The following is a 94,924-nucleotide window of genomic DNA, read 5'->3' on the forward strand; positions in this document are numbered from 1 at the left end:
CGGGCACGACCATCATCACCTTCCTGATGGTCTTCCTGATCCAGAACACTCAGAACCGCGACGGCGCGGCGATCCAGGCCAAGCTCGACGAACTGATCCGGGTCGGCAAGGGCCACAACCACTTCATCGGCATCGAACATCTGACCGAATCCGAAGTGGAGGAAATCCGCGCCAAATGCGAGCGTGCGGCAAAGCGGCATGACGAACAGATCGCCGACATGACGGCGAAGAAGGTTGTGGCGAGGAAGCGCGGGTCGAAAAAGCAAGCGGCTTGAAGATCAGCCTTTCATGAAGGTCGCGAAACTGTCCTTGTGGTCCGGGTGCCAGCGCGACAGGGCTGGGCGGTTCTCGATGATATCGCCGATCGCCCAGGCCATGCGCTTTTCATCCAGCGGGCGGGCCGCCTCATTGTCCGGGCACAGGATGTAGAAATCGCCTCTGGTCAGGGATTCCAGCATGAAATCCACAACCTGTTCGCCGGTCCAGGCGGCGGCCGGTTTTTCCGTCGCGCCCTCGGTCAGGCCGGTAAAGGTGAAGCCGGGGATCAGAAGATGGGCAGCGACATGGGCGCCGGGTTCGTTGCGCAACGCATGCGACAGGCCCTCGGTGAAGGTTTTCACCCCAGCCTTGGAGACATTGTAGGCAAGATTGCCGGGCGGCGTGGTGATGCCTTGCTTGGAGCCGGTGTTGACGATCAGACCCGGGCTGGCCGAGGCCAGCATACGCGGCGCGAAGGCCTCGACGCCATGCATGACGCCCCAGAAATTGATGTCCAGCAGCCGTTTCCAGGCATCGCCGTTTTCCCATGGCTTTCCGGGATTGTCGCCGATACCGGCATTGTTCATCAGCAGCGACACGCCGCCGAAGGCGCCGAACGCCCTTTCGGCGAGGCGGTGTACCTCATCTGCCTTCGAAACGTCGGCGGCGACGGCAAGCACGGCATCGTCGCCGGCAATCGCAGAAACGGCGCGCGAGGCGTCGTCCAGCCGCGCGCCGCCAATATCGGCCAGCACGATCTTCATGCCCATCAGTGCAAGCCGCTTGGCGGCCGCCAGACCGATGCCGCTGGCGGCGCCGGTGATAACGGCGGCATTGCCTGGGGCAAGCGCGGGCAGGGCGGTCTGGATCTCGGCGTCGGTGATCATGGGCGATGGGTTCCTTGTTCGATGGCGCCGAACTTAGCGCCGGAACCGGCCGGCGCAAGCCTCTGCCCGCCTTGTCGGGTTGACCAGTTCGGTCGAGGCTGCGCATGTTGCCCTTTGCCTCCGCAAAAGAGATTTTGCCCTGGGGACAAAACAAACTTCAGCCTCGGGGACAAACGGAGATTTCCTGATTGACGGACTGGGTTGCAATCCTGAAAGAACAGACCGCCATTGGCGACCAGATGGGCCGCGAGGTGCCGCAGATGCTGGCCAACCCCGACATCAGCGAAACGCAGGTGAAGACGCTCTTTTCCGCCCTGGAGAAACAAGCCGAGTTCGTCGAGAAGCTGCGTATGGCGCTGGAAAAGTTCGGCCATGATTTCTCGATCATCAAGGCCGCGGAACGGCTGGAGGAGCGCTATGCCGACCTTGCCGCATCGGTGGCGGAAAAACTGAAAGCGATGCGCCGTCGGTGAATGCCTCGACCCTGCCTTTGCCCATGGATTCACCTTTGTCCGCGGTGAATTGTCGAAAGACAGTAAACGTCAGCGGTGTTGAAGAGCCAATAAGCGGCAACCGGGAAATTCCTCAACCATGTCCAAGAAAAATCCGGCATCAGTCCCGCTGGCCAGGACGGTTACGGCCGCTCACCTGTTGACTTTTCTTGGCTTGGCCGCTCCTCTTGCAGGGCAGTCTTGGCCGAAGCAGATGAACGGCCGGGATTCGAATGGAGGGGACTGATGAGATTTCGTTTTCTGCTTGTGTTCGCAACCATAATGGCCGCGGTCTTCGGGACATCCGCCGCAGCCTTCGCTTACAGCGCCCACACCACGACCAATCTCAATGTCCGTAGCGGGCCGGGAGTGGGATATGCCAGGGTCGGAACGCTGCCCGGCGGCTTCAGGGTCAATGTCACCGGCTGCCAGCCGGGCTGGTGCAGAATCCATGGCGGCGGCGTGAGCGGCTGGGCCAGCTCCGGTTATCTCGAACGCTCCCAAATCGTTCGCCCTCCAATCATCATCGTGCGTCCGCCGCATCGGCCGCCACACTGGCACAAGCCGCACCGTCCTCCGCACCATCGGCCGCACAGGCCACGTCCCGGCAAGTGCAAGATCGCGCCCGGCTTCTCCTGCAAATAGGTTCATTTGCGCCGGGTCTGGCGTGACGGGCAGGGCGGCAATCAATTGCGGCCCTGCCGCCATGTCCATGGCCTGACGGGTACTTCAGCCGTTCGGTGTTTCAGGCGAAAGATGCGCGCGTCCGCGCGGCACGCCAAGACCGGTGTCCGGCGGCTCGCCGGCCGCCGGCCTGTTCTCGATCATGTGCGTGGTGCGCCAGCGGCCGAAACGGTAGTAGGCCGCCGCCAGTACAAGCGAGCTGATCGAGCCGGCCGGGAAACTCCACCACAGCGCTTCCTCGCCGATCACGCCACGCATGAAATAGGCGAAGCCGGTGCGCACGACCAGCACCGAGATCACCAGGATGATCAGCGGCGGCATCACGGCACCCGTGGCTCGTACGGTGGCAAACAGCACGATGGTTATGCCGAACAGGATGAACGACCACGAGGCGACATTGTTGATGTGGACGGCGATGTCGATCGCCGCGCTGTCGCTGCTCAGGAACAGGCTCAGCACCGAACGGTCGAAAACCGACAGCACGGCAACCAGCGCGCCGGTCAGGACCAGGTTGAAGCCGACGCCGGAGGCGGCGATGCGGCCGATCCGGTCCCAGCGCCCGGCGCCGACATTCTGCGCCGCCATCGAGGACACCGCGGCGCCGATGGCGAGCGCTGGCATCTGGATGTAGGTCCACAGCTGGGCGGCGATGCCATAGGCGGCGGCGACCTGTGAGCCGTAGGAATTGACGATACCCATCACCGTCAATGCCGCCGCCGAAATGACGATCATCTGCAGACCCATCGGCACGCCCTTGAAGACGACGATGCGCAGCAAGGCGGGATCGGGCCGCAGCAGGGCGAGGTTGGCGCCGGCCAGCCGCAGCGGATGCTTGCGCACATAGAGCACGATCAGGATGGCGATCACGCTTACGGTCTGGCCGATCAGCGTGGACGTGGCGGAGCCCGCAATGCCGAGTTCGGGAAACGGTCCGATGCCGGCGATGAGCAATGGGTTGAGCACGATGTCGAGGACGACGGCCAGCGCCATGAAGAAGAAGGGGGTGCGTGAATCGCCGGCACCGCGCAGCACGGTCATGACGAAGGACAGAAGGTTCATCATCGGCACGGCGACGAAGATGATCCGCAGATAGGACCGCGCCAGCGGCAAGGCGTCAGCCGGTGTGCCGAGCGTGTTGAGAATGGCGTCGACCCAGATCCAGCCGCAGACCGCGAAGATAACCGAGACGAGGAAGAAGAACGTCGCGCTGGTGCCGACGATGCGGCGCGCCTCGGGCAGGTCGCGGGCACCGACCGACTGGGCCACCAGGATGGTGGCCGCCATGCCGATGCCGAACACGGTGCCGAGGATCAGGAACAGGACGAGGTTGGCATTGGAGGTGGCGGTCAGCGCCGATTCGCCGAGGAAACGGCCGACCCAGACGGCGTTGATCGAACCGTTGAGCGACTGCAGCACGTTGGAGCCGAGCACCGGCAGGGCGAACAGCAGAAGCGTGCGCGGGATCGGGCCGCTGGTCAGGTCGCCGGTGCGCCGGCGCGGGGGATTTTTTTCGTCCATGGCGGGCAGCTCGGCGAAGGTTCGTTTCAAGTCGCGTGTGCGATGATTGCCGATTCAACGGGACAGGTCATGCCGTGATCTAATCATGTTCTCAAAGCTTCCGGAATGGGATATTGATCCTCGATGCGTGGGGCCGCATTCCTACAGTTCTTGGATAAGCCCGGGGGGGGTCATGTCCGATATTCCGCTATTTTTTGAGCGCATGAACAGGCGCGCGTTCCTCGGTGCATCCGCCTTGGGTGCCCTGGCTCTTTCGGCGTGCACCACAACAGACGTGGCGCCGCCGCCGCCGGTTGCAGCACCGCCGAGCGATCCGGCTTTCGGCGATGCCGCGAGCATGTATGCGGCGCGTGTCGACGAGGGCTATCAACTGCCGGCAATCCCGGTCGCCAAGGTCGATCCGAAGTTCGTGCGCCAGATCGTGGCTGACCCGACCGGAGAGAAACCCGGCACGATTGTCGTCGATACGTCTGAGCACTTCCTCTATCTGGTGCGCGACGGCGGCACAGCTATCCGCTATGGCGTCAGCCTTGGCAAAGCCGGTTTCGGATGGACCGGCAGCGCCGTTGTCCAGGCGAGGAAGAAGTGGCCGGTCTGGACGCCGCCACCGGAAATGATCCAGCGCCGGCCGGAACTGGCGAAATACAAGGACGGCATGCCGCCAGGCCCGCAGAGCCCGCTGGGCGCCCGCGCGCTGTATTTGTTCCGCGATGGCAAGGACACGATGTACCGGCTGCACGGCACGCCGGAGTGGGATTCCATCGGCAAGAACGCATCGTCGGGCTGTGTGCGCTTCATGAACCAGGACATCATCGACCTTTACAGCCGCGTCAACGGCCCCGCCCAGGTCTTCGTGCGTCCCAACCTGTCGGCTGCCGGCAAGATCATGGCCGTGTCGAGCAGAACCGCCGAGCCGATCGACGCGGGCGTGCCGAGGGACGCGGAGTTCTTGAAGTAAGCCTTCTCTGCCTGGAGCAACACCAGCAATAGTGCTTCGGGCGGACGCGCCAAGCGCGCCCGCCCGGGCAGTGGCCGTTACTTCTTGGCGAGACCCGGCAGCGTGACCTGATAGACCAGGAACATGGTGTCGACATCGGCGCCGTCTTCCGCCTTGTAGGGTGCGCCGACCTGAAAACCGTCCTGGGCGAGGAAGTCGTTGTCGTTGGCGACGAACAGGAAGTAGTCGTCGGGCAGCTTCGGATCGAGAACGCTGACCACCGACATCGCCTCCCACTTCTCCGACAGGTTGTTCTTGTCGTTCGGCGCGCCATTGTGCAGGCCGAAGCGGCCGAGTTCGCCCTTGTCGTTGATGTCGATGAACGGCGTCAGCTTGGCTGGCGTCACCGACGGGTCGAGCACGCCCTTGGGTGCCAGCGGCTTGTCGGCGGCATCGAAGGCGCCGCCGGCGATGTCGGTCGCGGCCGAGACGTCGACGACGAAGATCTGGCGCACCAGCGAGGTGTCGCCCTTCAGCCCCTGGCCGTTGCCGCTGTCGCGCGCCAGCATCAGGAAGGTCTTGTCGGAGAGCGCCACGATTTCGCTCTGCGCGGCGATCTTGGTCTTGCCCTTGGCATCCTTGAACACCGGCAGCGGCACGACATACTCATGCGCAAGCTTTAGATGAGCGGGGTCGGAGGCGTCATAGACCAGCGCGCGGGTGTTCTGGCGCGTCGCGGGCGAATCGCCGCCATCCTGGCGGGGCGCCGACTGCAGCACCGCGATCAGGAACTTGCCGTCCGGCGTCATCGCCATGCCTTCGAGGCCCTGATTGTTCTGGCGGCCGGTGTCGGGATCCTTCGGATCGGGTTCGGCAGCACCTGGGCCCGGATTGTCCGAGGCAAAGTTCGGCGCGCCGTGGCGCATCGGCACCAGCGCAGCCGGTGGCTGGGTCGCCGACAACAGATGTCCGTCGGCGGAAAACCGGTAGATGTTCGGGCCGTATTCGTCGGAGATGAACATCGAGCCGTCGGGCAGGCGCACGATGGCCTCGTTGTCGAGCGCCAGCTTGTCATTGTCGGCTTGCGGCAGGATCGGCATGTCGCCGCTCGCCGCGCGCACGCCGTTGAGCGGATCGAGGCCGGTGGCATCAGCGCCCTTGTCGTCGGTGAGAAGCATGGTGTCGGCGAGCGTTGCCTTGACGCCCGCCTGCTCCTGGCCGGCAGCGGGCACGGCATCTGGTGCTACCGGGGTAAACTCGATGCCGATCGTGTTGAGACGCGGCCGGTAGTCGGTGGTGCCGACGACATTGTAGCCGCGGTCCGGCAGCAGCCAGAGCGAACCCTTGTAGCTGGCGGCATCATGCGTCCAGCCTGCCGTATCGATCGACATGCCGGAGCCCGAGCCGAACGTCTCGCCGAACTTGTCGCGCTGAGCGGCCGGGATGCGGCCGACGCCGACCAGCCCCTTGTTGACGAGGCCGCCGACGGTCGCGGTGCTGTCGGCGAGCGCCGGCGTCAAGGCGGTGAACAAGGCCAGCGCGACGCCGAGCGACGCGGTTCGATACAGGTGTTTCATGGATAATCCTCTTTGTGACGGATGTGCCGGAGCGGCCGCGGGACGAAAAACTGAAAGAGGTGCGACATCGATGATGCCGCGCAAGCCTCCCCGAAACGCGGTCTACGGCGCGAACATGATGCTTGCGTGACAGCGCGCAGTGCATGCCGGCGGTCGACGAAAAACGATGCGCGCGCGCGGCACTAGACACTTATGTCCAGTGCATATATGCTCCAGCCTTCGGACTAACCGTGGAGGGGAAGCCTTGAAGTCGCACTACCGCGCAGTCGTCATCGGGGGTGGCGTGGTCGGGGCCTCCGTCCTTTATCATCTGACGCGATTTGGCTGGAGCGATGTGGCGCTGATCGAGCGCGCCGAACTGACGGCCGGTTCGACCTGGCACGCGGCGGCAGGCTTCCATGCGCTCAACGCCGACCCCAACGTGGCGGCGCTGCAGGACTACACCATCAATCTCTACCGCGAGATCGAGGCAGAATCCGGCTGGGATATCGGCCTGCACATGACCGGCGGCGTCAACATCGCCAGCGATCCCGCGCGCTGGGAGTGGCTGAAATCGGCCTGGGCGGTGTTCCAGTCGGTTGGCATCGAGACCGCGCGCCTTGTCACGCCCGACGAGATCAAGGCGATCTGCCCGATCGTCGACGTCACCGGCGTGCTTGGCGGCCTGCATGATTCCAACGAAGGCCATCTCGACCCGTACGGCACGACGCACGCCTATGCCGGCGCTGCAAAAAAGCGCGGCGCCGACATCATCCTGCGCAACCGGGTCGTCGAGCTGAAGGCGCGCGCCGACGGTCGCTGGGATGTCGTCACGGAGCAGGGCACCATCATCGCCGAGCATGTCGTCAATGCTGGCGGGCTGTGGGCAAAGCAGCTCGGCCGCATGGCCGGCGTCGACCTGCCGGTGACGCCGATGGAGCACCATTATTTCATCACTGAGGACATTCCCGAGATCGCGGCGCTGGACAGGGAAATCGGCATCGCCGTCGATCTCGACGGCTTTTCGTATCTCAGGCAGGAGCGCAAGGGCGTGCTGCTCGGCGTTTACGAGCAGAACCCGAAGCACTGGAACATGGATGGCGCGCCGTGGGACTACGGCATCGAGCTGATCCCGGAAGACATCGACCGCATCAGCCCCGAACTCGCCAAGGCGCATGAGCGCTTTCCTTGCCTGGCGACGGCCGGCATCCGCAAATGGATCAACGGCGCCTTCACCTTCACGCCGGACGGCAATCCGATTGTCGGGCCGGTGCGCGGGCTGAGGAACTACTGGGTTGCCTGCGGCGTCATGGCCGGTTTCAGCCAGGGCGGGGGCGTTGGCAAGTCGCTGGCCGAATGGATGATTTTCGGCGAACCGCAGGCCGACATCTTCGGCATGGACATCGCTCGCTACGGCGCCTTCGCCGCCAACCGGGAATATCTCAGGCAGACGACGCGCCAGTTCTATTCGCGCCGCTTCGTGATGACCTTTCCCAATGAACGACTGCCCGCCGGCCGGCCGCTGAAACGCCCGGGTGCCTATGACGGCATGAGCGCGGCGGGATGCGAATGGACGGCTTCCTGGGGGCTGGAAATCCCGGCCTATTTCGCGCCGATGGGATTTGCCGAGAACACGACGCTGCGGCGCTCCAACGCCTTCGACATCGTCGGCGAGGAGGCGCTGCAGGTGCGCCGTGCCGCCGGTCTCGTCGATATCTCGGCCTATTCGCGCTATGCGGTGGCGGGGCCAGGTGCGGAAGTCTGGCTCGACCGGCTGCTCGCCTGCAGGCTGCCGAAGCCGGGGCGGGCCGGCCTGGCGCCGATGCTCGGCCATGACGGACGGCTGAAGGGCGACCTCACCGTCTTCAACTGGGGCGGCGGCAGCTATTGGCTGATGGGCTCCTACTATCTCCGGGAATTCCACATGCGCTGGTTCGAGAGCCATGCGGCTGAAGGCGTCACCGTCGACGACCTCTCCGACACGATGAGCGGTTTCCTGCTGACGGGGCCGAACGCGCGCAAGATACTGGAGCGAACGACGCATCAGGATGTGTCCGGCGCAGCGCTGCCGTTCATGGCCTGCGGCACATTCGACATCGGCATGGTGCAGGCCCGTGTAGCGCGGCTGTCTATATCAGGCGAGCTCGGCTTCGAAATCAGTTGCCCCGTGACCATGCATGCCACTCTGCGCGACACGCTGCTGGCGGCGGGCGAGGATCTCGGCCTTGCCGAAATCGGCTATTACGCGCTCAACGCACTGCGGCTGGAGAAGAGCTTTGGCATCTGGTCGCGCGAATTCACGCAAGGCTACACGCCGGGCCAGACCGGTCTCGACCGCTTCATCGCTTTCGGCAAGAGCGGCTTCATCGGCCGCGAAGCAGCGTTGAAGCAGCGGGAGGCCGGCAGCGGCCAATGCCTGGTGACCCTGGAAATCGATGCGCTCGACGCCGATGCCAGCGGCTTCGAGCCTGTCTGGCATCAGGGCCGGCGCGTCGGCTTCGTCACCTCGGGCGGCTACGGTTATACGGTCGGCAAGAGCCTGGCGCTGGCGCTGGTCGACCGCGATTTCGCGGGCGAGGGCACCGCGCTCTCCGTGCATGTCGTGGGTGAGGAACGGCCGGCGCGTGTCGTCGCGGCCTCGCCTTACGATCCCGAGGGCAAGGCAATGCGGCAATGAGGAGGATTTCCGATGGTCGATGACGCGGCACGGGACGGCAGGCGCGAACGCCGGCGTGGACGCACGGGCGAGGCCGGCAGCGAAAGCAGCCGCCGTCCCAACTACCATTCGCTGAAGAACCCGTTCCTGCCGCAGCCGATCTTTTCGGACGATCAAGTGGCCGCGATTCACGACACGGCGCTGCGGGTGCTGGAAGAGCTCGGCATCAAGGTGCTGCTGCCGCAGGCGCGTGAGCACTTCGCCAGCGCCGGCGCGCTGGTCGATCCGGACACCGACATGGTGCGCATCGGCCGCGACATGGTGACGGCGGCACTCGCCTCGGCGCCGAGATCGATCCACGCTCACGCCGGTTCGCGCGCCCGCGATCTGACGCTGGAGCTCGGCTCGATGACCTTCCTCGCCGGATGCGGGGCGCCGAACGTCACCGATCTCGAGCGCGGCCGGCGGCCGGGAACACTGGCGGATTTCGAGGATCTCATGCGGCTGGTGCAGCATTTCGACGTGCTGCATATGCTGGGGCCCTGCATCGAACCGCAGGATGTCGACAACCGCTTTCGCCACTATGCCGTCAACCGCGCGCAGCTGACGCTGTCGGACAAGCTCCCGTTCGTCTTCGCGCGCGGCACCCCGCAAGTCGAGGACGGGTTCGAGATGATTCGTCTGGCGCGCGGCCTGTCGCAGGACGAGTTTCTGGCAAATGCATATTGCTACACCGTCATCAACACCAACTCGCCGCGCCAGCTCGACATCCCGATGGCGCAAGGCATCATCGATTTCGCCCGCGCGGGCCAAATCTCCGTCATCACGCCGTTCTGCCTGGCTGGCGCGATGGCGCCGATCACGGTCGCCGGCGCGCTGACGCTGCAGCATGCCGAGGCGCTCGCCGGGCTGACGCTGGCGCAGATCGTGCGGCCCGGCGCACCGGTCGTCTACGGCTCGTTCTCCTCCAATGTCGACATGAAATCCGGCGCGCCGGCCTTCGGTACGCCCGAGCACGTCAAGGCGACGCTGGGCGCCGGTCAGCTGGCGCGCTTCACCGGACTGCCGTGGCGATCGGGCGGCGGCAGTGCGGCCAACATCTCAGACGCGCAGGCCGCGCACGAGACGCAGTTCGCGCTGTGGGGCTCGGTGCTGGCCGGAGCGACGATGTGCATCCATGCCGCCGGCTGGCTGGAGGGCGGCCTCAGTGTCTCCTTCGAGAAGCTGATCACCGACATCGAGGCGCTGCAGACGGTGGCTGAACTTTGTGCCGCGACGCCCGGCGATATCGATACGATCGGCTTCGAGGCCATCGCCGAGGTGCAGCCGGGCGGCCACTTCTTCTCGGCCGGCCACACCATGGCGCGCTACCGCACCGCCTTCTACGAACCGCTGGTGGCCGACTGGTCGAATTTCGGCAACTGGACGCAAAGCGGCTCGAAGACGGCAAGCGAGCGCGCCACCGGCGTCTGGAGGCGGGTGCTTGCCGATTTCGCGCCGCCGGCAACGGCTGCCGCCACATCAGGCGTGCTGGATGAGTTTATCGCGCGGCGCACGGCAGAGGGCGGAGCGGCGCCGGTGTCTTAAGACCGGCTCTCGCTGATCGCCCTGGTTGTGGCGCGATCCGGAACCTGCAGCGCCTCCCGCGCATTCAAGGTTGCGGCCGGTGCACTGCGGCACCGGTGCTGTTTGAGGGGAGGACGACATCGGCGGCCCTGCTGCCACCATCAATCGCTGTCGCGTGCGACCAGCTCCAGCGGCCAGACCTCGCGGATGATCCGTGGACCCTCCGGGCCGGCGAAGGCGGGAAGCGACGCCAGCAGCATTTCGGCGAGTCGTTGTCCCATTGGCTCCAGCGCCGGGCGGAAGGCGGTCAACGCCGGGGAAAAATAGCGGCAGAGCGGCGTGTCGACGATGACGGTCACCGCCATGTCCTGGCCCGGCCTGATGCCCATCTCGGCCAGCGCCTTGCAGCCGCCCAGCGCCATTGCATCATTGTTGAAGATGATGGCGGTCGGTGGATCCTTGGACCGCATGACCTGGGGCGTCACCTCGTAGCCGCCGGCCTCGTTGATGAAGCCGGACGCAATCAGCTCCGGGTCGACCTCGATGCCGTGCCGCTGTAAGGCCTTGCGGTATCCGGCCAGGAAGAGGTAGCCGAAGTTGAGGTCGAGCGACGGACGGATAGCGGCGATACGGCGGTGACCGCGCGCCACAAGGCGGTCGACGGCGTCGGCGCCGGCCTTCTCGAAATCGAGGTCGAGGGAAGGATAGGACTTGGCTCCGGAGCGACTGCGGCCGAGCGTGGCGAAGGGAAAGCCGGCTTGGGTGAGATAGTCGATGCGCTCGTCCTCGCGTCGCGTCCAGGCCAGCAGCACCGCATCGGCGCGGCGCGTTTCGACGACACGGCGCAGGCGCTCCTGCTGGTAGTCGCCCGGCGCCCCCATGACCACGGTCAGGTCGAGCCCGCTTTCGGCAAGCCTGGCCTGCAGCCCGATCAGGAACGGAATGAAGAACGGCTCGCCATATTGCTGGTCGCCGGGATGCGGCTGCAGCATGAAGGCGATCGAACGGGTGGCGCCTTGCCTCAGGCTGCGGCCGGACTGGTTGGGCGAATAGTTCAGCGTCCTGGCCGCGTCGAGCACGCGCTGGCGCGTGTCGGCATTGACGTCGGCGCGGCCGTTCAGCGCCCGCGACACCGTGCCGATCGATATGTTCAAGTGACGGGCAAGGTCGTGAATGCTGGACGCCAAGAGACTGTTCTCCCCCCTTGCTTGGCTAGCACCGGTAGCCGCTCAGGCCAAGGCGGTAAGACGAATATCGCCGAGGGCCGATTGACATTCTACGCCTTCGGGTGTGTTCTCGTAAACGTTTACGGAAAAACGTTTACGGTCCTGCCGTGGATGCCGTGACGATCGGTCTGGAGGGACCGAGCGGAGGAGGAGCGCTGGATGATCGATGTCGTCCTGGTCGGCTGCGGAGCGATGAGCAAGGCCTGGCTCGATGCCATCAGGCAGATCCACGGGCTCACCCTTGTCGGCCTCGTGGATCTCGATGCCGACAGGGCACGGGCGAGGGCACGCGAATACGACCTCACCAATGCCGTCATCGGCAGCAATCTCGACGCCGTGCTCGACCAGACCAAACCGCAAGCAGTGTTCGACGTGGTGGTTCCAGCCGCCCGGCACGAAGTCGCTTTTTCCGCTTTTGCCCACAATTGCCATCTGCTGACGGAAAAGCCGCTCGCCGACAGTCCGGAAAATGCGCGCGCCATCGTCGAGGCCGCTCGCCGCGCCGGGCGCATTCACGCCGTCGTGCAGAACCGCCGCTATGTCGCCAATGTCAGGCGCATCCGCAGGTTCCTGGATTCCGGCGCCATTGGTACGCCGACCAGCATCCACGCCGACTTCTTCGTCGCGCCGCATTTCGGCGGCTTTCGCGAGGAGATGGCGCATGTGCTGTTGCTCGACATGGCGATCCACACATTCGACGCCGCCCGCTATATGGTCGCCGGCGAGCCGGCCGGCGTCTATTGCCAGGAATGGGAGCCGGCCAATTCCTGGTACCGGCAGGGATCGTCGGCCAGCGCCGTCTTCGATCTCGGCCGCGGCAAGGTCTTCACCTATGCCGGGAGCTGGTGCGCCGCCGGCTTCCGCACCAGTTGGGAAAGTACATGGCGCATCGTCGCCGAGCGCGGCAGCCTGCTCTGGGACGGCAATGACGAGCTGAGGGCAGAAGCAGTGATGCCGGGCCGCGACGGAATGTTCGACAAAACCCAGCCGATCGCGGTGCCGCCGCTCGATGCGTCCGATCGCGTCGGCGGCCATCTCGGCATTCTCCAGGATTTCGTGCACGCCATCGAGACCGGCACCGAGCCGGAAACGCGCGGCGCCGACAACATCAAGAGCCTGGCCATGGTTTTCGGCGCCATCGAAAGCGCCGAGACCGGCCGCCGCGTGACAATCGCAGAGGACACACAATGACGCCGAACCCGCTTCTCGACATCCGGATCGGCACCATGGTGCGGGCCAATCTCGACGACCCGGCGGCTTACGTCAGACAGATCCTGCCGCACGGCTTCGAGAGCATCCAGCCCTTCTTCTGGCAAACGCTTGGCGGCAAGGACCTGCCGCGGCTTGCCGGCCAGATTCGCGAGGCGATCGGCGATGCCGACGTCACCGTGTCCTCGCTCGGCGTGTTCGGCAACCCGCTGGAAGACGGCGAGGTGGATCGCGGCGTGCTCGCAGCCTGGGAAACGGTGATCGACAATGCGCATCTGTTCGGCACCTCGATGGTCAGCGGCTTCACCGGCCGCCTGCGCGGCAAGAAGCTGACCGACAGCCTGCCGCGCTTCAAGGAGGTCTGGGGGCCGCTGGCCAGACGCGCCGCCGACAAGGGGGTGCGCATCGCGTTCGAGAACTGCGCCATGGACGGCAACTGGGCCGCCGGTGACTGGAACATCGCCCACAATCCCGACGCCTGGGAGCTGATGTTCAACGAAGTGCCGGACGACAACCTCGGCCTTGAATGGGAGCCCTGCCACCAGCTCGTCTACCTGATCGATCCGATACCGCAGATCCGCAAATGGGCGCCGCGCATCTTCCATGTCCACGGCAAGGACGCGACGGTGCGCTGGGATGTCATCCGCGAGCATGGCGTGTTCGGCCGGCTGCCCTTCGTGCAGATGCGCACGCCGGGCTTCGGCGACAGCGACTGGACGCGGGTGATCAGCGAATTGCGGCTGGCCGGCTACAAGGGGGCCATCGATATCGAAGGCTGGCACGACCCGGTCTATCGCGGCGACCTTGAGATCACTGGCCAGGTGCGGGCGCTGGAATATCTCAAGCAATGCCGGGGAGGGGCCAGCTACCTGCCGAACCCGATGTGAGGATCGGCCGGCGGGAGGAGCCGGCCGGGATGTCTGCAACGCACATTGCCGAAGCGAATGTCGAACCCTCGCTTGCGAGGACAAAAAGGGAGGATAAGTGCATGAGCATGACGATGAGAAGGACAGTTCTGCGCTCGACCGTCGTGGCCGCCGCCACGATGCTTGCCGCTGCGATCTCCACCTTGCCCGCGCAGGCGCTCGACGCCAAATGGTGCAAGGACGTCCACATCCGCTTCTTCGTCGGCGGCGCCGAGGGCGACGCTTTCGGCACCATCGTCTACAATGGCGCCAAGCAGGCAGAGGCCGATCTCGGGCCGAAGGTCGACTACATCTTCTCCCAGTGGGACATCGAAAAGATGGTGCAGCAACTGCGCGAGGCCGTCGCGGTCAAGCCCAACGGCATCGCCATGATGGGCCATCCGGGCGACGCGTCGATCATGCCGCTCGCCGAACAGGCGCACAAGGACGGCATCAAGATGATGTACCAGAACGTGCCGGTGCCGAAGGTGGTGGAAGCGTTCGGCGGTGGCTATGTCGGCGCCCAGCAGGAACAGCAGGGCCGCGCGCTCGGCGCCGAGGCGTTCAAGCTCGGCAAGCTGAAGGCCGGCGACAAGGCGATCATGATCGGTCCGTTCGAAAACGAAAGCCGCGGCGCCCGCGAGCGCGGCACGGTGGCGGCGCTCAAGGAGGCCGGCGTCGAGGTCATCCAGCTGTCCTCGCCGCCGAGCGGCGAATGGGCGTCCGATCCCAATCTGGCCATTCCGGTGATCACCGCGGCGCTGCTCAACAATCCCGACGTCAAGGCGGTCGGCTATCCCGGCGGGCAGATGCTCGGCAATGTCTCGACCTATATGCAGGCGGCCGGACGCAAGGCGGGCGAGATCTTCAATTTCGGCTTCGACACCAGCCCGCAGATCGTCGAAGGCTTCAAGGGCGGCTGGGTGCAATTGACCGCCGACCAGCAGCCGTTCCTGCAGGGCTATCTGCCGATCCTCAGCCTCTGCCAGCAGGTGGTGCTGGGGCTGGCGCCGATGAATGTCGACACCGGCGCCGGCTTCGTCACGCCCGAGAATTACGAGATCGTCGCTGAGCTCGCCAAGCAGGCGCTGCGCTGACCTCCCAAGCCGCCGGCCGGGATCTCAGGCCCCGGCCGGCGGGACCGCTGGCGACGCAGCCGGCACGAGACAATCAAAGCGAGGATCCGATGGCAGAACGCCTCATCGAACTGCGCGACATCAGCAAATCCTATGGCCAGGTCTATGCACTGGGCGGGGTCAATCTCAGCGTCGACCGCGGCGAGGTCGTTGGCCTGCTCGGCGACAATGGCGCCGGCAAGTCGACGCTGATCAAGATCCTGTCCGGCGTGGTCAAGCCGACCAGCGGCGAAATCCTCGTGCGCGGCAAGCCGGTGACCGGATGGAGCGCCGCGCGTTCCCGCGAGGCCGGCATCGAGACGGTGTTCCAGGACCGGGCGCTGGCCGTGCAGCAGACCATCGTCCGCAACATCTTCATGGGCCGAGAGCTGACCGGCTTCTTGGGCTTTCTCAGGGTCAACAAGGAGATCGAGGAGGCAAGCCGGCTGATGCGCGAGATCGGCTTCACCTCGAAAGTGTTCACGCCGCAGTCGATCGTCGGCCAGCTTTCGGGCGGCGAACGCCAGGGCGTGGCGATCGCCCGCGCCATCTACAAGCAGGCCGAGCTGATCGTCCTCGACGAGCCGACGACGGCGCTGTCGCTGACCGAAACCGCCAAGGTGTTCCATTTCGTGCGCCAGGTGCGGGCGAGCGGCCGCTCGATCCTGTTCATCGGCCACAACATCCATCATGTCTTCGACATCGCCGATCGCTTCGTCGTGCTGGATCGCGGCAAGGTCGCACTGACGACCGACCGCAGCGAGGTCAAGTCGGCCGAAGATCTCATCAACTTCATGGAAGAGGTCGCGCATCCCGGCGGATTGGCCGGACTGCACGATGCCGGCGACGCGGAGCAGAGAGCACGATGAGCAAGACCATGGAGCCAGATCTGCACGAGCCGTCCGCCGGCATTGCCCGCCCCAGTGCCCAGAAAGAGTGGAAACACCCTTCCGATCACTGGATGCGCGGCTTCATCCTCGACAACCGTGCCGCGCTCGGCACGCTCGCCGTGTTCATCGTCATGATGACGGTGTTCATGATCGCCAACCCGACCGTCTTCACCACCTGGTATCTCTACCGCTCGGTGCTGACCACGCTCCCCGTTGCGCTGTTCGTGGTGGTGCCGCTGGTCTTCGTCGTCACCTGCGGTGAGATCGACCTGTCGTTTCCGGCGACGATGGGTTTTGCCTCATGGGTTTTCGCGCTGGTCGTGCAGGCCGGCTACGATCCGTTCCTCGGCATCGCCGCCGCACTCGTCACCGGCATGCTGCTCGGCTTCCTGGTCGGGTCGCTGGTGGTCTATGGCGGGCTGTCGTCGCTGATCGCCACGCTCGGCATGAATTTCCTGCTGCGCGGCCTGATCCAGATCATCAACGAAGGCAAGTCGATGGCGCTGACCAGCCTCAGCGACAGCTGGGCCTACACGATCTTCTCAAGCCAGCTCCTGGGCATTCCGGTGCAGATCTTCTGGGCCATCGGCTTCGTCGTGCTGTCGGCGATGCTCTACAACCGCCACCGCTTCGGTGCGCAGGTGAGGGTGGTCGGCGACAATCCCGACAGCGCCCAGCAGATGGGCATCGACGTCAAGCGCGTGCGGGTGAAAGTGTTCGTCTTCGTCGGCATCGGAGCGGCGCTCGCCGGCACCTTCTCGGTGATGATCAACTTCACCTGGTGGCCGACGGCCGGCGACGGCTATCTCCTCCCGGTGTTGGCCTCGGTATTCGTCGGCGGTACGCCGACCTGGGGCGGCATCGGCACCGTGGTCGGTGGAGCGATCGGCGCCGTCACCGTGTCCTTCATCCAGACCGGCGTCGTCGCGGCGGGGTTGAGCGGCTTCTACGTGCAGTTCTTCAACGGCCTGATCATCATCCTGTCGCTGCTGGGGCATAAGTGGAACCAGGCGCGGTACAGGTGAGGGCTGTTTCGTTGGCGGACCGCATGCCTTGACGATTGGCGCCGGCGCTCATCGTTTTCGTCATCGACGGGCGAAGCAAGGAGCGTAGCGACGCAGCGCAGACCCGAGGATCCATGCCGCGACTTCAACGCGTCACTACGGTGGAGAATTCTGCTCAGCTGCACTCCACGGCCAAGGTCACGGCATGGATCCTCGGGTCTCCGCGACGTCGCTTCGCTCCTGCTCCGCCCGTGGATGACGAAGGTGGGAGCTGTCCGCGGGAAAACGCCATCTTCACACCGCCGCGACAAACCCGTCCAGAACGCGTTTCTGGCCGGCCTTGTCGAAGTCGATGGTCAGCTTGTTGCCTTCGATGGCCGAGATGTTGCCGTTGCCGAATTTCTGGTGGAAGACGCGGTCGCCGACGTTGAAGGGCGATGGCTTGTCGGCGACGGATTTGGCGACCAGTTCGCCATCGATGGTGCGGCCCTTGACCGAGGTGCGGCCGGCGCCGTAGCCGCTGTCCGTCTCGCCATAGCCGATGCGCTCGACCTGGTGGCCGGAGCGCGAGCCCCAGTTGCGGTCGGTCGCCTCGGTGCGGTTGGCCTGCGCGCGCTGCCAGCCCGGCGTCGCATAGGTGTTGGAGAAGGCGCCGGATTTTTCGCTGTCGGCGCCGACAGTGTCGAAGCGCGAGGCGCCATAGGGGTTTTGCCGTCCCGCGCCCTGCCCACCGCGGCCGGAAGCAAAAGAACCGCCACCGTAGGAATTGCCATAACCGCCGTAGCTGTTGCCGCTTTCGGCGACTTCGACATGGGCTTCCGGCAGTTCGTCGAGGAAGCGCGACGGAATGGTCGACTGCCACAGGCCGTGGATGCGGCGGTTGGAGACGAACCACAGATGCAGGTTCTTCTTGGCCCGGGTCAGGCCGACATAGGCGAGGCGGCGCTCTTCCTCCAGCCCGGAGCGGCCGCCTTCATCCAGCGCGCGCTGGTGCGGGAACAGGCCTTCCTCCCAGCCGGGCAGGAAGACGGTCTCGAATTCGAGGCCCTTGGCCGAATGCAGCGTCATGATCGAGACGGCGTCGAGCCCGGCGTTCTGCTCGGCATCCATGACCAGTGCGACATGTTCGAGGAAGGAGCGCAGCGACTCATACTCCTCCATCGAGCGGATCAGTTCTTTCAGGTTCTCCAGCCGGCCGGGCGCTTCGACCGAACGATCGTTCTTCCACATGTCGGTGTAGCCGCTCTCTTCGAGAATGGTCTCGGCGAGTTCGGCGTGCGGCGTGGTTTCCAGCGCCTTCTGCCAGCGCTCGAAATTGGCCGCGACCTCGCGCAGTGCGGCGCGCGGCTTCGGCTTCAGCTCGTCGCTTTCGGCGAGCTTGGCGGCGGCCTCCAGCATCGGGATGCGCAGCGCACGCGCCGTGTCGTGGATCTGGCGGATGGTGGCTTCGCCCAGGCCGCGCTTGGGCACATTGACGATGCGCTCGAAGGCGAGGTCATCGGCCCCTTGGGCGACGACGCGGAAGAAGGCCAGTGCATCGCGGATTTCCATGCGCTCGTAGAAGCGCGGGCCGCCGATGACGCGGTAGTTGAGGCCGAGCGTGACGAAGCGATCCTCGAACTCCCGCATCTGGAAGGAGGCGCGGACCAGGATCGCCATGTCGTTGAGATTGTGCTTTTGCCGCTGGTAGGTCTCGATGGTCTCGCCGACGGCGCGGGCTTCCTCCTCGGAATCCCAGGCGGCATGGACATGCACCTTGCCGTCCTCGGGATCGTTGCGGTCGGTGAACAGCGTCTTGCCGAAGCGGCCCTCATTGTGGGCGATGAGGTGGGAGGCGGCGCCAAGGATGTGCGCGGTCGAGCGGTAGTTGCGCTCGAGCCGGATGATGGTGGCGCCGGGAAAATCCTTGTCGAAGCGCAGGATGTTGTCGATTTCGGCGCCGCGCCAGCCATAGATCGACTGATCGTCGTCGCCGACGCAGCAGATGTTTACGGTGGCGCGGGTGTCAGTCGAAGAGCGCCCGATCTCCCCCCTAGAGGGGGAGATGTCGCCGGAGGCGACAGAGGGGGGCGCTGTCCCTCCAGCCTGTCGGCGCGAGGCGCCCCCCTCTGTCCTGCCGGACATCTCCCCCTCAAGGGGGGAGATCGGCTTGCCTTGCGGCCTTTGCGCCAGGAGGCGCAGCCACATATACTGGGCGGTGTTGGTGTCCTGGTACTCGTCGACGAGGATGTATTTGAAGCGCTTGTGGTATTCCTTCAGCACATCCGGATTGGCGCGGAAAATGCGGATCGGGTGGCACAGCAGGTCGCCGAAATCGCAGGCGTTCAGCGTCTTCAGCCGCTCCTGATAGGCCTTGTAGAGTTCGCGGCCCTTGCCGTTGGCGAAGGCGCGGGCGTCGCCCTCGGCGATGTCGGCCGGGCCTTGCCCCTTGTTCTTCCAGCCGTCGATCATCTGGGCGAACTGCTTGGCCGGCCAGCGCTTGTCGTCCAGACCTTCGGCCTGGATCAGCTGCTTGATCAGCCGCACGACGTCGTCGGTGTCGAGGATGGTGAAGTCGGAGCGCAAACCGGCGAGTTCGGCATGTCTGCGAAGCAGCTTCACGCCAATCGAGTGGAAGGTGCCGAGCCATGGCATGCCCTCGACATTGCCTTCGCCGATCAGCACGCCAATGCGGATCTTCATCTCGCGCGCGGCTTTGTTGGTGAAGGTCACCGCGAGGATTTCCCAGGGCTTAGCTTTGTGGGTTGAAAGGATGTGAGCGATGCGGGTGGTCAGCACGCGGGTCTTGCCGGTGCCGGCTCCGGCCAGCACCAGAACCGGCCCTTCGGTGGTTTCCACCGCCAGCCGCTGCTCGGGGTTCAGCCCCTTGAGATAGTCGCGCGCATCGTTATGGCCGCTGCGGGCAGCCATGGCGCGCGCGGCGATGCCCGACGGGGCCGTGGGCCGCGCATTGGGTTCGTCGAAAAAGGGCATGTCTTCGGAAAAGCCGGACATTGCCCCGAATGTAGTGATTCGGTGGGGAAAGACCAGAACTGTCTACGTTTTGTTCCGCTAAAGTGCCCGATTGCTGCCCTGCGCTCTCACCGCGGTGATGTTGTCCCAATTGCGATGGACCATTACCACCTGCGCTTGAGGCCCGTGCTTGACAGGCGGGACCGTCGGGAGAAAGTTGTGCTTCGGGCAGCGACGCAATGCCGGGTTGCCATGGCCGCGCCGCGAAGCGCAACAGTCGAAGGAGTATCATCTTGGCTGTCACCATCACTTCCCTCATTCTTTTCCTCATCGGCCTGGCACTCGGCGGCGGCGGCATCCGCCTGGCGATGCTGGGCGGCAGCTGGTACTATGTCGTTGCCGGCCTTGCCTTCCTGATCGCCGCCTGGCTGCTCTACCGGCGCCGGTCCACCGCACTGTGGCTCTACGCGGTGATCGTGCTCGGCACGTTGGCCTGGGCGGTCTGGGAAACCGGCTTCGACTGGTGGGAACTCGGGCCTCGCGGCGGCATCATCGTGCTTCTCGCCTTGTGGCTGCTGACGCCGTGGGCGAGGCGGGGTCTTGTCGGCCCTGACGCACGCGCGCCGCTGATCCTTGCCGTGCTGGCATCACTGGCCGTCGCCGGTTATTCGATGACTTCGGATCCGAAGGACATTGCCGGCGAACTCGGCACCGACAAGGTGGTCGCCAACGCCAATCTCGGCAATGATGTGCCGGCCGGCGAATGGCACTATTACGGCCGCACGCAGTTCGGCCAGCGCTATTCGCCGCTCGACCAGATCACACCGGACAATGTCGCCAAGCTGCAGCCCGTCTGGACCTACCAGACCGGCGATGTGAAGGGTCCCGACGATGTCGGCGAGACCACCTACCAGGTGACGCCGCTTAAAATCGGCGACACGCTCTACATTTGCACGCCGCACAATTTCGCCATTGCCATCGATGCCGCGAGCGGCAAGGAGAAATGGCGCTTCGATCCCAAGGTCAAGCTCGACAAGGACCGCCAGCACCAGACCTGCCGCGGCGTGGCCTATTACGCCGATGCCGCCGGCGCCGCCGGGCAGCCCTGTGCGACCCGCGTCTATCTGCCGACCTCGGACGCGCGGCTGATCGCGCTCGACGCCGCCAACGGGCAGATCTGTCCGGCTTTCGCCGAGGGCGGCACGCTGAACCTTCTGACCAACATGCCCTATCCGAAGTCGGGCTATTATTACTCGACCTCGGCCCCTCTGATCTCAGGCGGCAAGATCATCGTCGGTGGCGCGGTCAACGACAATTATTCGACGCAGGAGCCGTCCGGCGTCATCCGCGCCTATGACGCTGCCACCGGCGCGCTGGTGTGGAACTGGGATTCCGGCAATCCGGACCAGACGACGCCGCTGGCGGCCGGCCAGACCTATACCGCCAACTCGCCCAACATGTGGTCGACGCCGAGCGCCGACGAGAAGCTCGGTCTGCTCTACGTGCCGCTCGGCAACCAGACGCCGGACCAGCTCGGCGCCGGGCGCAGCGCCAATGTCGAGAAGTTCTCGTCGTCGATCACCGCGCTCGACCTCAACACCGGACAGGTGCGATGGGTGCGGCAGACCGTGCACCACGATCTCTGGGACATGGACGTACCGGCGCAGCCGAGCCTGATCGACATCACCAAACCCGACGGCACGGTGGTGCCGGCGCTGGTCGGACCGACCAAGCAGGGCGATCTCTATGTGCTCGACCGCCGCAGCGGCGAGCCGGTCATTGCGGTCAACGAAGTGCCGGCGCCCGGCGGCGCGATCGAAGGCGACCACACAGCGCCGACGCAGCCGGTCTCCGATCTCACCTTCATGCCGAAGCCGCTGACCGGCGCCGACATGTGGGGCCTAACCATGTTCGACCAGTTGGCCTGCCGGATCGAATTCCAGGGCCTGCGCTATGAGGGGCGCTATACGCCGCCTTCCGTCCAGGGTTCGCTGATCTACCCCGGCAATTTCGGCACCTTCAACTGGGGTGGCGTCGCAGTCGACCCGGTCCGGCAGGTGCTGTTCGGCATGCCGACCTACCTGGCGTTCAAATCGCAGTTGATCCCGCGCGATCAGGTGCCGCCGCCGGACGAAGGGCGCGGCAGCGAGCAGGGGCTGAACCGCAACGAGGGCGCGCCCTATGCGGTGGTGATGGGGCCGTTCCTGTCGCCGCTTGGGATTCCTTGCCAGGCGCCGCCCTGGGGCTATGTCGCCGGCGCCGATCTCAGGACCGGCAAGATCGCCTACAAGCACCGCAACGGCACCGTCTACGATATGACGCCACTGCCGCTGCCACTGAAGGTCGGCGTGCCCGGCATCGGCGGGCCGATGATCACCGCCGGTGGCGTCGCCTTCCTGGGGGCCGCGGTCGACGATTATCTGCGCGCCTACGACCTGACGTCGGGCAAGCAGCTGTGGCAGGCGCGGCTGCCGGCCGGCGGGCAATCGACGCCGATGACCTATACGGTGGCCGACGGCCGCCAGTTCGTGGTCATCGTCGCCGGCGGCCACGGTTCGGTCGGCACCAAGCCTGGGGACTATGTGATGGCCTACGCGCTGCCGAAGTAGGGGCGACAGGGTAACGCGATCTTTCAGAGGTCGCGCCGCCCCTCATCTGTGCCGGTATCTTTTCCCCGGATACTGACGGGGAGAAGTGCCCGGCTGGTCGATCAGGGGCGGCAAATCTTCCGATCGACCCGTGGTCGATCAGCCAATCCCTAGATGGCCCTTCAGGCTGGGCACCGAGCCGAGCACCTTGTTGGTCAGGTCGGGGCCGGCGGCGGCTTCGGCCTGCTGGATCAGCGTCGCGCCGGCCTTCTGGATCTGCGCCATGTCGAGCCCGGATGCCTTGAGCGCGGCGATGCCGTTGATCAGCGCGCCGGCCTTCTCGCCGAGAACGCCGCCAAGCGCGCCCTGCAACGACGACAGAAAACCGCCGCCGCCGGCCGGAGCGGCGGCCATCACGTCATATTGATGGGCAAGGTCGTCGGCGCCGGGGATCTTTGCGAAGAACGCCGAGGCGCTTGTGCCTTCCGCCTCGTGTTCAAGCACCGAGAAAATGGTGCCGACGACTTTCTCCGTCGTCGCCTGGTCGAGGCCCGCCTTCTGCGAAACGGTGTTGACGATGTCCTGGACGTTCATGGCGTCACCTCAACCTTGGGTTTTCGTGTTGCGGTTCCGCTCAGTGCGGACCCTGATCAACGATCGTCGGCCTGCACTCGCAACCATCGCGCGCAGGGCCAAAGCGGCGGCCGCCGCAAGGACGAGCGCGCTGGCGAGGATCGGGGAAGGCATGGTCATGGTCATCGCTTCCTTCTGGGTCTGACGTCTAGGCACGCGGTCAAGATACCGTCGATAGCCACCTTCCCTCACTATTGTGGCAGCGCCAGCAGGATTTATCGCCAATGACCAAAAAGTGATGACATGGCCGCGCATGGCGCCGGCTTTACTTGCCCGGGCGCGGCCGGCGGCATACGCCCTGAGGCAATCGGCGGCCGCGATGAGTGCTCGACTGGATCATGCCGGCTTGGTCCCTATGTAGCTGGGAATTAAAGCCCGAAGCAGAGGATCTATCCATGACGAAACCCGACGCCAAGCCCGCCATCACCCAGGCGATGATCGACGCCTATGACGAATATACGCATCTGACGCTCGACCGCCGCCGGTTCATGGAGCAGTTGACCCGGCTTGCCGGATCGGGTGCGGCGGCGGCCGCGATCGCGCCGCTTCTGGCGGCGAATTCGGCGCAAGCGGCTGTTGTCGCCGACAACGATCCGCGGGTGAAGGGTGAGGACATCAGCTATCCCGGCGGCAGCGGCGAGATGAAGGGCTATCTGGTCAAGCCGGCGGACAAGACGGGCAAGCTCGGTACTGTCATCGTCGTGCATGAGAACAGAGGGCTCAACCCGCATATCCGCGACGTGGCGCGGCGCGTGGCGCTGGAGGGGTTCGTGGCGCTGGCGCCGGATTTCCTGTCGCCGCTCGGCGGCACGCCAACCGACGAAGACAAGGCGCGCGACATGTTCGCCAAGCTCGATCCGGCGCAGACCATCGCCGATGGTGTTGCGACCGTCGCTTTCCTCAAGAGCGACAAGGACGGCAACGGCAAGGTCGGCGCTATCGGCTTCTGCTGGGGTGGCGGCACGGTCAACATGCTGGCCGTCAACGCCCCCGATCTCAGTGCCGGCGTTGCCTATTACGGCATGCAGCCGAAGGCCGCCGATGTATCCAGGATCAAGGCGGCCTTGCTGCTGCACTATGGCGGACTGGACGAGCGCATCAATGCCGGCATCGACGCCTTCAAGAAGGAGCTGGACGCGGCGCATGTCGAATACACGGTCTATGTCTATGAAGGCGCCAACCATGCCTTCAACAACGACACCTCGGCAGCGCGCTACGACAAGAAGGCGGCCGACCTCGCCTGGGGACGCACGATCGCCTTCCTTCGGGAAGAACTGAAATGAGTTCAGCCGTCATGCCGCCGGCGCCCAGGCGGTCTCGAAGGCCGGCGACAGGGTGAAGCCGGCCGGCCGCGCCGAAACGGGGGGCGGGCGGCGCACGCCTTCCTGCAGGTACCGCAACGCCGACGTCAGCCCGTTCATCGTGTAGGGCTTGGCTATGACGCCGATCGCGCCGGCGAAATGATCGGGGATGCGCTTCGGATTGGCGGTCATGAACACCACCGTCGAACTCTTCCTTTCGCCTATGTACTTGGCCACGTCGATGCCGGATGGCCCGTCACTCAGGTGGATGTCGACGAAGGCGATGTCGGCTTCGGTCGCATCCGCCATGGCCATGGCTTCCGCCGAGGAGGTCGCCCAGCCGACGACGCTGTGGCCGGCATCCTCGACAAGGCTCTCCAGCTCCATTGCCAGCAGCGCTTCATCCTCGATGATCAGGACCTTGAGCGGCTCAATCATGACACATTCCCTTTTTCCTGGGGTTCGTTCGGGATCGAGATAACGACCTTCGTGCCGGGGCCGGTGTCGCGCCATTCAATCTCGGCACGCAACTGGCGGGCGAGCGACTTGATCAGCCGCATGCCGAACGAGGCATCGCCGTTGGCGTCGGCCATGCCGACGCCGTCGTCCGACACCTCGATATTCAAGTGGCCGTCGGGCTGGCTCATCTTGATGCCCAGGCGGCCGGCCGACATTCCGTCGGGCTTGGACTTGAAGGCATGCTTGAGAGCATTGGTGACGAGTTCGTTGACCATCAGAGCGACGGGCGTTGCCTTCTCCGCGGAAATGACGATCGGTTGCAGGTCGAGAGCCGGACTGATCTCAGCGCGCCCCGACGCCGTCAGCAGGTCCGTCACCAAATCCTTGGCGAAATCCGCCACATCGAACTTGCTGACGTCCTTCGACTGATAAAGCCGCCGATGCACGGTGCTCAGGGCTTCGATGCGCTCCAGCATGGTGGTCAACGAACGCCTGGTTGCTTCGTCCCGTGTGGTCCGCCGCTGCATAATGATCAGGGAAGAGATCATCTGCAGGTTGTTTTTCACCCGGTGGTCGACCTCGTGCAGCAAGGTGGTCTGCGCTTCGAGGGCGGCTTCCAGTTCAGCGGTGCGTTCCTTCACCGCCTTTTCGAAGCGGTCCTTGTCCGCGCTGATGCGACTCTCCGAGTGTTTGCGATCCGAGACGTCGAGCTGCGATGCGAAAAAGAACTGCAAATCGCCTTTGTCGTTCGAGACGGGGCTGATGTAGAGCGCGTTCCAGAAGGTCGAGCCGTCCTTGCGGTAGTTCAGGATATCGACGCTGACGTCGGTTTCTTCCTCGATCGCTGCGCGTATCTGTTCAACAGCGGCCTTGTCGGTCTTCGGTCCCTGCAGGAAGCGGCAGTTCTTGCCCAGAACCTCATGACGTTCATATCCGGTCAGTCGCAGGAAAGCGTCATTGGCGAAAACGACCGGGTTATCCGGTTGCCGGGGATCGGTGATGATCATCGACATGCGGGTGGCGCGAATAGCCGCCGCGAACGGATCGCCCTTGCCGTGCTCGACGTGCAGATCGTCCGTCATGTGCCATGCGTCGGCAGGCTCCCTGGTCCGTTTCCAATCCATTCTGTCACTCCAAGCCATTTTCGTGGGTGACAACGGATCAGACGCCGATTTGGTTCAATCTTGAGCCTTCTTGTCGCAGTTCGCAGAAACCGAGAACCGAGGCCTCGGGAACTAGCCGGCCGATGCAGGCTTGTGGAAGGCGACGCCGGCGACCACCAGCGCAATGCCGAGGCAATCGGTAAAATTTAAAATCTGGCGCAGCACGATCACGCCGATCAGCGTCGCGGTGACTGGCAGCAGCGACAGCATCAGCGCGAAGCTGGCGCGCGGCAGCCGCGACATGGCGAGCTGGTCGCAGATGTAAGGAATGACAGAGGAGCAGATGCCGACGCCGATGGCGGCGAACAGCAGCGGCGGCGAGAAAAAGGCCGGCAGCGCATCGGTGAAGCCGATCGGCAGCACGACCACGAAAGCGATCGCCATGGCGGCACCCAGGCCGGCGATGCCGGCGCCTGACGCGGCGACGCGGTGGCCGAGCACGATGTAACCGACAAACAGCGCGCCGTTGAGGAAGGCCCAGAACAGCCCGATGGGATCATCGGACCATCTGACGTCGATGAGCAGCAAGGTGCCGGCGACGGCGACGGCAAGGGCGGCAAGATTGCGCGGGCTCCTGAGGCCGACCGCCGCGACGCCGATGGTGCCGACGAATTCGATCGCCGCCACCAGTGAGATCGGCAGGCGGTCGAGTGCCAGGTAGAACGAACAGTTCATCACCGCCAGGCAGGCGCCGAAGGCCAGCAACAGCAGCCGCGTCGAGCGATCGGCGCGGGCGAAGCTTCGCCATGGGCGGGTCAGCGGTGCGAAGATGAGTGCTGCCGTGGCGATGCGCAGCCACGCCATGCCGAGCACGCCGACATGCGGGAAAAGCAGCACGGCGAATGCCGGCCCGAGATAGTGGAAGACCGCGCTGACGCCGAACCAGACATGCGGCGGCATTTTTTCCGTCAGCCTGCCCAGGGTGGAGTTGCCGAGGGCAGGGCTCGCCGCGAGAGCTTGCGTTTGATCATCCATTCGGATCAGTATCGCAGGCGGATATATCTGTTTATATGGATGATGAGCAGCTTTTCGGCGGTCTTTCTCCCTGAAGCAAGGAATTTTTCATGAAACGCCTTCGAACTGAAAAAGCCGATCTCGATGCCGCTGACGTGAAGATCCTGCGTCTGCTGGAAAAGGACGCGCGCACCAGCACGGCGGAACTGGCACGCTCGGTCGGCCTGTCGGCGCCGAGCGTGGCAGAGCGCATCAAGCGGCTGCAGGAAAGCGGCGTCATCGAGGCCTATTCGGTCAGGATCAACCCGGCGGCACTCGGCCTGCCGCTGTCGGCATGGCTGCGCATCCGGCCGGTGCCGGGGCGGTTGACTGTGGTGGCCGAGATCATCCGCGAACTGCCGGAGATCGTGCAATGCGACCGGGTGACCGGAGAGGATTGTTTCATCGCGCTGGCGCATGTCGGCTCGGTGGCCGAACTCGAGCGGGTGATCGACCGCATCATTCCTTATGCGATGACCAATACGGCGATCATCCAGTCGTCGCCGGTGGTGGCGCGCTCGGCCCTGTCGGCGTTGAGGCGCCAAGCTTGATCTAGGGGATTGTTCCGTTCGAAGAGCTATGCGTGGCCGCGCTTCATGCGCGCCTGCTTCAGGATGGCGCGCCAGCGGATCATGTCGAACGGGATCGGCTCGTTGTTGTTGGCGATGTGGAAGATCTCGTTGTTGACGTTCTTGAGCGAGCGCCAGAAATCGTAGTCGGTGATGCGCGGATCGGCAGCCAGCCTGTCCACCTCGACCTTGATGTCGGTTTTCATGCACTTTCCTCGAACCGGCGCCGCGCCGCCCGTGTCGCTACCTCGATGCGGATCGTTTTCGACCGACCCGCTGAGTCGCGCAACGGCTCAAATGGCTTGTTCCCGTTAAAACCTTGGTAAGGTTAACGAGGGCGCCGCGCCGCTTCAAGCACTGCTGCCGGCCGATGGGAGGGTTCTGCGATTTTAGATTGCCGGTGTGGCTTTGAAGCCGGAAACGAGAAGTATCGGCTTCGCCCTATTTGCGTTTGATGCCGATCGAGCGGCCGGCCCGTTCCGGCATCGGCAGTGCCGAATGGGCGGCGCGCATGGCTTCGACCCTGGCCAGCACATCGGCGGGGAAGGGCGCCACCTTCGGCCCGGACATGTCGACATGCAGCGACAGCGATTCGGACGTCGCGGCCAGCCAGCCGTCGACATGGCGGATTTCCTGATAGGCCCGCAGCCGCTTGTCGTCGTGGTCGATAAGCTGGAAGGAGACCGTGACCTTGTGCTCGAGATGCAGTTCCTGCACGTAGCAGACATGGACTTCGGCCGTGTAGATGGTGAGGCGGCGATCCCTGGCATAGTTCGGTCCCATGCCCATTGCCTCGAAAGCGTCGTCCGAGCAGCGGTCGAACAGCACGTTGTAATAGGCCATGTTGAGATGGCCGTTGTAATCGATCCAGTCCTTCTCGATGTCCATGGGTTTCGAGACGAAGGGAGTGGGGATGGGCATCGAAACTTCCTTGTTCTGGCGCTGGACAGAGCGTGGCGGGTAAGACTACGCATCCATAGACGCATAACAAGCGTGGACGCTGGTCCATTCGCGGAGGAATTCATGGCTCTGAGCGACCTCAACCCGGTCGAACGCAACGAGGAAGGCATCGCGGCGGTGCTCGGCATCCTCAAGCAGCAGCTCGGCGAGCGATTCCAAACCGGCCAGGCGATCCGCTCGCAGCATGCCCACACCACCACCTATATTCCGACGCAGGCGCCTGACGGCGTCGCGTTTCCGGAGACGACCGCCGAGGTGCAGGAGATCGTGCGGGCCTGCGCCGCGCACCGCGTGCCAGTGATCGCCTTCGGCGTCGGATCTTCGCTGGAGGGCCACACCAACGCGCCGGGCGGCGGCATATCCGTCGACACGTCGCGCATGAATCGTATCCTGGCGATCAATCCGCAAGATCTCGACTGCACGGTGGAACCCGGTGTCACCCGCGAGGATTTGAACCGGCACCTGCGCGACACCGGACTGTTCTTTCCGATCGACCCCGGCGCCAATGCCTCGCTGGGCGGCATGGCCGCGACGCGGGCCTCCGGCACCAACGCGGTGCGCTACGGCACGATGCGTGAGAACGTACTGTCGCTGACCGCCGTCATGGCCGACGGCGAGACGGTGACGACCGGCAAGCGGGCGAAAAAGAGCTCGGCCGGCTATGATCTGACGCGGCTGCTGGTCGGCTCGGAAGGCACGCTCGGCATCATCACCTCGCTGACTTTGAAGCTGCAAGGCATCCCGCAGGCGATCTCCGGCGGCGTCTGCCCGTTTCCGAGCGTCGAGGCCGCCTGCAACGCGGTCATCGCGACGATCCAGATGGGCATCCCGGTGGCGCGCATCGAACTGGTCAACGCGCTGCAGATGCGGGCGATGAAGAACTATTCGAAGCTCGACTATCCCGAAAGCCCGTGCCTGTTCGTCGAGTTTCACGGCAGCGATGCCGGGGTTGCCGAACAGGCCGAGACTTTTGGCATGATCGCCGAGGAGAATGGCGGCGGGCCGTTCCTGTGGACCAGCGTCGCCGAGGAGCGCACCAAACTGTGGAAGGCCAGGCATGACGCCTACTGGTCGTCGCTGACGCTGCGGCCTGGCGCCAAGGGCCTGTCGACCGATGTCTGCGTGCCGATCTCGCGCTTTGCCGAATGCGTCATGGAAACCGAAGCCGATATCGCCGAGATGGGTCTGATCGCGCCGATCGTCGGCCACGCCGGCGACGGCAATTTCCACGTGCTGGTGCTGATGGACGTCGATGACCCCAAGGAGATCGCGCTGTCGGAAAAGTTCGTCGCGCGGCTCAACATGCGGGCGATCGCCATGGATGGCACCTGCACCGGCGAGCACGGCATCGGCCAGGGCAAGATCGGCTTCCTGCGCCACGAACTCGGCCACGGCGTCGACATCATGCGCACCATCAAGCAGGCGCTCGATCCGCTCGATATCATGAACCCGGGCAAGATATTGCCCGGCGAAGGCCATTAGATGTCGACTGACGAGAGGTTGCTGCCGATCGAGGTGCCACCGTCGTCCGCTGGCGCGCCACTTCCGCACGTGTTTGCGGATGGAGGCAAGTTGCTTATTGCCTATATCGTCAACACTCCGGATCCATCATTTGATGGCACGAATCCGCGCTCGATTTCGCCTACAACGGGCAATCAGTCAGTCGCGATCCTGACAGTAGACCCATATCTAGCACTTCAATTCGGCCCACCGAATGACGAAGCCATCAGCGGGCATCGGCTATATGGACTGGGTTTACAGCCCTATTCCTCATTCGAAGTTCTCAACTCGTTGTGGACCGCTTCCCTGGAACGAGCAAATCGGGTTCATTCGTCTCACACGCCGGACCTGTTTTCAGGCTATAGGCATTTCATCCTGACGTTCCACGATTCGACGCTGGAATTCATTGCCGAGAGTTTCTCGGCCAGCCTCCATGAGGGGGCGGTTTTAACCGTGTTGATGGAGACTGCCGGACACCGGGCGCTTGTGCGCGACGTCAAACCGGTTCGTTTTCTCGATAGGCTTTGGCGACGTTGATCATTCAGGGATTTCCCGTGCCTTGATCGCACCACCATTTGGTTCGAAGCTTCGGCAGCGAGCCTGGAACGTTCAGGCGTGCCAGCGGAGGAGGAATGCCATGGCGATTTCACGCAAGGAAGCGGCACGTGCGCTGAGCGCTGACGAACAGGAATTGGTGGAGAAGTCGCACCATCCGGCGGTGCAGGAGCTTTCCGACGGCGATCTTGCCGGTCTGGTCAAGCTGTTGCGGGAGCGGCGCGACAAGGCGCAGACCCAAGCACACCGCCGCCGTCGTGAAATACGCGGCAAGGGCGCGCCGAAAGGCGCTGCACCCTCAAAGTCCGATGGCGGTTCGCAGACAAAGCTGGCGGTGCTGGCCATGGCCATGCGGCGGCTGAATGGAGAGGCCGAGCGGCGCCGGCAGCTGGCGGCCAGCGTTTCGCTGATCGAAAACGCGCGCAAGGTATTTGTCATGAAGCAAGGGGCGACGCCGGAAGGCCCTGCTTTCAATTCGCGCACCGCGCGCAAGGGGATACGGTCGGTGGCAAACCAGAGGGCGCAAGACCTCGTCCGACCGATGGAGCTTGGCCGGCAGCGCAAGGCGGCCAAAGTGGCGCAAGCAAAGCGCGACGCACGCTGAGGGTTCTGACAATCGCCGGGTGAAATCGTTGGGACGCCGGCCTGACGTGCGGTCGCAGGCGTCTTCTATGCGCCCTCAACAAGGGTTTGCAGCATGGGGCGGGTTGGCGCGAAGAACGTCGTGCCGGTGTGCGGCGTCGAGAAATCGAGCAGCCGGTCGTAAGCGCCCGGCGGCTCACCGATGTACATTCGCTGCAGCATCTTCTCGATCACCCAGAGATACCTGCTGTAGCCGATAAAATAGGTGCCGAACTCCTTTTGCCCCGGCCTGCCGAACGGCATGTTGTCGCGCAAAATGTCGTACTCGTTGCCATCGGCATCCTCGATGGTGGCCAGCGACTTGTGCGATTTGCGCGGTGCGTCGTCATCATCGATTTCGATGTTGTCGATCTTGGTGCGGCCGATGATCGCTTCCTGCTCGGGCGTCGGAATGCGCGCCCAGGCCTGGAGATCGTGCAGGTATTTCTGGACGACGACATAGCTGCCGCCGGCGAAGTCGGCGTCCTCATCACCGACGAGTGCCGAGGCCGGAAGGTCCAGCCCGGTCGGGTTGGCCGTGCCGTCGACGAAGCCGAGCAGGTCACGCGCATCGAAGTACCGAAAGCCGGAAACCTCGTCGACGACGTTCACGGCATCACCGAGATTGTCGAGCAGAATGCGCTCGAACTCGAAGCACATATCGGGCCGCTCGGAGCGGATGTGGAAGAGAAGATCGCCGGCGGTCGAAGGCGCCGAATGAACGGCACCCTTGATCGGCGCAAACGGTTTCAGTTCCAGCGGTCGCCGATCTGGGGAAAGACGATCCCAGAGATCGCGGCCGATGCCGGCAATGCACGAAAGCCGCCCGGAAAGATCGCGGAACCCGACGGTTTTGACGAGATCATCGAGGCCGCCGAGCACGGAGGCTATCTTGGCGAGCGCGGTCTGACCGCTGGCGACGGTGACGACAAGAAAGACCGCCGAAAGCGACAGCGGGGCGTCGACACTTTGCGCATCGATCGGCACGCGATCCCAGTTCTTTCCAGACATCCGAATTCTCCGCTTCGCCGGGATTTGTTTCAGATCGCCCGATATCACGCAACTGCGGATGAGACATCGCGCAACACTGGATGAATTGCCTCTTTATCGACACGCGGATGCGGGTAGAGTGCGGCAGAATTTCAATCAACCCATTCGGAGCTGATGCTCGCTCGCCTGTTCGTGATCTTCGGTGGCCTTTTTGTGCTGGTGCTGTGTGCGGCGCTGGTGGTGCCGTATTTTATCGACTGGACCGGCTACCGCGCCCAATTCGAGCGCGAGGCCAGCGCCATCCTCGGCCGCAAGGTGACCGTGCAGGGCGACGCCACGGCAAGGCTGTTGCCGTTTCCCTCGGTGACCTTCTCGAACGTCGCGGTCGCCGGCGGCCCCAATGGCCAGCCGGCCATGACCGTCGAGACGTTTTCGATGGATGCGGAACTGGCGCCCTTCCTGCGCGGCGAAGTGCTGATCTTCGACATGCGGCTGGTGCGGCCGAAAGCGACCATCGATATCGCCAATGACGGCACCGTCGACTGGGCGATGCGGCCGTCCTCTCCCTTCGACCTCAATCAGATCTCGATCGAGAAGCTGACGGTGACGGAAGGGCAGATCGAACTGCGCCATGCCGCCGGCGGGCGCAGCCACCTGTTTTCCGAGATCAATTCGACCATCTCGGCCAAGTCTCTGGCCGGGCCATGGCGCATGGACGGCACGCTGCGGCTCGACGGTCTTCGCACCACGGTCACTGCCTCCACCGGCAAGGCCGAAGGCAACGGGCAGATGCGGCTTCGGCTGAAGGCCGATCCGGACGCCTATCCGCTGGTCATCGAAACCGACGGCAATGCCGGCATCGTCAATGGCGCTGCCGCCTATTCCGGCCAGTTCAAGATCTCCGGTGCCGACAAGAACAGCGCCGAGCTGCGCGGCACCGATGGCGAGACGGTGAGGGTTTCCGCCGGCAAGCCCGATCCGGGCTTTCGGCTGAACGGCAAATTTTCGCTCGACCACCAGAAACTCGGCGTCGACGAATTCCGCTTCGAGACCGGGCCGCTCGACAACCCCTACACCGCCGACGGCAAGGCTTCTGTCGATCTCGGGCTGAAGCCGAGTTTCGCCATCGAGGCCAATGGCGCGCAGGTGCAGTTCGACGAGGCGGTGGGCGCCGAAGCCGGCGCCGGTCTGACGCTGGATCAGCGCATCGCGGCGTTTGAGCAGGCGCTGCTCGACATGCCGAGGCCGACCATTCCCGGCACTGTCGAGGTCAAGCTGCCGGCGGTGGTGGTCGGCGACACCACGGTGCGCGACGTGCATCTTTCCGCCGAGCCGGTCGATGGCGGCTGGTCGGTGAAATCGCTTGCCGCGACCTTGCCCGGCCGCACCACGTTGGAAGCCGATGGCATGCTCGTGCTCAATTTGGAGGGTCATTTCGGCTTCAACGGCTCGCTGCTGCTGGCCGTGGCGCAACCCTCCGGCTTTGCCGCCTGGCTGTCGAAGGATGTCGACGAGGCGATCCGCCGTCTCCCTGCCGCCGGCTTCAAGGCCAAGGTCGACCTCTCGCAGAAGCGCCAGGCCTTCAGCGATCTCGAATTGATCCTGGGCAAGGCGAAGTTTTCCGGCCGCATCGATTCCAGCCAGCCCGACGATGCCAAGCCCTCAGTGCTGATGCGTCTCGAAGGGGGCGACCTCGATGTCGACGGGCTGGCGGCCTTCGCCTCGATCTTCGTCAGCGACAAGGGCGCCAATCGCTTTGCCGACCGCGACCTCGATTTCCAGATCAAGGCAGGGCCGGTCAACGCTGGCGGGTTGACCGCGGATACCGTCGACACGGCGCTCAGGCTGCGCGACGGGCTGCTCGAAATCGACCGGCTGTCGGTGGGCGGGCTGGCCGGCGCCTCGATCAGCGCCACCGGCAGGATCAAGGATTTCCCGGCGAGCCCGACCGGCAAGCTCGATGCATCGGTGGTTGCCGTCGATCTGAAGCCGCTGATCGACGTCGCCGCCCGGCATTATCCCGACAGCGCCGTGCTCAAGGGACTGGCGAGCCGTGCCGCAGCCTATCCCGAGCTGTTCCAGGATGCGCGTGTCGACCTCGTGGCGAGTGCGGCCGACAATGGCGACGGCACCACGGGCCTGGCGGTGAGCGGACAAGGCAAGGCCGGCGGCTCGGCCTTTTCCGCATCGCTGTCGGGAAAGGGGGCGGTGGACAAGCTTCTCGAAGCGCCGGTGGCGCTTACCTTCAATGCCAAAAACCCTGATGCCACCACGCTGCTGGCCCTCTACGGCCTGCCGGCACTGCCGCTCGGCATGCTGGGCGAGGCAAGCACCGACATTCAGGCCAAGGGAACGCTTGGTGGCGGCCTGACGACGAATTTCAGCCTTGCCGGCAACGACTTCAAGGCGGGTTTCGAGGGGACGATCGCCGATACGCCGCAAGGCTTCGCCGCCAAGGGCAAGCTCAGCCTCGATGCCGCCGACATCGAGCCATGGCTGATGACGACAGGTATCGGCCTGCCGGGCATGGGGGCGGGCATGTCGACGTCGTTTTCGGCACAGGGCGACTATGGCAACGGCCTGCTGGTGCTGGACGAACTCAACGGCGCCATCAACGAAGCGGCGGTGTCCGGCGACGTCAATATCGATGTAAAGGAGGGGGTCGACGGCAAGGCCGGCGTGCCGCATCTGGCCGGGGCGCTGATGCTCGACGAACTCGACCTCGATCCGATGGCGGTGGCGCTGTTCGGCGATTCCGCCTTTCTTGCCGACAAGGAAGAAACCAACAAGGGTGGCGTGTGGCCGGCGACACCGTTCAGCCAGAAATCCAACCTGCCGTTCACCGCCGACCTGGACCTGACGACGGCAGCGCTCGCCGCCGGTCGGTTCGCCACCGCCTATGATGCCGCTTTCTCGCTCAAGCTCGACCAGGAAGGCATCCGCGTTTCGGATTTGAAGGCGAAATTGCTGGGCGGGGCGCTCACCGGCCTGTTCGAACTGAAGAACAATGACGGCACCGGCCTGTTCTCTGGCCAGATGAAACTGGCGGGCGCCGATCTGGCGACCGTGCTGCCGGATGCCGGCATCAGCGGCATCGGCGATTTCTCGACGGCACTGTCAAGCAGCGGCAAATCGGTCGAAGGGATGGTGGCCGCCTTGTCGGGCTCCGGCACGGCGGCGTTGAAGGGCGTGAAAGTTGCTGGTGTCAATCCAGATGCGTTCAGTGCGTTCCTCGCCAAGGCGGATGCGATCGGGCGCGACATCGACGCGGCCAAGACCGCCGGCTTTGCGCCCGACATCGCCGCTGACGGCAGCTTTGCCGCTGGCGATGCCGACATAGCCTTCACGGTTGCCGGCGGCACGCTGCGGGCGCCACCGGTCAGCCTGGAAAATCCGGCGGCGACCTTGTCCGCCGACGTCACGGCGGATCTCAACGCGGCCACGGTGTCGGCCAAGGGTGCGATCACCTATCGGCCTGGCGACGAGGCACTGGTCGGCTCCGAGCCGGTCGTGAATTTCACCGCCGAGGGGCCGTTCGGCGCGGTCAAACGAGCATTCGACAGTGAGCCGCTGGCGCAGTTCCTGACCCAGCGCGCGCTGGAGAAAGAGCAGCAGCGCGTCGAGGCGATGCAGGCCGCGTTGCTGGAAAAGCAGCGGCTTCGGCGCGAGGTGCGCTACTACGCGGCGTTGAAGACCGAACGGGATAAGGCCGCCGAGGAATTGCGCAAGCAGGAGGAAGCAGCACGGCTGAAAGCCGAGGCTGACGCCAAGGCCAAGGCCGAAGCGGATGCCCAGGCGAAAGCCGATGCCGATGCCAAGGCTCAGGCCGACGCGGAGGCGAAAGCAAAGGCGGACGCCGATGCCAAAGCCAAGGCGGACGCCGACGCCAAGGCCGCTGCCGAACAGCAAGCCGCCGACGAGGCGGCCAAGGCGCAGGTCGACAAGCAGGAGCGGCAGAAGGCGGAAGAGGCGGTGCGCATCGCGGCGCAGGAAAAGGCAAGGCTTGAGGCCGAACGCAAGGCCGCGCAGCAGCCTCCGAAGGTGGAGCGTGCGCCACTGCCGCAGGCCAATGACAATCCGCCGCCGGCCAAGCCGAAGTCCAATCCGTTCACGATCGACAATCTGCTGAAGTCGCTGCAGTAGGCTGAAGCTTTTTGGGCGATACGACTACCCTCCATCTCGATCGAGCAGACGCCGCAGCATCGGTTCGATACGCGACAGTTCGTCGAGATGCACCGCCGACAGTTCGGCCAGGCAATCGTCGGCGCGCTCGTTCAGCTGCAGCAGCACGCGGCGGTGGTCGTCCTTGTCCTGATCCCGTGTAACCAGCCCCGCCTCGCCGAGGCGGTTGACCAGTTCGACGGCGCTGTGGTGGCGGATGCGCAGGCGCTCGGCGAGGTCGCCAACCGTCACCGGGCCGCCGCCGGGGAATCCCTTGATCGCCAGCAGCGCCTGATGCTGGCGCGGGGTCAGGCCGGCGTCTTCCGCCTGGACCTGGCTGAATTCGAGGAAGCGGCGGATCAGATAGCGAAACTCCGACAGCCGCTGGTAATCGGCCTGGCTGATGGCGGGGCGTGGTTTTTGTGGCTGCGACATATCAGACATGTGTTCGTTTTCCGGCGAAAGCTCAAACGGATTTCGGGCGAAACCGACTTGAATATTTATATCGTGTTACGATACATATCCACCGACAAGCCCGGCTGGCCGCTTCGACCGTGCCGCATATCCACATTCGGCCCGCCGCCAGGAAGCAAAGCCCGCCATGAAGACCCCTCACTCGAACCCGGAGCATCTGCGTGATTTCACCACGGACGCCAGGGTGCTGCTCGTCGCGGCCATTGCCGTGGTGGTGGCGACAGCCGGACTGGTTGCCGGCATCGCGCTTTTGAAGCTGATCCGGCTGGCCACCAACATCGCCTATTTCGGCCAGTTCTCGCTTGCCGACCTGAAGCTTGAGGACACACCGCTTGGGCTTGCCGCCGTCATCGTCCCGGTGATCGGCGCGCTGATCATCGGCCTGATGGCGCGCTTCGGCAGCGAGAAGATCCGCGGCCATGGCATTCCCGAGGCCATCGAGGCGATCCTGCTCGGGCGCTCAAAACTCGACGCCAAGGTGGCGATCCTGAAGCCGCTGTCGTCGGCGATCTCGATAGGCTCCGGCGGACCGTTCGGCGCCGAAGGGCCGATCATTATGACAGGCGGTGCGATCGGCTCGCTGATCGCGCAAATGCTGCCGGTCAGCGACAACGAGCGCAAGACGCTGTTGGTGGCTGGTGCGGCAGCAGGCATGACCACCGTGTTCGGAACCCCGATCGCCGCCATCATGCTGGCCGTCGAACTGCTGCTTTTCGAATGGACCCCGCGCAGCTTCATCCCGGTGGCGGTCGCGGCTGTTATCGCCGAGGTCGAGCGCACCATGCTGCATCTGCCTGGACCGATCTTTCCGTTTCAGGGCGGCATGGAGGTGTCCTTTGCCGGCCTTGCCGGCTGGGTGGCGATCGGCGTTTGTGCAGGACTTTTGTCGGGGCTTCTGACGCAGATGGTCTATGCCTGCGAGGACGGTTTTCAGAAACTGCCGATCCACTGGATGTGGTGGCCGATGCTTGGCGGCCTGGTGGTCGGCATCGGTGGGCTGATCGAGCCGCACGCGCTCGGTGTCGGCTATGACAACATCACTGACATGCTGGACGGCCGCACCGTCGCGACCGCGGCCCTTCTGCTGCTGGTGGTCAAGGCGATCATCTGGTCGGTAGCGCTCGGCTCGGGAACGTCGGGAGGTGTGCTGGCGCCGCTGTTGATCATGGGCGGGGCCATGGGCGCTGTGCTCGCCGGCGTTCTGCCTGCCGCGGATCCGGGTTTCTGGGCGCTGCTGGCAATGGCCGCCACGATGGGCGGCACGATGCGTGCGCCGCTGACCGCCACGTTCTTCGCCGTCGAACTGACCGGCAACACACATATGCTGGTGCCGCTGATTGCTGCCTGCGCCGCGGCGCACGCCGTCACCGTGCTTCTGATGAAGCGGTCGATCCTGACCGAAAAGATCGCCAGAAGGGGACATCATCTGGTTCGCGAATACCGCGTCGACCCTTTCGCCCTGACCAGGGTGCGTGAGGTGATGACCTCAAAGGTCGAAAGCGTGCCGGCGACGATGACGCTGCATGGCGCGGCAGCCTTCCTGACAGCGCCGGAAACACGGCATCCGAGTTTCCCGGTGGTCGATGAGCACGGCCATGTGCTGGGCCTCATCGATCCGCCGGCGATATTGCGCTGGAGACGCGCCGGCACGCACCGCACCACCACGCTTGGCGAACTGCTGGCCGGCAGCAAGGTGACGCTGGCCTATCCGGACGAATATCTCGAAGGCCTCTCCGACAAGCTGCTGACGGCCAACATCTCTCATCTGCCCGTCGTCACTCGCGAAGGCTCCTTGCTGGTCGGCTATGTCGGCTGGAAGGATTTGATGCGCGTGCGGTCCAGGAAACAGGCCGAGGAGCGCGAACGTTCGACCTTGCTTGGCTTCGGCACCAGACGCAGGAAGAAGGAAGCGGCGGTCGAGGGCCTCTAGAAATCCGTTCCGCGCTTCGCCCACTCCAGGACATGGAGCCTCAACGCAGAGGACAGGTTGGTGTCGCGGGGCCTTGTCTCGTCGACTTCGGCGACAAGCGCGGCGAGCGTCAGCTTTCTGGTCGCCGCGATCGCGACGAGGTCGTCATAGAAGGGTTTTTCGAGCGAGTAGCTGGTGCGGTGGCCGCGAATGGTCACCGAACGCTTTTCGACCGGGCTCATAGGTGGTCAGGGTCGCCGGGCTTTTCACGACGATGCCCGGCAACGAATTTTTCACTCTTGTCGGCGGCGATGCGGTCGCGTTCTTTTTCGGCCTTGGAGCGGCCGTGCAGTGCCCGGTTCTGTTCGGCGGCGCGCAGCTTTTCGTCCCGCTCCTTTTGCTTGCGGGCCTGGCGGAGATTGACGATTTCGGCCACGGCGTAAGTCGCCGGCCTATTTCTTGCGGAAGGCGTCGAGCGAGACCACTTCGGCGCCCTTGGTGGCGGCGTCCGCGACCGCAGGCTTCTTCTCCGCCTCGGCGGCGGCCTTCTTCTCGGCCTTCGGCTTTTTCTCGGAGACGATGGTCAGCGGCTCCGGAGTTGGCGCAGCCGGTTCCTCGGCTGCCGCACCATCCGTCTTGACGTCGAATTCGAGCTCGAAATTGACCGAGGGATCATAGAAGCCGCGCACGGCCGAGAACGGGATTTCGAGTTTTTCCGGAACATCGGAGAAGGACAGGCCAACCTCGAAGCCGGTATCGGTCACCTTCAGGTCCCAATACTGGAACTGGATGACGATGGTCATCTGCTCGGGATAGCGCTCGCGCAGCCGCGAAGACACGCGTACGCCCGGCGCGCCGGTCAGGAAGGTGATGAAGAAGTGGTGGTTGCCGGGGAGGCCGGTGCGCGCGACCTCGGCCAGGACCTTGCGCATGACGCCGCGCAACGCCTCCTGGGCCAGAATGTCGTAGCGGATGTGGTCGTCGGCCATGTGGCGGTCGGGTTCCGTTGAATCGTCCGCATAGCTGTAATCAAGCTTGAGGGCGGCGTAAACCGCATATAGATCACCCTTGCGCGGAAGCGAAGACTATTGCCAGCGATTTGATCGCTCAGGCGCTGGTGAGCGCGCTTTGCTTTTCGGACGATGCCGCGGACCGGCGCTTGCCGAAGGCGCGTAGGAAGGTGCGCACGCCATTGGTCGCGGATTGCAGCACCTCGTCCTCGCGCGGCGAGCCGCCAAGCATGAAGGTGGTCTGCAGTTCGGCATTGACGAGGCCAAGAAACTGGCGTGCCGCCACGTCGGGATCCTCGATCGTGAGATGGCCGCCATAGGCGAGGCGGGCGAAGCGGGCGGCGATTGCCGGCCATGTCCTGCCCGGACCCTGTTCGCGCCATTCGGCAAACAGTTCGGGATAGCGCTCGCCTTCGGTCTGGATCAGCTTGCGCAGGAATTTTCCGTCGCGGTTGCAGATGCAGTTCTGGTTCAGGCGCACGGCAAAGCCGATCAGGTCGGCTTCGAGATCCCCCGGCTGGTCGGGGAAGGTGGCAATGGTGGCGAAGATGCCGGCATTGCAGCGTTCGGTGAGGTCGCGGACCACGGCGACGAACAGTTTCTCCTTGTCGCCATGATGGTTGTAGATCGTCTGGCGCGAAACGCCGGCTTCGGCCGCGATCAGATCGATGTTGGCGCCGGCGAAACCTTCGCGGCAAAACACGGTGGCGGCGGAGTCGACGATCGAGAGGCGCTTGGCCTCATGGCCGCGTGGCGGGAAAATGTCAGGAGAAACGTGCAGCTTCATAAAAAACTATATAGAGGTGATTGACGATTTAGACAAGAGTGTCTAAATTTGTGGACACAAGATAAAGAGATTTCGCGTGAGAGAGACGAATAGGATTCGCTCTTGAGGTGTCGGAATCTCACGGGATGGAACGTCCTAGGTTAGACGTCGCCTGGCGGCGGCAACCAGATTTGAAAGAAGCCTTTATCATGAGTCCCAAATTCCTCCGCATCGCGGTCGTGCTCGGCTTGTTGTCCGCCATCGGCCCGTTCGCCATCGACATGTATCTACCCGCGTTGCCGTCGATCGGCGCGGATCTGCATGCCAGCACCGCTGCCGTGCAGATGAGCCTGTTGATCTTCTTCCTGTCGATGGGTTTTGGCCAGATCGTCGTCGGGCCGATCTCCGACATGGTCGGCCGCAAGCTGCCGCTTTATGGCGGCCTTGCGCTGTTCATGGTTGGCGGCATCGGTTCGGCAATGGCGCCGACCATCGAATGGCTGATCGCTTTCCGTTTCCTGCAAGGGCTTGGCGCCAGCGCCGGCATGGCCGTTCCGCGCGCCATCGTGCGTGACCTGCACACCGGCAATGAGGCCGCCAAGCTGATGTCCTTGCTGATGCTGGTGTTCTCGGTGTCGCCTATCCTGGCGCCGCTGACCGGCAGCGTGATCATCGAGAGTTTCGGCTGGCGCGCCGTGTTCTGGACGGTGACGGGCGCGGCCGCCCTTGCCACGGTGCTGCTCGCAACCTCGCTCAAGGAGACGCGGCCGGCTGAAGAACGCGTCGGTTCCTCCTTCGGAACCGCGCTTGCCGGCTATCGCTTCCTGATGGGCGACCGCAATTTCCTTGGCCTGGTGGCGATCGCCGGCTTCGGCATTGCGAGCTTCTTCGTCTATCTGTCGAGCTCGTCCTTCATTCTGATCGACCATTACGGGCTGTCGCCTTCGGTCTACAGCGTGTTCTTCTCGATCAATGCGGTGGCTTTCATCGGCATGTCGCAGCTGACCGGGCTGCTGGCCGAGCGTTTTGGGCTGCGCCGCGTGGTGCGTGTCGCGGTGACCGGCTATGCCTCGACGATGGTGGTGCTGTTGGCGATCATGGCGACGGGCGTCGACCGGCTCGACGTGATGGCGGCCCTGCTGTTCGTCGGCTACGGCTTCCTCGGCCTGGTCATCCCGACCACCTCGGTGCTGGCCATGGAAGAGCATGGCGAGATCGCCGGCACGGCGTCGGCGCTGATGGGCACGCTGCATTTCGCCATCGGCGCACTCGCCATGGGTGTTGCCGGCGTGTTCTTCGACGGCACGCCGCTGCCGATGGTGGCCGGCATCACGCTGTGCGCGGTGATTTCGTTCACGCTGGCCAAAGTCACGCTCGGCCGCTCGCGCGAAGCTGCCGAGGCACCGGCGGAATAAGCAACCAAAACAAATGAAAAAGGCCGGGGTTCATCCCGGCTTTTTCACGCCAATCCTGTCCCGGCCAGCACGAAGCGCAGCCGCGCCTCGACGGATGCCAGCGGCAACGGAATCATCTCATAGCCCAGTTCCGTGTAGACGCCGACCAGCGCATGGTGGGTGCGCTCGGCCTCGTCGAGCGTCTGCTTGCGCTCTTCATCCTGCGCGAAGATCTCCGGCCATAGCGGGGCGACGAAGACGCGCTGATGGTAGCGGAAGCGCTCGGCAGCAGCGTTGGCGTGTTCGGGTACCGGCAGGCCGCTCAGCCTGAGATAGCCGAGCGTGTCCGGAACGCCACGATCAAAGAAAACAGGACGCCCGGTCTGTTCTTGCGCGATTTGATACGAGCGCATCTCCCATGACAGCATCAACTCGGCGAATAGCGCGCGATCGCGCCAGGGCAAAGCGGGTCCGCCTATATCGGACTGGTGGCGGATGATGCCGCGGCCGGCTTCGATCGAGGTGGCAAAGCCTGCCCGGCGCAGGGCTTCGATCAAGGTGGTCTTGCCGGAGCCGGGGCCGCCGGTCAGCACGAAGAATCGATCGGAATCGTTTTGCATGTTTTGTCCGTGGAGAGGTGGCACGCGGCAGGGCGGCTTCGCGGCCCGAGGGCGTGCGAAGTTGGCCGGCGGGAGCTGCCGTTGTGAGTAACGCATGTTAAGGAGGAGGGGAGAAGTGGAGGTTTCTGTTGCCAGGTACCTCCGAACCCCGCCTAGAAGTGCGAACCTCTAGGGCTTGATTTGAAGCTATCGCACCGCTTACGCGGCGAGACGTGCTTCCGCATAGTTGTCATTTGCAACTACAGGTTTAGCCCGATGACGGTGGTACCATGCCGGGCAAAAGTACGATCTTTACACCTTCGTCGATCCTATTTCGCCCCCAGCAAAAACCGCTCTGTCATCAGCAGCGGCTTTTGGTGGAGGCGCCGGGTACCGCCCCCGGGTCCGAACGGCTTATTTCATCGCCCATTTATCGCCATAGTCGGTCAAGCCGACAGACTGAATATAGGGGGCCATCGCAAGAAATGGAAGGCCGCAATGGCACTTTGTCCCCCTGACAAAACCGCAAGTCCAAAGGGTTGACTTGGGCGCGGTCTCAACCGAAGCTTTGCCCCGGTGAGGAGTTACCGACCTAGCGCACATGTTGCAGCAGCGCGCCACAGCCCTCATCGATCGGATCCGTGGCGCCGACGAGGGGAATTTTGATGGCCGACTATCTTGCAGACGTGAAGAAATACGATGCCTCGGCGAGTGCCGACGTGGTCGACAAAATCGTGAAGCATCTTGGCATTGCGCTCCGGAACCGCGATTCCTCGCTGGTGTCCTGCACCGATCCGAAGGAGCTAGAGCGCGTCAAGGCTGGCTGGGTTGCGAAGAAGCTCGGCATATCGGACGACAACAAGGCCGACGCTTCGATCGAGAAGGTCTGCAAGGCGATGGCCGCCGACAGTACCAAGAACCGGGTTACCTTCTACTATCTGGTTGCCAAGGACCTGGGTAAACTCGGCTCCCTCTGACGACCGCACGTCAATTTGCAGGGGCTGGCGCGGTCCATGCGTCAGCCCTGATGTTGTTGGGGACTGGCAGCCTTCGGGCAGGGCTTGCGCTGCTTTGTGGTGTTCGATTGCCTGTCCGTCAGCTATGATGGCTGGACAACCGAATCGAGCCGGAACCGATGCGCCAGTATCTCGACCTCCTGCAGCACGTGCTGGACAACGGCGCCGATCGCGGCGACCGCACCGGCACCGGAACGCGCTCCGTCTTCGGCTACCAGATGCGTTTCGACCTGGCGCGCGGCTTTCCCGTCACCACGACCAAGAAGCTGCATCTCAAGTCGATCATCCATGAGCTTTTGTGGTTCCTGGCCGGCGACACCAACGTCAAATATCTCACCGATAACGGCGTTTCGATCTGGGACGAATGGGCCGACGAGAATGGCGATCTCGGCCCGGTCTACGGCAAGCAATGGCGCTCCTGGCCGGATGGCCATGGCGGCTCGATCGACCAGATCGCGAATCTTCTCAAGGAGATACGCAAAAATCCTCAATCGCGGCGGCTGATCGTTTCGGCGTGGAATCCGGCCGAAGTGGAAGCGATGGCGCTGCCGCCCTGCCACTGCCTGTTCCAATTCTATGTTTCGGAAGGGCGGCTTTCCTGCCAACTCTACCAGCGTTCCGCCGATATCTTCCTCGGCGTGCCGTTCAACATCGCGTCCTATGCCCTGCTGACCTTGATGGTGGCGCAGGTCACCGGGCTGAAACCCGGCGATTTCGTCCACACGCTCGGTGATGCGCATCTCTACTCGAACCATTTCGAGCAAGCACGCGAACAACTGCGGCGCACGCCGAAGGTGCTGCCGACGATGTGGATCAATCCGGAGGTGAAGGATCTGTTCGCCTTCCGCTTCGAGGATTTCCGGCTGGAGAACTACGTCGCCGATGCGTCGATCAAGGCGCCGATCGCGGTCTAAGGCCGCAAATTTCAGTCGATGCCGACCATCACGTCCGAGGCCTTGACCACGGCGTAGGCCTGCTTGCCCTTTTCGAGCTTGAGATCGGCGACGGCCTCGTTGGTGATCGAGGCGGTGACGATGGCGCCGCCACCGATGTCGATCCTGACATGCGAGGTGGTGGCTCCCTTGGCGATCTCGGCGATCGTTCCCTTGAGGATATTGCGGGCGCTGATCTTCATCGGAGTTTCCTTTCCAGGGTTTCTTTGCCGGTCTCATCAGAACAATCGGTGTCGTACAGACGCTTTCATGGGGCGCCGGGCCTTCCCTTGTTATATTCATACGGATATATCGGTTAGCAGGCTTCGAGCCGGCCGGATTTCAAACCAGGGAGAGTTTTCCATGACGCGCAAAGGTTTTGGATCGAGGGCGATCGCCATTGGCGGTTTGGCTGCGGCGCTGATGGCAGTCGTGCCGGCAGCGCATGCGGAAGACAAGGTGGTGGTGTTTGCCGCGGCCAGCCTCAAGGATGCGCTCGACGCGGTGAACAAGGCCTGCCAGGCCGATGTCGGCGAAGCCGCGACCGTCTCCTATGCCGCAAGCTCGGCGCTGGCCAAGCAGATCGAGGGCGGGGCGCCTGCCGACGTCTTCATCTCGGCCGACCTCGACTGGATGAAATATCTCTCCGACAAGAAGCTGACCAAGCCGGACACCGAAGTGAAGCTGCTCGGCAATGAGATCGTGCTGGTGGCGCCGAAGGACTCGGCGGTCGAAACCAGGATCGAGAAGGGCTTCGACCTCGCCAAGCTGATCGGCGACGGCAAGCTCGCCATGGGCGATTTCAAGGCGGTGCCGGCCGGCAAATACGGCAAGGCCGCACTTGAATCGCTCGGCGTCTGGTCCTCGGTCGAGGGCAAGGTGGCGCAGGCCGAAAACGTGCGCGCGGCGCTGAAGCTGGTTTCGACGGGCGAGGCCGCCCTTGGCATTGTCTATGCCACCGACGCGCATGCCGAAAAGGGCGTCAAGGTGGTCGGCACCTTCCCGGAGGATTCGCACCCGCCGATCATCTATCCGGTTGCCCAGACCGCCGATTCGAAGGACAAGGATACGCCGGCTTTCCTGAAATGCCTGCAGTCGGCCAAGGCGGCCGCACTGTTCAAGGATCAGGGATTTACCGTACTCGCGCCGAGCAACTGAGTTCCAAGGGGCACTATGAACTGGCTGCTGGACCTCACTCCTGACGAATGGAATGCGGTCCGGCTGTCCATTAAGGTGGCGACGGTGGCGATGCTCGCCAGCCTGCCGCCTGGCATCTTGATCGCACTGCTGCTTGCCCGGGGACAATTCTGGGGCAAGACGCTGCTCAACGGGCTGGTGCATCTGCCGCTGATCCTGCCGCCCGTGGTGACCGGTTATCTGCTGCTGCTCACCTTCGGCCGGCGCGGCCCGGCCGGCGCCTTCCTGGCAGAGCATTTCGGCATTGTCTTCTCCTTCCGCTGGACAGGTGCGGCGCTGGCCTGCGGCGTCATGGGCTTTCCCCTGATGGTGCGGGCGATCCGGCTGTCGATCGAGGCGGTGGACCGCAAGATGGAAGCGGCGGCGGGAACGCTCGGCGCCAATCCGCTCTGGGTGTTCGTCACCATCACGCTGCCCCTGATCCTGCCCGGGCTGATCGCCGGCGCCATCCTGGCCTTCGCCAAGGCGATGGGCGAGTTCGGCGCCACCATCACCTTCGTCTCCAACATTCCCAATGAGACGCAGACATTGCCGTCGGCGATCTACACCTTCACGCAGGTGCCGGGTGGCGATGAAGGGGCGCTCCGCCTGACGCTGATCTCCATCGTCATCTCCATGGCAGCACTTGTGGCTTCGGAGGTGCTGGCGCGGCGTGTAGGCCGGCGACTGGACATCGAATGAGCGTTCTCGTCGACATCAGTCATCGGCTGGGTGGTTTCGCCATCGACGCCCGCTTCGAAAGCGCCGGGCGGCTGACGGCGCTGTTCGGCGCGTCTGGGTCGGGCAAGACGACACTGATCAACATGATTGCCGGGCTGATCCGGCCCGACAGGGGACGCATCGAGGTCGACGGCCGTGTGCTGGTCGATACCGGTGCCGGCATTTTCGTGCCGAAGCACAAGCGCCGCATCGGCATGGTGTTCCAGGACGCACGGCTGTTTCCGCATTTGAGCGTTGCCGGCAATCTGCGCTACGGCCGCTGGTTCACGCCGCCGGCGGAGCGCTACGCCGATATCGATGCCGTCGTCGACCTGCTCGGCATCGGGCCGCTCATGAACAGGCGGCCGGCAAAGCTCTCGGGCGGCGAGAAACAGCGCGTGGCGATCGGCCGGGCATTGCTTGCCAGCCCCAGACTGCTGCTCATGGACGAACCGCTGGCCTCGCTCGACGAAGCGCGCAAGGCCGAAATCCTGCCCTATGTCGAAAGGCTGCGCGACGAGACGAAAATCCCGATCGTCTATGTCAGTCATTCGGTCGCCGAAGTGGCGAGGCTGGCCAGCGACGTGGTGATGCTGGCACAGGGCAATGTCGTTGCCAGCGGGCCGACCGAGGCGGTGATGCAAAGGCTCGACCTGTTGCCGGCGGAGGAGCGCGGCGAGGGCGGCGCCGTGCTGGACACCAGGGTGCTGCGTCACGACGAGACTTTCGGCATGACAGTGCTCGGCTCGGCCGCGGGCGAGCTCCGGGTGCCACAGCTGGCGATGAAGGCAGGTACGCCGGTGCGCATCCGTATTCGCGCCCGCGATGTGATGATCGCCACCGAAAAGCCGACGGGTCTCAGCGCGCTCAACATCCTGCCGGGGACCATTACCGCGATGAGCCCGGGCGAAGGGCCCGCGGTCGAGGTCGGTATCGACTGCAATGGCGCAACCGTGCTTGCCCGCATCACCGAACAGTCGCGGCAGGCGCTGAAGCTTCATCTTGGCGGCAAGGTTTTCGCGGTGATCAAGACGGTGAGCTTCGATCGGGCGAACACCGGCGCCGGCCTGCCCGCCGAGGCGGATGGATAATCCCGCTATGTCTTTTTGGAATAGCGGTTTCGCCAGGGAGCTTCTAGTATGGGGTTGGGTTGTGACCGCGGAGAGCAAAGATGCCGTCGCTGAGCTTGCGGATAAATCTCGATCCCGACGGGCGCGTCGGGCCGGGCAAGATCGAACTCCTGGAACAGATCGCCGCCTTCGGCTCCATCTCGGCCGCCGCGCGCGGCATGGAGATGTCCTATAAGCACGCCTGGGACCTGGTCGAGGACATGAACCGGGTGTTCGGCAAGCCGCTGGTGGCGGCACAGACCGGCGGCCGCAAGGGCGGCGGCGCACAGTTGACGGCGGTCGGCCTGGCAGTGGTCAGCCGCTTCCGCGCCATCGAGCGCGCGGCTTCTGCCGCGGCGGCGGCGCATATGGAGGCATTGCAGGCGGAGATTGATGCTGGGTGAGGGCAGTAGGGCAGTAGGGCAGTAGGGCAGTAGGGCAGTAGGGCAGTAGGGCAGTAGGGCAGTAGGGCAGTAGGGCCTAATCCTCTGCGCTTGGCTTGCGAAGCAGGTAAGTGTCCATGATCCAGCCCTTTTTCCGGCGCGCTTCTTCACGGGTTCTCTCGATCTCGGCGCCGACATCACTGAGACGGCCAGAGATGAGAATCTCGTCTTCCGTGCCGAGATAGGCGCCCCAATGGATGACGACATCCTTGTCGGCCAGCGTGTTGAAGGCGCATTTGCCGTCCAGCAGGACGACCGCGCTGCCGGCATTGTCCGGCATGCCTTCCTCGGTCAGGCGGCGGCCGGTGGTGATGAGGACGGAATCGCCGATGCGGTTCAGCGCCATCTTGTGGCTGGCGGCAAGTGCCTGGACGGCGGTGATGCCGGGGATCACCTCAAGCTCGAACGCCACATTGCCTCGCAGGCGCACGCGCTCGAGGATGCGCAACGCGCTGTCATAGAGCGAAGGATCGCCCCAGATCAGGAAGGCGCCGCAGCCGTCGCCGGCAATCTCATCGCGGATCAGGCCTTCGTAAATGGCGGCGATGGCTTCGTGCCAGTCATCGACGGTCGCGCGGTAGGAGGGCGCCGGCCCATCTTCTACTGGCATGTCGCGCACCGGCACGTCGAATTCGACGCGGCGCGACTTCGGATTGGTGACGAAGCGGTCGCATATCCGGCGGCGCAGTTCGGCCAGCTCATTTTTTTTCGCGCCCTTGTCGGGAATGAACAGCACATCCGCCTGGTTCAAGCCTGATATGGCCTGAACGGTCATGTGGTCGGGATTGCCGGCGCCGATGCCGATGACGAGAAGCTTGCGCATGGGCGAACTCCTGCCCGATCGGAACCTGTTAGTCCAGACCGCGCTGGCGCGCGTCCGCGGATACGGAAGGGCTTTGAACGGCACATTGAAACCGCTAGGGTCCTGCAAGCATTCTGGCCGAGGTGGTTTCCATGTTGCGATATATTCTGACCGCCGTGCTGGCCCTGTCGCCCGCGCCCGCCTACGCCAACGATTCGGTTGCCGAACTTGGCACCGGTGGCCTGATCCTGTCGCGCAGCGACGCCGTGTCGATGCAAAGCGAGGACCTCTTCATCTCGCCGGAAAACGTCACGGTCGACTATGTCTTCCATAACAACACCGATCGGGATGTCGAGGCCATCGTCGCTTTCCCGATGCCCGAAATATCGGGCAATCCCGAAGAAATCCCGGCGATCCCCGAAAACCAGAGCGACAACTTCCTCGGCTTCGAGGTGACGATCGACGGCGTTGCCGTCAAGCCGCAGCTGGAGCAGAAGGTGTTTGCGCTCGGCATCGACATCAGCGCCGAGTTGAAGGCGCAAAACGTGCCGTTCTATCCATTCGGCGATGCGGCGAAGGCGGCGCTGGCCAAGCTGCCGCAAGCGGTTGTCGATGACTGGGTCAACCGCGGCATCATCATCGAGGACACCGGCAGCGACGGCACCGAGACGACCAAGGTCTACACGCCGTTCTGGCAATTGCGTTCGACCTACTGGTGGCGCTCGACCTTTCCGGCCAACAAGGACGTTCATGTGTCCCACCACTACAGACCGAGCGTCGGCGGCACGTCTTCAGTCAGCTTCTTCTACGACGGCAAATTCCAGGGACAGTATGCGGCCTACAAGGCCCGCTATTGTATGGATGGCACATTCGAAAATGCGGTGCGCAAGGCTGCCAAGGACGACCCTGACGGCTACCCCAAATATGTCGAGAACCGCATCGCCTATATCCTGACCACCGGCGGCAACTGGGCCACCGGCACGATCGGCAAGTTCAAGCTGACGATCGACAAGGGCAATCCGAAAGCCCTGGTCTCGTTCTGCGGCGACAATGTCAAAAAGACCGGACCGACGACATTCGAGATGACGGCGGATGATTTCTACCCCGAGCGCGACATCGACATCCTGATCCTCGAGCCAACGGACGGCAATTGATGCACGTCGCAATCTACGTTGCCATCGCCGAGAACGGCGTGATCGGGCGGGACGGCGGGCTCCCGTGGCGGCTCTCCACCGATCTCAAGCGCTTCAGAGCCGATACGATGGGCAAGCCCATCATCATGGGCCGCAAGACCTATGAGGGCATCGGCCGGCCGCTGCCGGGCAGGTTGAACATCGTCGTCACCCGCGACAAGACCTGGCGCGCCGAGGGCGTCGAGGCGGCACATTCGCTCGAGGCCGCGATCCAACTGGCGACGGAGCGCGGGCGCCGCATGGCCGATGTGGACGAGGTGTGCGTCATCGGCGGCGGCGAAATCTATGCCCAGGCCATGCTGCTGGCCGATCGCCTGCATGTCACCCATGTGCTGGCAGCGGTCGACGGCGACGCGCATTTCCCGCCGATCGATCCTGATTCCTGGCACATTGTCAGCTCGCACGACGTCCCAGCCGGGGAAAAGGACAGCCACCCGACGCGTTATTCGGTCTACGAGCGGCGTCGAGAGAGACATTGAATGAAAAAAGGGGCATTGAAGGAAGACAAAGGGTCGCGACCGGACAAATCGGACGAAGTCGGCAGCGCATCGCGTTGAAAGCGCCTCGTTGCGTCCCTATAGAAGAACAATACTGGATTTTGCGCCGTAATACCGGCGCTTGAGGGAATTCCAAGCGAAAGGACATTCATGCCCTGGAACGACAAAAGCGGCGGTGGCGGCGGCCCATGGGGTGGCGGCGGCAACAATCAAGGACCCTGGGGGCAGGGTCCAAAGGGACCCAGCGGGCCACAGGGCTCGCCTCCCGATCTCGAAGACATCATCCGCCGGGGCCAGGACCGGCTGCGGCGCGCTCTTCCGGGTGGCGGCGGCGCGAGCCCGGCTATCTTCGCGCTGATCGCGGCTGCACTTGTGGTGCTGTGGGCGTTCAAGGCGGTTTATACCGTGCAGCCCGACGAGGTCGCGGTCGAATTGCGCTTCGGCAAGCCGAAGACCGAACTGTCGCAGCCTGGCCTGCATTTCCATTGGTGGCCGCTCGAAACCGTCGAGACGGCCAAGATTTCCGAGCAGCTCGTCGATATCGGCGGCGGCGGCGCGACAAGTGGCAACACGTCCGGGCTGATGCTTACCGGCGACCAGAACATCGTCAACGTCCAGTTCTCGGTCGCCTATCAGGTCTCTGACCCGAGCGCGTATCTGTTCGATGTGTCCGATCCCGACGGTATGCTGCGGCAGGTAGCCGAAAGCGCCATGCGTGAAGCCGTCGGTCGCCGGCCGGCGCAGGACATCTTCCGCGACGACCGCCAGGGCATTGCCGCCTCGGTGCGTGAAATCATCCAGACGACGCTGGACGGCTACAAGGCCGGTCTCAACGTCAACGCCGTCTCGATCGAGGATGCGGCACCGCCACGCGAAGTGGCCGATGCGTTCGACGAAGTGCAGCGCGCCGAGCAGGACGAGGACAAGTTCGTCGAGCAGGCCAACCAGTACTCCAACCAGAAGCTCGGCCAGGCGCGCGGCGAGGCCGCACAGATTCGCGAAGACGCGGCCGCCTACAAGAACCGGGTCGTGCAGGAAGCCGAGGGTGAGGCCCAGCGCTTCATCTCGGTCTATGACGAATATGCCAAGGCGCCCGATGTAACGCGCAAGCGCCTCTACCTGGAAACCATGGAGAAGGTTCTGAAGGATTCGAGCAAGGTCATCGTCGAGCAGGGCAACGGGCAAGGGGTCGTTCCCTATCTGCCGCTGCCGGCATTGCAACCGAAAGCGCCGGCACCCGCTGCGCCCAGTGGCGTTACGGGAGGTAACCAGTGATGGCCAACCGTCTTCCCATCATCGTCGTCGCAGCAGCGGTTATCCTGTTCCTGCTCTATTCGTCGGTCTTCGTGGTCAATGCGCGTCAGCAGGCGCTGGTGCTCAGGTTCGGCGAGATCGTCGACGTCAAGAGCGAACCCGGCATCTACTTCAAGGCGCCGTTCTCGTTCTTCGACGCCGACACCGTGCAACTGATCGAGAACCGGGTGCTGCGCTTCGACCTCGACAACATCCGCGTCCAGGTGTCAGGCGGCAAGTTCTATGAGGTCGACGCCTTCATCGCCTACCGCATCTCGGATCCGCGGGTCTTCCGCTCCACCGTGTCGGGTCAGATCGAACTGGCAGAAGCCCGGCTCAGGACGCGTCTCGACGCTGCCTTGCGCCGTGTCTACGGTCTGCGTGATTTCGAGGCCGCACTTTCCGAACAGCGCACCGTGATGATGCGCGAAGTCCGCGACCAGCTCAGGCCCGACGCCACCTCGCTCGGCCTGCAGATCGAGGATGTCCGTATCCGCCGCACGGATCTCACGGCCGAAGTCTCGCAGCAGACCTTCGACCGCATGAAGGCGGAACGCCTGGCGGAAGCTGCGCGGCTGAGGGCGCGCGGCAATGAAGCGGCACAGCGCATCACCGCCCGCGCCGATCGCGAAGTGGTCGAGATCGTCGCCGAAGCGCAGAAAGAGTCGGAAATCCTGCGCGGCGAGGGCGAAGCCCAGCGCAGCGCCACCTTCGCGGGAGCCTATCAGCGCGATCCGGCCTTCTTCGACTTCTACCGGTCGATGAATGCCTATGGCACGGCGCTGGACAACACCGGAACGACGATGGTGCTGTCGCCGAACTCGGAGTTCTTCCGCTTCTTCCGCAGTCCTGACGGCAGCGAGGGGCCGGCAAAGCCGGCTTCGCCTGCGCCAAACGCTCCGGCGACGGCACCCGCCGCGCCGGCGGCACAGCCCAGCACCGGCCAGTAGCGGCCGGTGCAGGATTTTCTTGCCGCCATGGGCCTGGTCCTTGTCATAGAGGGTCTGGTCTATGGCGGTTTTCCCGGCCTGGCCAGGAAACTTGCCACCGAAGTGCTGTCGCTGCCCGAGAACGCGCTGCGGATCGCCGGGCTGGCGGCGATCGTGATCGGCGTCGGCATCGTCTGGCTGGTACGGGGCGCATGACGGCGGCGATGATTTATCCTCTGCCGATAGTCATAGCCGCAAACGTGCCGTATTTTTTGCCAACATGGCGTGACGCGGCGTTTTCGTCGAAGCGCTTTTCTTTTCAAGGATACCGGGAGGCTTCTCGATGACATCCAATACAATTCTGTGCGCGGCTCGGCGGACATTCATCGCCGGCGCGGCGGCACTTCTTGTCAGCGCCGTCGCTGTCCCGTCCTTCGTGACGCCGACATTTGCCGCCGATGGACCCGCTTCGGTTGCCGATCTGGCGCAAGGCCTGCTCGGCGCAGTGGTCAACATATCGACCTCGCAGACGGTCAAGGGCACCGAAGGCCCGGGCGCGGTGCCGATGCCGCAATTGCCCGAGGGGTCGCCCTTCCAGGATTTCTTCGACGATTTCTTCAAGAACCGCGGCGGTGACAAGGACAACGGCTCGCAGAAGGTGCAGTCGCTGGGCTCCGGCTTCGTCATCGATGCCGAGCAAGGCATCGTCGTCACCAACAACCATGTCATTGCCGATGCCGACGACATCGAGGTCAATTTCTCCGATGGTGTCACCTTGAAGGCGACGCTGGTCGGCACCGACACCAAGACCGATGTCGCCGTGCTCAAGGTCGATCCGAAAGGCCACAAGCTGACGGCGGTGAAGTTCGGCGATTCCACCAAGATGCGCGTCGGCGACTGGGTGATGGCGATCGGCAATCCGTTCGGCCTCGGCGGCACGGTGACGGTCGGCATCGTCTCTGCCCGCAACCGCGACATCAATTCCGGCCCCTATGATGACTTCATCCAGACCGATGCCGCGATCAACCGCGGCAATTCCGGCGGACCGCTGTTCAACAGCGCCGGCGAAGTCATCGGCATCAACACGGCGATCATTTCGCCTTCCGGCGGTTCGATCGGCATCGGCTTTTCCATCCCCGCCCAGCTCGCGTCCGGCGTCGTCGACCAGTTGCGCCAGTTCGGCGAGACGCGGCGCGGCTGGCTGGGCGTGCGCATCCAGCCGGTGACCGACGACATCGCCGAAAGCCTCGGCATGGCGACCGCCAGGGGCGCGCTGGTCGCCGGCGTGATCAAGGGCGGCCCGGTCGACAATGGCACCATCCAGGCGGGCGATGTCGTCATCAAGTTCGACGGCAAGGACATCCATGAGATGCGCGATCTGCCGCGCGTCGTCGCCGAAAGCCCGGTTGGCAAGGCGGTCGATGTGCTCATCGTGCGCAAGGGTGTCGAGCAGACCGTGAAAGTGACGCTCGGCCGGCTCGAGGATGGCGAGAAGCTCGCCAGCAGCGAGGAGGGCAGCAACACCGATCAAGACAAGGGCGACAAGGCTCCGGCCGTTTCCACTGCTTCGGTGCTCGGCATGACGGTCGGCGAACTGAACGACGAGACACGCAAGAAGTTCAGCATTGCGGCCGATGTTTCGGGCGTCGTCATCACCGACGTCACCAAGGACTCGGCCGCCGCCGAACGCGGCATCCAGCCCGGCGAGGTGATCACCGAGATCGCGCAGGAATCGGTCGCCACGCCCAAGGACGTCATGGACCGGATCGGCGCCTTGAAGGAACAGGGGCGCAAGAATGCGCTCTTGATGCTGGCCTCGAAGACCGGCGAGCTCAGGTTCGTGACGATCCGGATGGACTGAGATCCGCCAGCTGACAGGTATATTGTAGCATCCCATGGGATGTACTATTTTAGCTTGTGAGACGGATCGTACTGGACACAAACGTTCTGACGGCAGGTTTGCGAAGCAGGAATGGTGCGTCGTTTGCCGTCTTGCACGGAATCGCGGATCGGCACATCCGCCCATTGGTGACGACAGCGCTGTTTCTTGAATGAAACCGTGTTGACCCGACCCGAGCAAATGGCGGTTCACGGATTGTCGAATGCGGATCTGGATCGTTTGCTTGCCGGTTTTGCTACCTTGGCAGAACCGGTTGAACTGCACTTTCTCTGGCGCCCGCAATTGAGCGATCCGAAGGATGAAATGGTGCCTGAAGCCGCGATCAACGGCCGGGCAGATGCCTTGGTGACCTACAATCGCCGGGATTTTGCGGCTGCGGCAGGCCGTTTCGACGTCCAAGTCGTAAGCCCGGCTGAATTCCTGGAAGGACTTCGAACATGAGCAAAGCGACTTATCCTTTGAAGCTCCCGCTGTCGGTAAAGGAGGCGGCCGCGCGTTTGGCTAAGGCGGATGGCGTGTCGCTCAATCAGTGGATCGCTTCGGCTGTGGCGCAGAAGGTTGGAGCAATGGAAACGGCGGCGGATTTCCTGCGTCGTCGGGCGGGCGATGCGTCCGCCGGCGATTTTGGAAAAATGCTTGAGCGGGTTGCTGGCGGACCTCCGCAAGCTGGCGATGAGCTTCCGCCTGATCGACATTGATCAGCGACGGTTCTTTCGCCAGTTCTGGGCAGTCAGCCGGTAGAATACATGGCGCTTGAGCGCGGGATGGCTGTCGGGAATGCCGGGATGATCGAAGTCGGCCGATGGATCGGCTCTCATGCCGAGGCGCTCCATGACGGCGGTGGAGCGGCGGTTTTCCGCGACGGCGAAGGAGACGATTTCGTCAAGGCCGAGTGTTTCGAAGCCATACGCAAGCCATGCCTGAGCCGCCTCGGTGACGTAACCTCTGCCCCAGAATTCAGGCGCCAATCGCCAGCCGATCTCGATCATGCTGGCTGGCAGGAAGTCCATGTGATCGGTTCCGGTTATACCGACAAAACCGATACATTCGCCCGATGCGGCGATTTCTGCGGCCGCAAAGCCAATGCCGTCGCGATCGATGGCGGCGCGGAACTGATCCATCTTGGCATTCGCCTCGGCGCGGTCGCAGCGGAACGGAAAGAACTCCATCACCCGGTCGTCGGAGTTTATGCGGTGGAACAGGTCGCGGTCGCGATCCTCCCAGTTGCGCAGGATCAGGCGCTCGGTGCGCATTGGTTTCATTGCACAAACTCCTCCTGCCTGTAGCCTTGCACATAAAGCAGCGCGGTCAGGTCGCCATGATCGATGCGGACCTTGGCCTGTGCCGCCACCGTCGGTTTGGCGTGGAGCGCGACACCGGTACCGGCCAGGCGGATCATGTCGAGATCATTGGCGCCGTCGCCGACGGCGATGGCGTCGGCGGGCGTCAGGCCGAGGCGCGCTGAAATTTCGATCAGCGCGTCGGCCTTGGCGGCGCGGCCGAGGATCGGTTCGCCGACCAGCCCGGTGAAGCGGCCGTCCTGCTCGAGCAGGCGATTGGCGCGGTTCTCCTGGAAACCGAGCATGGCGGCGATGCGCGTCGTGAAGACCTCGAACCCGCCAGACACGAGTGCCGTCCAGGCGCCGTTGGCGCGCATGGTCCGGACCAGAACACGGCCGCCCGCTGCCAGCGTCAGGCGATTGGCGACGATGCGATCGACCACGGCGGCGTCGAGGCCCTTGAGCAACGCCACCCGTTCACGCAAAGCCGGTTCGAAGGCGATCTCACCATTCATGGATCGCGCGGTGATGGCCGCAACATGATCCTTGACGCCGATCTCGTCGGCCAGCTCGTCGATGCATTCCTGGTCGATCATGGTTGAATCCATGTCGGCGATCAGGATTTTCTTGCGGCGGGTTTCCGCCTGCTGGACGATCACGTCGACGGCCTCGCTGGCAAGTGCCGTGCGCAAGACGGCACTCGTGACGGCGTCGTCGGCTGCCTCAGGCAGGACGAGATCGCAGGCAATACCTTCGGCCAGCCAGACAACAGCGCTTGCGCCGACCGACCGTGAGGCCATATTCGCAAGCGACAGCGACAAAGCGCGCTCAGCGGGACGGGAAACAAGGGTGGCGATCAGCGGCATGAAACATTCCGGCGGGCAGGCGGGCGAGGGCCGCGTGAAGAACGCGATCCTGATAGCCGGGCCGACCGCCAGCGGCAAGTCGGCGCTTGCGCTCGATCTGGCCGAGCGCAGGGGTGGCGTGATCGTCAACACGGATTCCATGCAGGGTTATTCGGTGCTCGACGTGCTGACCGCCCGGCCGGAGGCGGCCGACCTCGCCCGCGCACCGCATTATCTTTATGGCCATGTCCACCCGGCCACCGCCTATTCCACCGGCGCCTGGCTGCGCGACGTGATGAAGCTGATCGAGGACGGCACATTCTCCGAACGGCCAGTGATTTTTGTCGGCGGCACCGGGCTCTACTTTCGCGCGCTGGCCGAGGGCATTTCGGAAATGCCCGACATTCCGCAGCGGGTCCGCGACCGCTGGCGCCATGAGTTGAAGGAGCAGGGCGCCGTCAAGCTGCACAGCCTGCTGCTGCGCGAGGATTCGGCGGCGGCCATGATGCTCAAGCCAACCGACAGCCAGCGCATCGTGCGGGCATTGGAGGTTCTCGATGCGTCTGGCCGTTCGATCCTGGAATGGCAGGCAGAACGCGGCCAGCCGCTCATCGACAGGGAAAGCGCGCGTTTCCTGGTGATCGAGCCGGATCGGGCGGCATTGGTCGCTCGCATCGACAAACGCTTCGACCAGATGCTGGACAAGGGCGCGCTGGACGAGGTCAAGCGGCTTGCAGCACTTGGCCTCGATCCCGAATTGCCGGCGATGAAAGCGATCGGCGTTCGCGAACTGCAGGCAGCGATGGCCGGAGAGATTGGCTTTCCCGAGGCAATCGAACGCGCCAAGATCGCGACCAGGCAATATTCCAAGCGGCAAACCACCTGGTTCAGGCATCAATTGGGGCCGGAATGGCTGAGATTGCGCCCCGGTGATGATCTGGAAACCACGATCTCAGCGCTTGCTTCCGATACAACCTGAAAAGTTTACCTGCAAGGAACGGTTCCCGTGGTGGTTGTCCAAATTAACCCTCCGTAAGCCCGCCCATGCCATAAGATCAGTGGGCACTTTCCAACGGGGAGCAGATGCGTTTCCACAAGGCGGAATCAGCATTTTTCGTCTTTATATTCGTGATCCTGGCCGCCGGCCTGGTGACGCTGCATGCTTACGGACTTCTGCAATCCTTCGCCGACGAGTTGCATACGGCTTCGGGTCTGGACAAGGTCATCTATCTCAACAAGCTCTTGTTCGCGACCGGCGTGCTCCTGGCCACCGCGCTGTTCTTCGGCATCTTCTTCATCTATCCGCTGATCCGCAAACAGGCGATGGAGGAAGGCAAGCTGCGCGCCATGACGGTCTCGCTCAGCGCGCGCTCGGAAACATTCGAGCATGCGGCGCTGACCGATGGCCTGACCGGCATGCAGAACCGGCGCTATTTCGATGATGCGCTGAAGGAGTATCTCGAGGAATTCCGGCGCATCGAAAAGCCCGTCGGGCTGATGATCCTCGATCTCGATCATTTCAAGCAGGTCAACGACACCCACGGCCATGACGTCGGCGACGAAGTGCTCAAGGCCGTCGCGAACTGTCTCAAGGACATGACGCGCTACCACGATGTGGTGGCGCGATTGGGCGGCGAGGAGTTCGCCGTGGTCACGCCCAACATGGACGCCGAGCTTCTGGGCAAGTTTGCCGAGCGCATCCGCAAGGCGATCGCCAACATGTCGGTGCTGTCGGGCAATGTCCGCCTCAAGATCACCACCAGCGTCGGGCTCGCCGTCTGGGACCGCAAGGAAACAGCGGAAGAGTTCTATCGCCGCGCCGACCGCCAGCTTTACGAGGCGAAGAGGCAGGGCCGTAACCGCGTCTGCGCCTGAAATCGCGTCACTGAATTCGTGAGGCTGGCCGTCTGGCGCCGTTTTCTGCGCTTCCGGTGCTCACGGACTCAAACGTCCGCTCCGCTTCGGTTCTCGAAAACAGCACCACCCGACTCGGCCTGACGAATTCCCTGACGGGATTTATCCGAGCGGGCTGGGCAAGGGCGCAAGCTTGGCGCGGCTTCTCGGTCGGAAGGCAGAGGAGTTGGCGCTGCTGACCTAATCGTTTTGCGGGCGCAGGCCGAAGGTTGCGGGCTTTAGGCCGTAGCGCATGTCGAAATCGTCGTCCGATGGCGCGCGTGCGGCGGGTGGCTTGCGGTAGTCGGGGTCGCCGGCCTGGCGGCCTGAATCGACGACCTCGGCGAAGGCCATCGCCTGCTGCGTTGATTTAGGCACATTGCGCAGTCGTTCCACGATCGCCACCAGATCGACATCGTCGCCTGGCTTCGACGTGGCCTCTTCGCGTTTTGCGGTGCCGGGGAGCAGGTCACTCGGCAGTTTTTCGAACTTCAGCCGCATGGTCGTCGCCACGCCTTCGCCGAAGGCGATGGCTTCGCGCTGGCCCATGGAGGACAGGAAGGCAAGCGTCGAGGCGGAAGAGTCGGCAATCGCCGAGCGGATGATCGCCTGGTCCTGCTCATTGGCAAGCCGCATGGCGAAGAAGGTCGAGCATTGCGAAAGGATGGTCGGGTCGAGCTCGCCCGGGCGCTGGGTGACGACGCCGAGATAGCAGCCATATTTGCGGCCTTCCTTGGCAATGCGCGACAGCGCGTGCCTTGTCGGCGCGAAGCCGAGGCGCGGATCGGCCGGCATATAGCGGTGCGCTTCTTCGCATAAAAACAGCAGCTGCAGCTTGCCCTCGCTCCACAGAGCGAGGTCGAAGGCCAGGCGCGCCAGCACCGAGCAGACGGAATTGACCACTTCGGACGGCATGCCGGCCATCTCGAAGCAGGTTACCGGTCGGCCATGATGCGGCACGCGGAAGATGTTGCCGATCGTCTCGTGGATGGTGTCCTCGATCAGGCGCGAGTTGAACATGAAGCGATAACGTGGATCGGCGGCCGCCGATTCGATGCGCGTCTTCAGCGATTTGAGTGTCGGGCGATCAGTCTTGCTTTCGAGCATGCCCATGCGCTCATCGATCTGCTTGAGCAGGTCGGCGATGCGGTAAGGCACCGGCGTATCGGCGGTCAACGCATCGCTGCCGCGCCTGATATAGGAGCCCGAATTCGGGTTGCGGTAGAGATTCTTGGCGGCCGGGATAAGGTCGCGCAAGGCGTCGATTTCTTCCGGCTCGGTCTCGCGGCCCCGGAACAGCACCTCGGCGAATTCCTCGAGCTTGAACATCCAGAACGGCAGATCCAACGTTTTGGAATCGACCCTGACGCAGTATTCGGGCAGCGATGCAGCGAACTCGTTGTGCGGATCGAGGATCAGGATGCGCAGATCCGGCCGTGCCGCTATCGACTTGCGCAGCAGCAGCGAGACGGCGGTGGATTTGCCGACGCCGGTCGTGCCGACAATGGCGAAGTGACGCGCCAGCGTATCGTCGATGGCGATGTTGGCGGCGATCGTCTCGTCCTGCGCGAGCGTGCCGATCGTGATCGAATGACGCCCGGCGAGGTCATATACCGCCTGCAGGTCGCGGGTGCGGATCCGATGCGCAACGGCGCCGATATGCGGATAGGTGGTGATGCCCCGATCGAAGACCGGTTTGGCGCCGGGCTCTGCTCCGTCACGGACTTCGCCGATCAGCTCGATGCTGACCTCGATGGCGTTCTGGCCCTCATTGCTCCAGGCGCGGTCCGACTTGCCGATTGCGTAGACCAGGCCGACGGTTCGCGTCGATCCGAGATTGATGGAAATCATCTTGCCGACCGTCCACAGGCCGGTCACCGCGCCGTCGGCGTCATTCGCATAGGCGCTGATGGTGGCGCGCGCGCCATCGCATTGCACGACATTGCCGAGGATGCGCTTGTCGTTCTGCTCTGCGTCGCGGCGCTCCTGCGATGTCGGTTCTCCAACGGAGGCTTCGCGTTCGACATACATGGACAGGCCAATCCCCATTTCCCTGGAGCATCGATCCTACCCGAATGGGGTTAAGGCCCGATGATGTCGGATGGTGTAGAGAGCATTAAAGGGCTCGTGAAAATTGTCGCCAGCCGGCTCTTCTCCGGCGTCTATTTTTCGCTATAATAGACATATGGATGATATAGCGAACGACATTTCCTCGACGATCGGCCGCAGAATACACGCCGAAAGGACCGTGCGCGACTGGTCCCTGGCCGAACTCGCGGAGCATTCCGGCGTCTCGAAGGCGATGCTCAGCACGATCGAGCGGGGCAAGACCAGCCCGACGGCGGCGCTTCTGGTGCGCATCGCGTCGGCCTTCGGCATGACGCTGTCGACCTTGATCGCGCGCGCGGAATTGCAGGGCGGCGGGATATTGCGCGAGGCCGACCAGCCGGTGTGGCGCGATCCCGACACCGGCTATGTCAGGCGGCATCTTTCGCCGGCTGGCGATATGCCGCTGGAACTGATCAAGGTGCATCTGCCGGCGGGCGCCAAGGTCAGTTTTCCGGCCGCTTCATACGCCTTCATCAAGCAGCAGATATGGCTGATTTCCGGGCGGCTCGAATTCATCGAAGGTGAGACAGTGCACAAGCTTGTATCAGGCGACTGCCTGGCGCTCGGGGCGCCGTCGGACTGCACCTTCCACGCCCTCGAGCCCGGCGCCGACTATCTCGTCGCGCTGGTCAGGGGCTGACACAATGGCAAGAAGACCAAAGCGCTCCCACAATGGGGGGCCGCCTCTCGATGAGTACAAGGGCCCGCCATGGGGCAAGGGCGATCCCTACATCTTCCTTGCCTGGCAGGCCGCTCATGCCAAGGCGTGGAAGGCGCCGAGCCACGAGGTGATGCTGCTGCGCATGGACAGAGCCGAGCGGCTTGGCCTGACCTATGAGGAGTACACGCTCGAGATACTCGAGCGCGGGCGGCATCTCGGGCACGAAGACGCCGACCGCATCAGCGCCATCAAGGCGGCGCGAAAGCGACGCCGCGCGCACCGTCTGGACTGACAGCAATGCGCCCGCTTCTATTGCAATCACAGGATATCCTGCACATGAACTCGATCGAGATCGCACCCCTGAACCCGACTGCCGAAACGCAGGACATGCTGGCCGAATTGCTGGTCGCAACGGTGGCGGCCGGCGGTTCGGTCAGCTTCATGCATCCGTTGGCGCCGCAGGCGGCAAGGACGTTCTGGGAGAAGTCGCTGGCCGCGGCGGCAAGGGGCGAAAGATCGGTGCTTGGCGCCTGGGACGGCAAAAACCTCGTCGGCACCGTGACCTTGCTGCTCGATTGTCCGCCCAACCAGCCGCACCGGGCCGAGATCGCCAAGCTGATGACATCAGTCGATTACCGGGGCAGGGGTGTGGGAACGCGCCTGATGCGAGCCGCCGAGAGCCTCGCCCTGGAGAAGGGCCGCACGCTGCTGGTTCTGGACACGGCGACCGAGGAGGGCGCCTCAGGCCTCTATGAGCGGTTGGGCTTCACGCTGGCCGGTGAGATACCGGACTATGCCCTGAAGCCGCATGGCGGGCTGACCGGCACGTTGATCTACTGGAAGCGGATCGGGCCAATCTCATAACCAGTCATGCCGGCGCGGAGAGGCGCAGGAGCAGCCATTGGCGGAAATCCTGTTCGGCTCCGGTCAGGCGTGCTGTCGACGCCTTGGTCAGGAAATGCCCCGATGTGCTGGAAAGTTCATAGTCGGAAAGCCTGACCAGCGTCTTGCTGTCGAGCGCCGCATCGACCAGCGGCCGCGAGCCCAAGAGCACGCCGGCGCTGGCGCTCGCCGCCTCCATGGCGGTGACGAAACTGTCGAAGCGGTGCGATCGTCTGGGATGGCCAGCCAGTCCAGCGGCGGCGAACCATTCCGCCCACATCTCGCGCGCGCCGGCGACCAGAAGCAGCGGCAGGGAAGGCCAGTCGTCGTCGCCGGCGAGCGCAGGTGCGGCCACCGGCACGAGCCGCTCGGCGGTCAGCCTGTCGGCTTCGCGTCCGGGGAACGATCCGTTGCCGAAGCGGATGTCGAGCACCGAGCCCGGCAGATCGTAGTCGGCAGGGCGATGGATCGTCACCAGATCGAGTTGGATGCGCGGCAGTGCCTTGGCGAGATCTGGCAGCGCCGGAACCAGCATGAGCAAGGCAAAGGAGATCGGCGCCCGGATGGTCACGGTCTGGACGGCACGCGGCTCGAACAGTTCCGCGGTGCTGTTGCCGATGGTGGCGAAGGCCGACTGGATGTGAGGCAAGTAGGCCGCACCCTCCGGGGACAGTGCAACGCCCCGCGCCAGCCGCGAAAACAAACGTGTCTTGAGCCGCTCCTCGAGAAACCGGATGTGCTGGCTGACGGCTGCCTGGGTGAGACCGAGCTCGGCTGCCGCCGCGGTGAAATTCGACAGCCGCGCCGCCGCCTCGAAACTGCGCAGCCAGTCCAGAGGCGGCACGGGTGTATTTGTACGAGCCATTAGTATTCTGCGGTCATTGGCTAAAAAATGATAATTTGAGTTATGCCTGTCGCGCGATCAACATGCAATCGAAACCCTGCGGATCAGGCTGCGGGGGACGCAATGAACAGGAACGGATCTCCATGCTCACCCACGCGCTGATCGGCGACGAAGGCAGAACAATCGACCTTGGCTGGCAGGACGGGTCGCGCAGCCGTTTTCATGCCATGTGGCTGCGCGACAATGCGCTGGACGACAAGACGCGCAGCGCCGGCAATGGTCAACGGCTCATCACCATTCTCGACATTCCCGCCAACACCAGGATCGGCGCCGCGTCGATCAAAGGCGGCGCCCTGGAAGTCAGCTTCGTGCCCGAGCAGAAGACGGTCAGCTTTCCCGCGGCATGGCTGAGCGCCAATGCCTATGATCGTGACGCAGGCCGCCAGCCGGGCTGGACAGGCGAGGCCACCGTGCGATGGACCAAGGCCTCGATGCAGAATTCGGTACCGCGCGCCGGCTATGTTGCGGCCAGCCGCGATCGTGCTGTGCTGGGGCAATGGCTGTCGGCGGTGAAAACCTATGGCTTCGCGGTGATGGACGATCTGCCGACCGAATCCGGGGCGCTGTGCAAAGTATCCGATCTGTTCGGCTACATCAGGGAGACCAATTACGGGCGCTGGTTCGAAGTGCGCGCCGAGGTCAATCCGAACAATCTCGCCTACACGAATCTCGGCCTCCAGGCACACACCGACAACCCCTATCGCGACCCTGTGCCGACGCTGCAGATCCTGTCCTGCATCGAGAATACGGTTGAGGGCGGCGAGTCCAGTGTCGTCGATGGGTTTGCCGTCGCGGCTGCGCTGCAGGCTGAGAACCCGGAAGGCTTCCGGCTGCTGAGCTCATGCCCGGCGCGCTTCGAATATGCCGGCTCTTCCGGCGTGCGGCTGCAGGCGAAGCGGCCGATGATCGAGCTCGGGCCCGATGGCGAGCTGATTTGCATCCGCTTCAACAACCGCTCCCTGGCGCCGACGGTCGACGTGCCGTTCAGCGATATGGAAGCGTACTACGCCGCCTATCGCCGGTTCGCGGAACTGATCGAGGATCCATCCTTCGAGGTGACGTTCAAGCTCGAAGCGGGGCAGGCGTTCATCGTCGACAACACCCGCGTCATGCATGCCCGCAAGGCGTTTTCCGGTACCGGTAAGCGCTGGCTGCAGGGCTGTTACGCAGACAAGGACGGTCTGCTGTCGACGCTCGCGGCGATCGAGCATGGGTTCAAGGAGGCGGCGGAATGAGCGGCCAGGATTTGAACGCGGACACCATCGTCGAGTTCATCGCCGACATCTTCGAGCGCCGGGGTGCCGAATCCTATCTCGGCGAACCCGTCACCATGTCGGAGCACATGCTGCAGGGCGCCTGGTTCGCCGAGCAGGACGGCGCGCCGGACGAGCTGGTGGCGGCGGCGCTGCTGCACGACATCGGCCACTACACCAGCGAGTTCGGCACCTATTCGCCCGAGGATGTCGAGGACAAGCATCATGACGAGGCCGGTGGCGAGGTGCTGGCGCCGTTCTTTCCGCCGGTCATCGTCGAATGCGTCAGGCTGCATGTCGCGGCCAAGCGCTATCTCTGCGCCACCGACCCGACCTATTTCGGCAGGCTGTCGCAGGCCTCGGTGCACACGCTGTCGCTGCAGGGCGGGCCGATGAGCGCCGATGAAGTGGCCGAGTTCCGCAAGAACCCGTTCCACGAGGAAGCGGTCCGGGTCCGCATCTGGGACGAGAGCGGCAAGATCGCCAACATGAAGACACGGGCGTTTCGCGATTACGTGCCGCTGCTGCAGCGGGTGGTGACACAGTTCGCCGCGGGTAAGCCGGCGTAATTCCCTCGAAGGAAGGAGGCAGGGTGCAAGCCATGCCTCCTTCCTTTTTTACTCCGCAGGAATGGCGCTCGCCTATCCCTTGTGGTGCACCTGCTGCAGGCCGTAGACCGGCGTCGCCAAGCCGGCCTGCCTGGCTTTCAACTGCAGCGCCAGGAACTGCGAATAGTGTCGTGACTGGTGCAGATTGCCGCCGTGGAACCACAGCGCCTCCTGTTGCGTCGGCTTCCACATGTTGCGCAACTCGCCTTCCCAGGGGCCGGGGTCCTTGGTGGTGTTCGAGCCGAGGCCCCAGCATTTGCCGACCTTGTCGGCGGTTTCGCGCGATATCAGATCGGCGGCCCAGCCGTTCATCGAGCCGTAGCCGGTGGCGTAGACGATGAGGTCCGCAGGCAGTTCCGACCCGTCGCCGAGCAGAACAGAGTGCTGCTTGATCTCTTCGACGTCGACGCCGCTCTTCAGCTTGATCGAACCATCGATAACCAGCTGCGAGGCGCCAACATCGATGTAATAGCCAGAGCCGCGCCTGAGGTACTTCATGAACAGGCCGGACTCGTCGTCGCCCCAGTCGAGCATGAAACCGGCCTTTTCCAGTCCCTTGTAGAACGCCGCATCGCGTTTCTTCATCTCGGCATAGGCCGGGATCTGGAACTCGTGCAGGATCTTGTAAGGCAGCGAAGCGAAGATGAGATCGGCCTTGGCGGTGGTGATGCCATTCTGCAGCGCCTGCTCCGAATAGAGCGAACCCAGTCCGATTTCCATCAATGTGTCGGACCTGGAGATATGGGTACTCGAGCGCTGCACCATGGTCACGTCGGCGCCGGCTTCCCAAAGTGCGGCAGCGATGTCATGGGCGGAATTGTTGGATCCGATGACAACGGCCTTTTTGCCGGCATAGGCGTCGGGACCCGGATGCTTCGACGAGTGGTGCTGGTCGCCCTTGAAGGTCTCCATGCCCTTGAATTTCGGCAGATTGGCCTTGCCGGACTGTCCGGTCGCCAGCACCAGCTGCTTGGGCTTCAGCGTGATGTCCTTGCCGTCGCGGTGGACGACGACGGTCCATTCCTTCGTCTTGTCGTCGTAGGACGCACTTTTGGCCTCGGTCGAGGACCAGTAATTCAGCTCCATCACCTTGGTGTACATTTCCAGCCAGTCGCCGATCTTGTCCTTGGGCGAGAAGACCGGCCAGTTCTTGGGGAAATCGATATAGGGCAGATGGTCGTACCAGACCGGGTCATGCAGACAGAGCGACTTGTAGCGCTTGCGCCAGCTGTCGCCGGCCCGCTCGTTTTTCTCGATGATGATCGTCGGCACGCCAAGCTGCCGCAGCCGCGCGCCGAGCGCGATGCCGCCCTGGCCGCCGCCGATGATGACCGTATAGGGCTGGGTCTTGAAGCCGAGCTCGGCGGCTTCCCTCTCGCGTTCTTCTTTCCATGTCGGACGGTTCTTGCCCGAGCCGTGCCTGGCGCCCATCGGCCGCGCGAAGCCTGCCGGCTCCTCATGGCCTTTCAGTTCGGCCATGGTGGTCAGCAGTGTCCAGATCTTGCCGTTCTTCAGCCTGACATGGCCGAAGCCGCGTGCCACCTCCGTCTCGAAGCTGATCCAGCCCTCGATCAGTTCGCCGCTCTCGGTCGCGTCCTCGCCCTTGGCGATGGCGAAGTGCGACGGCCTGGTGTTCGACAATTGGCTTTTCAGCATGTCGCGGACCTGGTCGCGGCCTTCCATGGTCTTGATGTTCCAGGTGAAGGTAACGAGGTCGCGCCAGTAGCAATCATCTTGAAAGCAATCGACCGCCTTCTCGATGTCATTGGCAGCAAGCGCGGCGCCGAATTGATCGAGCAGGTCGGACAGTTTCTTGCTAGGGGCCGTGTTCTTGCTAGAGGGCTTGTCGAGCATCAGGTTTCCTCCCGTGAAATCCAGATCGTCATGGTGGTGGCTCCGCCGGGCTTGCCGCCGGACGATCAAGTATCGTCAGAGATGGCGGCCCTCGTCACGCCCCACCATAGTTTCCAGCGATTTCAATGGTCTATCCTAGAAATGAGATCGCCAGGCGGTTTCGGAATCGCTCCGGCGCCGGAAACGAACGTTCCATTTGTGAATGCCGCGCCGGTCGCGCAAAATTGATGGTCAAATGCCGCAATGCGGTCACCGGGGCCGATGACAACCGATCGGTGAGAAGCCGGGAAGCGGTGGCGGGCAACAGGGCGGTTCCCGGGATTTTCTGGATGCGGAACTCTGGAGCCCGTTATGATCATCATACCTTTTATCCAAGCGTCTTCATGTCGCTCCCTTGGCCGGCGTGGACGCGCAGCAGCAATGGCCGCGGTCATGGCCTTGAGCGCGACCCTGACCGGCCCGCTGGTGCTGCCCGGAACGCAGGCGCATGCGGCGGAAATTGCCGTCACCGTCCGCGAAAGGCTTTCGAACTATGGCGGATGGCGAACCTCCAGCCGCTTCGGCGATGTCTGGGTTCCCTCGGTCCGTACCGAATGGCGGCCCTACACCGAAGGCAGGTGGGTCTGGACCGACGATGGCTGGTACTGGCAGTCCACCGAGCCATTCGGCGATGTCGTCTATCACTATGGCCGCTGGGCCTACGATCCCGATTTCGGCTGGGTGTGGATCGCCGGCGATCAATGGGCGCCAGCCTGGGTGGTGTGGCGTCAGGGCGGCAATGATGTCGGCTGGGCTCCAGCGCCGCCCGACGTCGGTGTCGCCTTCGACGACGCCTGGTGGTGTTTCGTGCCTGTGGCGGCGATCGGCGCGGTCGATCTGGTCAGGGTGGTGCGGCCGGTGCAGGAGAACGTCGTCATCATGCGCAACACGACGATCATCAACCAGACGGTCGTGGTCAACAATGCGCCGCGCGTGCGACTTGGCAATCAGGTCGTTGCAATCAATGCCGGACCCCGGCTGCAGCAACTCCCGAAGCCCGTCATCGAATCGATCAAGGCGGCAAAACTGGTTCCGCCTCGCAAAGGCGTGTTTGCCAGTGCACGGCTCGATGTTTCCAGGGGCGCCGAGATCAAGAGGCTTGCCGGCAATACAAAGGGGAACGGGCAAATCCTGGCGGGTCCCAAGACTGCGACCGGCAACAAGGCCATGTCCCCCGGCGCGGTGACTGCCAGCAATCCGGTGGTCGTGAAGCCGGTGAGCAAGCGGATGGCCGCCGGCAACGGCGCGAAGGCCGATGCGCTCAAGCTGCATGCCGACAGGGCCGCGGGCGACGGACGCATCGTTGTCAAATCGTCGCTCAACCGGGGTTCGCCCAAATCGGTTTCGCGCAAGCCGGTTTCGCCTAAGCCGGTTTCGGGGCAGCGTCTTGCACGCGGAGCTGGGCAACAAAAGCCGCATCAGCAAGCGTTGGCAATGCGCATGCCCCAGCACCATGCCCCGGCAAGGGTGGCACCCCACCATCCGCCAGCGAGGATGCAGGCCAGGAAGGCGTCCAAATGCGATCCACGCGTTTCCCGCTGCAAGGCGCCGGGCTGACACCGCAATCGCGTCGGCACGCTGTGCGCGCCGGCGCGATTTTTCCCGTTGACAGGCCGCCTTTCCCGCCCTTAGTGTCCGCCACCATGAAAACGGCACTCATTCTCGTAGGAAAGCGCGTGGGCAAGGCGGTGTAACCGCCGGGCGAAAACCCCCCATGCGCAAGACACAGGCTCCCTCGGGGGCCTTTTTTATTGCCTTAAACACGACTAAACGACCAGCAAACGCCCAATGGCGACAGTACGGGACCAGACCGATGAGCAACGGACAGAACGAGCGGCGCGAGATGACAGGTGCCGAAATGGTGGTGCAGGCGCTGAAGGACAATGGCGTCAAGCATGTCTTCGGCTATCCCGGCGGCGCTGTCCTTCCGATCTATGACGAGATCTTCCAGCAGGACGATGTCGAGCACATACTGGTGCGCCACGAGCAGGGCGCCGGCCATGCGGCCGAAGGCTATGCGCGTTCGACCGGCAAGGCCGGCGTCATGCTGGTGACCTCCGGCCCCGGCGCCACCAATGCGGTGACGCCGCTGCAGGACGCGCTGATGGATTCGATCCCGCTGGTCTGCCTGACGGGGCAGGTGCCGACCTCGCTGATCGGCTCCGACGCTTTTCAGGAATGCGATACGGTCGGCATCACGCGCCCCTGCACCAAGCACAATTGGCTGGTGAAGGACGTCAACGAACTCGCCGCCACCATCCACGAGGCTTTCCATGTCGCGACCACCGGCCGTCCGGGTCCGGTCGTCGTCGATATTCCGAAGGACGTGCAGTTCGCCAGGGGATTCTACGTCCCGCCGCAGATCGCGCCGCGCACCAGCTACCAGCCCAAGGTCCAGGGCGACCTGGAAAAGGTCAAGGCGGCGGTCGAGCTGATGGCCAGCGCCAAGAAGCCGATCATCTATAGCGGCGGCGGCGTCATCAATTCCGGCCCGGAAGCGAGCCATCTGCTGCGCGAACTGGTCGATCTTACCGGTTTCCCGATTACCTCGACGCTGATGGGCCTCGGTGCCTATCCGGCATCGGGCAAGAACTGGATGGGCATGCTCGGCATGCACGGCACCTATGAAGCCAACATGGCCATGCATGACTGCGACGTGATGATCTGCATCGGCGCGCGTTTCGACGACCGCATCACCGGTCGGCTGACCGCGTTCTCGCCGAATTCGAAGAAGATCCACATCGACATCGATCCATCGTCGATCAACAAGAACGTTCACACCGAGGTGCCGATCATCGGCGATGTCGGCCGGGTGCTGGAGGATATGGTGCGGCTGTGGCGCGCGAGCGCCAAGGCCGACAAGAAGGCGCTCTACCCGTGGTGGGAGCAGATCGCCAAATGGCGTGCGCGCGACTCGCTCGCCTACAAGATGAACAACGACGTGATCATGCCGCAATACGCGATCGAGCGGCTCTACGAACTGACCAAGGGGCTGGACACCTACATCACCACCGAGGTCGGCCAGCACCAGATGTGGGCGGCGCAGCACTATCATTTCGAGAAGCCGAACCGCTGGATGACGTCAGGCGGGCTGGGCACGATGGGTTACGGCCTGCCGGCGGCGCTCGGCGTGCAGATCGCGCATCCCGACGCGCTGGTCATCGACATCGCCGGCGACGCCTCCGTGCAGATGACGATGCAGGAGATGAGCGCTGCCGTGCAGCACGATGCGCCGATCAAGATCTTCATCCTGAACAACCAGTATATGGGCATGGTGCGGCAGTGGCAGCAGCTGCTGCACGGCAACCGGCTGTCGCATTCCTACACCGAAGCGATGCCTGACTTCGTCAAGCTGGCCGAGGCCTATGGCGGACACGGCATTCGCTGCGAGAAGCCGGACGAACTGGACGACGCGATCAAGGAGATGATCTCGGTCAGGAAGCCGGTGCTGTTCGACTGCCGCGTGGCGACGCTCGCCAACTGCTTCCCGATGATCCCATCGGGCAAGGCGCACAATGAGATGCTCTTGCCCGACGAGGCGACCGACGAGGCGGTGGCCAACGCCATCGACGCCAAGGGCAGGGAACTGGTGTAGCCGGCAGAACCAAGGCAGGGCTGTCGCGAGAAGCCCTGCGCAAACAGAGAATTAGCTCAAGAGCTTGAAATCGAGATTCATGTCATGAACGCACAGCTACAACCGACCGGCTCCGCCTATTTCATCGCCAAGGAGACGGAAAAGCCGGAAAACCACACGCTTTCCGTGCTGGTCGACAATGAGCCGGGCGTGCTTGCCAGGGTCATCGGCCTGTTTTCCGGGCGTGGCTACAACATCGAGAGCCTGACTGTCTCCGAGACCGAGCATGAGAAGCATTTGTCGCGCATAACCATCGTGACGCGCGGCACGCCGCATGTGCTGGAGCAGATCAAGCACCAGCTCGAGCGCATCGTGCCGGTGCACCGCGTCGTCGACCTGACCGTGCGTTCGCATGAATCCGGCCAGGAGCGGCCGCTGGAGCGCGAACTGGCGCTGGTCAAAGTCGCCGGCACCGGCGAGGCCCGGGTCGAGGCGTTGCGCCTGGCCGATGCGTTCCGCGCCAGCGTCATCGACGCCAACACCGAGCATTTCATCTTCGAGATCACTGGCAAGGGCTCCAAGATCGACCAGTTCATCGCCATCATGAAACCGCTCGGCCTGGTCGAAATCTGCCGCACCGGCGTGGCGGCGTTGAACCGCGGCCCGCAGGCGATGTAGGACTTCGGCGGGGCTGGCGTCGAACGCGCCAGCCAGCTTCCATAGCGAGGCTTCCGGTGCTGACTTGTCAGGGAGGATATCAATGTCGCTCGACGCATTCCTTGCCCTGCTTGTCTACGCCTTCGTGACGTCGATCACGCCGGGGCCGAACAATCTCATGCTTCTGGCATCGGGGGTGAATTTCGGCCTCGTCAGAACCGTTCCGCACATGCTGGGCATCAGCATGGGTTTCCTCGTGCTGCTGCTTGCCGTCGGTCTTGGCCTCGGCGCTGTGTTGACGGCGTTTCCGGCGCTGCACACCGGATTGAAGATCGCAGGCGGTGCCTACCTGCTCTATCTTGCGTGGAAGATCGCCATGTCGCGCACGCTGACCGGCAAGGGCGAGACGAATGCGCGGCCCATGCGATTCATCGAGGCGGCCGCATTCCAGTGGGTCAATCCCAAGGCGTGGGTGATGGCGATCACCGCCATGGCCGTCTATGCCAATGCCGAGCACCCGTTCCTGTCGGTGGTGTTGATCGCCGTGGCCTTCACCATCGTCAATTTGCCGAGCGTCTCGGTGTGGGCTGGGTTCGGCACCGCACTGCGCGGTTTCCTGTCGGACCCGGTACGGCTGAAATGGTTCAACATCGCCATGGGCGTACTGCTGGCGGCGACGCTTTGGCCGATGCTGAGATAGGCTGTGGGGCGCACCAGCCGATCGTAGGGGGACGGGATTCGGACTCTCGGCGGACCGTCCGGATCGGGAGCCGCCCCGTGTTGCACATCCATTGTGCAGTGCACATTAAATCTTCGTAATGCCGCCTTTTGGCCCTTTTCCGACAAAGGCGTGTCCTATCTATTCGGCGAAATCGCGGCAACGGGCCGCGTTGGAATAGAACCCATCGGACCACGACGTGTCGGGTGGAGAGGGCCTTTGACCATGCGTGGAAAAGTCGTTCTTTCGTTGCTGGCCGTCGCCTGCCTGGGCGCGGCCGGGTGGCTCTATCTTTCTCCTGATGCGCTGGGCAGGGTCCAGAAGGTCATCGGCGCAAAGCAGGTTGCCGCGCCGGACAAACAGGCCGCGGCTTCGGACAAGAAGGCCGACAATGCCGGGCGCTCGGCCTCGATCCTCTCGGCCGTCGCCTCGACAGCCGATTTCCCGATCCGGCGTTATGCGATCGGCTTCGTCTCCTCCCCCGCCGTCGTCAACATCAACGCGCGGGTGTCCAGCCAGATCGTGTCCATCGACGTCAAGGACGGGCAGATGGTCAAGACCGGCGATCTGCTGTTTTCGCTCGATGACCGGGCGCTGAAGGCGCAGTTGGCCAAGGATCAAGCGGCGCTGGCCAAGGATCAGGCGATGCTCGCCAGCTCGCAGTCCGATCTCCAGCGCGCCAAGGATCTGGTCGCCAAGCAGGCCGGCACGCAGCAGACCTACGACCAGGCCGTCGCCGCGCAGAAGGCTGCCGCAGCGACTGTCGATGCCGACAAGGCGACAATCGACGCCGACAATGTCCAGCTTGGCTTCGCCACGATCACGGCGCCGATTTCCGGCAGGCTGGGTGCTGTCAGCGTCGCCGTCGGCGATCTCGTCACCGTCAGCAATGGCAACAGCAGTACGGCGACCCCGCTGGTGACCATCACCCAGATGGACCCGCTGCAGGTCAACTTCAATCTTCCCGAGAGTAACCTGGCCCTGCTGCACAAGGCGCTCGCCAACCCGCAGCAGGGCGCGGTGATACTGACCAAGGATGGTGACCCGACGCCGATCGGCAAGGGTACGCTCGATTTCGTGGACTCCAGCGTCGACACCGCGTCGGGCACGATTGCCACGCGGGCAAGCATTCCCAATGCCGATCTTTCGCTATGGCCCGGCCAGTATGTGAATGTCGTGCTCGACGCCGGCATCATGCCGCAGATGACATCGGTTCCCACGGTCGCGGTGCAGCCAAGCCAGAAGGGGCCGTTCGTCTATGTCGTCAAGCCGGACAACACGGTCGAGATGCGGCCGGTGCAGGTGGCGCTGACCGAAGGCGAGAACAGCGCCATCAGCCAGGGGCTGAAAAGCGGCGAGAAAGTTGTCACTGAGGGCCAGACGAGGCTGAAGGACGGCGCCGCGGTGCATGAGGGCAAGGCCACGGCCGATGCCGCGCCGAAGGTGGCCGAGGCGAGCAAAGCCGGCGAGGCGGCCCAATGATCTCCGAATTCTGCATACGCAGGCCTGTCGCCACCCTTCTGATGTCGTTCGCCCTCGTGCTGGGCGGACTGTTCGCCTACAAATTCCTGCCGGTGGCGGCACTGCCCAGCGCCGAATTCCCGGTGGTCAACGTCTCGGCTTCGCTGCCCGGCGCCTCGCCGGAAACCATGGCCACTTCGGTGGCGACCCCGCTGATCAAGCAGTTCGCAACCATCGCCGGTATCGATTCGATCTCGACCACGAACTCGCTTGGCCAGACCTCGATCGCCATCCAGTTCGTGCTCAACCGCGACATCGACGCGGCAGCAGCCGACGTGCAGGCGGCGATCGCGCGCACGCAGAAATCATTGCCGCCGCAGATGACGGCGCCGCCGAGCTATCGCAAGGTCAATCCGGCCGACGCGCCGATCCTTTTGATGTCGCTGGTCAGCGACACGGTTCCGCTGACCGATCTCGATGCTTTCGCGGAAAATGTCATCTCGCCGTCGCTGTCGACCATAGACGGCGTGGCGCAGGTCTCGATCTTCGGCCAACAGAAATACGCGGTGCGCATCCAGATCGACCCGACCGCGCTTGCCGCGCGCGGCATCTCGATCGATCAGCTGCAGGCGGCGGTCGCCTCGGCCAACAGCAACACGCCGCTCGGCGTGCTGCAGAACGACAAGCAGCAGCTTACCATCACCGCCAACACGCAGCTGACTGACGCCGCCGGCTTCTCCAACATCATCATCGCCACCAAAAACGGTCACCCCGTGCGGTTGGGCGAGGTGACCCGTGTGGTCGATTCGGTGCAGACGACGACGACGGCGAGCTGGTATGACGGTACGCGCGCGATCATCATGGCGGTGCAGCGCCAACCCGACGCCAACACCGTCGACGTCGTCGACAAGGTCAAGGCCATGCTGCCGTCCTTCAAGGACCAGATGCCGGCCGCCGCCGACATCAAGCTGCTTAACGACCGCTCCAGTTCGATCCGTCAGGCCGTCGATGATGTCCAGTTCACGCTGCTGTTGACCATCGCGCTGGTGGTCATGGTGATCTTCGTGTTCCTGCGCCGGGTGACGGCGACCATCATCCCGGCCGTGGCGGTGCCGATTTCGCTGATCGCCACGCTCGGCGCGATGTTCCTGTTCGGCTTTTCCATCGACAACATATCGCTGATGGGCCTGACGCTGGCGGTCGGCCTCGTCGTCGACGACGCCATCGTGATGCTTGAAAACATCTTCCGCCATATGGAGGAGGACGGGCTGTCGGCCTTCGACGCATCGCTGAAGGGCGCGCGCGAAATCGGCTTTACCATCATCTCGATCTCGATTTCGCTGGTCGCGGTGTTCATCCCGGTGCTGCTGATGGGTGGCGTCATCGGGCGCATCTTCAACGAGTTCGCCGTCGTGGTGACGGTCGCCATCCTGGCGTCGATGTTCGTGTCGCTGACGCTGACGCCGATGCTGTGCTCGCGGCTGCTGTCGGTGACCAAAGCCGACCGCGACAAGCATGGCCCCGGCCATAAGCAGGACCTCGTCACCCGCGGCTACGACAAGGTCTTGAGCTTCTGCCTGCGGCATACTTTCCTGGTGTTCCTCGTTTTCGTCGGCACCGCGGCAGCGTCGGTGTGGCTGATCCAGACTTCGCCGAAGGGTTTCTTCCCGCAGGAGGACATCGGCCAGATATCGGTGACCACCATCGCACGCCAGGACATCTCTTTCGACGCCATGTCCAGGCTGCAAGGACAGGTCGCCAGCGTCTTCTCGCATTCGCCCTATGTCGACCATGTGGCGTGGTCGGCGGGCAGCGGCAACAATGCGCTCAACCAGGGGCAGCTTTTCGTCCAGCTCAAGGGCAAGGACCAGCGCCCCGATATCGAGAAGGTGCTTTCGGACCTGCGCAAGCAACTGGCCGGCGTGGCGGGCATCGAGACCTACATGCAGCCGGTGCAGAATTTGAGGCTGGGCTCGCGGTCGTCGGCCAGCGCCTACCAGCTCGTGGTTCAGGGCCTTGATACCGGCCTGACCGATATCTGGGCGCAGAAACTGAACGACGCGATGGCCGCCGACCATGCGAACTTCACCGACGTCACCAGCGACCTGCAGAACAATGCGCTGCAGGCGACGCTGGTGGTGGATCGCGACAAGGCCGCCCAGCTCGGTATCGACACCGACACATTGCGCTCCGCCCTCTATGGCGGGTTCGGCACCGACCAGGTTTCGACAATCTTCGGGTCGGCCGACAGCTACGAAGTCATCACCGAGCTCGATCCCAAGATCGAGTGGTCGCCCGAGCGGATGCTGGCCATCCAGATGAGGACGGCGAGCGGCAGTCTTGTTCCGCTCGGCGCCTTCGCCCGGGTCGATCGCACGGCCGGCGCCCTGACGGTCAACCAGCTCGGCCAGCTTCCAGCCGTGACCATCTCCTACAATCTGCCGCAGGGCGTGGCGCTGGGCGACAGCGTGACGCGCATCAATGCGCTCAAGGAGCAGATCGGCATGCCGACGGTGATCTCGACGACCTTTGCCGGCACGGCCAAAACCTTCCAGGATTCTCTGGCCAACCAGGGTTTTCTGGTCGGCGGCGCAATCCTGACGATCTATATCGTGCTCGGCATCCTCTACGAGAGCTTCATCCACCCGCTGACGATCCTCACCGGTCTGCCATCGGCCGTGCTCGGAGCGGTCGTTGCGCTGCGCTTCGCCGGCATGGATCTGTCTGTCATCGCGGTGATCGGCATCCTGATGCTGATCGGCATCGTCAAGAAGAACGGCATCATGATGGTCGATGTCGCGCTTGAACTGCGACGAGAAGGCATGTCCGCGACCGAGTCGATCCACAAGGCCTGCCTGATGCGGTTCAGGCCGATCATGATGACGACGCTGGCGGCGCTGATGGGCACGTTCCCGATTGCGCTCGGCACCGGCGCCAGCGCCGAACTGCGCCAGCCGCTGGGCGTTGCCGTTGTCGGTGGTCTGCTTGCCTCGCAGGCACTGACCCTGTTCGTGACGCCGGTGATCTATGTCTACATGGAGAATTTCTCTGGCTGGCTGGTCGGGCTCTGGTCGAAGCGCAAGGGCGAGCCGGGCCCGGTCGAAGATGTCGACCAGCCCTCGCTGTTCAAACCCAGGGAAGAAATGCTGCCCGAACCGCAGCGGGCAGCCGCCGAATAGAGGCAAGGCCGGCGCCATGCTGGCCCAAGGCGTTGCGCTTGCGGCGGCATCACCGGAAACGTAGTTTGGCGTCATGTCACACGATCATGACCACGACAACGAACTCGATCCGTTTGCCGCCCGCGTGCGCGCGCTGGAAACCATCCTCACCCAGAAGGGGTTGATCGATCCGGCCGCGATCGACGTCATCGTCGATACTTACGAGACGAAAATCGGCCCGCGCAACGGCGCCAGGGTGGTGGCGAAAGCCTGGAGCGATCCAGCCTATGCCGATTGGCTGAAGCGCGATGCGACGGCGGCGATCGGCTCGCTGAGTTATACCGGCCGGCAAGGCGAGCACATGCAGGCGGTGTTCAACACCCAGGATACGCACAATCTCGTCGTCTGCACGCTGTGCTCCTGCTATCCGTGGTCGGTGCTCGGCCTGCCGCCGGTCTGGTACAAGGCGCCGCCTTATCGTTCACGCGCGGTGATCGATCCGCGCGGCGTGCTGGAAGAGTTCGGGCTGACGCTGCCGGCTGGGACAAAAATACGCGTCTGGGATTCGACCGCGGAGCTGCGCTATCTCGTCGTGCCGATGCGGCCCGAGGGCACCGAGGGCTGGAGCGAGGAGCGGCTGGCGGAGCTGGTCAGCCGTGACGCGATGATCGGGACCGGCCTGGCCCAAAGACCTGAAATAGAGGGGCAGCCGGCATGAACGGACCGCATGATCTCGGCGGACAGATGGGGTTCGGTCCGGTCGCACCCGAAAAAGACGAGCCGTATTTTCATGCCGCCTGGGAAAGGCGGGCGCTCGGCGTGACGCTGACTGCCGGCGCCATGGGTGCCTGGAACATCGACGAGAGCCGGCACGCGCGGGAATCGCTGCATCCGGCTGTCTACTATTCATCGAGCTACTACCAGATATGGATCAAGGCGCTGGAGGTGCTGTTGAAGCGCCATGGCTTCGTCAGCGAGCGCGATCTGGAAGCGGGCAAGGCAGCCGATCCAGCAGCGACGCCCAAGAGGGTGCTGAAGGCGGAAAACGTGCCCGCAGTGCTGGCCAAGGGCAGCCCTTGCGACCGGCCGGTGGCGCAAGCGGCGCGGTTCAAGGCCGGCGATCCCGTACGGACCAAGAACTTCAACCCGACTGGCCACACGCGGCTGCCACGCTACGCACGCGGCAAGCAGGGTACAATCGAGGCTGTGCGCGAAGGGTTCGTGTTCCCCGACAGCAACGCGCATGGGCACGGCGAAAACCCGCAATGGGTCTACACCGTGGTTTTTGAAGGATCGGAAATCTGGGGCGAGGGCGCCGATCCGACGCTGAGCGTCTCGATCGATGCCTGGGAGAGCTACCTTGAGCCGGCATAAGGTGAAGGGCTCTGTCGCCGATTTGTCGCCGGGCGTCGATGCCCCGGTGTTTGCCGAGCCGTGGCAGGCCGAAGCGTTCGCCATGACGGTGGCGCTGCACGACAAGGGTGTGTTTTCGTGGAGCGAATGGGCGCAGGCGCTGTCGAGCGAAGTGAAGAAACCAGGAGCGGCGGCTGACGGCCATGACTATTACGAACATTGGCTAGCGGCGTTGGAAAGCCTGCTTGCCACCAAAGGGCTGGCCGCCAAGTCGGATGTCGACGCTATGGCTGAAGCCTGGGAGCGCGCGGCGCACGCCACACCACACGGCAGGCCGATCCTGCTGGAAAACGATCCTAAATCGGTCAAAGATGTGACGATCCAGAGCGGCGCTTGATAGCTTTAGAATCGAGCCCCCAAGGAGTCGCAGAGTTAGGAGCCCTTTCTAACTCTAATTTAGGGACCTATATACGAGTGTGACCCATTGACTTGGGTCATACTACTACCTAGATTACAGCTATCGGGTTTGGAGCGATGGCCGTGATTAAGCAGTTCGACAGCCTCTTCGACATCATGGAAGCTTTCCCGGATGAGCAATCCGCCATTGATCAGCTTCGTTCAATCCGTTGGAAAGATGGCGCTTTCTGTCCTTATTGCGGTTCATCCAGAGTTTACAATTTCTCCGATAATCGCACCCACAAATGCGGCGACTGCCGCCAGCGCTTTTCGATCAAGGTCGGAACGATTTTCGAGGACAGCAAAATCCCGCTCCGCAAGTGGTTCATGGCGGTTTGGCTGATCACTTCGCATAAGAAGGGCATCGCCAGCACGACGCTTGCCCGCGATATCAAGGTCACTCAGAAAACCGCTTGGTTTATGTTGCATCGCTTGCGCCATGCCGCCCGCACGAAGTCCTTCAATCGCCAGTTGGAGGGAACGGTCGAGGTCGATGAAACGTTCATCGGCGGTAAGGAAAAGAACAAGCATGAGAGCAAAAAACAGAACGCCGGTCGCGGCACTGTCGGCAAGGCCGTGGTGTTCGGCGCTTTGGAGCGCAACGGCGAGTTCCGCGCCTTCCATATTCATTCATTCAAAGGCGTGAAGGACGCTGTGGAGGCGCACGTCAGAGAAGGCTCAATCGTCATGACCGATGAGTTTCCCGGCTACAAGGGGCTGAGCAAGTCCTACCACCACCAGACCGTGAACCATTCGGGAGGCGAATATGTTCGCGGCTTCTACTTCCACACCAATTCAATCGAGGGCGCTTGGTCGCACATCAAGCGTCAAATTTACGGCATTCATCACTGGATTTCTGACAAACATCTCGGCAACTATCTTTCCGAAATGACGTGGCGCTATAATCGCCGCGATATTCCGGACGGAACGCGCATGAACGGGCTGCTTGCGCAAGTTGAAGGCCGTCTCCGGTATAGGGAGCTAATTGCATGAGCAAGAAGCTAAAAAGATCAATCGGCTTCGAAGGTATGCCCTTCGGGGAAGCTCTTGAACGTCTCTTCGGCGTTGACCCCAAGGAGTTGGAGTCAGAAATCGAAAAGACGAAGCGCGAAGCGGGGGAGATAGAGCGTGGCGTCGAACAAACCGAAGAGTCCATCGATAGGGGTGCGCGACGATCAAAGCACCGATTCCGTCTTTGACTTCTTGTATTATGATGCGGCTCGCATCGCTTCATTTTTATCCCAGTTTGACTCATCTGGCCATTTGACAGAAGTCACACAAGGAGAGCGTGCTCATCGCAATAAGCAGACCAGCACGACGCTCGAAACCTCTGGCACTGTCGCGGTTGTGTCCGGCACTGCTACGCGCGAAACGGATATCGGCGCTGAATACGGAAAAGACAGCCAACGCGTCTATGATCCCACATGGGCGAATGCTCGAACATTTCTGGACTATCTTTCGGAACGTAGCCTCATAAGTCGAGACATGACGACAGCTGGCATCGGCCAATTCGTGATCACTACGGGCTCCTTGAGTATCTCAGACTTGCAATTGATTGAGAAAATTTGGGGCCTTCCGACTGTTCAGAAGGCGATGGAAGCTGGCAACCCGCAACCAAAAAACAATGCAGAACGACGGCGGATGGAAAATGATGTCAATTCGCCTCAGCACGCCCTCAAGTTGTTTCAGGACCTGATTGGCGTCTTACCGCACACTACCCAGGCAACCCTGACCGGAAACGTCGAAACTTGGTGTTCGCTCTCGCAAAGTGCGATGTCCGTTAGCTCCAGCGACATCATATTGAAGCACGGCATTCAAATTCCGGGTGAGTGGAATATCCTTGGTGTCTTAGATGCTCGTCCGGACGAGCCTGCGGCCGAAGCGCCTACGCCCGATCTTGGAGACCCTGAAGAAATGGCCGCAAAGTTGATGTCGATCATTGCGCCAATGGCAAGACTGTTTCTTGGACGACCTCCACGAAGCTACGGCGTTACTCCGCTCTTGATCTTCCGCGAGATTAGCGGGTAGAGGGTCACATTCGTATATAGATTCCCTAATTTAGTTATCGTCGTCCTTAGGCTTAGGCGACTTCAAAATCGCGATCTCACCTCCGACTTCCCACTCATCATCGGACAATAGCCGGATTTCGTTTAGTGTGATCTTGGCTACTTTAGGGGCCGACTTCACCAAGAAATCGATCGTTCCTTGGGCATCTATGGGGAGAAGCGCTGCTAATTCCTCTCCAGCCGCAGACAGAATGTACCCGGAAAAGGCGATGTCATGCTTTGTGTGAAAGAGGACAACTTTGCTCTGAACCATGACAGCTGGGTACTTCTCACCGTCGGTTGTTGGAGGGGTTCCTATGACGCCTGTGCCCTCGACTCCTTGGATTAGCCCAGCTGCCTGGAGTTGCATTAATGCGTCGAAACCCAATCGAGGCTCTTTTTCCGACGAGAAAACAAAACCGTCCATTCGGAGTTTGACTAGTTCCTGGAAGTCTTTGGCTGTTTGCTGTGTGAGCTCGGAAGCCACGCGCAATGTTGTCAGTGAGAATGAGCCCGGCCGTCTAATTTCGCCGCTTAGAATTCTTCCCCAAAATGAGCGCATATTCGTGGTGCTAGCCTTCTCAGAGTAACTCTCGAAGTAATTCAGCCAATCAGGGTCGATCTCAACGTCGGTTTCATCAGAGGCGTTGTTCGTAGCCGTTGGCGCGGCGAGTTCTTTAATGCTCTCACGAACCACCTCGATCGTGTTGATTTCTTTGTAGTCACGAGACCGACCGACTTCCCGAACGCGATCTTGCGCCAGGGCTTCAATGATAAGCACTTTTCCATCGGTGATGGCTCGCTCGACGCGCGCCTTGTCCTCAAGTCGAGGGTTGAAGTAGTCGAGGACGTTTCCTAAAAGTCGATCGATTGCGGCCAAAGCACGCAGATTTGTTTTCCCCTTGATGCCACTTTCAGTTAGTTCGCCGGAAATCTCGGTTGTCTTGTCTAATGGATCATCATTATTCATTGTTCAGCTCCGCCCACTGAAACAATACGTGCAGCATAGCGTCTAGTCAAAAAGCGCAATCCGGTGCGGCCGGTTGTTGGAGGGTTGAACGCCGGAAGTTCAATCCGGTTGTTCTCTTTACGTTCCTGTTCGTGCCTGATAACCTGACCTCTCGGCGGCACCGAGGCGCCGCCAACGCGTCGATGGTGGTGGCGGCTATCTTGTCTTTCCCTTGCGAATCCGGTCTCTCGCGCTGATGGAATTCTCTCCCCAACAGGACGAGGCGCTGCAAGCGGTTGCCCGCTGGCTCAAGACCGGCAAGCCGCAGCTGTTCCGGCTGTTCGGCTATGCCGGTACCGGCAAGACGACGCTGGCGCGCTATTTCGCCGAACATGTCGACGGCCAGGTGCAGTTCGCCGCCTTCACCGGCAAGGCCGCACAGGTGCTGCGCTCCAAGGGCGCGGTCAATGCCCGCACCATCCATTCGCTGATCTACCGGCCGAAGGGCGAGGAATCGGTATCGGACGAGGTCACCGGCAAGACCTCGATGTCGCCGACCTTCTCGCTTAACCGCCAGAGCCCGATTACGCGGGCGAAACTGGTCGTCATCGACGAATGTTCGATGGTCGACGAACAGCTTGGCCGCGATCTGATGAGTTTCGGCACGCCGATCCTGGTGCTTGGCGATCCCGGCCAGTTGCCGCCGATCTCGGGTGGCGGCTTCTTCACCGACCACGAGCCGGATTTCCTGCTCACCGAAATCCACCGGCAGGCGCGCGACAACCCGATCCTGCGGCTTGCGCTCGATGTGCGCGAGGGCCGCGAATTCATGCGTGGCGACTATGGCACGGCGCAGGTCATCGGCAAGGAAGACGTCACCCAGGAGCTGGTGCTCAGGGCGGACCAGGTGCTGGTCGGCACCAACCGCACGCGGCGACGCTACAATCAGCGGCTGCGCGAGCTCAAGGGCTTCAATGCCGACTATCCGCAGGCCGGCGACAAGCTGGTCTGCCTGCGCAACGATCCGGCCAAGGGCCTGCTCAACGGCTCGCTGTGGAAGGTGATGACCTCATCGCGCGAGACGGTGAAGCCCGGCATCAACCTGCTGGTGTCACCGGAAGAGGACGATCCGGATCGCGGCGTCGCCAAGATCAAGCTGCTCAAGGCGGCGTTCGAGGATCCGGATGCCGATATCCCCTGGCAGCAGAAGAAGCGCTTCGACGATTTCGACTATGGCTACGCGCTGACCGTGCACAAGGCACAGGGCTCGCAGTGGAACGAGATCGTGCTGTTCGATGAAAGCTGGGCTTTCAAGGAAACCCGCCAGCGCTGGCTCTACACCGCCATCACGCGGGCGGCCGAGCGGCTGACCATCGTCAGGTAGCGACGCCGGATGCTGTTGCTCCGATAGGCTGCGCGGCAAGCCATTGCCAGGCGGCGGCCTCGTCCTCCGTCTTGAAATGCCTGATTTCAACGGGCGGGGAGGACGGCAAAAAGCGTTGTGCGTCCGCTATCCAGTCCGGTTCGCCGATGGTTGCGCAACGGCCGACATGTTCCAATGCATGGATGGCGCCCTGCTTCAGGGTCTCGTCCGCGATGTCGGCCCAGTCGACGCCATCGTGGTCGACGAGGCGCACCAGCACATCGATGCGCGGATGCAGGGCATAGGCTGCCTCCAGCAGCCCGAAAAGATTTTCACCGTCGGCCGCGGAAACGTGCCCGACGACATCGATGGCGAAAAGGTCGTCGCGGCTGGTCTCGATACGGCGAATTGCCGGAACCTCATCGAGAAAATTCATCGGCGCTTTCCTTTCCCGGCTCGTTCATCAGGCTTGGAACACCCGAAACCCCCAGTCTGTTCCCACCAAAGGCATTACTGTTCCCGTCAAAGGCATTATAGGTGGGCGCGTTGAATGATTTCCGAGGCCGCCCGCATGCCCGCAAAGCTCTCCGTCAACCTCAATGCCATCGCCATGCTGCGCAACCGGCGCGACCTGCCGTGGCCAAGCGTGACCGGCCTCGGCCGCATTGCGCTGGCGGCCGGGGCGCATGGGCTGACGGTGCATCCGCGCCCCGACGAGCGGCACACAAGACACTCCGATCTGCCCGAGATCCGGTCGCTGATCGACGACGAGTTTCCGCGCGCGGAATTCAACATAGAGGGCTATCCGACCGAGGATTTCCTGTTGCTTGTGGAAAAGCATCAGCCTGAACAGGTGACTTTGGTGCCGGACGATCCGGCCCAGGCGACATCGGACCATGGCTGGAACTTCGCCACCCAGGCCGCGTTCCTTACACCGATCGTCAAACGCTTGAAAAAAGGGGGCTTTCGCGTGTCGCTGTTTTCCGACCCTGATCCCGATTGGGTGGCGGCCGCACGCGACACCGGTGCCGATCGCATCGAGCTCTATACTGGTCCATATGGCAGCTATCACACAGATTCCGCCAAAGCGGCCAAGGAGCTGGAAAGACTGGGAAAAACCGCTGACGCTGCGCTTGCCGCCGGGCTGCAGGTCAATGCCGGGCACGATCTGGTGGTCGGCAATCTGCCGGCGCTGGTCAAGCGCATTCCGGCATTGGCCGAAGTGTCGATCGGACATGGGTTGACAGCCGACGCGTTGGAGTATGGCATGGCCGGCACGGTGGGTCGGTTCCTCAAGGCCTGCGGATGGTAGCGATGGGCAGCCTGGCGCGGCAGGCATGGCAGCCATTACGCGACGGCACTTGATATTGCATCGCAGCAAGCGTAGAGCACCGCGCGCTTATCGGAGTGTCGTCCATGGCCCTTACCAACACTGGTAGTGAGGCAGAACCCGTCGAACAATCGAGCCATTCGGAAGTCGAACAGCACAGCACCAAGGTTCTGATGCTGGGCGCGCTCGGTGTCGTCTATGGGGATATCGGCACCAGCCCGATCTACGCCTTTCGCGAGGCGCTGGTGGCGTCGTCGGGCGGCAATGTCGCCCAGCGCGGCGATATTCTCGGCGTGCTGTCGCTGATCATCTGGTCGCTGACGATCATCGTCACCATCAAATACATCATGTTCGTGCTGCGCGCCGACAACCGCGGCGAGGGCGGCGTGCTGTCGCTGATGGCGCTGGCGCGCGGCAGTTTCCCCAAACGTTCAGCATTGATGCTCGCTATCGGCATCGTCGGGGCATCGCTTTTCTTCGGTGACGCCGTCATCACACCGGCGATTTCGGTGCTGTCGGCGGTTGAGGGCATGAATGTCGTCACGCCGACCTTCCAGCCCTATGTCGTGCCGCTGACATTGGTCATCCTTGCCATGGTGTTCGCGGTGCAGCGCTTTGGCACGGGCGGGGTGGGATTGGTGTTCGGCCCGGTGACCGCGGTATGGTTCCTGGCCATCGGCCTTTCCGGCCTCAACCACATCATCGCCGATCCGGAAATCCTGTGGGCGGTGAGCCCGCACTACATCGTCGCCTTCCTGATCAATTCGCCCGATGTCGCCTTCGTGACCATCGGCGCCATCTTTCTCGCCGTGACCGGCGCCGAAGCGCTCTATGCCGATCTCGGCCATTTCGGCCGCAAGCCGATCGTGCTGGCCTGGCTGGCGATCGTGTTTCCCTGCCTGCTGCTCAATTATGCCGGGCAGGGTGCCTTCGTGCTGGCCAAGAATGGCGTCGTCGGCCATCCGTTCTTCGAGATGAACGAAGGCTGGACGCTGATCCCGATGGTCGTGCTGGCGACCGCCGCTACCGTCATCGCCAGCCAGGCGGTGATATCAGGCGCGTTCTCGCTGACCAGGCAGGCGGTGCAGCTCAACATGCTGCCGCGGCTCGAAATCCTGCACACGTCGGAGAAACAGTCCGGCCAGATCTACATGCCGCGCGTCAATCTTCTGCTGGCGCTGGTGGTGATGATGCTGGTGGTCGGCTTCGGCGAGTCCAGCAGGCTGGCGTCGGCCTACGGTATTTCGGTGACCGGCAACATGCTGGTGACGACGGTGCTGCTCTATGTCGTCATGACGCGCATCTGGAAATGGCGGCTATGGGTGGCAATCTCGCTTACGGCGCTGTTCGGCTTCATCGATGTCGGCTTCTTTGCCTCCAACATCGTCAAGGTGTTCGAGGGCGGCTGGGCCTCGCTGGCCGTGGCCTTCACCGTCGTGCTGGCCATGTGGACCTGGGTGCGCGGCAGCCGCTATCTGTTCGACAAGACCCGACGCAACGAGATCCCGCTGGATTTCCTCGCCGGCAATCTGTTGAAGAAGAAGCCTCAGCTGGTGTCAGGCACCGCCGTGTTCCTGACCAGCGATCCGCTCAGTGCGCCAACTGCACTGATGCACAGCCTGAAGCACTACAAGGTGCTGCATGAGCAGAACGTCATCCTTTCGGTGGTGACCGCGCCGCAGCCGGTGGTGCCCGACAGCGACCGGGTCAAGATGGAGACGGTCAACGAGCTGTTCATGCGCGTGACGCTGACCTTCGGCTACATGGAGCAGCCCAACATCCCGCGCGCGCTGGCGATCTGCCGCAAGCAGGGCTGGAAGTTCGACATCATGACGACCTCGTTCTTCCTGTCGCGGCGTTCGCTCAAGGCCTCGCCCAATTCCGGCATGCCGGTGTGGCAGGACCGGCTGTTCATCGGCCTGGCCCGCACGGCGGCGGACGCGACGGAGTATTTCCAGATCCCGACCGGGCGCGTGGTGGAGATCGGCACGCAGGTGGCGATCTAGGGGCATGCCGGATCGGCGAATGGACTGTGCCTCACGGCACAGTCCATGTCACTCCGCTTCAACCGGCCAGGGCGACCTTGTTCGCCTCGAGGAATTGCTTCAACGTCTTTGGCGTCCTGCCCGAAAGCGACTCGATTGCGTCGGTCACCATGGCGATACGGCCGGCGCGCGTGTTGGCGTCGAAGGACACGATGACCTCAGCGAAATCCTCGGGAACGCCTGATGCCTTCACGCCTTCGGTCAAGGCTTCATCCGAAACCTGGACGACATCGAGCGGCTTGCCGGTGACCTCGCTTACCAGGGCGGCAATCTCGGCCGTGGTGTAGGCCTGCGGGCCGGTCAAGGTGTAGGTCTTGCTTTCGTTCGAAACGGCAGCGAGACCGGCGGCGATCGCTGCTGCCATGTCGTCGCGCGCACCAGGCGCAACGCGGCCCTCGCCGGCGGACGTGTACCATTTTCCCGAAGCGATCGCGTGCGGCAGGGCCATGAACAGGTTCTCCTGGTACCAGCCGTTGCGGAAGATCGTGTAGGGGATGCCGCTCGCTTTGATCGCCTGCTCGGTGCCGTAGTGATCATTGGCAAACAGCACCGGCGAAACCGGTTCCGGGTTGGGCATCGAGGTGTAGAGAAGGTGGGAAACACCGGCCTTTTTAGCGGCGGCAACCGCGTTCTGGTGCTGCCTCAGGCGCTTGCCGTGTAGCAGGTCGATCTCGCCGGTCGAGATGATCAGCACCCTGTCGGCGCCCTTGAAAGCAGCCTCCAACGATAGTGTGTCGTCGAAGTCAGCCGCCCTTGTGATGACGCCTCGCGCCGCCAACTCGGCAAGGTTTTCCGGATTGCGGGTGGTGGCGATGATCCGGCCCGCGGGGACCTTGAACGTGTCCAGCAGGTGGTTGATGACGCCGCGGCCGAGCTGGCCGGAAGCGCCGGTGACGAGAAGGGTTTGGGTCATGGAAGATCCTGACATTGCGCCGCTAAGGCGGTTCGAGTGCTGGTCTCAAAAAGAGACCAGCACTAAAATAGGAATTGACCCAGAGCCGTAAAGAAGGCAGTTTTTCGGGAGGTAGGCACGCGCAGGGAACCAGCGGTGGACAGCAAGATTGTCAATCTGAGATCGAAGTTGGAGGTCTACAAGGCAGTCTCCGGCGGCGGCAACTTCTCCAATTGTCCGGTCCGCGAGGTCATACAGGGCGTGAGCGGCAAATGGAGCTCGCTGCTGATGATGGCTTTGGCCGAGCAGCCCTATCGCTTCGGCGAGTTGCGGCGGCTGGTGCCTGACATTTCACAGCGCATGCTGACGCAGACGCTCTACGATTTGCAGCGCGACGGCTATGTGCATCGTGAGGTGTTCCCGACCAAGCCGCCGAGCGTCGAGTACAGCCTGACCGATCTCGGGCATTCGATGTTCGGCGCCTTGCATCAGCTGATCCTGTGGGCCGAGCTCAATCATGATGCGGTGCGCGGCGCACGCGCCGATTTTGATGCCGCCCAGGGCTGACCTGCGGCGCAAAGCCGTTGGTGACGGCTTGATTTCGTCCCGCCGCTGAAGGATTGTCCCGGCCAATCCGGCTTTGGGGGCACTGGCATTTCCTATGATATCGCAATTGCAGGCGCCGGGCCGGCGGGACTGGCCGTGGCGCTCTATCTCAAGCGTGCCGGGCATCGGGTCACGGTCTTCGAGCGCTTCGATGAACCGAAGCCGGTCGGCTCCGGGCTGATCCTGCAGCCGACAGGGCTGACGGTGCTGGCCGATCTTGGCCTGCTTCCCGACATACTGGCGCTGGGCAGCCGCATCGACCGCCTGCATGGCGCCGATGCTTCCACTGGCCGTACGGTGCTCGATGTCCGCTACGACGCGCAACGCGGTGGCCGCTTCGGGCTGGCGGTGCACCGGGCGGCTTTGTTCGGTGTGCTTTTCCGCGCCGCGCAGAGCGAGGCGATCGCCATCGAGACCGGCGTCGAGATCGAGGCCCTGGAGACCGGCGAACGGGCGACGCTGATCTGTGGCAACGGGCGGAGGGCAGGGCCATTCGATCTGGTCGTCGACGCCAGCGGTTCGCGCTCGAAACTGCGCCGCGAAAGCGCTCCAGGCGAGCCGCGGCCACTCACCTATGGCGCGTTCTGGGCCTCGCTCGGCTGGCGCGGCGATGGTTTCGACGAGCACGCGCTGCTGCAACGCTACGACAAAGCGAGCGTGATGATCGGCGTGCTGCCGATCGGCCGGCCGCAGCCGGGCGCTGAAAAGATGGCGGCCTTCTTCTGGAGCCTGAAGCCGTCGGATGCCGATGAGGTGCGCGTTCGCGGCCTGAACGCCTGGAAGGAGAGGGTGGTCCGGCTGTGGCCGCAGAGCGAGGCATACACCAGCCAGATCGACAGTTTCGACCAGCTCTCGCTGGCCCGCTACGGCCACCACACGATGAAGCTTCCGGCCGGTAGGCGATTGGCCGTCATCGGCGACGCGGCGCATTCCACCAGTCCGCAACTCGGGCAAGGGGGCAACATGGCGCTGCTCGACGCGGCGGCGCTCAGCCATGCGCTGGCGCGGGCGTCAAACGTCGAGGCAGCACTGGAAGTCTATGCGAGGGCGCGGCGCTGGCATGTCCGCATCTTCCAGGCGCTGTCGCTGGCATTCACGCCGTTCTACCAGTCGGATTCGGTGGCGCTGCCCTTCATCCGCGACAGGCTGGTGGCGACGGTGGCAAAAATCCCGCCGGCGCCGCAATTCCTTGCCTCGATGGTGGCGGGCACGGTGGTCGATCCGTTCAAGCGGATCGGACTCAAGGAAACACGGTGGGATTTCGGACAAAATCCGGGTCATGATACGACCGCATCCTAGAGTTTTTCGCCTCAGACCGATCCGCATGAACGTTGTCATCTCCAGAGTCCGAAAATCGCTAGACCTGATGCGGGTCGTTGCGTCTGTCCTCGCCACGTCGGTCGTGATGCTGCCCTTGCCGCAGGCGCAAGCCCAGACGTCAGGTCAGGCCAGCCAGCAGGCTCCGGCAGACAGTGAAGCGGCGCTGAAGGCTCGGATCGATGCGGCCTACAAGCTGATGATGGAGGTGGCGCGTTTCGACGACGGTTACGTGCAGTTGCGGGCAGCGCTGCTCGATGCGGCCAGGAGCGACCTCTATGAATTTACGGTCGAGAGTTACTCGAACGCCGGCGCGACATTTCTCAACAACCAGATCCTCGACAACGCCGAGAGATTTTTGCCGAAGGCCTGAAAACCAGGGCGATGCAGCAGGATGTCGCGAAGCGTGCCGATTTCTATCTCAATTACGCAATGCTGAAACAGGCCGAGAAAGACTATCAGGGCTTCGTTTCCATGTGCGCTACAGCAACCAATCTTTACGCCCGCTATCATGGCACGGAATCCCCGGAACTCATGTATGCCAACGATGTGCTGGCGACAGGGATCGCTGCATTCGGTCAAATCGCTGCGGTGATCAACGTTGACCAGCGCAATCTGGAGATTGCGGAGCGGGTGCTTGGCCAGGACGATCGCTTCACCTGGAAGCTGCAGAACAATCTGGCCGACATGCTGCGTCAGATCGGGGCACCGACACGCGCCTTACAGTACGACCTGAATGTGCTCGAGAAACGTATCGGCTACTACGGGCCAAATCACTTCAACGTTCTGGTCAGCGCCAACAACACGGCTCAGGACTATCTCGACCTCGCCAAGTACGACGAGGCCTTGGGCTATTTCCAGCAGGACCGGGATATCGCTGTCGTCCTCAAGCAGGAAGGCAATTTGATTGAGCAGGCCGATGCCTGGCTGCTCTACACCAGGGCTCTTTCCGGTGCACAGCCGCTCGACGCGCCGACGCTCGCACGCTTGCTGCCGCTGACCAACGACGCGAGTTATCCCGAGATATTGGCAATCAAGATCGCCAACCTGCTCGCCGCGCATTTCGCCGCCATGGGCGATACCGAAAACAGCATGAACCAACTCGGTCGGGCCTATAGCATCGCCGGATCGACATACGGCTCGGTACACCCGCTGACCTTTGCCGCGCGGCAGGCCATGGCCAACCTCAAGGCGAAGTCGAATCCCGAGGCTGCAGCCACCGATTTTGCGGCTCTCAACGATGACATGTTGCGTTGGAATTGGTTCCAGGTGAGCACGGCCGCCAACCCGGTCGTCGCTGAAGCCAGCCGCGCCTTGGCCGATGACATGCTCTACGATTATGCGCGGCTGGCAAAAAACAACGCATCGGCAGTGCCGGCATTCGCTGAAGCGGTGCGTCGCTGGCCGACACTCGAAAACGACAAACGGGATCAGTTGCGCAGACTGTCGCGTTTGATCGATCCGAACGATATGGAGACACGGCATTTGATCCAGGCCGGGATACGGCTGTCCCTGGCCTACCAGGAGGCTGCTTCCAGTGGCGACAGTGCCGACGATCCAGGTGCGGTACAGCCCGACCAGGCTCAGGCGGCGTACGAAAAGGCGATCACGAGAGTCACGACGAAGTACAGATTCGACCAAAGCGTGGTGGACAAGCCACTGCCATCCGCAAACACGCTGCTGCAGCCCAACGAGGCGCTGATCGATTATTTCATCACTCGCAAGTGGCGGGCGGACCGCGAGAGCACCGATCCGCTGGAAGACGAACGGCTCTACGCGATCGTCACGCGCAAGGACCAGCAGCCGTCGCTCTATGACCTCGGCGATCCGCGCCGGCTCATCCCAGCCGCCCGGGAAACCCGCATGGCAAACCTCAGGTCGACCCGCTCCGCGCAGGAGCGTGGCGCTGTGACCCTGGTCGATCTGAACGCGACATTCACAGGGCTTTACGCCGGTCTGATCGCACCTCTGGAGCCGTCGCTTGGCGGCGCCGACACGCTTTTCGTGGTGCCGGACGGCAAGCTGTTTTCGGTGCCATTCCCCTTGCTGCAGGACAGCAAGGGCGCGTCGCTCGATGATCGCTTCCTGGTGCGCATGCTGACCCGACCGGAATCGCTGTTGAACGCAGGCATCGATCAGAGTTTTCCCAAGTCCGGCAAGGCCTTGCTGGCCGGCGGCCTGGATTACGCACGGGGTGCGGAGAAGGGTGCCGAACCGCTACCGGGTACCCGCAAGGAGGTCGACGCGATCGCCTCGATCCTGCACGGCGATCATTATTCGGTCGAGACCCTTACCGGGACGGCTGCCGGCGAACGGGCACTGCGCAAGGACATCGAGCAGGCCACGGTTGCGCATCTCGCCACACACGGTGCCTACCGCAACGAGAAAGAAGGCGGCGTCGGCGCCGTGAATGCGCTGTGGCAGAGTGAGGTCGTGCTGTCCCGGTCTGGAAACCGGCAATCGATGAAGCGCGATGATGATGACGGCCGGCTCTATGGCATGGAGCTGATGATGTGGGATTTGTCGAATCTCGACCTGCTTGTGCTCTCCGCCTGCGAGACGGCCCGTGGCCAGGAGACATTCGTCGGCGGTTTGCGCGGCCTGCCGACGGCAATCAACATTGCCGGTGCGAAGCGCTCGTTGCTAGCCCTTTGGCCTGTGGACGATGCGGGAACCGCTGCCTTCATGGTGAGCTGCTACGGCCATCTCGCCGCCGGGCGGACTTATCCGGAAGCGCTGCGCCAGGCCCGTCGCGATGCCCGCGACGGCGAGATATCAGGCGCGCAGGACCCTCGGGTGTGGGCCGCCTTCGTCATGTTCGAAAACTGACGGCCGCGAGCCAACGCTTGCCCGCGATCGATCCGTTCAAGCGGATCGGGCTGGCCGAAGCGCGGTGGCCGGATTGTTTTGCCGGATGAGCCCTGAAAGGTGCGATCCCTTCGCTTGCAGGAAAGCATGCAGGCGCTGCGGATAGTCCGGCGCCACGGCTTGCCTGATCGACGGGCGCTCACTCAACGCTTTGCGCCAGGCCCGAACGAGCGGCTTGCCGTACAGAATGCCGAAATCACCGATGCGGTCGAAGACATCGAGGTAGCGGAAGACCGGACCGTAAACGGCGTCGACCAGCGAAAAGTGCTTGCTGGCGAACCAGGGTCCGCCGGGCTCGTCCGCCAGCTCGGCTTCGAGGCGATCGAACATGGCGGACAGCGCGCTGGATTCGGCCAGGAAGCCAGCTTCGGTCGAGGCTGAATAGAACCGGCCGATGGCGTTGAGGGTTGCCGAACCGAACTCGATCCAGGCGCGATGACGGGCGCGGGCATAGGGGTCGGCAGGGTGGAGGGGATTGGCTTGCGTCTCTTCAAGGAATTCGAGGATGACGGCCGATTCGAAGATCACCGTTTCCTCGCCATCTCGCTGCACGCGCAGCAGCGGCACCTTGCCGAGCGGCGAGATCGCTTTGAACCAGTCCGGCTTGTTGGCGAGGTCGATATCGATGCGCTCGAACGGCACGCCCTTTTCGGCCAGCGAAATCGCGGCGCGCTGCACATAGGGACAAAGGTGATGGCTGACGAGAATGAGCTTGTGTTTCATGAGATTTTCCAAAGTTAATGCATTTGCATCTATATGGATGCATATGCATCGATCGTCAAGCTTGATGCAGATGCATCTACTGCCTAAGCTTGGCCATGACCGAAAAAGCCACGCCTTCGCCCGAAGCCATCAAGGCCTGGGCTCGCCTGATGCGCGTTTCGCGCCAACTGATGGAAAGCGCTGAAGAAGCGTTGAAGGCCGCCGGCCTGCCGCCGCTTGCCTGGTACGATGTGCTGCATGAGCTCGCCGAGGCGGGCGAGGGCGGGCTGCGGCCGTTCCAGCTCATCGAGCGCACTCTGTTCGCGCAATACAACATTTCGCGGCTGCTGGCCCGGCTCGAGGCCGATGGGCTCGTCGAGAAACTGACGGTGGCCGATGATGGTCGTGGCCAGACCATCCGCATCACCGCCAAGGGCCGCGAGACACGCCGCCAGATGTGGGCTGTCTACGGACGGTCGATCACCGAACTGGTTGGCGCCAAACTGTCGGCGGATGAATTGACCAGGGTCTCCGCACTGCTTGGACGATTGCGCCATCCGCCAGCCTCCGATTAGCGAGGCTTGTCGCGCGGCAACGCATCACTTGGCAGATATTTTGCGCCCGCCCTCTTGCGCGCGGCCTCGGATTGCGCAATATGCCGAACCGTAACGTACGGTACGGCATATTGGAATGACCGGTGGCCCGACCTTTCGAGAGAAGAGCGTGTTGCACAGCGTGCCCGAGATCGACACCAGCGAAGCGCTGACAGAGCGGCAGAAGGCCGTGCTCGACGCAGCGTTGCGGCTGCTGGTCGAAGAGGGCGATCATCTGACCATGACCGCCGTGGCGCGCCGCGCCAGCTGCTCCAAGGAAACGCTCTACAAATGGTTCGGCGACCGTGACGGGCTGCTGACGGCGACGGTGCAGTGGCAGGCCTCGAAAGTGCGGGTGGCGCCGGTTGACGGCAAGGGGCTCGATCTTGCCTCGCTGACCGCAAGCCTCGAACGCTTTGCCTCGGACTGGCTTAAGGTGATCTCCAGTGACACCTCGATCGCGCTCAACCGGGTGGCGGTCAGCCATGCCGGTTCGGGTAAGGACAATCTCGGCGCCGTGGTGCTGGAGAACGGCCGCTTCGCATTGGCCAAACGGTTGAAGCCGGTGCTTGAGGCCGGCCGACGGACCGGGCTTTTGGATTTCGCGGATGCCGAGACGGCGTTCCGCACCTTTTTCGGGCTGGTCGCCCGCGACGTGCAGATCCGTCTGCTGCTTGGCGACCGGCTGGAATTGACTGAGGCGGCGATCGGCGGCGATGCCGCGCGCGCGACGCAGCAGTTTCTCGCTCTTTTCGGAGCAAAAACCGGGCCGCAGGGCCTCTGATTCATAAAACGGGAAGGAAGACAAAATGCGCGTCTATTACGATCGTGATGCCGATCTCAATCTGATCAAGGGCAAGAAGGTCGCCATCATCGGCTATGGCAGCCAAGGCAGGGCGCACGCGCTCAACCTCAAGGATTCCGGCGCCAAGGAGATCGCTATCGGCCTCAAGGCCGGCTCGGCGACCGCCAAGAAGGTCGAAGCCGATGGGCTCAAGGTGATGAGCGTGGCCGACGCCGCCAAATGGGCCGACCTGATGATGATGGCAACGCCTGACGAGCTGCAGGCCGACATCTACAAGAACGAGATCGCGCCGAATATCCGCGATGGTGCCGCTATCGCCTTCGCGCACGGCCTCAACGTGCATTTCGGCCTGATTGAGCCGAAGTCGACGGTCGACGTCGTCATGATCGCGCCGAAGGGTCCCGGCCACACGGTGCGCGGCGAATACCAGAAGGGCGGCGGCGTGCCGTGCCTGGTCGCCGTCAACCAGGACGCCTCGGGCAATGCGCTCGACCTGGCCCTGTCCTACGCCTGCGGCGTCGGCGGCGGCCGTTCGGGCATCATCGAGACCAATTTCCGCGAGGAATGCGAGACCGACCTGTTCGGCGAGCAGGTCGTGCTGTGCGGCGGTCTGGTCGAGCTGATCCGGGCCGGTTTCGAGACGCTGGTGGAAGCCGGCTACGCGCCTGAGATGGCCTATTTCGAGTGCCTGCACGAGGTCAAGCTGATCGTCGACCTGATCTATGAAGGCGGCATCGCCAACATGAACTACTCGATCTCGAACACCGCCGAATGGGGCGAATATGTCTCGGGTCCGCGCATCATCACCGCCGAGACCAAGGCCGAGATGAAGCGCGTGCTGAAGGACATCCAGACGGGAAAATTCACCTCGGAATGGATGCAGGAATACCGCGCCGGCATGTCCCGCTTCAAGGGCATCCGCCGCAACAATGACAGCCACCAGATCGAGGAAGTCGGCGCCAAGCTGCGCGCGATGATGCCCTGGATTTCCAAGAACAAGCTGGTCGACAAGGCCAAGAACTGAGCGAAATCCACAAGCGCTCGAAAACAGCGGAACAAAAAAACGGCGCCAAGTGGCGCCGTTTCAGACTGCTGACAAACCCCTGGCATTTGCTGGGGGTTTTTGATTCACTGGGTCATGTTGAAGCGACCCGCCCCTGAACAGACCGCGCTCGAGATGGTGACGCTGGATCAG

At 63.2% G+C, this 94,924-nt stretch carries 92 protein-coding genes and 1 other RNA gene (1 of these 93 cut by a window edge); 63 read left to right on the forward strand and 30 right to left on the reverse strand.

What is annotated here, in order from left to right:
• A protein-coding gene (locus NP945_RS16965; RefSeq protein WP_256746993.1) for a low affinity iron permease family protein crosses the window boundary here: on the forward strand, positions 1 to 275 show its 3' portion. 151 nt of this gene lie to the left of the window's left edge; the window shows 275 of its 426 coding nt (coding positions 152-426); its start codon lies off the left edge, out of view; the stop codon is at positions 273 to 275.
• A 3-nt stretch (positions 276 to 278) separates the two neighbouring features.
• Here NP945_RS16965 and NP945_RS16970 read toward each other — a convergent pair whose 3' ends face one another.
• The gene (locus NP945_RS16970) at positions 279 to 1,145 is read right to left on the reverse strand and encodes an SDR family NAD(P)-dependent oxidoreductase (protein WP_256746994.1); all 867 of its coding nucleotides are present in this window, start codon (positions 1,143 to 1,145) and stop codon (positions 279 to 281) included.
• A 188-nt stretch (positions 1,146 to 1,333) separates the two neighbouring features.
• Here NP945_RS16970 and NP945_RS16975 point away from each other — a divergent pair, with 188 nt between their 5' ends.
• Complete coding sequence (locus NP945_RS16975) at positions 1,334 to 1,618, forward strand: hypothetical protein (protein ID WP_127320440.1); 285 nt, start codon at positions 1,334 to 1,336, stop codon at positions 1,616 to 1,618.
• A 300-nt stretch (positions 1,619 to 1,918) separates the two neighbouring features.
• Positions 1,919 to 2,281 carry an SH3 domain-containing protein gene (locus tag NP945_RS16980; protein ID WP_256747052.1) on the forward strand — a complete coding sequence of 121 codons (363 nt, stop codon included), beginning with the start codon at positions 1,919 to 1,921 and terminating at the stop codon, positions 2,279 to 2,281.
• An 84-nt stretch (positions 2,282 to 2,365) separates the two neighbouring features.
• Here NP945_RS16980 and NP945_RS16985 read toward each other — a convergent pair whose 3' ends face one another.
• Positions 2,366 to 3,838 (reverse strand): MATE family efflux transporter, encoded by a 1,473-nt coding sequence (locus NP945_RS16985; protein ID WP_256746995.1) that lies wholly within the window; start codon positions 3,836 to 3,838, stop codon positions 2,366 to 2,368.
• Positions 3,839 to 4,010: 172 nt separating this feature from the next.
• Between NP945_RS16985 and NP945_RS16990 the strand changes: the two genes are divergently transcribed.
• Positions 4,011 to 4,796, forward strand: a complete 786-nt coding sequence (locus NP945_RS16990) for a L,D-transpeptidase (RefSeq protein ID WP_027034914.1) — start codon at positions 4,011 to 4,013, stop codon at positions 4,794 to 4,796.
• Between the two features lie 77 nt (positions 4,797 to 4,873).
• Here the strand turns inward: NP945_RS16990 and NP945_RS16995 are convergent, their stop codons facing one another.
• A complete protein-coding gene (locus NP945_RS16995) occupies positions 4,874 to 6,352 on the reverse strand; it encodes an esterase-like activity of phytase family protein (RefSeq protein ID WP_256746996.1) in 1,479 nt (492 codons plus the stop codon).
• A gap of 244 nt (positions 6,353 to 6,596) precedes the next feature.
• On the opposite strand from NP945_RS16995, the gene NP945_RS17000 reads away from it, so the two are divergent.
• Entirely contained in the window at positions 6,597 to 9,008 is a 2,412-nt protein-coding gene (locus tag NP945_RS17000) for an FAD-dependent oxidoreductase (RefSeq protein ID WP_256746997.1), read from the forward strand.
• A 12-nt stretch (positions 9,009 to 9,020) separates the two neighbouring features.
• A complete protein-coding gene (locus tag NP945_RS17005; protein ID WP_256746998.1) occupies positions 9,021 to 10,574 on the forward strand; it encodes a trimethylamine methyltransferase family protein in 1,554 nt (517 codons plus the stop codon).
• 140 nt (positions 10,575 to 10,714) lie between these two features.
• On the opposite strand, the gene NP945_RS17010 is transcribed toward NP945_RS17005, so the two are convergent.
• A complete protein-coding gene (locus NP945_RS17010) occupies positions 10,715 to 11,740 on the reverse strand; it encodes a LacI family DNA-binding transcriptional regulator (protein ID WP_256746999.1) in 1,026 nt (341 codons plus the stop codon).
• A 198-nt stretch (positions 11,741 to 11,938) separates the two neighbouring features.
• Here NP945_RS17010 and NP945_RS17015 point away from each other — a divergent pair, with 198 nt between their 5' ends.
• The 5 genes from NP945_RS17015 (at position 11,939) to NP945_RS17035 (ending at position 16,923) form a co-directional block, all read left to right on the forward strand.
• Positions 11,939 to 12,970, forward strand: a complete 1,032-nt coding sequence (locus tag NP945_RS17015) for a Gfo/Idh/MocA family protein (RefSeq protein ID WP_256747000.1) — start codon at positions 11,939 to 11,941, stop codon at positions 12,968 to 12,970.
• A complete protein-coding gene (locus NP945_RS17020) occupies positions 12,967 to 13,875 on the forward strand; it encodes a sugar phosphate isomerase/epimerase (RefSeq protein ID WP_256747001.1) in 909 nt (302 codons plus the stop codon). The genes NP945_RS17015 and NP945_RS17020 overlap by 4 nt, the downstream gene beginning before the upstream one ends.
• 101 nt (positions 13,876 to 13,976) lie before the next feature.
• Positions 13,977 to 14,990, forward strand: coding sequence for a substrate-binding domain-containing protein (locus NP945_RS17025; RefSeq protein ID WP_027034906.1), 1,014 nt, complete (start codon positions 13,977 to 13,979; stop codon positions 14,988 to 14,990).
• An 89-nt stretch (positions 14,991 to 15,079) separates the two neighbouring features.
• A complete protein-coding gene (locus tag NP945_RS17030; protein ID WP_023813110.1) occupies positions 15,080 to 15,877 on the forward strand; it encodes an ATP-binding cassette domain-containing protein in 798 nt (265 codons plus the stop codon).
• A complete protein-coding gene (locus NP945_RS17035) occupies positions 15,874 to 16,923 on the forward strand; it encodes an ABC transporter permease (protein WP_256747002.1) in 1,050 nt (349 codons plus the stop codon). The genes NP945_RS17030 and NP945_RS17035 overlap by 4 nt, the downstream gene beginning before the upstream one ends.
• 273 nt (positions 16,924 to 17,196) lie before the next feature.
• Here NP945_RS17035 and NP945_RS17040 read toward each other — a convergent pair whose 3' ends face one another.
• A complete protein-coding gene (locus NP945_RS17040) occupies positions 17,197 to 19,896 on the reverse strand; it encodes an ATP-dependent helicase (protein ID WP_256747003.1) in 2,700 nt (899 codons plus the stop codon).
• A gap of 251 nt (positions 19,897 to 20,147) precedes the next feature.
• Between NP945_RS17040 and NP945_RS17045 the strand changes: the two genes are divergently transcribed.
• Positions 20,148 to 22,463, forward strand: a complete 2,316-nt coding sequence (locus tag NP945_RS17045; protein ID WP_256747004.1) for a glucose/quinate/shikimate family membrane-bound PQQ-dependent dehydrogenase — start codon at positions 20,148 to 20,150, stop codon at positions 22,461 to 22,463.
• Positions 22,464 to 22,601: 138 nt separating this feature from the next.
• On the opposite strand, the gene NP945_RS17050 is transcribed toward NP945_RS17045, so the two are convergent.
• Entirely contained in the window at positions 22,602 to 23,036 is a 435-nt protein-coding gene (locus NP945_RS17050) for a hypothetical protein (protein WP_013530999.1), read from the reverse strand.
• A gap of 434 nt (positions 23,037 to 23,470) precedes the next feature.
• On the opposite strand from NP945_RS17050, the gene NP945_RS17055 reads away from it, so the two are divergent.
• On the forward strand, positions 23,471 to 24,358 hold the full coding sequence (locus NP945_RS17055; RefSeq protein WP_256747005.1) for a dienelactone hydrolase family protein: 888 nt from the start codon (positions 23,471 to 23,473) through the stop codon (positions 24,356 to 24,358).
• A gap of 9 nt (positions 24,359 to 24,367) precedes the next feature.
• Here NP945_RS17055 and NP945_RS17060 read toward each other — a convergent pair whose 3' ends face one another.
• The 3 genes from NP945_RS17060 to NP945_RS17070 form a co-directional block, all read right to left on the reverse strand.
• The gene (locus NP945_RS17060) at positions 24,368 to 24,814 is read right to left on the reverse strand and encodes a response regulator (RefSeq protein ID WP_013531002.1); all 447 of its coding nucleotides are present in this window, start codon (positions 24,812 to 24,814) and stop codon (positions 24,368 to 24,370) included.
• Positions 24,811 to 25,959 (reverse strand): histidine kinase dimerization/phosphoacceptor domain -containing protein, encoded by a 1,149-nt coding sequence (locus NP945_RS17065; RefSeq protein ID WP_372337974.1) that lies wholly within the window; start codon positions 25,957 to 25,959, stop codon positions 24,811 to 24,813. The genes NP945_RS17060 and NP945_RS17065 overlap by 4 nt, the downstream gene beginning before the upstream one ends.
• Before the next feature lie 111 nt (positions 25,960 to 26,070).
• On the reverse strand, positions 26,071 to 26,973 hold the full coding sequence (locus NP945_RS17070) for a DMT family transporter (RefSeq protein ID WP_256747006.1): 903 nt from the start codon (positions 26,971 to 26,973) through the stop codon (positions 26,071 to 26,073).
• 89 nt (positions 26,974 to 27,062) lie between these two features.
• On the opposite strand from NP945_RS17070, the gene NP945_RS17075 reads away from it, so the two are divergent.
• Complete coding sequence (locus NP945_RS17075; RefSeq protein WP_256747007.1) at positions 27,063 to 27,542, forward strand: Lrp/AsnC family transcriptional regulator; 480 nt, start codon at positions 27,063 to 27,065, stop codon at positions 27,540 to 27,542.
• 26 nt (positions 27,543 to 27,568) lie between these two features.
• On the opposite strand, the gene NP945_RS17080 is transcribed toward NP945_RS17075, so the two are convergent.
• Positions 27,569 to 27,766, reverse strand: coding sequence for a hypothetical protein (locus tag NP945_RS17080; RefSeq protein WP_013531006.1), 198 nt, complete (start codon positions 27,764 to 27,766; stop codon positions 27,569 to 27,571).
• Between the two features lie 235 nt (positions 27,767 to 28,001).
• Complete coding sequence (locus NP945_RS17085; protein ID WP_023813101.1) at positions 28,002 to 28,481, reverse strand: thioesterase family protein; 480 nt, start codon at positions 28,479 to 28,481, stop codon at positions 28,002 to 28,004.
• Positions 28,482 to 28,583: 102 nt separating this feature from the next.
• On the opposite strand from NP945_RS17085, the gene NP945_RS17090 reads away from it, so the two are divergent.
• The 3 genes from NP945_RS17090 (at position 28,584) to NP945_RS17100 (ending at position 31,179) form a co-directional block, all read left to right on the forward strand.
• Positions 28,584 to 30,002 (forward strand): FAD-binding oxidoreductase, encoded by a 1,419-nt coding sequence (locus NP945_RS17090; RefSeq protein ID WP_256747008.1) that lies wholly within the window; start codon positions 28,584 to 28,586, stop codon positions 30,000 to 30,002.
• Entirely contained in the window at positions 30,003 to 30,557 is a 555-nt protein-coding gene (locus NP945_RS17095; protein WP_032900277.1) for a hypothetical protein, read from the forward strand.
• 100 nt (positions 30,558 to 30,657) lie between these two features.
• Positions 30,658 to 31,179 carry a hypothetical protein gene (locus NP945_RS17100; RefSeq protein ID WP_256747009.1) on the forward strand — a complete coding sequence of 174 codons (522 nt, stop codon included), beginning with the start codon at positions 30,658 to 30,660 and terminating at the stop codon, positions 31,177 to 31,179.
• Positions 31,180 to 31,244: 65 nt separating this feature from the next.
• Here NP945_RS17100 and NP945_RS17105 read toward each other — a convergent pair whose 3' ends face one another.
• Positions 31,245 to 32,207, reverse strand: a complete 963-nt coding sequence (locus NP945_RS17105) for a Dyp-type peroxidase (RefSeq protein WP_127328903.1) — start codon at positions 32,205 to 32,207, stop codon at positions 31,245 to 31,247.
• A gap of 153 nt (positions 32,208 to 32,360) precedes the next feature.
• Here NP945_RS17105 and NP945_RS17110 point away from each other — a divergent pair, with 153 nt between their 5' ends.
• Positions 32,361 to 36,329, forward strand: a complete 3,969-nt coding sequence (locus NP945_RS17110; RefSeq protein ID WP_256747010.1) for an AsmA family protein — start codon at positions 32,361 to 32,363, stop codon at positions 36,327 to 36,329.
• A 24-nt stretch (positions 36,330 to 36,353) separates the two neighbouring features.
• Here the strand turns inward: NP945_RS17110 and NP945_RS17115 are convergent, their stop codons facing one another.
• Positions 36,354 to 36,791, reverse strand: a complete 438-nt coding sequence (locus tag NP945_RS17115; RefSeq protein ID WP_256747011.1) for a MarR family winged helix-turn-helix transcriptional regulator — start codon at positions 36,789 to 36,791, stop codon at positions 36,354 to 36,356.
• 157 nt (positions 36,792 to 36,948) lie between these two features.
• Between NP945_RS17115 and NP945_RS17120 the strand changes: the two genes are divergently transcribed.
• Entirely contained in the window at positions 36,949 to 38,751 is a 1,803-nt protein-coding gene (locus tag NP945_RS17120; RefSeq protein ID WP_256747012.1) for a chloride channel protein, read from the forward strand.
• On the opposite strand, the gene NP945_RS17125 is transcribed toward NP945_RS17120, so the two are convergent.
• The 4 genes from NP945_RS17125 to NP945_RS17140 all read right to left on the reverse strand — a co-directional run bounded on the left by NP945_RS17125 (position 38,748) and on the right by NP945_RS17140 (position 40,527).
• The gene (locus tag NP945_RS17125; protein ID WP_127328907.1) at positions 38,748 to 38,972 is read right to left on the reverse strand and encodes a ribbon-helix-helix domain-containing protein; all 225 of its coding nucleotides are present in this window, start codon (positions 38,970 to 38,972) and stop codon (positions 38,748 to 38,750) included. The two genes, NP945_RS17120 and NP945_RS17125, sit on opposite strands and share 4 nt — an antisense overlap.
• Positions 38,969 to 39,166: a DUF4169 family protein gene (locus NP945_RS17130; RefSeq protein ID WP_256747013.1), complete on the reverse strand. Its 198-nt coding sequence runs from the start codon at positions 39,164 to 39,166 to the stop codon at positions 38,969 to 38,971. The genes NP945_RS17125 and NP945_RS17130 overlap by 4 nt, the downstream gene beginning before the upstream one ends.
• Positions 39,167 to 39,182: 16 nt before the next feature.
• Positions 39,183 to 39,719: an SspB family protein gene (locus tag NP945_RS17135; RefSeq protein ID WP_256747014.1), complete on the reverse strand. Its 537-nt coding sequence runs from the start codon at positions 39,717 to 39,719 to the stop codon at positions 39,183 to 39,185.
• Positions 39,720 to 39,837: 118 nt separating this feature from the next.
• A complete protein-coding gene (locus tag NP945_RS17140) occupies positions 39,838 to 40,527 on the reverse strand; it encodes a TetR/AcrR family transcriptional regulator (protein ID WP_127271156.1) in 690 nt (229 codons plus the stop codon).
• A gap of 188 nt (positions 40,528 to 40,715) precedes the next feature.
• Between NP945_RS17140 and NP945_RS17145 the strand changes: the two genes are divergently transcribed.
• A complete protein-coding gene (locus NP945_RS17145) occupies positions 40,716 to 41,921 on the forward strand; it encodes a multidrug effflux MFS transporter (protein ID WP_256747015.1) in 1,206 nt (401 codons plus the stop codon).
• A 44-nt stretch (positions 41,922 to 41,965) separates the two neighbouring features.
• Here NP945_RS17145 and NP945_RS17150 read toward each other — a convergent pair whose 3' ends face one another.
• Both NP945_RS17150 and ssrA read right to left on the reverse strand, forming a co-directional pair.
• A complete protein-coding gene (locus tag NP945_RS17150) occupies positions 41,966 to 42,520 on the reverse strand; it encodes an AAA family ATPase (protein ID WP_256747016.1) in 555 nt (184 codons plus the stop codon).
• Positions 42,521 to 42,634: 114 nt separating this feature from the next.
• Positions 42,635 to 42,994: a transfer-messenger RNA gene (gene ssrA / locus NP945_RS17155) on the reverse strand.
• A 170-nt stretch (positions 42,995 to 43,164) separates the two neighbouring features.
• Between ssrA and NP945_RS17160 the strand changes: the two genes are divergently transcribed.
• Positions 43,165 to 43,476, forward strand: a complete 312-nt coding sequence (locus tag NP945_RS17160) for a DUF2853 family protein (RefSeq protein ID WP_127271793.1) — start codon at positions 43,165 to 43,167, stop codon at positions 43,474 to 43,476.
• 158 nt (positions 43,477 to 43,634) lie between these two features.
• Positions 43,635 to 44,429: a thymidylate synthase gene (locus tag NP945_RS17165; RefSeq protein ID WP_127271791.1), complete on the forward strand. Its 795-nt coding sequence runs from the start codon at positions 43,635 to 43,637 to the stop codon at positions 44,427 to 44,429.
• A gap of 11 nt (positions 44,430 to 44,440) precedes the next feature.
• Here NP945_RS17165 and NP945_RS17170 read toward each other — a convergent pair whose 3' ends face one another.
• Positions 44,441 to 44,650: a molybdopterin-binding protein gene (locus tag NP945_RS17170; protein ID WP_256747017.1), complete on the reverse strand. Its 210-nt coding sequence runs from the start codon at positions 44,648 to 44,650 to the stop codon at positions 44,441 to 44,443.
• A gap of 160 nt (positions 44,651 to 44,810) precedes the next feature.
• Between NP945_RS17170 and modA the strand changes: the two genes are divergently transcribed.
• The 4 genes from modA (at position 44,811) to NP945_RS17190 (ending at position 47,856) form a co-directional block, all read left to right on the forward strand.
• Positions 44,811 to 45,605, forward strand: a complete 795-nt coding sequence (gene modA / locus NP945_RS17175) for a molybdate ABC transporter substrate-binding protein (protein ID WP_127398265.1) — start codon at positions 44,811 to 44,813, stop codon at positions 45,603 to 45,605.
• Positions 45,606 to 45,620: 15 nt separating this feature from the next.
• On the forward strand, positions 45,621 to 46,325 hold the full coding sequence (gene modB / locus NP945_RS17180) for a molybdate ABC transporter permease subunit (RefSeq protein WP_256747018.1): 705 nt from the start codon (positions 45,621 to 45,623) through the stop codon (positions 46,323 to 46,325).
• A complete protein-coding gene (modC, locus tag NP945_RS17185) occupies positions 46,322 to 47,434 on the forward strand; it encodes a molybdenum ABC transporter ATP-binding protein (RefSeq protein ID WP_256747019.1) in 1,113 nt (370 codons plus the stop codon). Before modB ends, modC begins: the two co-directional genes overlap by 4 nt.
• Before the next feature lie 80 nt (positions 47,435 to 47,514).
• Positions 47,515 to 47,856 carry a winged helix-turn-helix domain-containing protein gene (locus NP945_RS17190; RefSeq protein WP_127271788.1) on the forward strand — a complete coding sequence of 114 codons (342 nt, stop codon included), beginning with the start codon at positions 47,515 to 47,517 and terminating at the stop codon, positions 47,854 to 47,856.
• Between the two features lie 76 nt (positions 47,857 to 47,932).
• On the opposite strand, the gene cobF is transcribed toward NP945_RS17190, so the two are convergent.
• Positions 47,933 to 48,718, reverse strand: coding sequence for a precorrin-6A synthase (deacetylating) (gene cobF / locus NP945_RS17195; protein WP_256747020.1), 786 nt, complete (start codon positions 48,716 to 48,718; stop codon positions 47,933 to 47,935).
• Between the two features lie 131 nt (positions 48,719 to 48,849).
• Between cobF and NP945_RS17200 the strand changes: the two genes are divergently transcribed.
• The 9 genes from NP945_RS17200 (at position 48,850) to NP945_RS17235 (ending at position 55,207) form a co-directional block, all read left to right on the forward strand.
• Positions 48,850 to 49,851 (forward strand): DUF4424 domain-containing protein, encoded by a 1,002-nt coding sequence (locus tag NP945_RS17200; protein ID WP_256747021.1) that lies wholly within the window; start codon positions 48,850 to 48,852, stop codon positions 49,849 to 49,851.
• On the forward strand, positions 49,851 to 50,369 hold the full coding sequence (locus tag NP945_RS17205; protein WP_127271784.1) for a dihydrofolate reductase: 519 nt from the start codon (positions 49,851 to 49,853) through the stop codon (positions 50,367 to 50,369). Before NP945_RS17200 ends, NP945_RS17205 begins: the two co-directional genes overlap by 1 nt.
• A 168-nt stretch (positions 50,370 to 50,537) precedes the next feature.
• A complete protein-coding gene (gene hflK, locus NP945_RS17210; protein ID WP_023813074.1) occupies positions 50,538 to 51,662 on the forward strand; it encodes an FtsH protease activity modulator HflK in 1,125 nt (374 codons plus the stop codon).
• Positions 51,662 to 52,630, forward strand: a complete 969-nt coding sequence (gene hflC / locus NP945_RS17215; RefSeq protein ID WP_127328921.1) for a protease modulator HflC — start codon at positions 51,662 to 51,664, stop codon at positions 52,628 to 52,630. Before hflK ends, hflC begins: the two co-directional genes overlap by 1 nt.
• A 6-nt stretch (positions 52,631 to 52,636) precedes the next feature.
• Positions 52,637 to 52,825 (forward strand): DUF2065 domain-containing protein, encoded by a 189-nt coding sequence (locus NP945_RS17220; RefSeq protein WP_023813072.1) that lies wholly within the window; start codon positions 52,637 to 52,639, stop codon positions 52,823 to 52,825.
• A gap of 127 nt (positions 52,826 to 52,952) precedes the next feature.
• Positions 52,953 to 54,470 carry a DegQ family serine endoprotease gene (locus NP945_RS17225; protein ID WP_127271780.1) on the forward strand — a complete coding sequence of 506 codons (1,518 nt, stop codon included), beginning with the start codon at positions 52,953 to 52,955 and terminating at the stop codon, positions 54,468 to 54,470.
• A gap of 56 nt (positions 54,471 to 54,526) precedes the next feature.
• The gene (locus NP945_RS32000; protein WP_348629444.1) at positions 54,527 to 54,664 is read left to right on the forward strand and encodes a PIN domain-containing protein; all 138 of its coding nucleotides are present in this window, start codon (positions 54,527 to 54,529) and stop codon (positions 54,662 to 54,664) included.
• The gene (locus NP945_RS17230) at positions 54,657 to 54,950 is read left to right on the forward strand and encodes a putative toxin-antitoxin system toxin component, PIN family (RefSeq protein WP_245463834.1); all 294 of its coding nucleotides are present in this window, start codon (positions 54,657 to 54,659) and stop codon (positions 54,948 to 54,950) included. Before NP945_RS32000 ends, NP945_RS17230 begins: the two co-directional genes overlap by 8 nt.
• The gene (locus NP945_RS17235; protein WP_127328922.1) at positions 54,947 to 55,207 is read left to right on the forward strand and encodes a pilus assembly protein HicB; all 261 of its coding nucleotides are present in this window, start codon (positions 54,947 to 54,949) and stop codon (positions 55,205 to 55,207) included. The genes NP945_RS17230 and NP945_RS17235 overlap by 4 nt, the downstream gene beginning before the upstream one ends.
• Here the strand turns inward: NP945_RS17235 and NP945_RS17240 are convergent, their stop codons facing one another.
• Positions 55,208 to 55,771 (reverse strand): GNAT family N-acetyltransferase, encoded by a 564-nt coding sequence (locus NP945_RS17240; protein WP_256747022.1) that lies wholly within the window; start codon positions 55,769 to 55,771, stop codon positions 55,208 to 55,210. It lies immediately after the preceding gene.
• The gene (serB, locus tag NP945_RS17245; RefSeq protein ID WP_128364485.1) at positions 55,768 to 56,655 is read right to left on the reverse strand and encodes a phosphoserine phosphatase SerB; all 888 of its coding nucleotides are present in this window, start codon (positions 56,653 to 56,655) and stop codon (positions 55,768 to 55,770) included. The genes NP945_RS17240 and serB overlap by 4 nt, the downstream gene beginning before the upstream one ends.
• On the opposite strand from serB, the gene miaA reads away from it, so the two are divergent.
• Together miaA and NP945_RS17255 are read left to right on the forward strand one after the other, a co-directional pair.
• Complete coding sequence (miaA, locus tag NP945_RS17250; protein ID WP_306283190.1) at positions 56,654 to 57,613, forward strand: tRNA (adenosine(37)-N6)-dimethylallyltransferase MiaA; 960 nt, start codon at positions 56,654 to 56,656, stop codon at positions 57,611 to 57,613. The two genes, serB and miaA, sit on opposite strands and share 2 nt — an antisense overlap.
• Positions 57,614 to 57,717: 104 nt before the next feature.
• Complete coding sequence (locus tag NP945_RS17255; protein WP_127271965.1) at positions 57,718 to 58,509, forward strand: GGDEF domain-containing protein; 792 nt, start codon at positions 57,718 to 57,720, stop codon at positions 58,507 to 58,509.
• Between the two features lie 219 nt (positions 58,510 to 58,728).
• Here NP945_RS17255 and NP945_RS17260 read toward each other — a convergent pair whose 3' ends face one another.
• Complete coding sequence (locus tag NP945_RS17260; RefSeq protein WP_127328926.1) at positions 58,729 to 60,558, reverse strand: ATP-binding protein; 1,830 nt, start codon at positions 60,556 to 60,558, stop codon at positions 58,729 to 58,731.
• 154 nt (positions 60,559 to 60,712) lie between these two features.
• On the opposite strand from NP945_RS17260, the gene NP945_RS17265 reads away from it, so the two are divergent.
• Genes NP945_RS17265 through NP945_RS17275 form a run of 3 tightly spaced genes read left to right on the forward strand, consistent with a single transcriptional unit; the run spans position 60,713 to position 62,161 of the window.
• Positions 60,713 to 61,276 carry a helix-turn-helix domain-containing protein gene (locus NP945_RS17265; RefSeq protein ID WP_127272678.1) on the forward strand — a complete coding sequence of 188 codons (564 nt, stop codon included), beginning with the start codon at positions 60,713 to 60,715 and terminating at the stop codon, positions 61,274 to 61,276.
• Positions 61,277 to 61,280: 4 nt separating this feature from the next.
• Complete coding sequence (locus NP945_RS17270; RefSeq protein ID WP_127268618.1) at positions 61,281 to 61,589, forward strand: hypothetical protein; 309 nt, start codon at positions 61,281 to 61,283, stop codon at positions 61,587 to 61,589.
• Between the two features lie 44 nt (positions 61,590 to 61,633).
• A complete protein-coding gene (locus NP945_RS17275; protein WP_127268619.1) occupies positions 61,634 to 62,161 on the forward strand; it encodes a GNAT family N-acetyltransferase in 528 nt (175 codons plus the stop codon).
• Positions 62,162 to 62,165: 4 nt separating this feature from the next.
• Here the strand turns inward: NP945_RS17275 and NP945_RS17280 are convergent, their stop codons facing one another.
• Entirely contained in the window at positions 62,166 to 63,044 is an 879-nt protein-coding gene (locus tag NP945_RS17280; protein WP_256747023.1) for a LysR family transcriptional regulator, read from the reverse strand.
• A 122-nt stretch (positions 63,045 to 63,166) separates the two neighbouring features.
• Here NP945_RS17280 and NP945_RS17285 point away from each other — a divergent pair, with 122 nt between their 5' ends.
• Positions 63,167 to 64,318 (forward strand): gamma-butyrobetaine dioxygenase, encoded by a 1,152-nt coding sequence (locus tag NP945_RS17285; RefSeq protein WP_127268621.1) that lies wholly within the window; start codon positions 63,167 to 63,169, stop codon positions 64,316 to 64,318.
• The gene (locus tag NP945_RS17290; RefSeq protein ID WP_127268622.1) at positions 64,315 to 64,905 is read left to right on the forward strand and encodes an HD domain-containing protein; all 591 of its coding nucleotides are present in this window, start codon (positions 64,315 to 64,317) and stop codon (positions 64,903 to 64,905) included. Before NP945_RS17285 ends, NP945_RS17290 begins: the two co-directional genes overlap by 4 nt.
• A gap of 72 nt (positions 64,906 to 64,977) precedes the next feature.
• On the opposite strand, the gene NP945_RS17295 is transcribed toward NP945_RS17290, so the two are convergent.
• The gene (locus tag NP945_RS17295) at positions 64,978 to 66,798 is read right to left on the reverse strand and encodes an NAD(P)/FAD-dependent oxidoreductase (RefSeq protein ID WP_256747024.1); all 1,821 of its coding nucleotides are present in this window, start codon (positions 66,796 to 66,798) and stop codon (positions 64,978 to 64,980) included.
• 420 nt (positions 66,799 to 67,218) lie between these two features.
• Here NP945_RS17295 and NP945_RS17300 point away from each other — a divergent pair, with 420 nt between their 5' ends.
• The 11 genes from NP945_RS17300 to NP945_RS17350 all read left to right on the forward strand — a co-directional run bounded on the left by NP945_RS17300 (position 67,219) and on the right by NP945_RS17350 (position 80,242).
• The gene (locus tag NP945_RS17300; protein WP_256747025.1) at positions 67,219 to 68,394 is read left to right on the forward strand and encodes a DUF6600 domain-containing protein; all 1,176 of its coding nucleotides are present in this window, start codon (positions 67,219 to 67,221) and stop codon (positions 68,392 to 68,394) included.
• A gap of 256 nt (positions 68,395 to 68,650) precedes the next feature.
• Positions 68,651 to 70,432 (forward strand): acetolactate synthase 3 large subunit, encoded by a 1,782-nt coding sequence (locus tag NP945_RS17305; protein ID WP_127328932.1) that lies wholly within the window; start codon positions 68,651 to 68,653, stop codon positions 70,430 to 70,432.
• Between the two features lie 84 nt (positions 70,433 to 70,516).
• On the forward strand, positions 70,517 to 71,089 hold the full coding sequence (gene ilvN, locus NP945_RS17310) for an acetolactate synthase small subunit (protein WP_023757090.1): 573 nt from the start codon (positions 70,517 to 70,519) through the stop codon (positions 71,087 to 71,089).
• 82 nt (positions 71,090 to 71,171) lie between these two features.
• Positions 71,172 to 71,768 (forward strand): LysE family translocator, encoded by a 597-nt coding sequence (locus NP945_RS17315; RefSeq protein WP_128309593.1) that lies wholly within the window; start codon positions 71,172 to 71,174, stop codon positions 71,766 to 71,768.
• A 243-nt stretch (positions 71,769 to 72,011) separates the two neighbouring features.
• On the forward strand, positions 72,012 to 73,268 hold the full coding sequence (locus NP945_RS17320) for an efflux RND transporter periplasmic adaptor subunit (protein WP_256747026.1): 1,257 nt from the start codon (positions 72,012 to 72,014) through the stop codon (positions 73,266 to 73,268).
• Positions 73,265 to 76,426: an efflux RND transporter permease subunit gene (locus NP945_RS17325; protein ID WP_256747027.1), complete on the forward strand. Its 3,162-nt coding sequence runs from the start codon at positions 73,265 to 73,267 to the stop codon at positions 76,424 to 76,426. The genes NP945_RS17320 and NP945_RS17325 overlap by 4 nt, the downstream gene beginning before the upstream one ends.
• A gap of 73 nt (positions 76,427 to 76,499) precedes the next feature.
• Complete coding sequence (gene nthA, locus NP945_RS17330; protein ID WP_256747028.1) at positions 76,500 to 77,123, forward strand: nitrile hydratase subunit alpha; 624 nt, start codon at positions 76,500 to 76,502, stop codon at positions 77,121 to 77,123.
• Entirely contained in the window at positions 77,120 to 77,779 is a 660-nt protein-coding gene (gene nthB, locus NP945_RS17335) for a nitrile hydratase subunit beta (RefSeq protein WP_256747029.1), read from the forward strand. Before nthA ends, nthB begins: the two co-directional genes overlap by 4 nt.
• A complete protein-coding gene (locus tag NP945_RS17340; protein WP_256747030.1) occupies positions 77,766 to 78,155 on the forward strand; it encodes a nitrile hydratase accessory protein in 390 nt (129 codons plus the stop codon). The genes nthB and NP945_RS17340 overlap by 14 nt, the downstream gene beginning before the upstream one ends.
• Before the next feature lie 137 nt (positions 78,156 to 78,292).
• Positions 78,293 to 79,207, forward strand: coding sequence for an IS1595 family transposase (locus NP945_RS17345; protein WP_256747031.1), 915 nt, complete (start codon positions 78,293 to 78,295; stop codon positions 79,205 to 79,207).
• Between the two features lie 135 nt (positions 79,208 to 79,342).
• The gene (locus NP945_RS17350; RefSeq protein ID WP_256747032.1) at positions 79,343 to 80,242 is read left to right on the forward strand and encodes a hypothetical protein; all 900 of its coding nucleotides are present in this window, start codon (positions 79,343 to 79,345) and stop codon (positions 80,240 to 80,242) included.
• A gap of 30 nt (positions 80,243 to 80,272) precedes the next feature.
• On the opposite strand, the gene NP945_RS17355 is transcribed toward NP945_RS17350, so the two are convergent.
• Positions 80,273 to 81,229, reverse strand: coding sequence for a DUF2806 domain-containing protein (locus tag NP945_RS17355; protein WP_256747033.1), 957 nt, complete (start codon positions 81,227 to 81,229; stop codon positions 80,273 to 80,275).
• Between the two features lie 235 nt (positions 81,230 to 81,464).
• On the opposite strand from NP945_RS17355, the gene NP945_RS17360 reads away from it, so the two are divergent.
• Positions 81,465 to 82,592: an ATP-dependent RecD-like DNA helicase gene (locus NP945_RS17360; protein ID WP_256747034.1), complete on the forward strand. Its 1,128-nt coding sequence runs from the start codon at positions 81,465 to 81,467 to the stop codon at positions 82,590 to 82,592.
• Here the strand turns inward: NP945_RS17360 and NP945_RS17365 are convergent.
• Entirely contained in the window at positions 82,585 to 83,007 is a 423-nt protein-coding gene (locus NP945_RS17365) for an STAS/SEC14 domain-containing protein (protein ID WP_256747035.1), read from the reverse strand. The two genes, NP945_RS17360 and NP945_RS17365, sit on opposite strands and share 8 nt — an antisense overlap.
• A gap of 135 nt (positions 83,008 to 83,142) precedes the next feature.
• Between NP945_RS17365 and NP945_RS17370 the strand changes: the two genes are divergently transcribed.
• Both NP945_RS17370 and NP945_RS17375 read left to right on the forward strand, forming a co-directional pair.
• Positions 83,143 to 83,883, forward strand: a complete 741-nt coding sequence (locus tag NP945_RS17370) for a pyridoxine 5'-phosphate synthase (RefSeq protein ID WP_127271118.1) — start codon at positions 83,143 to 83,145, stop codon at positions 83,881 to 83,883.
• 104 nt (positions 83,884 to 83,987) lie between these two features.
• On the forward strand, positions 83,988 to 85,907 hold the full coding sequence (locus tag NP945_RS17375) for a potassium transporter Kup (RefSeq protein ID WP_127272417.1): 1,920 nt from the start codon (positions 83,988 to 83,990) through the stop codon (positions 85,905 to 85,907).
• 58 nt (positions 85,908 to 85,965) lie between these two features.
• Here NP945_RS17375 and NP945_RS17380 read toward each other — a convergent pair whose 3' ends face one another.
• Positions 85,966 to 86,859 carry an SDR family oxidoreductase gene (locus NP945_RS17380; protein WP_256747036.1) on the reverse strand — a complete coding sequence of 298 codons (894 nt, stop codon included), beginning with the start codon at positions 86,857 to 86,859 and terminating at the stop codon, positions 85,966 to 85,968.
• A 135-nt stretch (positions 86,860 to 86,994) separates the two neighbouring features.
• Between NP945_RS17380 and NP945_RS17385 the strand changes: the two genes are divergently transcribed.
• The 4 genes from NP945_RS17385 (at position 86,995) to NP945_RS17400 (ending at position 91,590) form a co-directional block, all read left to right on the forward strand.
• Positions 86,995 to 87,405: a helix-turn-helix domain-containing protein gene (locus tag NP945_RS17385; protein ID WP_127320517.1), complete on the forward strand. Its 411-nt coding sequence runs from the start codon at positions 86,995 to 86,997 to the stop codon at positions 87,403 to 87,405.
• 135 nt (positions 87,406 to 87,540) lie between these two features.
• Complete coding sequence (locus tag NP945_RS17390; RefSeq protein WP_256747037.1) at positions 87,541 to 88,743, forward strand: NAD(P)/FAD-dependent oxidoreductase; 1,203 nt, start codon at positions 87,541 to 87,543, stop codon at positions 88,741 to 88,743.
• 25 nt (positions 88,744 to 88,768) lie between these two features.
• Complete coding sequence (locus tag NP945_RS17395; RefSeq protein WP_256747038.1) at positions 88,769 to 89,134, forward strand: hypothetical protein; 366 nt, start codon at positions 88,769 to 88,771, stop codon at positions 89,132 to 89,134.
• A gap of 11 nt (positions 89,135 to 89,145) precedes the next feature.
• Complete coding sequence (locus NP945_RS17400; RefSeq protein ID WP_256747039.1) at positions 89,146 to 91,590, forward strand: CHAT domain-containing protein; 2,445 nt, start codon at positions 89,146 to 89,148, stop codon at positions 91,588 to 91,590.
• Between the two features lie 36 nt (positions 91,591 to 91,626).
• On the opposite strand, the gene NP945_RS17405 is transcribed toward NP945_RS17400, so the two are convergent.
• The gene (locus tag NP945_RS17405; RefSeq protein ID WP_256747040.1) at positions 91,627 to 92,352 is read right to left on the reverse strand and encodes a glutathione S-transferase family protein; all 726 of its coding nucleotides are present in this window, start codon (positions 92,350 to 92,352) and stop codon (positions 91,627 to 91,629) included.
• A 95-nt stretch (positions 92,353 to 92,447) separates the two neighbouring features.
• On the opposite strand from NP945_RS17405, the gene NP945_RS17410 reads away from it, so the two are divergent.
• The 3 genes from NP945_RS17410 (at position 92,448) to ilvC (ending at position 94,753) form a co-directional block, all read left to right on the forward strand.
• A complete protein-coding gene (locus tag NP945_RS17410; protein WP_127398663.1) occupies positions 92,448 to 92,906 on the forward strand; it encodes a MarR family winged helix-turn-helix transcriptional regulator in 459 nt (152 codons plus the stop codon).
• Positions 92,907 to 93,054: 148 nt separating this feature from the next.
• On the forward strand, positions 93,055 to 93,708 hold the full coding sequence (locus NP945_RS17415) for a TetR/AcrR family transcriptional regulator (protein ID WP_256747041.1): 654 nt from the start codon (positions 93,055 to 93,057) through the stop codon (positions 93,706 to 93,708).
• Positions 93,709 to 93,733: 25 nt separating this feature from the next.
• Positions 93,734 to 94,753: a ketol-acid reductoisomerase gene (gene ilvC / locus NP945_RS17420; RefSeq protein ID WP_013531065.1), complete on the forward strand. Its 1,020-nt coding sequence runs from the start codon at positions 93,734 to 93,736 to the stop codon at positions 94,751 to 94,753.
• Positions 94,754 to 94,924: the final 171 nt, after the last annotated feature.

This window comes from Mesorhizobium sp. LMG17149 (assembly GCF_024518695.1).
Taxonomy (GTDB): domain Bacteria; phylum Pseudomonadota; class Alphaproteobacteria; order Rhizobiales; family Rhizobiaceae; genus Mesorhizobium.

What these genes read in the sequence shown, in the direction of transcription:
- NP945_RS16970 (WP_256746994.1), bottom strand. Translation starts at nt 1,145, where the DNA reads ATGATCACCGACGCCGAGATCCAGACCGCCCTGCCCGCGCTTGCCCCA.
- NP945_RS16980 (WP_256747052.1), top strand. Translation starts at nt 1,919, where the DNA reads ATGGCCGCGGTCTTCGGGACATCCGCCGCAGCCTTCGCTTACAGCGCC.
- NP945_RS16985 (WP_256746995.1), bottom strand. Translation starts at nt 3,838, where the DNA reads ATGGACGAAAAAAATCCCCCGCGCCGGCGCACCGGCGACCTGACCAGC.
- NP945_RS16990 (WP_027034914.1), top strand. Translation starts at nt 4,011, where the DNA reads ATGTCCGATATTCCGCTATTTTTTGAGCGCATGAACAGGCGCGCGTTC.
- NP945_RS16995 (WP_256746996.1), bottom strand. Translation starts at nt 6,352, where the DNA reads ATGAAACACCTGTATCGAACCGCGTCGCTCGGCGTCGCGCTGGCCTTG.
- NP945_RS17005 (WP_256746998.1), top strand. Translation starts at nt 9,021, where the DNA reads ATGGTCGATGACGCGGCACGGGACGGCAGGCGCGAACGCCGGCGTGGA.
- NP945_RS17015 (WP_256747000.1), top strand. Translation starts at nt 11,939, where the DNA reads ATGATCGATGTCGTCCTGGTCGGCTGCGGAGCGATGAGCAAGGCCTGG.
- NP945_RS17020 (WP_256747001.1), top strand. Translation starts at nt 12,967, where the DNA reads ATGACGCCGAACCCGCTTCTCGACATCCGGATCGGCACCATGGTGCGG.
- NP945_RS17025 (WP_027034906.1), top strand. Translation starts at nt 13,977, where the DNA reads ATGAGCATGACGATGAGAAGGACAGTTCTGCGCTCGACCGTCGTGGCC.
- NP945_RS17030 (WP_023813110.1), top strand. Translation starts at nt 15,080, where the DNA reads ATGGCAGAACGCCTCATCGAACTGCGCGACATCAGCAAATCCTATGGC.
- NP945_RS17035 (WP_256747002.1), top strand. Translation starts at nt 15,874, where the DNA reads ATGAGCAAGACCATGGAGCCAGATCTGCACGAGCCGTCCGCCGGCATT.
- NP945_RS17040 (WP_256747003.1), bottom strand. Translation starts at nt 19,896, where the DNA reads ATGTCCGGCTTTTCCGAAGACATGCCCTTTTTCGACGAACCCAATGCG.
- NP945_RS17050 (WP_013530999.1), bottom strand. Translation starts at nt 23,036, where the DNA reads ATGAACGTCCAGGACATCGTCAACACCGTTTCGCAGAAGGCGGGCCTC.
- NP945_RS17055 (WP_256747005.1), top strand. Translation starts at nt 23,471, where the DNA reads ATGACGAAACCCGACGCCAAGCCCGCCATCACCCAGGCGATGATCGAC.
- NP945_RS17060 (WP_013531002.1), bottom strand. Translation starts at nt 24,814, where the DNA reads ATGATTGAGCCGCTCAAGGTCCTGATCATCGAGGATGAAGCGCTGCTG.
- NP945_RS17065 (WP_372337974.1), bottom strand. Translation starts at nt 25,959, where the DNA reads ATGGATTGGAAACGGACCAGGGAGCCTGCCGACGCATGGCACATGACG.
- NP945_RS17070 (WP_256747006.1), bottom strand. Translation starts at nt 26,973, where the DNA reads ATGGATGATCAAACGCAAGCTCTCGCGGCGAGCCCTGCCCTCGGCAAC.
- NP945_RS17075 (WP_256747007.1), top strand. Translation starts at nt 27,063, where the DNA reads ATGAAACGCCTTCGAACTGAAAAAGCCGATCTCGATGCCGCTGACGTG.
- NP945_RS17080 (WP_013531006.1), bottom strand. Translation starts at nt 27,766, where the DNA reads ATGAAAACCGACATCAAGGTCGAGGTGGACAGGCTGGCTGCCGATCCG.
- NP945_RS17085 (WP_023813101.1), bottom strand. Translation starts at nt 28,481, where the DNA reads ATGCCCATCCCCACTCCCTTCGTCTCGAAACCCATGGACATCGAGAAG.
- NP945_RS17090 (WP_256747008.1), top strand. Translation starts at nt 28,584, where the DNA reads ATGGCTCTGAGCGACCTCAACCCGGTCGAACGCAACGAGGAAGGCATC.
- NP945_RS17095 (WP_032900277.1), top strand. Translation starts at nt 30,003, where the DNA reads ATGTCGACTGACGAGAGGTTGCTGCCGATCGAGGTGCCACCGTCGTCC.
- NP945_RS17100 (WP_256747009.1), top strand. Translation starts at nt 30,658, where the DNA reads ATGGCGATTTCACGCAAGGAAGCGGCACGTGCGCTGAGCGCTGACGAA.
- NP945_RS17105 (WP_127328903.1), bottom strand. Translation starts at nt 32,207, where the DNA reads ATGTCTGGAAAGAACTGGGATCGCGTGCCGATCGATGCGCAAAGTGTC.
- NP945_RS17110 (WP_256747010.1), top strand. Translation starts at nt 32,361, where the DNA reads ATGCTCGCTCGCCTGTTCGTGATCTTCGGTGGCCTTTTTGTGCTGGTG.
- NP945_RS17115 (WP_256747011.1), bottom strand. Translation starts at nt 36,791, where the DNA reads ATGTCTGATATGTCGCAGCCACAAAAACCACGCCCCGCCATCAGCCAG.
- NP945_RS17120 (WP_256747012.1), top strand. Translation starts at nt 36,949, where the DNA reads ATGAAGACCCCTCACTCGAACCCGGAGCATCTGCGTGATTTCACCACG.
- NP945_RS17125 (WP_127328907.1), bottom strand. Translation starts at nt 38,972, where the DNA reads ATGAGCCCGGTCGAAAAGCGTTCGGTGACCATTCGCGGCCACCGCACC.
- NP945_RS17135 (WP_256747014.1), bottom strand. Translation starts at nt 39,719, where the DNA reads ATGGCCGACGACCACATCCGCTACGACATTCTGGCCCAGGAGGCGTTG.
- NP945_RS17140 (WP_127271156.1), bottom strand. Translation starts at nt 40,527, where the DNA reads ATGAAGCTGCACGTTTCTCCTGACATTTTCCCGCCACGCGGCCATGAG.
- NP945_RS17145 (WP_256747015.1), top strand. Translation starts at nt 40,716, where the DNA reads ATGAGTCCCAAATTCCTCCGCATCGCGGTCGTGCTCGGCTTGTTGTCC.
- NP945_RS17150 (WP_256747016.1), bottom strand. Translation starts at nt 42,520, where the DNA reads ATGCAAAACGATTCCGATCGATTCTTCGTGCTGACCGGCGGCCCCGGC.
- NP945_RS17160 (WP_127271793.1), top strand. Translation starts at nt 43,165, where the DNA reads ATGGCCGACTATCTTGCAGACGTGAAGAAATACGATGCCTCGGCGAGT.
- NP945_RS17165 (WP_127271791.1), top strand. Translation starts at nt 43,635, where the DNA reads ATGCGCCAGTATCTCGACCTCCTGCAGCACGTGCTGGACAACGGCGCC.
- NP945_RS17170 (WP_256747017.1), bottom strand. Translation starts at nt 44,650, where the DNA reads ATGAAGATCAGCGCCCGCAATATCCTCAAGGGAACGATCGCCGAGATC.
- modA (WP_127398265.1), top strand. Translation starts at nt 44,811, where the DNA reads ATGACGCGCAAAGGTTTTGGATCGAGGGCGATCGCCATTGGCGGTTTG.
- modB (WP_256747018.1), top strand. Translation starts at nt 45,621, where the DNA reads ATGAACTGGCTGCTGGACCTCACTCCTGACGAATGGAATGCGGTCCGG.
- modC (WP_256747019.1), top strand. Translation starts at nt 46,322, where the DNA reads ATGAGCGTTCTCGTCGACATCAGTCATCGGCTGGGTGGTTTCGCCATC.
- NP945_RS17190 (WP_127271788.1), top strand. Translation starts at nt 47,515, where the DNA reads ATGCCGTCGCTGAGCTTGCGGATAAATCTCGATCCCGACGGGCGCGTC.
- cobF (WP_256747020.1), bottom strand. Translation starts at nt 48,718, where the DNA reads ATGCGCAAGCTTCTCGTCATCGGCATCGGCGCCGGCAATCCCGACCAC.
- NP945_RS17200 (WP_256747021.1), top strand. Translation starts at nt 48,850, where the DNA reads ATGTTGCGATATATTCTGACCGCCGTGCTGGCCCTGTCGCCCGCGCCC.
- NP945_RS17205 (WP_127271784.1), top strand. Translation starts at nt 49,851, where the DNA reads ATGCACGTCGCAATCTACGTTGCCATCGCCGAGAACGGCGTGATCGGG.
- hflK (WP_023813074.1), top strand. Translation starts at nt 50,538, where the DNA reads ATGCCCTGGAACGACAAAAGCGGCGGTGGCGGCGGCCCATGGGGTGGC.
- hflC (WP_127328921.1), top strand. Translation starts at nt 51,662, where the DNA reads ATGGCCAACCGTCTTCCCATCATCGTCGTCGCAGCAGCGGTTATCCTG.
- NP945_RS17225 (WP_127271780.1), top strand. Translation starts at nt 52,953, where the DNA reads ATGACATCCAATACAATTCTGTGCGCGGCTCGGCGGACATTCATCGCC.
- NP945_RS17235 (WP_127328922.1), top strand. Translation starts at nt 54,947, where the DNA reads ATGAGCAAAGCGACTTATCCTTTGAAGCTCCCGCTGTCGGTAAAGGAG.
- NP945_RS17240 (WP_256747022.1), bottom strand. Translation starts at nt 55,771, where the DNA reads ATGAAACCAATGCGCACCGAGCGCCTGATCCTGCGCAACTGGGAGGAT.
- miaA (WP_306283190.1), top strand. Translation starts at nt 56,654, where the DNA reads ATGAAACATTCCGGCGGGCAGGCGGGCGAGGGCCGCGTGAAGAACGCG.
- serB (WP_128364485.1), bottom strand. Translation starts at nt 56,655, where the DNA reads ATGCCGCTGATCGCCACCCTTGTTTCCCGTCCCGCTGAGCGCGCTTTG.
- NP945_RS17255 (WP_127271965.1), top strand. Translation starts at nt 57,718, where the DNA reads ATGCGTTTCCACAAGGCGGAATCAGCATTTTTCGTCTTTATATTCGTG.
- NP945_RS17260 (WP_127328926.1), bottom strand. Translation starts at nt 60,558, where the DNA reads ATGTATGTCGAACGCGAAGCCTCCGTTGGAGAACCGACATCGCAGGAG.
- NP945_RS17265 (WP_127272678.1), top strand. Translation starts at nt 60,713, where the DNA reads ATGGATGATATAGCGAACGACATTTCCTCGACGATCGGCCGCAGAATA.
- NP945_RS17270 (WP_127268618.1), top strand. Translation starts at nt 61,281, where the DNA reads ATGGCAAGAAGACCAAAGCGCTCCCACAATGGGGGGCCGCCTCTCGAT.
- NP945_RS17275 (WP_127268619.1), top strand. Translation starts at nt 61,634, where the DNA reads ATGAACTCGATCGAGATCGCACCCCTGAACCCGACTGCCGAAACGCAG.
- NP945_RS17280 (WP_256747023.1), bottom strand. Translation starts at nt 63,044, where the DNA reads ATGGCTCGTACAAATACACCCGTGCCGCCTCTGGACTGGCTGCGCAGT.
- NP945_RS17285 (WP_127268621.1), top strand. Translation starts at nt 63,167, where the DNA reads ATGCTCACCCACGCGCTGATCGGCGACGAAGGCAGAACAATCGACCTT.
- NP945_RS17290 (WP_127268622.1), top strand. Translation starts at nt 64,315, where the DNA reads ATGAGCGGCCAGGATTTGAACGCGGACACCATCGTCGAGTTCATCGCC.
- NP945_RS17295 (WP_256747024.1), bottom strand. Translation starts at nt 66,798, where the DNA reads ATGCTCGACAAGCCCTCTAGCAAGAACACGGCCCCTAGCAAGAAACTG.
- NP945_RS17300 (WP_256747025.1), top strand. Translation starts at nt 67,219, where the DNA reads ATGGCCGCGGTCATGGCCTTGAGCGCGACCCTGACCGGCCCGCTGGTG.
- NP945_RS17305 (WP_127328932.1), top strand. Translation starts at nt 68,651, where the DNA reads ATGAGCAACGGACAGAACGAGCGGCGCGAGATGACAGGTGCCGAAATG.
- ilvN (WP_023757090.1), top strand. Translation starts at nt 70,517, where the DNA reads ATGAACGCACAGCTACAACCGACCGGCTCCGCCTATTTCATCGCCAAG.
- NP945_RS17315 (WP_128309593.1), top strand. Translation starts at nt 71,172, where the DNA reads ATGTCGCTCGACGCATTCCTTGCCCTGCTTGTCTACGCCTTCGTGACG.
- NP945_RS17320 (WP_256747026.1), top strand. Translation starts at nt 72,012, where the DNA reads ATGCGTGGAAAAGTCGTTCTTTCGTTGCTGGCCGTCGCCTGCCTGGGC.
- NP945_RS17325 (WP_256747027.1), top strand. Translation starts at nt 73,265, where the DNA reads ATGATCTCCGAATTCTGCATACGCAGGCCTGTCGCCACCCTTCTGATG.
- nthA (WP_256747028.1), top strand. Translation starts at nt 76,500, where the DNA reads ATGTCACACGATCATGACCACGACAACGAACTCGATCCGTTTGCCGCC.
- nthB (WP_256747029.1), top strand. Translation starts at nt 77,120, where the DNA reads ATGAACGGACCGCATGATCTCGGCGGACAGATGGGGTTCGGTCCGGTC.
- NP945_RS17345 (WP_256747031.1), top strand. Translation starts at nt 78,293, where the DNA reads ATGGCCGTGATTAAGCAGTTCGACAGCCTCTTCGACATCATGGAAGCT.
- NP945_RS17355 (WP_256747033.1), bottom strand. Translation starts at nt 81,229, where the DNA reads ATGAATAATGATGATCCATTAGACAAGACAACCGAGATTTCCGGCGAA.
- NP945_RS17360 (WP_256747034.1), top strand. Translation starts at nt 81,465, where the DNA reads ATGGAATTCTCTCCCCAACAGGACGAGGCGCTGCAAGCGGTTGCCCGC.
- NP945_RS17365 (WP_256747035.1), bottom strand. Translation starts at nt 83,007, where the DNA reads ATGAATTTTCTCGATGAGGTTCCGGCAATTCGCCGTATCGAGACCAGC.
- NP945_RS17370 (WP_127271118.1), top strand. Translation starts at nt 83,143, where the DNA reads ATGCCCGCAAAGCTCTCCGTCAACCTCAATGCCATCGCCATGCTGCGC.
- NP945_RS17375 (WP_127272417.1), top strand. Translation starts at nt 83,988, where the DNA reads ATGGCCCTTACCAACACTGGTAGTGAGGCAGAACCCGTCGAACAATCG.
- NP945_RS17380 (WP_256747036.1), bottom strand. Translation starts at nt 86,859, where the DNA reads ATGACCCAAACCCTTCTCGTCACCGGCGCTTCCGGCCAGCTCGGCCGC.
- NP945_RS17395 (WP_256747038.1), top strand. Translation starts at nt 88,769, where the DNA reads ATGAACGTTGTCATCTCCAGAGTCCGAAAATCGCTAGACCTGATGCGG.
- NP945_RS17400 (WP_256747039.1), top strand. Translation starts at nt 89,146, where the DNA reads ATGCAGCAGGATGTCGCGAAGCGTGCCGATTTCTATCTCAATTACGCA.
- NP945_RS17405 (WP_256747040.1), bottom strand. Translation starts at nt 92,352, where the DNA reads ATGAAACACAAGCTCATTCTCGTCAGCCATCACCTTTGTCCCTATGTG.
- NP945_RS17410 (WP_127398663.1), top strand. Translation starts at nt 92,448, where the DNA reads ATGACCGAAAAAGCCACGCCTTCGCCCGAAGCCATCAAGGCCTGGGCT.
- ilvC (WP_013531065.1), top strand. Translation starts at nt 93,734, where the DNA reads ATGCGCGTCTATTACGATCGTGATGCCGATCTCAATCTGATCAAGGGC.